The sequence below is a fragment of the Alteromonas sp. 5E99-2 genome (assembly GCF_017368475.1).
In the GTDB taxonomy this organism is placed as follows: Bacteria; Pseudomonadota; Gammaproteobacteria; order Enterobacterales; family Alteromonadaceae; genus Alteromonas_F.
This window is the reverse complement of the sequence record NZ_JAFNJE010000005.1, coordinates 115,343-209,569: the sequence shown is the minus strand read 5'-3', so window position 1 is coordinate 209,569 and position 94,227 is coordinate 115,343. Positions and strand designations below refer to the sequence as shown.

Genomic DNA, 94,227 nt, shown 5'->3' with positions numbered 1-94,227 from the left:
ACCGTCGAAGCTTCAAACAAGCTACTGTCGTAATTAAATACGCCCGCTATCTCTGAGCCGGTATCGGTAAAGTCAAAGCTTAAGTCAAAGTGTGATTCATCAACAGCATCTATGTGTAATTGCATTTCAAGATCAGAGAAATGATAACTATCTGGTAACGCCGCTTGCTGCGTACATTTCACTTGAAATAACGGATGAACACCTGAAATTCGCTCTGGTTTTAACGCATCAACCAACATATCAAACGGGACATTTTGATGCGTTTGACCTGCTAGAACAGTTGTACGAACTTGATGTAATAACGCAATAAAATCACTTGTCCAGTCTAACTTTGTTCGCAATACTTGGACATTCGTTAAATAGCCAATTAAGCCATGTGTTTCACTTTTCGTTCGATTAACAATAGGTGAACCAATACATAAATCACTTTGTCCGCTTAAACGAAATAACGTTAATTTGAATAATGCCAACAAGCCCATATACAAGGTGGCTTCACTTTGTTGTACAAGGTTTTTGATCTGCTGAGTTAACGTACCGCTAAAATAAAAATCATATGTTTGGTTAATTTTTTTTATTTGTGGCTGCCTTTTTCTATCGTACGGCAGTGGTAATGATGCGGGGCAATTAGCCAGTTGTGTTTGCCAATATGCTAACTGCTTAGTTAATTCTCCAGAGTCTAACCAGCTTTTTTGCCATACACTAAAATCAGCAAATTGAATTGGCAACTCGGGCAACGTAATAGGCTGTTCTGTCACCACAGCGCTATAAATAGCCATCAATTCATTTAGCATAATTGTTAACGACCAACCATCGGCAACGATATGATGTACATTTAACGCCAGCTGATGCTCATCATTAGATAATGAAATTAAACAAGCTTTAAAAGGCAATTCATTTTCGAGATCAAATGGCCGTTTAGCAAATTTTTCTGTTAGATTTTTTGCTTGATTTTCTGTAATTAAATCACTTGAGAAAAGGTGTTCAGACCAAGGCAACTCAAATTCATTTTGAATACATTGTTGTGCTTCATTATCATCAGATGCAATAAAACACGTTCTTAATATTTCATGACGTTCAAGTAATAGGGTTAAACTTTTTTTTATCGCCTTCTTATTTAACTCGCCCGATATTTTTAAGACACCCGACATATTATAAGCATTACTCGCTTGATCTAATTGCCATGTGACCCATAAGCTTCGTTGACCATACGATAAAGGAATTGTTTTTGTTGCATTACGCTTTGGAATACGCTGCTTGTTTAATGATTTTTTTTTACCTGATAAACGTTGAGCCAATAACTCTTTTTGCTTATCAGTTAAACCCGCTTTGCGCGCAATAACTGTGCTTTTATTGGTGTTATCCATTATGTACTCGTGTATTGAAAGGCTAAACAGTTGCGTCTTCGATTTCTTGAATCAACGTCAACTCAACTAAATTTGCCAGCTCAGCAATGGTTGGTGACGTTATAAAATCAGCTGGAGGAATGTTAATATCAAATGTCTCTTCCAGTGCAGCAAGTACACGAAGAGCTAAAAGCGAGTTACCACCCACCATAAAGAAGTGGCTAGTTGGACTTAGTGTTAAATCAGAATTTTCAAGAATATCGCACCAAATATTAGCAATCGCTTGCTGTAATTCATTTTCAATTTCAACAATAGGTTTATTGATTAATTGTGTATTAGTATCAGCGTGTATTGTGCCAAATTGATAGCTAGCATAGCTGTCAAGCGTATTGTCTTGCCAACCATTGCGACAAGCAGAGCGCTGAAGTTTGCCACTTGATGTTTTAGGTAATGCTGCTCGATTTAATAAAATAGCAACCGATAAAGGCTCTTGGTATTGTTCAGCAATGACATAGGCTAATTGTTCAAACATCAACTCAGCTGGCATGCTTTTTTGTAACCTAACCGGAACTTCCATCGCTAAACCAATGCCTTCTGTACCATCAGGTTTCGTGACAGAAAATGCCGCAACGCGCCCTTTTCTTACAAAATCACAAGTATCCTCAACGATTTTTTCAATGTCTTGAGGATAAACGTTATAACCTCTCAAGATAATAAGATCCTTTACACGACCAGTAATATATAACTGTTGTTGGTATATAAACCCTAAATCACCCGAGCGAAGCCAGCGTTGACCGTTATATTCAATATAAGTATCTGCTGTTGCTTTATCATTCTGCCAATAACCAACCGCTACGCTGGGCCCTGAAATCCAAATTTCACCTATGGTACTTTCTGCTAAGCGTGTAAAGTTTTCATTCGAATCACCAGACATAATTATTGTTTGATGGTTTTTTGCGGTATAACCACAAGAGACTAGCTTTTTACCATCGCTTTTTGGCGTGACTGTATGTTTTGCTATGTCATCTGGACAAAATTGCGTTGCCACCATGCCTTTTCCTGCCACACTTCCTGAAACATATAAGGTTGCTTCAGCTAAGCCATAACAAGGGAATATTGCTTCAGCAGAAAGGCCAGCCCTAGAAAGCGTTTCCGAAAATAATTCAAGAGTATCGTGTCGAATAGGTTCAGCACCTGAAAAAGCAACACGCCAGCAAGATAGATCTAATTCAGTTAGCTGGCTTTCTTTAATTCTTTCAAGGCATAAACGGTAGGCAAAGTCAGGGCCGCCACTGACCGTACCTCTATAACGAGAAATCGTTTCTAACCAACGAATAGGTCTTTGTAAAAAGAAGTTTGGACTCATTAAGATAACAGGAACCCCAACAAAAATGGGTTGTAAGAGCCCCCCCATAAGCCCCATATCATGATACAAGGGTAACCAACTAACTGCGATATCGTGTTCAGCGGCAGCAAAGCCTGTTTTTGCCGCTAATCCATTGGCTAATAAGTTACCATGACTCACCATGACCCCTTTAGGAGCTGACGTTGAGCCAGAGGTATATTGTAAAAATGCAATGCTGTCAGTATTAGGATTATAAGGACACCACTGCTCAGCTAATTCATCATTAACATCATCTACTGCAATTGATGCAATTTTGCTAAGCAATAAAGCATTATTACCAAACATTGTTAAAAAGTGATTGGTAGTCAACAAGCATGCCGGTGTCGCATCTTCAGCAATTAAAAGTAAACGAGCCAAGTGCTTTTCTTTCATTGACTCTGGAGGGAATACAGGCACTGCAATAATACCCGCGTATAAACAGGCCAAAAACGAGATAACATAATGCTCGTCGTTATCATGAAGAATTAACGCTCGGTCACCTACCGTAAATTGTTTTTGTAATACACTGGCGAGTGCTAACACTTTCACTTCTAATTGCTGATAACTAAAATGGCTATCCCCATCAGCCTTTACCGTCACTAATCCCGTATCGTTTGGTCGAACACTGACTAAATACTGTAAGCATTCCACCATATTATTGGCATGTTGATCAGGCGTATCAAATCCATGTGTCACATTGATTTTATGATTATCAAGCTGATTTAAAATAGCATTCATTGCGATTTCCATTTACATATAAATTAATTATTACTATTGATATTTATAATGATTGATTACAGTTGCTGTTCTAAATTTCCATGAGAACCAGCCATCGCAACAACGACTTTACGAGGACCTTCAAAAGGGGTACGGCCATGCGCTACTAGCATGTTATCAAGCATAACAACATCACCGTCTTGCCACGGAAATAGCACCGTTTCTTGGGCCAGTACTTGGCGTACTTCGTCAAATACCTCATCACTAATGACACTGCCATCAGCATAATAAACATTACGAGGCATCTCTTCTAAATCAAGCATGCCTTCTAGAGACTCTCTGACCTCTGGCTGCAAATTACTTATATGAAATAAATGCGCTTGGTTAAACCACAGTTTCTCACCTGTTTGATAATGAGTTTCAATACCTTGGCATAATTGAGAGGTACGTAGGCCATCATCTTCTGTCCACTCAAATTGAATTTGAGTGCGGCGACAGTACGCTTCTACTTCAGCAGGGTTCTCTGTATTAAATACCTGCTGCCAAGGCAAATCAAAATCACCATAGTTACGGACATATAACAGCCCTTTTTCAAATTGGTTACGAATAGATAATGGCATGCGGTTATAAATAGCGCGGCTATCCGCAATAGGTGTTTCACCACCTACTTTTGATGCAGTAACACAATGAAACCAAATTCTTTTTGCCCACTCTCGCGTGTAGGCTTGTTCATTATGCAAAGGAATATGTTGATGAGCAGGATAAGATGTAGAGGTATAAACACCTTTAGACACTGCTGAGCGTGGTGTTGAACCAAATTCATAATTCAGTAGTGGATCACCAAAAGAGGCAGCAAAGCTTTTAAAATCGGCTATTTCAGGTACTGAAAATCCACGTAATAGAACACCACCAACCGTAGTAATTAAGCCCTCAATATCTACTTGAAGTCGCTGAAATGCCTCATGCAATGTTTCACCTGTGAACTTAGGTGTTATTAATACGGGAAGATCTGAGCCTTGAGGAGCTATGCGCCCTGTTATTGTCATAATATTACCTAGAGAATACATATTATTTGTTAACGCTACGTACTAACGTCAGCAAAAACCTTAACGTTAATGACTAGCCATATATCTTTGAAATACATTTAAAACATCAGTACTTAAAACAAAATTTATCGTTAGTAGTATTTTTTTGAATATGAGCCTGAATTGTTATGTAACTTCTTTATCCGTTACTTGCTTGCTCATTCATCCATTGACGCAATGAAAGTGGGCGCATATCTGTCCAGTTTTTTTCTATATAATCAAGGCAGAACTGTTTATTTCCTTCAACTCCTACAGCTTTCCAACCACCAGGGATTGTTTTCCATTGGGGCCAAAGAGAGTATTGTTCTTCATGATTAATTAATACGGTAAATTGACCGTCTTCACGATCAAAGTAACTAGTTGCCATTGTCATTCCTTAATAAGTTAAATTAAGCTATGTAAATTAAACGATGAATATCACTTTGATATATTATTTATAAAGACGAAGGCATAAGCTAAAAATTTATAAAAATTATGATTTATTTAAAAATCAATTGAAAAGGTGAAAGGGGAACCCAACAAAGTTACCAACAAGGGTTATTGGTAACTCAACAACAAAAGAAAAATACCTGTTTATTTTTGTAAATCCTTACGACAAGTATCAACAGCAGCTTTAATTAAAAAATTAACCAATGTGGGTGAAATATCATATTTTAGTGCTATGTTTTTCTGGCTAAACTCCCCATAACGATATAATTCAAAAACTTCTCTTGTCCTAACAGGAAGTTTTGCTAATGAGTCATTAATAGCATTAAGTGAGCTTTGCTTATCTAATGCTTCTTCGGGGCTATTGGCTGTATCGGGGACTTCGGTATACATTGATGCATCACTAACAAATAGACTTTCTTTATTCAATTTTCGCTTATAGTCAATCGAGATGTTTTTTACCACTTGAAATAAATACCCTTCTGGTTTTTTTATATTCAATACTTTTTTTAAATCAAGTTGAGATAGACGAATAAAAGCATCTTGTAATACATCTTCAGCACGTTTAGGACAATGTAGAATTTTTTGACATCCCCATAATAACTCTTGTTTATTTTCATCAATCATTGCCGACCAATTAAATACAGAATCATTAAGATTTGGTGACACGATAATTCCTATGTAATAAAGTTATATTAATCAATATTATAAATAGCAATCATTACCATTTGCAACCTCATTATCATTGAATTCACCTGTTATATCTGTTTCAAAATGGTGTTGCTCCACCGCCAGCAAAACCAATTAACACACCCGCCTGCGCTAACATACGTAAAGCCGCTTGGGTGATCGATGTGCCATTACACAATAAAATTACAGTTGTATTGGCAATGGGAACATTGAAATACTAATTTTCTTTTTTCGCTTCTGTTAAATACAGTACTCGCCCATCTTTTTGCATTACGCGGCAATATTCTAAGTAATACAAATTTGCGCGCTTAGAATGCAAAATAGTTTTTAAATCTGATGGGGATAAATCTTTCATTCCAGCGTCCTTCTTTTTGAATAACCTCAGACTACTTTGTTATTCTTTTCGTACAACCCCTGAAAAATAAACAGGTAACTTTATTACCCTATTTACTTGCTGCCATTTACGTTATTGAACAGCCACTGTGTTACCTCTGCTGCATTGGCTACCACTAAAGGTTGCTTTTCCGCTTTGTCTGCTTGAGAGATATCTATTTGCATTTCTTGTAATAGATAGCGCACCAAAGAACGCATTGTTTATGGAGAAACCCGTCGTGTAGGCAAACGGGTTGAAGTAGGAATGAAGTGTTTTAAGCTAGTGTTGTAAATTAGGTTTTGAGGATACAAAGCCCTGTATCGAGTAAGGTATTGCTTTCCTTGTTTACGAGTAACACTAAATTGCTGAGCTAGATTAGATGCATTAACTCCCCCTTCCCAGAACCCAAGTAGCTCGATGATCCAGTAGTATTTGTTATTTTTCCATTCCTGCAAAAGTTCATCCCTGACTTTTTAACTAGCTAGTTTATTCATATACAATGAATAATTTCATAAAAGTCGTCAATAATTTATTTATCAAATAACCTAAATTTCAATGCAGAGCATGTTAAAGTTTGACTAATTCAATCTTTACTTTTTTATGTAGCCCCATGACATCTGCAGCCCCTCTTTTTTGGCGAAATCCCGCGCTTCCCTATGTTGAACTAAGGCAGGTATTAGACGGCCGCAATGTAACCTATTCCCCTCATTTTCATAATGAATGGTCTGTTGGTGCTATTTTAACTGGGAACAGTGAATTTGTTTGTGCAAATAGGCTTTATACAGTAAAGCGTGGCACACTGGTTATGATGAATCCACATGTTGTACATGCGTGTAATCCACTGAAACATTCACCATGGGGTTATTACATGATGCACATTGATACGGCATGGCTAGCGTCGTTATTAAAAAAGACAGGAATCAGACAATACAAACACTGGCAAGACACTCAACTTGATACCTTATCAGTTCCTTCTTTATATCTGTCTTTTGTAAATACTTGCAACGACTTAATATCTGAGGCCTATTCTACACAACATAAAAGTCACAAACTTGAATCTTGCTTAACATCACTTGTTAAGTATGTTGACAAGAATAAAGCTGAACAAAGCACTGTGAAGCCTTTAAGTAATGTGTACAAAATAGCTCAATACCTAAACGAGCACTGTTTAGACAATACTTCTATTAGTGAAATAAGTTCAAAATTTGGTTTAAGTGTGGGGTATTTTAATAGACTCTTTAAACAATCGTTCAATATGACTCCACATGCCTATCGATTAAACTGCAGACTTCACCTAAGCCAAGATGCATTAAAATCGGGTGAAACTATTGTTGATACTGCACATACAATGGGGTTTAGCGACCAAGCCCATTTTCAACGTGTATTTAAAGAGCGCGTTGCCGCGACCCCAAATCAATATCGACGTAATCATTGATATAAAGCTTCACACTATTATCATGAAACAGCTTAATACCAACAATATCGCTAACACTTTATTCATTGTTCTTATTTTATTAGGTTTTTGGAAATAGTGGCCTAACACCAAACCTCCCATTACCCATATGGTTAACGACAACCAACAAATCGGTAAATACACTCCTGCAAATAAAAAAACGTCGGTGGTTTTAGCTTGCGGAATATACGCGGAAATCCCCGACATCGACGCAACCCATGCTTTTGGATTGAGCCATTGCATAATGGCTCCCGTGAAAAATTTAGGTTCAGTGCTTTTAGTGCGATCCTTTATTTCGCCTGTATCAACATATAACTGATAACTTAAATACAGCAGGAAACCTATACCCAGCCACTGAATGCCTTGAGTGAGCCAAGGTAACTCCGCTATAAAATAGTGTAAACCTAAGCCAATAATTAAAAATAGCAGTACAAAGCCTAAGGTTGCACCAGTAACAAATATTAACCCACTTTTAACGCCATAACGCGCTGTTGCACTAAGGGATACTAAATTGACGGGTCCTGGTGAAATAGACGCTGCAAGCGCAAATAACGCCATACTGATTGTTGTAGAAAAAAACATTATAAACGTATTTCATGAATGACTAATCTGTTCATCATCCCTATAACGATTATGGAAATATTGAATAAAACTGACTTTATTTATATGTACTGCGTTGGTACTTATTATATTTATGCCCAAGGTGATTAAAAAACGCTCTTCCATAGCATGATACTTGTGAGTTGCATCTTCTATAAAGATTCGAATTTAAGATTTAAATAGATCCACTTAACTCTGTTAACCGTTGTTATAAATGCACATTCACTGTAACAACGTTTTTATAGCGTAAATAATATATTCAGCTATTTATTTGTAAGAAAAATTTTCTGATAGAAACAGTTGTTTGTCTCCTGAAATTTATTGATAATAACTATCACAAGAGAGTCGTTTTACATTCCTTACATTGCGTACGGCGATATATCAAGCGCTGTAAAATGCATCATGGAAAGCAAGAACACACATACTATGGAATTTTACTTTTCCGCCTACTGCTGTGTTGTATGAACACACGTCATAAGTAAGATTTAGTTTTAAATTGGTCCTAACAAAATGCTGGCAAAGAAAATAAAAATATGAAATATACAACGTTTAACCAGAACAGTATTAACACACTTGCTGAACCCATGTTTTTTGGTAACCCCGTAAACGTGGCGCGATATGACCAACAAAAACACCCTATTTTTGAGAAGTTGATTGAAAAACAAATTAGTTTTTTCTGGCGTCCTGAAGAAGTTGACGTGTCTCGTGACCGCGTTGATTTTCAAAAGCTTACAGCCCCTGAAAAGCATATTTTCATTTCAAATTTAAAATACCAAACCTTGCTCGACTCAATCCAAGGGCGCAGTCCGAATATTGCGATGCTGCCTATTGTTTCTTTACCTGAATTAGAAACCTGGATTGAAACCTGGTCATTTTACGAAACCATTCACTCTCGTTCATATACTCACATTCTTAGAAATTTATTCTCTGATCCCAGTGAAATTTTTGAAGACATCGTTGTTAATGAAGAAATCAAGCGAAGAGCAACCGATATCTCTCGCTATTATGATGATCTGATATTTGCCACTCAACTTTGGCAAACACAAGGTGTTGGTACACATACAGTAAACGGTGAAGTTCACGTTATTTCGTTGCGCGAGTTAAAGAAAAAGCTGTATTTGTGCATGAACTCAGTAAACGCGTTGGAAGCCATTCGTTTTTATGTTTCTTTTGCCTGTACCTTTGCGTTTGCAGAACGAAAGTTAATGGAAGGTAATTCTAAAATTATTCGTTTGATTGCCCGCGACGAAAACCTTCACTTGTCGTCAACGCAGCACATATTAAATTTATGGGCAAAAGGAAAAGACGACCCTGAAATGGCAGAAATTGCAGAAGAATGCCATGAAGAAGCCAAAGCTATTTTCTTAAAAGCCGTTGAGCAAGAAAAGGAATGGGCTGAGTATTTGTTTGCGTCGGGTTCAATGATTGGATTAAACAAAGATATTCTTTGCCAGTACGTAGAATATATCGCGAATCAACGTATGTCGGCCATTGGCATGGGCAAGCCTTTTGATATTAGCAGTAATCCTTTACCGTGGATGAACAATCACTTGAACTCAGACAACGTACAAGTTGCTCCTCAGGAATCAGAGATTAGTTCATATCTAGTAGGGCAAATTGACTCTGCCGTTGGTGAAGATGACTTTGAAGATTTCGAACTGTAATCAGTGCTAGCTGATTAATGAGTAATACCGAAAAAGGTATCCAGATCACTCTTATTGATACGGATACCTTACCTTCTTTACCTAATAAAACCTTATTAGAGTCCATCGAAGCTAAAAATATCGAAGTTCCCTATCATTGCAGAGATGGTTTCTGTGGTGCATGCAGGTGTAAGTTAATTAAAGGCGACGTAGATTATACGATAGACCCTTTGGCCTTTATTGATGACGACGAAGTGCTGCTTTGCTGTAGCGTGCCACTCACTGATGTAACACTAAAACTTGAATAAGTATTGATAAAACAAAAGAAGAACACACCGGCAAAGTTTAGAAACTTAAGGCAGCGCCGGTGTATTTATTTTATGTGGCTTAGATTGTATCTAGAGACACACCTAAACGTTGCGCCACTTCAATGTAGGTTTCAACAACACTACCTAAGCCTTGGCGGAAACGATCTTTATCCATTTTTTTACGGGTTTCTTTATCCCATAAGCGACAGCCGTCTGGTGTAAACTCATCACCTAACACTAGGTTTCCAGCAGCATCCACACCAAATTCGAGTTTGTAGTCCACTAAAATCAAACCCGCTTTATCAAACAAGTCTTTTAGAATACCGTTCACTTCGAATGTGGCTTTTTTCATTGCCGCAATTTGTGCTTCTGTGGCCCAACCGAAAGATGCAATGTGGTAGTCGTTTATCATTGGATCGTGTAGCGCATCGTTTTTAAGGAAAAATTCAAACACAGGCGGAGCTAAATCTTTACCTTCTTCAACCCCTAAGCGCTTTACTAACGAACCCGCAGCAACATTTCTAACAACACATTCAACTGGGATCATGTCCAGCTTTTTAACCAACGATTCGGTATCAGAAAGCAGTTTTTCAACTTGAGTAGAAACACCGGCTTCTTCCAACTTAGTCATAATAAAGTGATTAAACTTGTTATTCACTTCACCTTTGCGATCGAGTTGCTCAATTTTTTCACCATCGAATGCTGAAGTGTCATTTCGAAATTCAAGTACAAGAAAATCTTCGTTGTCGGTAAAATAAACGGTTTTAGCTTTACCGCGATACAACTCTTGTTGTTTTTGCATAATGTCTTCCAATTAAACGTATTCCAATTAAACGTCTTACAATTAAATATCTAAGTTGTTTTTCGACATTGTGTCAGCGAAAGGCTCAAATAAGTCAGTGACTTGATTAACCTCGAAAGGTTCGCTGTCTTCGGTCAGGAAAGTAACCACTGTTTTCTCATTTTGAGGTACAACTTTTAAGCGGTAATCTCCAACATCAAGTAGTTTCTTCTTAAAAGAAAGTAAATTAGACCACCAACCTGTACCTGGCCCATTGTAAGAAACAAAAACAAGGCCATTTGATTTGTCTAAATCTTTAACATCGAACCCTAAATCTCTGAGTACTAGTTGAAGTCTTGGCCAGGTTATATCGTAAATACCATCAATAACAAATGCGGGCTCGCCATCAGCATCAAAACCTAACTCGGTATCTAGACCTTGTTTAATTTGACGACGAACTTGTGTTACTTTAACACCTTGTTGGAATTCGTAATGAGCGATAACTTGATTCAGTACATCCACTTCTTCTGTTCTGGCTATAACATCTTCGCGAGTTTCAACTATGCTGTCGTTGATTGATTTCGCGTAGTCTTTCAATTTGACGCTAAGTTCTGCAGTACGCCCATGGGGTTCCATGACGAGATCAAATTCGAACACCCTACCCACTTCACTTTTTTTATCAACAATCGTGTACCACTTGCCTGGAATTGTTTCTGTAGTTAGCATCCAATCAGTTAATAATACGCCTTTGTCTTCATCGAAGGATGCAACACTGACATCATTTTTGTCTAAATAATTTAGCAGCGTATTCCAAATACTTTGATTTAGTGCTTCACTGTCATTTACTTGGTCAAATTTTACTTTTGCGCTTTTACTTCCCTCTTCAATGTAGCTGCCTGCAACAATAGGCACAACTAAAGAAGGAGAAGCAACAACTAGCTTTTTGCCAACATGGTTTTTAGGTGCATTAGAGCCTAATTTCGGTAATTCAAATTCACCAGTAAAATTCGGATTGTCTAACTCTTCGGGAACTTTAATAGGTTCAACCGCTTCAGCCTCAATGTAATCGAAACTCCCCGAGGCTTGTTTACTTTTTTCTACGCTACTGCATCCAACCCCTGCAGTTAATGCCGCACCCAGAATTACACAGAATTTAATATTCATTGCGTTCTCTTATTCTTATTTTGTTAAGCCATATTCGATAAGTATGTCTTCGAGTACTTTTTTACTAGCAAGTTCCGGTAAAACCATAGGAAGTCGTAACATAGCCGACTTCATTATTTGCATTTTGTACAAAGCCCACTTAGGCATAACAGGATTAGGCTCAATAAATAATGCATGGTGCAATTTTTCGATAGATGCATCGATACGACGGCAAGCCTCAAAATCATTGTTTAATGCACTTTTACACATTTCGGCCATTGCTTTAGGCACAATATTGGCCGTAACAGAAATGACGCCATGGCCGCCTGCTTCAAGGAATTCACAACTAGAGCCGTCATCGCCACTTAACAATACAAAATCGTCAGGTACCAATGCTTGTGTTTGCTTTAATCTTTGAATGTCCCCTGTAGCGTCTTTCAAGCCAACGATATTGGGGTGTTTTGCAAGCTGAGCTACAGTTGCTGGTAACATGTCTGCAACTGTGCGCCCTGGCACATTGTATAATAAGACAGGTTTAGACGTTGCGTCAGCGACGGCTTCAAAATGCGCAACCATACCTGCTTGTTGAGGCTTGTTGTAATAAGGAACAACACTTAAAAAGCCATCTACACCTAATGCTTCCATTTGTTCGGTTAAAAATACGGCTTCAGATGTGGAGTTTGCACCACTTCCTGCAATAACAGGAATACGTCCAGCTACAATATCAACAGTACTTTTAACAACGTCGACATGCTCTTTAAAGGGCAGTGTTGCAGACTCCCCTGTGGTTCCCACAGACACAATACCGTCGGTTTTATTTTCAACGTGAAATTCGATACAAGCTTCCAAATCTTGATAATCAACATTTCCTTGTTCATCCATGGGCGTAACAAGCGCCACATAACTGCCTTTAAACATAATAACTCCGATAAAACTGAGCGCACATGGTAATTATGTCGGTGCTTAAACACAAGTAATCTCCCCACTGGTTTGCTAAAAAAAAGCAGATTTTGCTGATAAATGTTAAAAGTTACCCATTTCCTGATACTTCTCGCTGAATAATGGACGAATTTGCATTAAAATCTTTGCCATTAATTTAGAAAGATTCCCAAAACTGGTATTCAGTAATCAACTAAAAAGAGACTCAATGAACACATTAAACGCCGGCGATAAAGCGCCTAATTTCACATTACTTGACGAAAACTCAAACGCGGTATCCCTAGAACAATTTTCAGGCAAAAAAGTATTAGTCTATTTTTACCCAAAAGCCATGACACCAGGGTGCACAGTACAAGCCCAGTGTTTACGAGACAGCAAAGCTCAATTAGACGAACATAACCTTGTGGTGTTGGGAATTAGTCCTGATCCTGTGAAGCGTTTGCCTAAGTTCATTGAAAAAGAACAATTGAATTTCACTTTACTGTCGGATGAAGATCATGCAGTAGCCGATGCATTTGGTGTGTGGGGCTTGAAAAAGTTTATGGGTAAAGAATACGACGGGATTCACCGCATATCATTTTTAATCAATGAAAGTGGTGAAATAGAAACTGTGTTCAAAAAGTTTAAAACGAAAACCCACCACGATGTGGTGTTAGATTATCTGAATAGTTAAAATAATAATCAGCGGAAAACACACGTTTTCCGCTGATTGCTACATTAATTATCTTTTAGTTCAGCAGATGATTCACTGCTCCATGCGGTAATTAGTGCTTTTACTAATGTAGCCAGTGGAATCGCAAAAAACACGCCCCAAAAGCCCCATAACCCACCAAAAAACAGCACAGCAACAATAATATAAAGCGGATGCAAACTCACTGCTTCAGAAAACAAAATGGGTACGAGTAAATTTCCATCCAGAGCTTGAATAATGCCGTACGCAAACATTAAGTAACCAAACTGCGGTGAAATTCCCCATTGAAACAAGGCGACCATGGCCACAGGTATTGTCACAACTGCAGCGCCAATGTAAGGAATTAAAACAGACAGTCCTACCAAGGCGCCAAGTAACATTGCATAGCGCAAATCCATTAATGCAAAAGTAATGTAAGACACTCCCCCTACAATAAAAATTTCTATGACTTTGCCGCGAATATAGTTGGCAATTTGTCCATTCATTTCATTGCCTACTTGCGCAATCAAACGCCGTTCATTGGGCAATAACGACGACACAGCATTAAGAAAAAAGTCTTTGTCTTTCAACATGAAAAACACCATTAACGGCACTAAAATCATGTATATCAATAAGGCAGCAACATTGCCCAGTGTATTAAATGATACAGCGATAAGTGATTCCCCTAACACTGAGGCTTTTTCATTCAAACTATCAATAAAATCGGCAACCTGAGTCACGTTGATGTAACTAGGGTATTTTTCAGGTAATGTTCTTATCCATTCTTGCGCTGATGTAGCAATTTGCGGCATTTCTTGTAGCAGGTTTACACTTTGTTTAGAGATAACAGGCAAAAAGCCAACTAATGTCACTATAACAAAGGAGACAAAGAGCATCAGCACAATGGCTGTGGCCAGCGTTCTATTTACGCCCACTTTTTGCAATCTAACAACAGGCCAATCTAAAAGGTAGGCAATGACAGCTGACACAATGACTGGCATCATCATTTCGCCCCAAAAGACTAAGGCAATAGAGCTAACAAGGATAAGTAGCAGTAACATGACTGCATCGGGGTCTGAAAATTTTCGTTGATACCAACGCTGAAATACGTCTAGCACTTCATTACCTTAAACAAAATTACAAAAGAATTGATAAGATAGCAGAAAATAATCACTATTTAATGAAACTGATCGTAACTTTATGCACTCTTATATAATAATGCATACGTAACATTAATTTTTTAGTTACTCACGAGACGAAGTAAACAAACTTGAAACAAACAGTATACCGATTTATCAAATATGTATCTGCCAGTGCGGTTCTAGCTCTGGTATTGAGCTCTGTTGCTATGTCGCAAACAAGCGATAAGAACGCTTTACCTGATATAGGTGTGGTCGCATCAGATGCCATTACATTAGACAAAGAAGTGATTATAGGTGACGCGTTAATGCGTCAACTTCGGGGGCAGTCGCCTATTGTTCAAGATCCAGTGTTACAGCAATACATTCAAGATTTAGGTAATCGACTGGTTTTACACGCTAATAATACCAACTTCCCCTTCGAGTTTTTTATCATTAATAATAACGCCATCAATGCCTTCGCATTTTTTGGTGGTCACGTTGGCATGCACACAGGCCTTATAGCCAGAGCCGACAGCGAAAGTGAAATTGCCTCTGTATTGGCTCATGAAATAGCCCACGTTACCCAGCGCCATATCGCGCGAAGAATTCAAGCTCAATCTCGTACATCGCCCTTGGCCATTGCTTCTCTTATTGGTGGAATATTGCTCGCTATTGCCGATCCTCAAGCAGGGATTGCTGCAATACAGGCATCATCTGCTGCACAAGCTCAATTTGGTATTAACTACACTCGAAGTAATGAACAAGAAGCTGATAGAGTGGGTATTTCGTTGTTGTCCCGTGCGGGGTTTGACCCTAGAGGTGCAGATTCTTTCTTTTCTAAACTTGCTGCAGCATCAAGACTTGTGTCTAAGCCGCCAGAAAGACTGTTAACTCACCCATTAACAGAAAATAGAATTGCAGATGCACGAGCGAGACTTGTGTCGCTTCCAAAACGAAATTTGCCACCTAGCCTTTCCTTTCATTTAGCGAAAACACGCATTTTGGCTCGTTATTCTTTTAACGAAGATTACAGCTTAGATTATTTTGAAAATGCCTACACGAAAGGTTCGGGTATATACAATGAAGCAGCGCGTTATGGCTATGCCATGGCGCTGTTGCGCAATGATAAAGCCAAACAAGCACAACCTATTATTGCAGCGTTATTAAAACGTAGACCGAATAACCATTTCTACTTAGACACCATGACCGATGTGCTGTTAGCGCAAGAAAAAAGCCAAGATGCGATAAAACTACTGAATTCAAAATACCGTCAGTCGTCTAGTAATGTGGTCATCGCCCTTAATTTAGCTAATGCCTATTTAAATGCAGGGAATAATAAGCAAGCAATACAGGTACTGCGAGATTACTTATTATTAGATAAAGACAATTATTTGGCATATCAACTGCTTGCCGATGCATATCAAGAAAATGGCAATAAAGGATTAATGCATCAATCAAATGCAGAGTTTTTTGCTCTCATTGGCGGCTATGAAAGAGCGATTGATGAACTTCAATTTGCCTATAATTTCAGTAAAAACGATCATTTAACCAAACAGAAAATTAGAGCTAGAATTCAGCAACTTAGAAATAAAGTAAAATCATTACAGTCACTTTGACTCTAGTTTAATTTCCTTATAAGGCAGCAATACATGGCCAAGATTCAAATAGTCCACAACCCTAGATGCTCTAAAAGTCGCCAAACATTAGCATTGTTAACTGACAAACAAATAGAACATGAAGTGTTACTTTATTTAAAATCGCCTTTAAATCTTGCGACATTAGAAGAAATAAAGCTTGCTTTAGGTGTTTCGTCGTTTAAAGACATGATGCGTACAAAAGAGGCATTATATAAGGAATTAGCCCTGAATGATGCGTCAGAAGAAAAGTTAGGTGAAGCCCTGTTAGAGCACCCTAAATTAATTGAACGCCCTATTGTTGTAGTTCGTTCAGATAAGCATATTCACGCGCGAATAGGCCGTCCTCCAGAACAGGTTTTGGATATTTTACCGTGAAAAAAGTATTGGTTTTATACTACTCAGTGCACGGTGCAACTAAGATGCTTGCCCAGGCTATCGCCACGGGTATCGAAATGGAAGGCGCAGAAGCCATTTTACGTACCGTACCACCGGTATCGAACCAATGTGAAGCCGTTATTGACGCTATCCCCAAAGACGGCCCCCCCTATGTTACAAAAACGGACTTACAAAATTGCGACGGGTTAGTTTTAGGTAGTCCAACTCGATTTGGTAACATGGCAGCACCACTTAAATATTTTATTGATAGTACCAGCGATCTTTGGCTATCTGCCAGCCTAGCAGGTAAACCCGCAAGTGTATTTACGTCATCTTCCAGTATGCACGGCGGGCAAGAATCAACCTTACTGTCTATGATGGTTCCTTTACTTCACCATGGTATGATCATTAGTGGTGTGCCATACAGTGTTCCCGAATTACACAACACCCAATCTGGTGGCACGCCCTATGGCGCAACCCATGTTAGCCACGATAACAGCCGTTTAACTGACAGTGAAAAAGCCATAGCTATTGCCCAAGGAAAGCGTATGGTACAGCTTGTTTCTAAGCTGTAGCGCTTATTCCTAAAATGCACATTTTCACTTCCATTCCCATGGCCAGACGAACATTACAAGTGCGTTATTTAGCATTGTATAGTCATGTGCTTTTGCTCATTTTTATTGGAATATGGCAGTTTTACATAATTGAAAACCAGCCTTATTCTTTTACATTCATTCTTTTCATCTATCTTTTCCCGCTATGCTTGCCATTATGGGGAGTAATTAGAGGAAAGCCCTACACCCACGCTTGGGCGAGTTTTGTGGTATTGTTTTATTTCATCCATAGTGTCACTGTGTTGTATGTAGAGCCTGAACAAGGTGTTTACGCCCTAGCTGAATTAACCCTTAGCATCACGATGTTTACAGGAACATGCCTGTTCGCTCGACTTCGCGGGAGAGAATGCGGCTTAGGTTTAAATAAACTAAAAGACGTGATGGCCGAAGAAAAAAGCCATTTTGAAAGAAAATACTAGAGTATATTCATAGCCCAAGAATAATTAGCTATTCAATTAAGCTAATCTAAAAGCTTCTTTAATAACGGAACGGTAATTTTCCGTTTAGACTGCAAGGATAAAGCATCTATCTCTTCAAGTTTCGTCATTAATGCAGGTAAATGCCGATTGGTATGAGACATTAAGAAGTTACATGCCGCATCACTGAACGACAGCCCTTGCAACTGCGCCCTTAGCATTACAATTTGTTTGCGAACCTCGTCATTGGGCTCGTGTAACTTAAAAGTGATCCCCCAATTTAAGCGAGAAACCAAATCAGGCAAATGAAACTCACTATGATTGGGTAAATCATTTAGAGAAAACAAAAGATGAATTTTTTCACCGCCACCAATGCGCTCATTAACCTTATTAATTAAGTCAAATATCGCTCGTTCCCACAGTTTATTACCCGCTACATTACTCACATTATCAAGACATATAATGTCTTGATGTTCGATGCTTTCAAGCATAAGAGGATCGATAGATTCCAGTGAATCCAAATTCAAATAGGCACAAGACAATCCAAGCTGATCAGCTAAGTTGCACACAGCATAAATGAGGTGACTTTTTCCAGTACCTTCAACGCCACATAACAAGGTTAGCGCCGAACCAACACGAACATCTCGTTCACTCAATGACTTCAAATGAGCGATAACATCTTGATGTTCTGGGCTGTAGTAACTTTCAAATGTTTGATTAATAGGTAATGAAACGGGTAACGCGAGCTGCAAATTCTATCCTTGCCAAAAATAATTAAGCTGTAAAATATCTGAAGGCGTGAGAGCTTCTTCCCCACCCTCTATTTCTGTTAAACGTTGATCAAGTGCAATAGTATTATTCAAATCAACCAAAGAACCTATAAGCGAAACAGAAAAGGTTGCTATATGACCGTCTACTTTTTGCAAAGATGCACCTTGCACTACAGTTAAGTCATTCAAATAGCTGTTTAATTCAAAAACATCACTCAACGAACTTACGTTTGACACTGTCAACAATGGTTTTACAGTACTCGCTTCATTGGGTGTAATTGCAAATTTTTGTCCCAATAAGTTTGCATATTCATCGACTAACTGATGAACTAATTCATCTTCGTTGGTACCAAAAAAACGTCCCGACAATATTTCATTTTGATTTTCAATAGTCCACTCAAGAGCAATAGAAGCATCGTCAGGTATGGCAACCATAGGGCCAAGCACTCTTTGTGTTTGCTTGCTATCGCTAGGTTGTAAACTATTGTTTTCGCGTTTAATTTCTTCTTCGTTCAACGCTTGTTCTAACGTAAGTTCATCTCTTGCAAAGCCTCTTAATCGTCTATGAGGAGGTGAATACTCAGCACCCGCTTTTTCACTCTGAGACTCTACTCCAAGCTGTGCTTTTAACAGGTTAGTGTCTATTAGCCTAGCGGCAATTGTATAATCTGTTCCGTAACGACTAGACGCATTACTAATAATTGGCATAAATCGCGCCCACACGTCGGTTTCTGTCACATTTAATCTATCGTCCAAATCCATAATAGGAAATAACATATCCACGCCCCTAGACGCCGAGGCTGCACTTATTTTATCCCGCAAAGGTGAATTGTCGTTTTCAGACACAACTAAAACATCATTTTGTTTTTTAGAAGCTAGCCACACAATTGCATCAGGCCTTCGCGGCCCCCAAATTGGAAGTTGTTCTTGACGAATCAACAACTCAATTTTTTTTCTATCAAAAATCGCTTTATAGCGTTGATGGTCTCCATCGAGATAATATTCATATGAGAGAATGTAGTCTCGAGCACTTCGCAGTGCTTTTTTTATACCATTTGTGGATAAACTGTCTTTGGTTCCTGTCATTTTTACAATAACTTGCTTTAACGCTTCTTGTTGTTCACGTTTGTTCTTAGCAACAATGACGTCACCTTGATTTACGTTCACAAAACTGGCGCTATGTACTGGTATTGCTATCGCAAAGCACAAACACAACGTTAAATAAAAGCGGCTAAACTCTGACAATATTTTACCTTAAATGACAGTTTAGAGATTCAATATGGCTATTGTCCGATATTTATTACTAAATTTCACCCTTTGTGAAGTTGGATTAAATGTTTAGCGCTGTTAAAATTACTTCCCTATCAAAGTAATTTCTCGAGTGAACCGTGAGCCAAAACACAAAGCCCTTAAGTTACAAAGATTCAGGTGTTGATATTGACGCTGGAAATAAGTTGGTTGAAAACATCAAGCATGTTACCAAAAAGACCCATAGACCTGAGGTTAAAGGCGGGTTAGGAGGTTTTGGTGCATTGTGCGCAATTCCTGAGAAATATAAATCTCCGCTTCTTGTATCTGGTACTGATGGCGTAGGCACTAAACTGAGACTTGCTATTGACTGCAACGCTCACCAAGGCGTGGGTATTGATTTGGTTGCCATGTGCGTAAACGATCTTATCGTACAAGGCGCTGAGCCTCTCTTTTTCCTAGACTATTACGCAACAGGAAAATTAGACGTAGACACGGCAACTGACGTAGTAACTGGTATTGGTAAAGGCTGTGAATTATCAGCCTGCGCTTTAATTGGTGGTGAAACCGCTGAAATGCCAGGTATGTACGAAGGTGCTGATTACGATTTAGCAGGATTTTGCGTGGGTGTTGTTGAAAAAGACAACCTTATCGACGGCCAGTCTGTTAGCGCAGGCCAAACGATTATTGCATTAGGCTCTTCTGGCCCTCATTCAAATGGCTACTCCCTCGTTCGCAAGGTCATTGAAGTAAGCGGCGCTTCGTTAAGCGATGAGGTGGAAGGTAAACCACTTTCAGAACACTTACTTGAACCCACTCGCATTTATGTAAAACCAGTATTGTCGCTACTAGAAAGTGTAAAAGTACACGCAATTTCACACATAACTGGCGGCGGTTTTTGGGAAAACATTCCTCGCGTATTACCTGAAAATGTGCAAGCCGTTATTAATGAAAGTAGCTGGCAGTGGCCTTCAATCTTTAATTGGTTACAGCAAAACGGGAATATCACAACCCACGAAATGTACAGAACATTTAACTGTGGTGTTGGCATGATCTTAGTTGTTGACGACAGCGACGCAGAACGCGCAGTAGCTCTGTTAAATGAACAAGGTGAAAATGCCTGGGTTATTGGCAAAACTGCTGATGACCAAGCTGAACCCGTAATCATTAAGTGATCCAATGAAAAATATTGTTGTTCTGGTATCTGGTAATGGGTCAAACCTTCAGGCAATTATTGATGCTGTAGAAGCAAAAACAATTGCCGGTAAAATTACTAAAGTAATTTCTAATAGGCCAAATGCTTTTGGACTCACAAGAGCTGAAAACCATGGAATTAATGGGGTTTGCTTAGATCATAAAGAATACGCTGATCGCACAGCTTATGATGCAGAACTGCTTGCATGTATTAACCCTAAAGATACAGACTTAGTGGTACTCGCAGGTTTTATGCGTATTTTAAGCCCAGAATTTGTCGCTGCATTTGAAGGGAAAATGTTGAACATTCACCCTTCTTTGTTGCCAAAGTACAAGGGCTTAAATACCCATCAGCGGGCGCTGGACAATAAAGATTCAAGTCATGGTCCTACGGTACATTTTGTCACAGCAGAGTTAGACGACGGCCCCGTTGTATTACAAAGTGAAATTCCAATTCTAGAAAATGAGTCTGCTGATGAACTTGCACAACGAGTGCAAGTTGAAGAACGGATGATTTACCCTAAAGTGGTAAAATGGTTTTGCGAAGGAAGGCTTAAAATGGAAGGAAACAAAGCAATACTCGACAATCAATGTTTGCCTGTTAATGGACACAAAGATGCATAAACGAATTCGCGGCAACAGGCTGAAAAGCGTATTTATGTTGAGCTTGATGCTAGTCTCATCATTATGCACAGCAGATACTGCTATGTTGTCGCAATTCAAAGCTGAATACACAGCTTATAAATGGGGAGACCCACTGGGCAAAGCCACGATGGCGTTGACTAAACTAGAAGACGGGCAGTATTCATTAGATTATACATCTGATGTATCTAAGTTCTTCCTTTCAGACAAACGCAGCGAAAAGTCTATTTTTTCATTTATAGATGGGCATTTTACTCCTCATAAATATCACTATTCCCGCACTGGAACAGGTAATAAACAATCCCTCGACGTAAAATTCGACGCTAATACCCAAAAAATTGAAATTTTGAAAAATAAAGACAGCTATCAACTAGATTGGCAAGGTGAAACCGATAACCAGTTGTATAGATTGATGTTGTCATTAGGCTTAGCCAATAGCAAAAAAGTATTCGATGTTGATTTTATTAATTATCGAGGCGACAAGAAACATTACAACATTGCCATAGAACAAACCGAAAAGGTAGACTTACCCTATGGCTCAATCAACGCAATTAAAGTAAAGATTAATCGTACTTCAAGCTCCCGAGAAACGTTCGCATGGTTTGCGCCAGAACTAGATTATCAGCTTGTTCGTCTGCAGCAATTTAAAGATGAAAAAGAACAAGGTGACATTAAACTGTCTAAATACACCCTACTCCCTACGCTTTAATTTATAACTCATAGCTTGATTTTTTCCCGCCACCACACTACCGTATAACTCTATCTGGTCTGACCTTATATTAAGGCGTATGAATGAGTTCCTTTGTTTGGTTTTTAATTATTACCTCCGTTCTAGTTGTCAGTAGTTACCGACGATGTTCGTTAGCCAATACAACTTGGTTTACTGCTATAGCCTTGTTTATTGGCATGATTATGGGAGATATTGGTTTTTTCAGTTGGCTATTATTTGCCGTTGTTTTTATCCCACTCAACATTACCTCAGTACGCCAAAATTACCTTACTCGACCCATCTTAGATTTCTATAAAAAAGTCATGCCCGATATGTCGAGCACAGAAAAAGAAGCTATTGACGCAGGAACCGTATGGTGGGACGGAGAAATATTCTCTGGTAACCCTGATTGGCAAAAGCTTCACAGCATTGCTAAGCCACGTCTGACCCAGGAAGAACAAGCATTTTTAGACGGTCCGGTAAACCAAGTCTGCAGCATGGTAGATGAATGGCAAATTCACCACAAAGACGCAGATTTATCACCAGAGATTTGGGCTTATTTAAAAGAGCATAAGTTTTTTGCAATGATTATAAAGCGTCAATACGGTGGATTAGCGTTTTCCGCTTTCGCACAATCTAGGGTGCTACAAAAATTAGCCGGCTGTAATACGGTTTTATCTAGTACAGTAGGCGTGCCTAATTCTTTAGGCCCGGGTGAACTTTTACAACACTACGGCACCAAGGAACAACAAGACTACTACCTGCCACGTCTTGCTAACGCTGAAGAAATTCCTTGTTTTGCATTGACCAGCCCAGAAGCTGGGTCTGATGCGGGTGCGATACCTGACACAGGTGTTGTCTGTGAAGGCGAGTTTAACGGCGAAACTGTGTTGGGTATGCGCCTTAACTTCGATAAACGCTATATAACCCTTGCTCCAGTAGCCACCGTTGTTGGCCTTGCTTTTAAACTGTATGACCCTGATGGGCTTATTGGCAATCAAAAAGAACTAGGTATTACCTGTGCGTTGATCCCAAGCGACACTGAAAACCTTGATATTGGTCGTCGTCATTTTCCGTTGAACACCCCGTTTCACAACGGCCCTATTCGCGGTAAAGACATATTTGTTCCTCTTGATTACATTATTGGAGGAAAAGACATGGCCGGTAAAGGCTGGCGCATGCTGATGGAATGCTTATCTGTAGGTCGCTGCATTACGCTACCTTCAACCTCAGCTGGATGTGCAAAATCGATTGCCCTCGCAACGGGTGCCTATGCTCGAATTCGCCGTCAGTTCCGTTTACCCATTGGTAAAATGGAAGGGGTAGAAGAAATGTTAGCCCGTATAGGTGGCAATGCTTACATGATGGATGCAGTCACACGTTTGTCTACCAATGGCGTTGATTTAGGCCAGAAACCTTCAGTGATATCCGCAATTTGCAAATATCATTTAACAGAAAGATCAAGAAGCCTTATTAACGACGCTATGGATGTCCATGGCGGGAAAGGCATTATGTTAGGCCCCAATAATTATTTGGGGCGCGCATACCAAGGTACGCCCATCTCTATTACAGTTGAAGGCGCAAACATTCTCACCCGTAATATGATGATATTTGGTCAAGGTGCGATGCGTTGTCATCCATTTGTGTTAGACGAACTGGTCGCTGCAAATATAGCTGACAAAAAAGAGCAATTAAATGCATTTGATAAAGCGGTCTTTGGTCATATCGGATTTGCGATTTCAAATGGCTTAAGATCATTATGGTTTGCATTCACAAATGGCAAATTTGCCAAAGCACCTTTCGCCGATAGCACTGCGCGCTACTACCAAACCGCGCAAGGCTACAGCGCTAACTTGGCTCTGCTCACCGATGTCGCTATGGGAGTTTTAGGCGGTGACTTAAAGCGTCGTGAGCGAATTTCAGCTCGATTAGGCGATATTTTAAGTCATTTGTATTTAGTCAGCGCTGCGCTGAAACGCTTTGATGAAGACGGGCGTTTACACGAAGATGCTCCCCTTATGCATTGGGCTATACAAGATTCGTTTTATCAATTGGAAACATCACTGTTAGGCTTTTTCGACAACTTCCCTAACAAGGCATTAGGAAGAGCATTAGGTTTATTGATTATGCCTTTTGGTAGACGCTTTAAACGCCCTTCAGATAAATTAGAACACACGATTTCTCGCATGCTACAAACCCCGTCTACAGCGCGTACAAGACTTGGCGATGGGCAGTACTTAACAAGAGAAAGCGGCAATTTACATGGTGATCTAGAGCAAACCTTAGATGACATTATTGCCTGTGAACCTATTTTTGAACGTATTTGTAAAGAGAAAAACGAAAAACTGCCGTTTACTCAGCTCGAAAGTTTAGCTGAGGAGGCCTTGAAGAATGAATGGATTACCGAAGCTGAAGCTACATTACTAAAACAAGCTGAAGCAGGACGTTTACGTACCATCAATGTCGATGATTTTGAGCACAAAGAGCTAATATCTCAGCATTAATATATTACGTAAATTGAATCCTGTTATCTAGCGCGCGCTAGTGCATACAGTGCGCGCTTTTCGTCTTCTGTTGTAAAGCTTTGTTCTACTCCATTAATTTGGATTTGTGACAACGCCTTTTTGTTTAATCCAATAACTTCAGCTGCGACTTTGTATTCATGTTGAATGTCGATTGCCGATACACCCGGATCATCTGTACTTAAGGTGACGGCAATTCCCCTTGATAAAAACGTTTTGAGCGGATGTTGAGCGGTATTTTCTACCGTACCTGTTTGAAAATTTGACGTTGGGCAGGCTTCAATACCAATATGGTGCTTTGCTAAATAGTCCATTAGCTTATTGTCGCGAATGGCCGCAACGCCATGCCCAATGCGCTGAGCCCCTAATAAATTAATGGCATCCCAAATACTTTCTGGCCCAGCGGCTTCTCCTGCGTGTACCGTAATATTCCATCCCACATCTCGAGCTTGGGCAAATAAAGCTCTAAACTGTTCAGCAGGAAAATTAAGTTCATCTCCTGCTAAATCTAACCCACAAAGACTGTCTTTATGACTAAGTAATGCTGCCAACTCTTTTGCGCAAGATTGCACGCCAAATGTACGGCTTAATATACCAATAAGCTGGCAACGCACGGGAAAGTTTTTTGTACCTTGATTGATACCGTCAATCACCGCGTCGACCACATCAACTGTAGGCAAATTGTGGGTTCTGGCCATATATAAAGGTGAAAAGCGCAATTCCACATAATCAAGGCCTTCATTAAAGGCATCTTCTACATTTTCATAGGCTACTCGCCGACAATCATCCAAGGTGGCCAACATCCCAATCCCCGTATCTAACTTTTCTAGAAAGGCGAGTAAATCGCTGGTTTTGTCTTTGATATACACTAAATCAGCAACGTCTTTTGGGGATTTAGCGCCAATTGCAAGGCCATTTTTTTGAGATAATTCCCAAATTGTATTTGGCCGAATATTCCCATCGAGGTGTCGATGAAGTTCAGTAAGGGGCAAGGACGCATTTAACATGAAAAAAACCAAGATCAATCAAAGCGCAAATATACCAAATACTGTGTTTTAAGGTAAACTTACGCACTTATTTTTTTTGATTGTTGAATGCGAGTATCGGAACGTGACCCAAAAAGACACCATTTTTGCTAATGCCTCACCTAAAGTTGAAGATTTTAACTTTGATGAAGCCGTAGCCGATGTTTTTCCCGATATGATCAATCGTTCAGTTCCTGGTTATGCCGATATCATTCGTGCTGCTGGACGTATAGCGCAGCGTTTTGTCACCAAGCAATCTAAGGTATACGATATTGGCTGTTCTTTAGGTGCTACCAGTTTATCTATTAGCAGAGCATTGCCCGCTAATCATTGTGAAATTACCGCAATAGACACGGCCCAAGCTATGGTAGACCGCTGTAAGCGTATCGTTGCGCAATATGCCCTACCCAACGCTATTAATGTACTCAATGCCGATGCAAACAACTTATCGATAACTAATGCCTCTTTGGTGTGTATGAACTTTGTTCTTCAGTTCATTCCTCGAGAAAAAAGACAAACATTGGTCAATAATATTGCTGCGGGATTGAACTCTGGAGGTGTCTTTATGTTGTCTGAAAAAATTCAATCAAGCTCAGAGTTAAGTAACCAGTTGCTTATTGAATTACATCACGACTACAAACGAGACAATGGCTATAGCGAATTGGAAATTGCACAAAAAAGAGCTGCATTAGAAAATGTCATGCTAACCGATACATTAAAAACCCATGAAGAGCGTCTACTGAGTGCAGGGTTTAGCCAGGTCACTGTGTGGTATCAGCATTATAATTTTGTCTCATTATTGGCGGTAAAGTAACAATGAAATGGTTTAGTGATTGCTATAAAGAATTAATAGGTACTGAGTTAGAGCCTTGGCTAGAAACCTTACCCGCCCAGCTGAGTCAATGGGAAAAAGACAAAAAACACGGCGACTTCGCAAAGTGGGTTAAATTACTTTCCAAACTTCCCCAAACCCAACCCAGCACAGTTGATTTAAAAGACTCAGTTACCGCTGGAACAGCGGCTGATATTGAAGCCTATACACAAAAGCAAATTGAAGGTTTGCTACGCCAGTTTATGCCTTGGCGTAAAGGCCCTTTTTCCATTCATGGAATACATATCGACACTGAGTGGCGTTCAGATTGGAAATGGGACCGGTTATCCGAGCATATTGCTAGCTTAGAAAACAAAACCGTATTAGATATTGGATGTGGTAGTGGTTACCACATGTGGCGCATGTTAGGCGCTGGCGCTAAAACCGTAGTGGGTATCGACCCCACGCAGCTTTTCTTAATTCAATTTCAGGCGATTAAGCACTTCATTCAAGATAAACCTATACACCTACTTCCCGTTGGTATTGAAGACATGCCGAAATTAAATGCCTTCGACACCGTATTTACCATGGGTGTGCTTTATCATCGCAAAGACGCATTAACCTTTTTAACTCAAGTGTTTAATCAACTAAAGCCGGGTGGCGAACTCGTATTAGAAACCCTTGTGGTTGACGGTGATGAAAATACTGTATTACTTGCGTCAGACCGCTATGCCCAAATGCGCAATGTTTGGTTTTTCCCTAGCACCAAAGCATTATTATTTTGGTTAGAGCGACTAGGCTTCGTAAATTGTCGCTGTGTTGACGAAAGCATTACTTCTATAGAAGAACAAAGGGCAACATCTTGGATGGACACGCAATCATTGGTGGATTTCTTAGATCCCGAAGATCACAGTAAAACCATTGAAGGCTACCCTGCTCCCAAACGCGCAGTGATTATTGCCAATAAAAAAGGCTAATACCAAACTCGTTTTATATAAACCCGTATATTGGCATGATAGTTGTTATTTATTTTTACTATACTGAGTGTAAATCTAAGTAATAACAGGTGATCAATGTCAATAGACGCGTTCTTGAAAGCACATAAACTGCCTGAGAGCTACAAGCAATCCGCACAAAAATGGTTCACGCCATTAGTGAACAAAATTGGTGAGCACCAAAAAGGTGCAAATGAGCCATTTATTCTCGGCATACAAGGTTGCCAAGGTTCTGGTAAATCCACCCTAGCTGATTATGTATGCCATGAATTAAAAAACCATTTTAAGTTAAATGTAGTGGTCTGCTCATTAGATGACTTTTACTTGTCACAACAGCAACGTGGTAATTTAGCTAAGACTGTCCATCCTCTACTCCAAACAAGAGGTGTTCCCGGTACTCACGATACCCAACTGCTTGAACAGGTACTACTACATATAAACCAGCCAAACACACTTACACCATTAAAAATTCCAAGATTCGATAAATCCACCGACAACCCTGAACCTCGAAACAAATGGCCAGTTATAAGTATGCCAGTAGACGTGTTTATTCTTGAAGGATGGTGTTGGGGAATTCCAAGTCAAGATGACGATAAATTAACAGAGCCAGTGAATGATTTAGAGAGAAATAACGACGACAAAGGCATTTGGCGAAAGTACGTTAATAAAAACTTAAAAGATTCTTACGAACCCCTCTATGGACTTGTTAATGAATGGGTTATGCTTAAAGCGCCTTCGTTTGAGCAAGTTGCAACTTGGCGTGAAGAACAAGAGCAGAAACTCCGTGCAAAACAAACCGACAACTCAAGTAATAGTGTAATGTCGCCTGCTCAAGTCATCGACTTTATTGCTTATTTCAAACGGCTAACGGAGCATGCATTAAAGGTGATGCCAGCCCGAAGTCACTGGGTATATGAACTGGGCCAATCACGAGAAATAGTGAGCTGCACGTTAGCAAATGGAGAATGCCTTTGAGCACAATAGCACCAGAGTCGATTATTTATACTGACATGGATGGAACCTTACTTGACCACGACACTTATTCAATTGACCCCGCTAAAGCACTATTAGAAAAGCTCCAAGTCAATGGGATCCCTGTTATTCCTAACACAAGTAAAACCTTTGCAGAGTTACTCTCGTTACGCAAAAAACATAATTTAACAGGCCCTTTTATTGTCGAAAACGGCGCTGCTGTGTATATACCCCACGGTTTTTTACCAAAAAAACCTGCAGGCGCTTTATGGTCAGATGGCTATTGGTGTAAATCGTTTTCATCGTCCCGTTCTCACTGGTTACAACTCGTTGAAGGCATGTCAAAGCGTTTTAATGGAAAATACGTCGGCTTTAGTAAAATGTCATTAGATGACATTGCTGATGCTACAGGATTAGCGTTAGACGATGCAAAGTTATCATCGCAACGTCAATACGGAGAACCTGTATTATTTACCGGAAATGACGAGGAAAAAGCCGATTTTATCTCTGGCTTAAAAATAAGAGGTGCGACTATTTTAGAAGGCGGCCGCTTTATTCATGTGTGCGGTAACGTAAATAAAGGCATGGCGATGAATTGGTTAACTGATATTGTTAAATCTCAATTTAACTTACCGGCTTCACCACGAAAAATTGCCTTGGGCGACAGCGGAAATGATATCGCTATGCTACAAGAAGCTGACATAGGTATTCGCATACGTACTCATGTAAAACCACCACCTGATATCCCTAACGCAAAGGGCGAGATAATAACAAGTACAAAAGTTGGGCCAGAAGGATGGTCTGAAACACTTTCTACATTATTTACTTTTTCATAATAGGACACAAACATGGCTGATTTTCATCAAAATGGTCTGGTAACTACTCTTCATAATTTGGCCAATCGACCATTAGAGGCACTTGAAGCAGACTTAGTTCGTTTTTCGCAAAAACGCCCGATGGCGTTAATTTTGCCTTCGTTGTTTTCAGAACTTGAAGGCCCAGCCTTAAGCAATATTCTAGACCATATTAAAGACGTTCCCTACCTCAACGAAATTGTTATTGGGTTAGACCGAGCAAACGAAGATCAATACCGTTATGCATTGGATTTTTTCTCACGTTTGCCTCAGCATCACAGAATTTTATGGAATGAAGGTCCCCGTTTACAAGCTATTGATAAAGAACTAAAAGACTTAGGCTTGGCACCTAAAGAATTAGGTAAAGGCCGAAACGTTTGGTACTGTATGGGCTACACCCTTGCATCAAACCGTTCCGAGTCCGTTGCTCTGCACGATTGTGATATTCTCACTTATGACAGAGAACTGCTCGCCCGCTTAATTTACCCTGTTGCGCACCCCCAATTTAACTATGAATTCTGCAAAGGATTTTATGCTCGAGTTGCCAATGGAAAAATTAATGGTCGAGTTTCTCGTTTACTTGTTACACCACTTATTCGCGCATTAAAAGCAACTGTTGGAAACAGTGAATACTTAGAGTTTATGGATAGTTTCCGTTACCCGCTAGCTGGCGAGTTCTCTTTCCGCCAAGACGTACTGAATGACATTCGCATTCCCAGTGACTGGGGACTAGAAATTGGCGTGTTATCTGAGATGCATAGAAACTATTCTAATAACCGTTTATGTCAGGCCGATATTGCTGAAACCTATGATCACAAACATCAAGATTTGTCGTTCAACAATGATCAAGGTGGTTTGTCGAAAATGTCTATTGATATCACTAAGGCATTAATTCGAAAACTGGCAACTCAAGGCACAACCTTTAATACTGAAACCTTTAGAACCATTAAAGCCACCTATTTTCGCATTGCATTAGATTTCATTGAAACCTATCACAACGATGCGGTTATGAATGGTCTGACATTAGATATCCATTCAGAAGAAAAAGCGGTGGAAATGTTTGCTAGCAATATAATGAAAGCAGGTCAGAGCTTCTTAGATAATCCGATGGAAACACCGTTTATACCAAGTTGGAACCGTGTCACCAGTGCAATGCCAGACGTATTAGAGCGCATTAAAGACGCAGTAGAAGAAGATACAAAAGAATTTATGGGGTAGTAATGTCTACATATTCCTTTTTAAAAGAAAAAGTTAAACATCATCTGGATTTAATTTACGCTGATGTTGATTTACCGCTATCTCACCAAGCGCTGGCAGATTCCTTGTTAGACGTGATGAGATTGCACAGCGACGACGATGTAAAAGTGCGCTCACCTTTTTGTAATTACTGGGATGAAGAAGACATCATCATGATCACTTATGGTGATAGTGTATTACAAGAAAACCAACCGCCATTAAAAACGCTGCAAAAATTTGTGAAGACCTATTGTAGGAATACAATAAACAAGGTGCATATTTTACCGTTTTTTCCTTACAGTTCGGATGATGGGTTTTCGGTCATCGATTACTCTTCTGTGAATGAATCATTAGGTGATTGGAAAGACATAGAAGATCTCGCCGAAGATTATGGGCTGATGTTCGATTTAGTCATTAACCACTGCTCGTCTCGCAGTGTTTGGTTTGATAACTTCATTAAGCAAGAAGGCATTGGTAAAGACTTTTTCTTTACTGCTTCGCCCGATGATGATGTTAGCGGTGTGACTCGGCCTCGTACTTCACCACTGCTTAGGGAAACAGAAACGGCAAACGGCACCCAGCATGTATGGTGTACCTTTAGCCACGACCAAGTAGATTTCGATTTTAGAAACCCTAATGTACTGATTGCATTCACGTCAATTATTCGAGAATACTTAGATCACGGTGCTAAACTATTTCGTTTAGATGCCGTCGCGTTTTTATGGAAAATTCTAGGTACAAACTGCATTAACTTACCGCAAACGCACGAAGTTATTCGTATGTTCCGCACCTTAATTGAACACGTTGATCCAAACGTTATCATTATCACAGAAACAAATATTCCAAACCGCGAAAACCTAACGTATTTTGGTAATGCGAACGAAGCCCACGCCATTTATAACTTTTCGTTACCTCCACTGTTGGTCAATACGTTATTAACAGGCTGTAGTAAGCATTTAGGCAGTTGGATGATGACCATGCCTCCTGCTAGAAATGGCACAACCTATTTTAACTTTATTGCGTCTCATGACGGTATTGGTTTACGTCCTGTGGAAGGTTTGTTAGACGACAATGAGTTATCTCAGCTAGTTGAGGCAATGGCTTCATACGGTGGTAAAGTGTCATGGCGTACTTCCGACATTGGAACGAAGAAGCCTTATGAAATCAATATTACGCTATTTGATGCTATGTCCGGTACAGTTGAAGGGCGCGATAAATGGCAAATCGACAGGTTTATCTGTGCTCATGCCATTATGCTGGGTTTAGAGGGTATTCCGGGTATTTATATTCACAGCTTGATTGGTACCCCCAATGATTTAGAGCGGGTAGAAAATACAGGTCAAAATCGTTCAATTAACCGTAGGCGTTGGGATTTCGATGAACTTGCAGAGAATTTAGATTCTCCTCATTCTCATCACCACAAAGTGCTGACCCGTTTGTCTCAGTTAATCCGAGTGAGAAAAGCACAACCCGCATTTCATCCTAATGCAACTCAGTTCACATTGCGCTTAGACTATAAGTTATTTGGTTTTTGGCGTCAGAGTATCGACAGAAGCCAAAGTATCTTCTGTATTAGTAATGTCACCGATAAGGATTACGAACTCACCTTGTCAGACATTAACTTAATCGTCACCGATGATTGGGTTGATTTAATTACTCAACTTCCTGTTTGCACTCACACAAACTTGTTGAAATTAGCGCCTTATCAAACAGTATGGTTAAGTAACAAAAACGAGATTGCCGATATACTTTAATTGGCGATTTAATAGCGTTTGGAGCATAATGCGACAAACGCTATTATTTTTTCAATAAGGTATTTATCTTTGTCTGCTTGGCTTTCTTTAGAAGACGCGATTGAACAAGCGTCATCACATATCCAACCCATAGTAAAAACTGAAACGATTTCATTAGTTCAGGCCCATGGACGCATCATTGCAAAATCCATAGTGTCCCCTGTTGATGTTCCACCTTGGAATAACTCAGCAATGGATGGGTATGCGATTAAGCTTAGCGGTAATGAAAGCAGTAATACAAGGCAAGTATCGCAAACTATCTACGCAGGCAGTAAAGAACACCAAACTGTTACCGACAATCAGTGTGCAAGAATAATGACGGGAGCTCCCATGCCTTCCGGAGCCGATACCGTTGTCATGCAAGAAAACGTTATTCGTACAGAGGATTCAATTGAATTTACTCAACCTCCAGTACTCGGAGAGAATATTCGTCCTAAGTCAGGAGATATCGCATTAGGGGATGAACTGGTTGCTATTGGTCATCAGATATTACCCCAAGACATTATGCTGATGTCATCTATCGGCTTGGCAAATATCGAGGTTTATAAAAAACCCAAAGTAGCCGTTATTGCCACAGGTGATGAACTTGCAGAGCCTGGCACAGAGCGCGGCGATCACCAAATATTTGAAAGCCATAGAGGCGGACTTGCCGCCAAACTTGAAGCCTTAGGTTGTGACGTAACCGACGCCGGCTTAGTAAAAGACGACAAAGACACCATTGTGAATGTCTTTACCTCTCTGTCGCAAACCCATGACATGGTGATATCCAGTGGTGGTGTGTCCGTAGGAGATGCCGATTGGGTTAAACCCGCATTGTCATCGTTAGGCAGCTTGCATTTATGGAAAGTCGCCATCAAACCCGGTAAGCCTTTTGCGTTTGGTCAATTTGGTCACTGTTACTTTTGTGGCTTACCCGGTAACCCTGTATCGGCATTTGTCACTTTTGATCAAATCGTTACTCCCTTACTTGGTGTACTCAAAAATCAAGCTATCAATTCAAAGCCACTCACTCTAAAAGCGACCCTCACCTCGCCATTTAAGCGCAGAGCTGGTAGAAAAGAATTTGCACGGGGTGTTTACCGTCAAAATGAAAATGGCCAATTAGAAGTATCATTATTGAAAAAACAAGGCTCGTCAGTAATGACCTCTCTGACTAACGCAAATTGTTATGTGATTATTCCTATTGAATCTGAGTCTCTTAGTAGTGGTGCAAGTGTTGATATTCAGCCCTTCTCGCTAACATGATCCGCACTGAGGCCAAAGCCTTAGTCGCTTTAGCTTGGCCTTTGCTAATAGCTCAACTCACACAGATATTTATGGGTGTGAGCGACACCATAATGGCCGGTCAATATAACGCCACAGATATGGCAGGCGTAGCTGTGGGTTTTAGTTTTGTGCACCCAGCTCAAATTTTTATTCAAGGGTTGGCACTGGCTCTTCCCCCTATCATATCGAGATTACAAGGTGCTAAAAAGGACAAAGACATAGCAAACGCTACTCAACAGGTGGGTTATGTGCTTTTTTCTGTCATGCTCGTTTTCTTCTGCACTTTGCCTTTTTTAGAGTCACTCATCGCACTGGTTCCTATGTCTGAGGAATTGAGGCCGATTACTTCCCAATACGTGTTCTATCTTTATTTGTCGCTACCTGGTTTTGCCCTTTATCAGTGGTTAAGAAATTATGCTGAAGGTTTGGGCTTAACTAAGCCAACAATGATGATCACACTTATTGGTTTGTGTATTAATATTCTTGCCAATTACATTCTAATATACGGCAAATTTGGATTGCCTGAAATGGGAGGTTCAGGTTGTGGTTTAGCCACTTGTGCCGTTTTTTACGGTATGCTTTTAGCCAATTTAATGTATGTGTTAAATGCAAAAAAACTCAAACCGTTTGCTTTGTTTCAACAATGGCATCGCCCCCATTTAGCCACCATGTTTTCCAGCTTTACCTTAGGTTTTCCCATCGCCCTTACCCTATTGTTTGAAGTCAGCTTGTTTGCCTTGGTTGCCATTTTACTGGCCCCATTGGGTACTGTTTCTGTTGCAGCTCATCAAATTGCATTAAATATATCAGCGATGTTTTTCATGTTTCCATTAAGCCTAGGAATGGCAGTAGCAATACGCATTAGCTACAGGTTAGGACAAGGAGATCACTTAGCAGCAAAACATGCAGCACAATCGGCCTTACTCATAGGAATAACCGTTGCATTACTCACTGCCCTTATCACAGTTTTTGGAAGGCACTTTATTACTCATGCCTACACTGAAGATCCAGCGGTGTTAAGCTTAGCCGCGTCATTGTTGATATTAGGCGCTGTATTTCAATTTTCAGATGCAATACAAGCAATATCAGCCAACTCTTTAAGGGGGTACAAAGATACAACCGCAATGTTTGTGATTACCTTTATTTCGTATTGGCTTATCGGCTTGCCTATTGGTATTGTGCTTGCGAAAACAAGCTGGTTAACCTCTGAACCTTTGGCCGCAAGTGGCTTTTGGATTGGGTTTATTGCAGGTTTAAGCAGTGCTGCTGTAATGCTAGGGTTTAGGCTTCATCACACCCAACGTAAAGCACTTTCACCTCCTGTTCATTAATTGCACACCCAGCATCGTAACACTAGATTAAAATGCTAAATATCGATACAAACAGGCAATTAAACTCATTTTTTAGTAAATCAATTTCAAACGACGCCTTGTTAACTATACTTTTTATTTATACCAACCAAATTATAAAAAGATTTATTCTCATTCTTATTATCATTACACAATCATAAGTTAAATGTAGGCTCAATCATGTTCTCCAAATTTTCGCAAATAAGATTAGCTCATCAGCTATCTATCGGTTTTAGTTTTGTCCTTATTCTCCTTTTAGCCATCAGCTCGATTGCGTATTTGTCTCTCCAGCGAGCCACGGATGAATTTTCTGAATACCGGGAAATGGCAAGAGACTCAAACCTTTCAGGACAACTTCAATCATCAATGCTGATGGTGCGAATGAATGTAAAAGATTTTTTAATTACCAATAGCGAAAAAGATAAACTGCAATTTAAAAAATATTGGGATGAAACCCAAAATTTATTAGCAGAAGAGCTAAAGGAAATTAATGCACCTCATCGAGCTGTAATTATTGAAAAAGTCGATACTAGTTTAAAAACTTACAAAAAGGCGTTTGAAGACATTGTAGGGCTAATTGCACAGCGCCATGAATTAGTCACTAACAAAATGGATAAAGTGGGACCTACGATAGAAAAAAATCTTACTGCAATTTTATATTCCACAAAAGAAGACAATGATGTTAATGCTGCATATCAAGCGTCTTTGTCAATTCGTAACTTACTATTGGTAAGGTTATACGCAGGAAAATTTCTAAATACAAACAACGAACAAGATTCCCTTCGTGTTAATGCAGAACTGCAGCAATTAAAACAAAATTTAAGTAAATTGGACAATGAGCTTCAAAATCCCGAAAGGCGCCAATTACTATCATCAGTTACCTTAGATGTCGATACCTATTCCAATTCATTCAACAGCGTTGTAAACGTTATTAATAAACGAAACGACATTATTAATAATACTCTTGACCAGATTGGACCTGATGTTGCCGATAAAATTGAACTAGTAAAATTAGATATAAAGAAAACTCAAGATACACTTGGCCCAGCATTGGTTGCCAAAAACAAGAGTTCTCTTACCGTTATTATCTTTATATCTGTAGTGTCGGTGTTTTTTGGATTTTTCGTATCAATATTTATTACAAAATCTATTTTAACTCAGATGGGAGGGGAACTCTCTGAAGTTATAAAAATCACAAAAACAGTTGCTGAGGGTAACCTAGATATTAAATTAGATAGCGTTTCAAAAAATTCTGATAGCTTATTTTTCGCCATAAAACAGATGGTAAGCGAATTAAAAGAAAAAACGCGATTAGCCAGTAGCATATCAAAAGGCGATTTAACTCAAACTATCAAATTGGCATCAAACAAAGATACCCTAGGGACAGCTTTACAAACCATGTCCAAAAATTTAAATGGCATTATAAGTAAAGTCCGTAAATCTAGCGACGAAATAAATTTAGGTAGCAATAAGGTACTTGAGCATAGCCATGCTCTTGATATTGGCACGGTAAATCAAGCTGCATCCGTGACACAAATATCAACATCGCTAGAAACATTAACATGTCAGACGAATGAAAATTTAGAGACCGCAATAGGCGCTAGTGAGTTAGCAAACGATGCTCAACTTTCAGCAGAACAGGGAAAGCAAAAAATGTCACTGCTAATATCAGCTATGGAGGATATTGATAATGCAGGTAAAAGTATTTCAGGTTTCGTTAATACAATCGATGAAATAGCTGCTCAAACCAACTTACTTGCACTCAATGCTGCAATAGAAGCAGCAAGAGCAGGTACAAATGGAAGAGGGTTTGCAGTTGTAGCCGATGAAGTAAGAAATTTAGCTGCAAGAAGCACAAATGCAGCTTCCGAGACTAAAAAACTGGTTGATACCTCTTCTGAAAAAACAGTTATTGGTAGAAGTGTTGTAACTGAAACCAATCTCGTTTTATCAGATATTTTTGAAAAAATATCTGATACTGCAAAATTGATTAATAATATTGCACAAGCAAGTGAAGAACAATCCATCGGCGTTTCTCAAATCAGTGATGCCGTAGTTGAAGTAGACAAGGTTATAAATGAAAATGTTAACGTGTCCCAAAATAGTTCTGAGCAAGCCAAGACATTATCCGAATTATCTAAGGAACTAGAAGATTTTCTTAAGCAATTCAAAATAGCATAGCATCTTGTTCAAGCTCACTTGGGAGCCTCCCCTGTTTGTTTTCGCTCCCAAAATGAGTATTGCAATACAATTGTCTAAACGCAAAAGGTGTTTCACTTTTGCATTTAGACATTCACCTTATAAGTTAAATCTGCGACTTCATCACCTGTCATACCTCGAAAACCCCATTGGTAGGTTTCTTGTTCTTTAATGGTGATTTCTATGTCTATGGGAGCAATATCGAGTTGTCGTTCTATTTCAATGAAAAGTGTTTTGATTAACCTTTTTTGAGTATCGGGCTGGCGGCCTTTCATTAAGTTAATTTCTATTACAGTGTATGCGTTTGTGCGCCCGCCGGGGTAATAAAAATCTGATTTATCTAGAGCAATAAAGCGGTGAGCACGTTTGTCTTCTGGCATCCCCAAAACACGCCCCATAGTTTCATGAATAACATCAGACAACCTTGCTTTAATACCATTAAGGTGGGTATCTATTCCATAAATAACAATCATGTTCTTCCTGTCTATTTTACATTATTTAGGTGCTAATCCCTTACCTAGCGTTCATAAAGCGATTCTATAGTACTTGACGCTAAAGAGTGGGCATTAATCAAATACCCTACTAACGCACCTGAAGGGCCATTTGGCAGGTCTAATTTTTTCGATAATGCATGAATGGTAAATTGATATCGATGTACACCATGGCCTTCGGACGGACATGCTCCGCCAAAAGCCGCAGTTCCATAATCATTGCTAATTTGTACACTTCCCTTAGGAATAAGACTGTTGTCAGCACTACCCGCTCCGGTGGGCAACATTGTGGTATCAGCGGGAATATTAACCAACTGCCAATGCCACCAGCCACTTCCTGTGGGTGCATCTGGATCAAATGCGATAACGGCAAATGCCTTTGTTCCCTCGGGAGCATCCGTCCATGATAATTGTGGAGATAGGTTATCACCACTACACCCAAAGCCTTGGAATTCTTGAGCTTTACTCATAAATTCACCTTGAGATATATCGGCACTTTTTAAAGAAAACGTATCAGCAAGAGTACTTGCACTTAAAAGAGTAAACGAACCGCATAACACACAGGTTTTAAGTAAATTATTCATTGGCGTACTCCTGTTAGTCAAAATTGAAAATCACATATTTAAGGGATATTTGAAATCTGATAATGTCTTTCTACATTTTTCGTCACACTGCCCCAATGAGACAATTTTACCCTTTTTTGATGATGTTCAAAGGCTGCTTGATCAATAAATTCCTCATGAACACTAAATTTATACGGGTTAGCTGAATCTTGTACAACTTCAAATTTCTCACAGCCTATTTCTTGACGTGTTAACGCTTTATGAAGCACTAAGGCGTCTTTGACAATTTCAAAATCCTCAATAGGAACTAGGATAAACCCTTTAAGTGTGACCATAGCTGATTTATTCCAATTTATTCTCTATTTTAATTTTGCAAATATATGATTGTTATAAAACTCGCCATCTTTAAAAATGCCTTTTTCCAATACGGCTTCTTGCTTAAACCCTTGTTTCAATAGTAGTTGCATGGACCCAGTATTCGCTGAAAACACAGACGCAAAAACACGTACTATTTCTGTATGTTCAAATGTATAGTCCAGTAGCTGAGAAATGGCTTCAGTCGCAATGCCTTTTCTCCAATAATCAGCTGCCAACCAGTAGCCTAATTCTCCAGATTTACTGTATTCAAACAGACCTCGATTTACACCGATGCAGCCAACCAGCTCACCGTTATACAAAATTCCTTTAATTAAATCTCCTTTACTTCCCTCGTTAACCCACCAGCTAGCGTCTTGTTCCGTATAGGGAGTTGGTATTTTGCTCGATAGGTATTGTGTAACAGCCGTATTGTTTAGAATCTTTACCAATATAGGTATATCTTCGTCGTCAAAATCTCTCAGTGAAACCATTACTTGTTATTTCCCTTTGAAGTAGATAAGTCATTTCGGCGACGTTAATTATGATAATTGACTCTAAATTCATATTCGATGATTATCAACCTTTTTACTTTCATAGGGTTAGCATCAACGAATACAAATTTAGAACTACTAAGCAGTTTGTTTTACATATTTATTATTAGCCTAAAATACACGTCGTTATCGTTTTCATTGTCAAACGTCCATATCCACTGTGCATTTGAATTTTCGTCAAATCCATTGACTCGTGACAGCCAAGGCTCGACACCGTATTGTCCGTAACTTGTGGCAAAATCCCAGTCGCTGTCATCAAAGTTAGCTTCTGTCCAACCTGCTTGCCCTTGGTTAGAGACACGCCAATGGCTTCCACTGGTTTCTATTTGCCCTTGTATATTGAGTTGTGCAATTAGAGCCGCAACGCCACCTTCATCTTGCGCACTAACAGCCAGTACATTTTCCCCCGCTAATAGCTCAAGTGTATACTGACTACTTTCAAACCAGTCGTCATCAGTACCTATCAATACGCCGTTAAAATAGACCTGTTCTTTGTTATCAACACTAATGGTTAGCTCAGCAGTGGCCACTATTTCATTTGATTTAGCAATATCAAGGGTAAATACGCGAGAGTCCATGTCATTATTTGCATCAGTAACTTGCACTTCAAACACGCTTGTTTCCTCAATTTGAGGAACACCCTCAATCTCACCTAATTCGTTTAATTCAAGACCTTCAGGTAAATTGCCGGAAATGATGCTCCAACTAAACGGTGCAGTCCCCTCGTCTACGACAAGAGTTTCACTGTAAGAAACATTTACTTCACCACTGGGCAAATCTTGTGTTGCTATATTAGGTGCAATTGAGTCTGGTACAACGCCATTTTCTATTACCAATCTAAAATACACTTCATCGTGATTATTGTTGTCTGATGACCAAATCCAATGCGCTTGTGAATTAGAAGCTAGCCCATCAACTCTAGACAGCCAAGGCGCTACGCCATATTCTCCGTAGCTAGTTGCAAAACGCCAATCACTGTCGTCAAAACCACCTTCATTCCACCCCTGCTCTTCTACAGTAGATAGCTTCCATTGGTCATCACTTATGATAGTTTCACCTTGTACATTAAGCTGCGCGATTAGTGCGGCTACGCCGCTTTCATCTTCAGCTTTAACCGCCAGAACATTCGTTCCTGGTACTAAATTCAATGCATAATGGCTAGCCTCGGACCATGTATCATCGGCTCCTAATAATACGCCGTTAAAGTACACCTCTTCTTTATTGTCGACACTAATTACGAGATCTGCGCTAATTAAAACTGTATTCGGTGCTTCCACTACAATGGTAAATTCAGCAACATCAATTTGGTCATTACTGTCAGCAACTTGCACCTCAAACACGGCAACCTCTTCTTTTATCGGGGTTCCGGTTATTTCACCTGAAGCATCCAACACTAAGCCTTCAGGCAAAGCGCCATTCACTAAGCTCCAACGATAAGGCCCTTCCCCGTCCTCCGCAGAGAGTATTTCGCTATATGGAAGGTTCGCTTCACCGGTTGCCAATTCTGAATTAATGATTTCCGGGCTTGGTAATTCCAACTCAGCCCCATTTTCAATTACCAATCTAAAAAACACTTCGTTGTGGTTTAAGTTATCTGACGACCATATCCACTGAGCGTTTGAATCATCATCTACCCCGTTGACTCTCGATAACCAAGGCTCAACACCATATTGACCATAACTAGTTGCAAAATCCCAACCACTGTCATCAAAGCTCGCGTCTTGCCATCCTGATTCTTCCGTAGTGGAGATTTTCCAATGCGTACCACTTACCTCAATAAGCCCTTGAATATTAAGTTCAGCAATTAATGCAGCGATACCATCCACATCTGTAGCATGAATTGCAAACACATTATTACCTGGTGCTAAATCAGCAACATAAGTCCGGCTTTCAGACCAGTTGGTGCTGCTCCCCATCAAAACACCATTGAAATAAACAGCCTCTTCATTGTCTGCGCTCACGACAATAGAAACATCATGAGCACCTTCTGATGAGTCAAAACCACTAAGTTGCTTGTATGCCTCATTTACGTTAATGCTGGGAACACTGTGTCCTTTAGAAGACACTATAGTTCCCGTATCTGAAAGAGCGTTGAGAATATTGTCTAAGCTTTCATTCGGAACAGATGATTTCAACAGCGCCACTGCGCCAGCGAGATGAGGCGACGCCATAGACGTTCCTTGCTTTGTTCCAAAGTTGTTGTTTGGGGTAGATGAAACCGTTCCAGCGCCAGGAGCAAGAAAATCAAGATAAGAAGCAGAGTTACTAAAGGATTGAACATTATTGCTAGTATTGACCGCACCAACACTAATCACCCCGGAAAGACACGCAGGGGAATTAAGCCCGTTAGAGTAACTATTATTTCCAGAAGCGGCAACCACGGCAATACCCGCTTCATTTAGGTTTGAAATCGCAGCTAAATATGCTCCATTACTCGCATCACACTCCTCCGCAGAATCATAGTTACCATAGCCTAAGCTCAAATTTACTGCAGCGATATCATAGGAATTCCTAAGTTCATACACTCGCTCTAGGCCTTCAATAATATCTGAATCAAAAGCTAATGCACATGCACCTGAACGCCCACAATAAGTAAAACCTTCCAATCGAGAAAAAACTTGAATAGCGATGATGTCTGCGCCTTTTGCAACCCCAGAAATCGAACTTCCTATTCCTGCAGCGATACCGGCAACATGAGTTCCATGATCACAACCATTTACAGAACAATGACGTCCTGAGTCTACGCCAGTATCTACCGTCACGCCACCTGCACACATAGACGTTGCATCGAACGAAGAAATGTTAGAAGAAAAACACGCTTCTGATACAATTTTTCCCGAGAAAAAATCATGGGTATTATCTACACCAGTATCAATAATAGCCACAGTTTGCCCTTCACCGGTAAAGCCTTGTGCCCACACACTATCTGCTTGTATAAAAGATGTCGTATTATTCAGGCTCACTTCATTTAAATGATCTATTTGAATTGATTCTACCAAATCATTTTCAGCCATTTTATTAAGCATAGAATTATCAATGGTCATTGCCATATAGGGAATGGTTTTAAAATACTTAACTCCCTTCGCATCGACCATTAAAGGGTCAGACATGATTTTTGTCTTTGACGCCTGTATATTTTCAACGGCTGTATCTGATGAAACAAACCTTTGGCTTTTTTCACTGCCTTTTGAAACGTCTTGTTTGATCTTTATAATCACAGGAACAAAGTTAGAGTGTAAAAATTGTTTTTTAAATTCGGCCTTATCTTTTTCTATCACTTTATTAGAAGGGATCTTTGTTTCTGAGCTGTGTGCCTTTAGCGAGATAGTACATGAAAGAGTAATTATTAAGATACTTATGTAATTGTGTATGCGAGCGTACTTCATGATGTTATTCTCCGGATTGCTGCGTTAACACTGCGCTAATTTCATTTCTCGTCTATTACAAAAGTATCGCAGCTAACTAATACAGCTTAGCCCTCACCTAATATTCCTAGATTATGTTTTTAAATACCTAGTTATCCCTAGCAATTACCACTGCATGGTATACTTACCCTGTTCTGTCTGTTGATAGACGCTATAATTAGAATTCACTTATAAACACATAAAGAGGAAATAACCTTAATGAGTAAGGAGTTAGAGGTTCAAGGACTTACTTTATATCACTTTAGTGCATGTATGTTTTGTATAAAGGTGCGTTTTTTCCTTTGGCGTAAAGGAATTAAAGTATCTCAAAAAGATATCTTAATTCATCCTCAATACGCACAAGAGCTAATAGCTGGTGGAGGGAAAAAGCAAGTTCCCTGTTTAAGAATAGAAAGTGAAAATACCGTGCAGTGGTTATATGAATCAACCGATATTATTAACTATTTTAAAAGCAAATTAAAAAATGGATAGTGAATGCTACTCGCTGTTCGAAGTGTAATCTAAGCCCTCTCTTGCTGGAACTAGCAATGCTGGATCTAACCTGACATTTCGCCAATTAATACGCCAGTCTAAATGTGGCCCAGTGGCTCTTCCTGTTTCTCCGATTTCGCCAATTTTATCACCTTGTTTGATAACATCTCCCACAGAAACACTTAACTTGCTTAAATGTAAAAATGTGGAAAAGACTCCCATTCCATGGTCAATAATGATGGTTCCTCCAGAGTAATATAAATCAGCATGAGCTAAAGTGACCTTGCCTTCTGCTGGAGCGACCACAGGAGTTCCAGTAGGTGCCGCAACATCAACCCCGAAATGAGGCCAACTAGGTTTTCCATTAAGTACTCTTTGACTACCATAAACACCACTGATTGGCCCAACAGAAGGCCAAATAAACTCTTGCTTAAAACCGTTTAAACTGGAGACTTCAGATCGCGCTTTGCGAACAATGACAGCATCGTTTCTTATTCTTTCGCTTACAGAAACAGGTGGGGTGACTTTACTTTGTTCTAGCCCATCAATACGCTGAATACGGTATTCTCTAACCTCAGGTGTTAACCTAATCAAGGTTTCTTTGTTATCTTTTACCACCACTAAGGTAACAGCTTTGGTCGTATCTCTTGAAAAACCAAAAACAAAATCTCCGTCCTTTGATACGGGGATAGATTTTCCATCATGACTAATACTAGAGCCCGCCTCTACTTTTCCTCGTAACAAGCTGCCTTGTATGGATTGGCCTCGAATGGCTTCACCACTTTGAATTTCGCTTGCGAAAGCATGGCTACAAGCAGTGATAAAAAATATCAATACGGGTATCAATTTAGTCATGTTAATTACCTACCATTGCACCTTTACCCACCCCTTCGTAGGCGACAACGCGAAATTGATCATCTGGGTATTGCTCGCATTGCTGTTCATAAATAAATTGCGCCAAACACTCCACTGTAGAATCTGTAGAAATGACTTCACAGGCACTCGCTGGCAATACTATTTCAAACCAACCTTGAGAAGCTTCATAGGCAAAACAAACATAGTCTGATTCAGGTACTGCAAATTGCATGGTTAAAGACGAAGGCGGCAGTGCGTCGTCTTGTGATGCTACATAGATATCTTGCCACCGCTGTGCCCACTGCTTTTCACTTTGCTCGCAATGAGCTCCATTTCGGTAAATATCAATCTTTGAACGGTGACCATGAGCAATACGCTGACAATTTCCATCGTGCTTTTTAAGACCATGGGTATAGTGGTAATAAGGCGTATTAATCACTTCATTACGCAGCGAAAGGTGTAAACCATTGACATTCTCAGGCAAATGAGTGGCAATGACTTCTTTTAAATACGCGCCTACAGACGCCATGGTAATGCTATCTGAATAAATAAAGGCATATGCGTCATCTGGACAAAACAAAGCGAAGGTCTGCTTGTTTTCAGTGTTAAAGACTACTTCGACTCGGTCATTGTCATCACGGCGTAAATGGGTATCTTTGTATTCAACTGGAACTAGCAATTTATGATCGACATAACCGTCGATTAAGCGTTTTAGATTCTTTTTTACCAAAGAAAAATCTTCAATCATACTTTCATCGTTAAGAGCACCATCAAGTACCACATCAACAATCCAGCTTTCGCCTACCATTCCTCGTTTAGGACAAAGGTAAGAGAAGTCCATTACCGTTAAATCATTTACAAAAAGTTGCATAGTCTCTATTACTCCTGACCGGGCGCTGAAGGTGAAGAAGGCGCAGTCAGTGTTTTTACCAGCTGATCTTTTAAGTTTGGCGGAATACCAGTGACAGTTAATGTATCAGTGGCTGGGTCATATTTAACCCGTTCGCCTAGTAATTTCCTATCAAAAGCGACACTCACACCACCACCTTGACCGCTGAACTTTGCCAGTTGCCTTACTGCAGCAGGGTCCGGTGCGAAAGACGGCTCTACCGGGGTTTCTAATTGCGCAACATAGCTAGTAAAGTCTCGCTGTGATGCAAGATCACTAGGTAAATGGGTAGATAGCTCTTTCACAGAAACATCGTCACCATCGTCTATTTTAGACTTCATGTACTCACGAACACTGTCTCTATGTTGCATTTTTTCACTTGAGTCTAACGACTCTTCCGCTAGATAAGCGTCAACCGAAGAGATTAAACGTTTGTTTTGTTCTTTAACATCGATGTGCTCTTCACACCCAATAAAATGGAAAAAGAAATCCGATACTTTTCTTCCCATTTTTCCTTTTATAAAGGCAACATGGCGATCTAACTCGGGTTGAGTAGCATATTGAGTTAAATCTATTTTTACTGCCAATTGCATACGGGCAATATCAAGATGTTCTTTCGAAGACAGCTCTAAGGCTTGATCCACTTCAATATGAGATTTGGTATTTAACAAGGCAATCATTAAATATTCCGTCGCTAAATATTCATAGTGCGTTATTACTACGAATCCAGTTTCAACGGTATTGGTATTTATCATGGCATCAAGTAGCAACTTCGTGGTTGATACACTGAAACTGTGAAAAGAGTCATTCATTGAACTCAAAAGTGTTTCAAACTCTGGCTTTTCATTGCTGAAGCCGCCTATGCCCTTACCCGGTTTAGTATTAAACCCATGATTAAGTTGATGGCAAAGAGACTCAAGCGCGGGAGAAGGCACTAAGCAATCTTCCCTTGCAGCCATGGCTAATTTTTCGTCGTTATCCAAACCAATTTGATGAACAATGAAGTTTCGTACAAGCATACTCATTAGTTAGTAATGGGCCTTTTTAGAATGTTTACAGAGCAACATGCTCACTTTTTCAGTGCGTATGCACATAAAGAGTTAAATCAAATTGGTATTATGTCACAACTAAGGCTTATAATCGTATTAATATTTGCTTTGTAAACACTTTTCTCATGCCGCAAACAAGCCGTTTTAACAATAATGAAATAGAAACGATCATGAATGAAATTCTCGTCGTTTTAGAAAACCACAATGCCGATAAAGACCTTTCTCTTATCGCTTTGGGTAATGTATTAAGTCATATTTTCAACCACAATGTCCACGGCGATCACAAACGCGAACTGGTTGAAACCTTCTCCAATGTTTTACGCAAAAGCGTAAGTTAATAAAGAAGTCTGAATTTTGATTTTAAGTGAATCACCACGCCGCCAACGAGTAACTAAAATGGTTTCTTGGGGACATTGGTTTGCATTAGCGAATATTGTCCTAGCCTTAGTTATTGCATCCATTTATATATTTTCATCTCCTGCGCCAGGTAGCTGGCTTGGGAATACATTCATGCTTGCTAATTGGTTGGGGCATATTAGCTTTATTACCTTTTTTGGCTTTGTTATTTTTGTTTTACCCTGCTGTTATCTCGTAACCAATGAAAAAGCCATTCGATTAGTAGGCTCTGTTGTTGCGGCACTAGGGTTGTCATTGCTGACATTTGACGCGCTATTATACACCCGCACAGGATTCCATATTAGTTTTAACGCTGCACGATTAGTCAGTAGTGAAACTGAAACACGCATTGTCGAATTTGGTTGGCAGCAATGGGTTTATCTTTGCCTCCTCTTATTGATTTGGTTAACAAGCCAGCTGGTGATTAGCAACTCTATTTGGCGACGTATGGAAAGGTTAGCCAATTATAAATTTGGCCCTTCTTTTACAAGCTTTTTCTTAACCTGTTTTATCGCCAGCCACGGCATTCACATCTGGGCAGATGCACATCTCTATCAACCCGTTGTAAAGCAAGACAACTTATTTCCTTTGTCTTACCCCGCTACCGCAAAAACAACTATGTCGCGTTATGGTTTGCTTGATTTAGAAACGTATAAGCAGCGAAAATCTTTACAGTTTAACGATGATATTTCGAATATCAAATACCCTTCTGAACCTATTTATTGCGGTATAAACAAGTCATTGTCTGCGGTAGTCTTGGTACAAACAGATAACGCGGTTTTATCTCAATTGCCATCTGAACTTAGTTTTAAATCTGATTTTTTTGGCACAGCCTCATCGTTTGAAAACAACTTGGTAACCTCAATATTCGGTGTTCCCGAGTTTTATGCAGATACCTTAATTAATAAGCAACCTGTGCTATTAGCTTTGCCTCAAGCGCAAGGTATGCAGGTATCAGTAAGTTACGATGGTGATGTTTCAAACCCAGCTATAAGCCATTATAAAAAGCCATTTTCATCGTTTGAAAATGGCATTCATATTGGTTATATGACCGGAACTGAGATTACCGACGCCCTTGCCAGTCTGTCTATGACTGACACTATAGTAATGGTCGTTTCAGCAAAAAACGGTAAAGAACAAACATCGAGTACACTGTATACCAATTTAGAGATAGCCAGTAGTAATGCGAGTAATGAAGATATAGCGCCTACCATATTGAGTGCATTAGGATGCCAATCGCCTATCGATAATTACTCTACAGGCCGAGACTTAGTCAATCCAGCGCATAATTGGATAGTGAGTACCAGTGGTGAGAGGATCATCGTAATTCACAATATGCAGCAAATTGATGTGATGAGTAACGGTAATTATGAAATCATTAATTTACAAGACAACACACGTAGCAGTGAAGGGTTAAACATTCGTTTATTGAGCCAAGCCATTAAACATTTAACTCGCTTTTCTGAATCACATTAAATCAGTGGCTTGATACTGGATAACTGGGACGTCGCTACAATAGCGCCATTACTTTGTAATATGTGTTGGCGCTTTTGTTCTTTTACATCAGCTGTAAAGTAGTAACTGGTTTTAACCTGCGCAGCTACTGCAGCCTCAATATCACGCCAACTATCTCCAATTAATACGCTTTGTTCTGGATCTATACTGTGCTCATTTATGGCCGTGGTTAGCATGCCCGGCGAAGGCTTTCTGCATTCGCATTCTTTCAAGTAAGGCCCTTTAGCTTCAGTCGGATGATGAGGGCAATAATATATAGCATCAATGTTAACATTAGATTTTGCTAACGATGTTTTCATCCAATGACTTAAAATATGGAAGTCTGATTCTGAATAATAGCCTCGGCCAATTCCCGATTGATTGGTAACGATAATCAACTTATATCCTGCCATTTGAAATCGTTGCATCAGCGCTATAATACCAGGGATCCAAACGAAGTCTTCAGGCTTATACAGATACGCAATATCCTGATTAATGACACCATCTCGGTCTAAAAAAAGGGCTTTATTTTTATTCATTGATTTTTATTCTGTGAAAAAGCGTTCAATTAACGACTTAGGTACAGCTTCTATGTCAGGGTAAAGCCATTTAGGGGAATGATCTTTGTCGATTAATCGCGCTCTTACACCTTCTTGAAACTCTCCAACTTCAGCACATCGAGTACTCATCAACAGTTCCATTTCAAAACACTCTTCTAAGCTCATGGTAACGCCTCTTTGCATTTGTTCCCACACCAAATGCGCACTAATTGACGAGCCTGCTAAAAATGACTGTTTTGCTTTGTATAACCAAGGTGTTGTTGCGTCAATGCTGTTTATCAGTGCAGATGCAGCCTGCAGGCTTTGGGTTTTGCCTATTTTTTCGAAAAAGCCAGCGTGCTGTTCTAATACACACTCAGTACTTTTGTAAGGAAGACTTAAGCCGTTTATTACACTGCTAGTGATATCAGCGGTAAGAGGTGTATTTTTACTAACAGCCACAAGCTCATTAATCAAACCTGGTAACGAACCATTGGCTAATAATGCTGAGGCTAGACCAATGTTCATTGCATCATACGCATTGCAATGAGCCCCCGTTAACCCCAAAAATAAGCCGACGCCATCAGGAAGCCGAGATAAAAAATAACTTGCCCCAACGTCTGGGTACAAACCGATGCTAATTTCGGGCATAGCTAATCGAGAGTTAGGTGTCACAATTTTGTGGCTAGCGCCTGCAAATAGCCCTAAACCCCCACCCATAACATAACCTTCACCAAAGGCAATAATGGGCTTTGAGTACTGATGAATAAATAAATCTAATTCATATTCAAGGGTAAAGAAATCACTTACGCCTTTTGGCATTCCCTTAGCTTGCTTAACCATATCATCATACATAGCAACGACATCGCCACCAGCACAAAATGCCTTGTCTCCTGCGCCAGAAATAAGTATGACAGAGACAGAATCTTCATATTGCCATTGCTTAAGCTCAGAGAGTAACGCCTTGGCCATGTCAAAATTTAGCGCATTGTGGGAACTTGGACTATTCAGCGTAACTTGCTTCATTACACAATTATCATGTAACTCTACATCGCTAATAATAAGGGAAGTAGAGGAAACATTATTTGTATTCATTGTCTTATAATACGCATCTAGATGTTCGATAAATTAAAGTATACACAATTTCAAGGATGACGATTAACAAAGCTCTTGCTATGCTCAAAGGCAACCAATTGTAACTAATAGACACAATGGATCATCAATTACGCTTAGCCATCGTTGAAGATAATGCTACTGCGCGCACTAATCTGCGTAGCAATTTGCTGCCGTTAGGGCTTTTCGACATCTATAGCTTTTCTAATGGCAACGAGCTTCGTTCAGCATTAAAACGCATGAAAATTGACGTTATCATTATTGATTACCATTTAGGGCAACATAGAAACGGCGTTGATTGTGTACATTCGCTATTAGTGTCGGGCCATATCAAACCGAGTACCGGTATTATTTTCATGACCGGTGAACGCAGCGCCAAAAACATTGGCCAAATAATGGATTTACATCCCGATGTATTAATTCTAAAGCCTTATACAATGGCAGTATTGCTGCGTCATATTAATCACTATATTGAATCACGTGAAATACTCAATGACGTGAAGTTATTAATGGATGCTAAGCACTTCTCAGATGCGCTAAAGCAAACAAAAGCCTTGGTATTACAGGCACAAAATAAACAGTCTCCATCGAGTAAATTTTTACCCGATTTAAACCGCCTCTTTGCTCAGTTATTAGTTCAGAACGGTTTCTACACGGCTGCAAGCAAATTATATGATTCAGTGTTACAGCGCTCACACAAGGTTTTATGGGCGCACTGGGGCAAAATTAAATGTCAGTTCTTTTTAGGGGAATGGCAGGAATGTGAAAGCACATTAAAGCTGATGCTGAGGTCAAGTTTTACTCGAGACAGAGCATTTGAGTGGTTGGCGAGCTTAAGCATTGAAGAAAAATCGTATAGCGAAGCATGTGAACACTTAGACAATATAAATGTAAGTAATTTAAGTATATCTGCAACAAAATTAAAGACCTTCGCTTTTCGCAAGCAAAACAAAGTACTGGAAGGCATATCATTATTGCAGAAGCAGCGAGAACATAATCGCAGTGTACGAGAGCTGTTCGATGAATTCACCTGCGAGTTAGCTGAGTTCTATATTGCTATCGCAGAAGAAACACCTAAAAATCAAAGATCTGAAAGCCTATCACAAGCGAGAAAGCTCATCGGAATGGGCACTCGAGGTGAGTCAGACCTTCAATTAAAAGTACAACGAGAAGTATTAATCGCCTACTCCGCAACACTCGAAGGTGATATTGATAAAGCCAAACGGATTATTGAAGAAACCTCTCTTCTCACATTAAATAATGCACATCCGTCAGCATTATTTACTGCAGCAAAAGTCTTTCATTCTATGGGAGACATAGAAACAGCAAAAGGCTTGCTAGCCCAAGCAGAAATGCGCCTAACCTTATCCCAAGACCAAACATGGTTAAGCGTTATGAATGCAGGTTTAATTGAAAGTGAAAAGCACGTAGGGATTGACCAAGAAAAAGCCGTAAGATTAAATGAAGAAGGTATGTTGCTGTTCTCCAATAACCAAGCTGAAAAAGCCATGCCTTTATTCTACAGCGCATACCAACGAATATCCTCTATGCCCGCATTCTCATTGAACCTACTTCAATGCATGGTTGAACTGGGTAAAGAGTCTTATCGTCATGTCACTATTGATTTAATAATAAATGAAATCTCTCAGCTGTCGCTCAATGCAACCAACGAGCATAGATTTAAAACCATTAAAAACAATATGGGTTACGTTAAAAATTCAGGCGCCCATCTTAATCAGAGCTAAAGTTGGTTATACTCCTCTACTATTACCTTACGTCATTTAAGCCTTTTTATGCCTAAAACTGTTTATGATTTCAACGCAACATTATCAAATGGTTCTGAGCTAGCTCTCAGCACATTTAAAGATTCCGCTTTGCTAATTGTCAATACGGCCAGCCAATGTGGCTTTACTCCTCAATATGAAGGCTTAGAGAAAATGTATAATCACTACAAAGAGGCTCCATTTTCAATTTTGGCATTTCCCTGCAACCAGTTTGGAAATCAAGAGCCTAATGAAAACCAAGAAATTGCAAATTTCTGTACCGCTAAGTTCCGTGTTTCTTTCCCTTTATTTGCAAAAATTGAAGTGAATGGAAAAAATGCCCACCCTCTTTATACTCATTTGAAATCCGGTGCACCTGGCGTTTTAGGTAGCGAAAGAATAAAATGGAATTTCACTAAATTTCTAGTAAACAAACAAGGAAAAGTAATTAAGCGTTTTGCGCCAGCAACCCAGCCCAATCGTTTGTATCAGGATATTGACACAGTTTTAAACTAACGCGGACGTTAATCGAAATACCGAAAACATCCCAAAAACTCACTTTTATAAAAAGATATTAAAATGAATGCAGTTTTATTTGTGCTTTGTACCCTTGTTTGGGGATCCACCTGGATAGCTATCAATTATCAGATAGACAGTGTTGACCCAATTGTTGCTGTTTCGTGGCGCTTCACTATTGCCGCTGTGTTCCTTGGTCTTTGGGGGCTATTCACAAAACGCTCGTTTCGTTTACCTAAACGTGTACATATAGGCGCGCTCTTTGTTGGCCTATGTTTGTATACATTGGACTATTCCTTTTTATATGCGGCACAACAGCACATTGTAAGCGCGATACTAGCAGTTTTGAGTTCATCGGTGATTTACTTCACTGTCTTATTACGCTGGATAGTATTAAAAAAACCTGTTCGTATAGAAGTTTTTCTAGGCGCAACCTTAGGTTTGTTCGGCACTATCGCGATATTCTATCCCGAGTTCGACAAAATGTCCGTACAGCAAAATTTAGCCCTTGGTCTGTTATGCGCTTTGTGTAGTTTCATTGCTGCTTCGGTTGGAAATATCATTTCAGAAAAAACACTAGATAAGAGTACACCTGTTGTTCAGTTCAACTTTTTTGCCATGGCATACTCTCTTATTTTTCTATATGGGTTCGGGTTAGCGTCTGGTGCTCACTACACTCTACCGCCTTCCACTGAATTTTACGTCGCTCTTTGCTATTTAGCCGTGTTTGGTTCTGTGTTTGCGTTTGGTGCCTACATGAAGCTTATACAGCGTATTGGTTCTGACAGAGCAACTTACGTTGTACTTATATACCCTATTGTTGCCTTGGGTATTTCCACCTTTTTTGAGGGATATATTTGGACAATAACATCAGCCATAGGTGTGGTCGTAGTGCTTATAGGGAATGTTATTGCCATGGGTAAACTCAATCGATTAGTTTACCGTGGCAAAGACATGGAAGTACTTACCTAACCACAAATAAGGCTCAACACCCGCGTATTGTTTTTCTAATTTAAACAGTAATTCAAATTCGCTATCGTCAATGGGCCGCTTAACGTAGTCATGAAAGCAACGGATCCCCGCTTTGCTTTCAATATTCAAATTTAATGCGTTTAATGCACTAAGCAATTCTCGTGGCGCAATAGGGTTTTGCGGGTTTAAACGCACCTGCTTTTTGGCTTTCATATCTCTATCGACATAATCAAAATTCCCGTAGGCCATGCTACCAAAGCGCAGCGCATCTTTATTAAATGCACTAAGCGATAACAGCCCTTTCGGCTTAAGGAAGCTCACTATGTGCGTCAGCTGTTCAAGCGGGTTAGCCAACCACTCTAAAACGGCATGACAAATAACTAGGTCATATTTCTCAACCGAGGAATAGGACTGTAATGAGCTACAAAAAAATTCCGCTTTTTCGCTACTTCCCAATAATACTTTTGCTTTATTCAAAATTTCATTGGACGGGTCGACAACATCAACGCTGTGTCCCAAAGCCAAACATTCTTTTGCCATAATGCCCGTACCGCAGCCTAAATCTAACACCCTAAGATTTTTGCTATGTTTAAGTCGTTCTGTGATCAAATCAGTAAGCAGCGCATGCCTTAATTTACCTTTCAGCGTGCCGTAGATATTCTTATCAAATTTACCTGCTATACCATTAAAATGGGTATCTGAAGTCATTGTGTGTCTTATCATTAAGCTGGATTAGGAATATCGATAAACTGGACGTCTACATCGTGGTTTTCAGCAATCCATTCACCTAATGCTTTAACGCCATAACGTTCAGTAGCGTGATGCCCTGCGCAGAAAAAATGAATTCCCATTTCTCGTGCAATATGTACTGTTTGTTCAGAAACCTCTCCGGTAATAAAGGCATCTACACCGGCCTCAACAGCTGCATCGATATACCCTTGCCCGCCGCCAGTACACCACGCAAGTGTGCGTATAGGAGAATCACTTCCTACCCACAACACATCTCTTTCCAAGCTGCTTTCTAGGTGACATTTAACTTCTTTACCGCTAAGAGGTTTACGGCTAGAGCCCGAATAAACAATGCCATTAGGTTTCACATCAGAAACAGGTGAAACATCATCCAACTGCAATAACTTTCCTAGTTGAGCGTTGTTTCCACACAATGGATGTACATCTAAAGGAAGGTGGTACGCTATCAAATTTACGTTATTATCGAGCAAAGATTTTATACGCTTGTATTTCATTCCTACTAAAGGCTGACTTTCTCCTTTCCAAAAATACCCGTGGTGAACCAAAATTGTATCGGCTCCCACATCAATTGCAGCATCAATTAGCGCTTGAGATGCTGTAACACCTGACACTATTTTATTAATAGTATCAGTACCTTGAATTTGTAATCCATTCGGACAAAAGTCTTTAATCTCTTTCGGTTTCAGTAGAGAATCAATAGAAGATAGAAGTTTTTTTCTCAGCAGACCCATAACAATTCCATAGCATTTAAACGACAAATTAGACAGCGAAATTAAAACGCGTTATAAAAGGAACTTATTATAACATCCCGACTAGGTTCAATTAGATAAAATGACAAAGTTAGACAAAGATGAAGTAATACAGGCATTTTCTAATGCTTATTCCAAAGCCAATGGAAAAACACCTGAAATTACAGCAAAAGGTGGTTGGTACAGTGTGGACGGAGGCAAAAATATAAGGTTAGCTCAGTTGCAAGAAATGACTGACAACTTATCAAGCGCTAGCCCATCAGCTGAAAAACCTAAAAAATCAAAGAAACCGGCTAAGACAAAAAAGGTCAAAACCGCAAGCTTTTCAGTTAAAGATTTTTGGGAAAATAAAATTATGGATAACAATAAAGGTGCAATTAAGCCTCGCTAACTCGCTAACCTCTTAAACTATAAAAAGGTAACAGAAGGCGCAATATAGCGTTAGCGTTTGTAGCATGCTGAAAATCCGCTTCTACAAGTTCTGACAATGCTATTTGTATCGTTTATAGTAAAATCAAAGAAACAAGCGTAATCGCCAAAATAGCGTTTCCTTTGTAACCCAAGGAGCGCTTTTTGCTATGTTTGATATAGCAACTTGAAGTTCCAATTCCTATTGAGCGTTTAGGAACAACTTGATTTTTTTCCTAGCGAAAGGTGATTAACCACTACTGCGTTAACATTAGTCGCAAGCACTAACGTTTCTTAGCGTATTCTGAGCGCTCCTTTTATAGGCATCAAAGGACCGCTCAGCAACAGTAACTATACTATCTTGAATGTTTACTACTTAAACCAAGTAGATGCCCTGCTCCATACGCGCATCAATGTTTTTTCTAGCACTGTGGCACCAGCAATGCCAAATTTTTCTGCCACGCTCTTTTTAAGTGAGTATTTAACTGCAAAAATGTCTCTGCTTTCATTGCTTTGCATCAGATAATCATCAGATGTAGTAATTTCATCTACCAATGCCAGTGTTTTCGCTTGCTGGCCATACCAATGTTCACCCGTTGCGACTTTATCAATATCTACGTCTTGTCTATTTGATCCCACATGATGTTTAAACATTTCATGCACTTCACCTAACTCTTCTCTAAACTTCTCTCTACCTTCATCGGTATTTTCACCAAATACCGTCAAGGTACGTTTAAAGTTACCTGCAGTGTGTTGTTCAAATTCGATATGATTGTTCTTTAACAGCTTATTAAAATTAGGTAATTGAGCAATTACACCAATAGAGCCAATTATTGCATAAGGCGCTGCCAATACTTTATCTGCAACACACGCCATCATGTAACCGCCGCTTGCTGCAACTTTATCTACCGCTGCAACTAGCGGAATGTTTTTATCTTTAATACGCTGAAGCTGAGATGCGCCAAGACCATAACCATGTACGACACCACCACCACTTTCAATTTTCACTAAGACTTCGTCTTTTTCGTTAGCAATACACAAAATAGCAGTGACTTCTTCTCTTAAATGATCAACTTCATTGGCGTCCATAGAGCCGTTAAAATCAATCACAAATAATCTGGGCAATGACTCTTGATTTTTGGCTTTCGCTTTTTGCTCTTTCTTTTGTTCTTTTGCCAACTTTTTCAAGTCAGCTTTTCCTAAAACCATTTCTCTTGCGTAATCAGTTACGTCGTCTAATTGATTACTGATCGATTTAAAATCTAGTTGACCCTTTTCAGGTTTTTGCTTAATCGCAGCCCCAGCAATTAAACCTGCAACAATGGCAACAGCAATCACAATCGTCGCTGCTTTTGCGAAAAATAAACCGTATTCAAATAAAAATTCCAATGGTTACCTCTAAAAATCATATTATTTTACTTTTCCTTAGTGTATCAGCCTAAAGAAAAGGTTACGACAAGTGAGTAATTTTGAATAAAAAAAACCGGAGCATATAGCTCCGGCTTTGAGATATTAGCTACTTTCAGTTTGCAACTACAGTATCGTCAGTAATAACAATCGCTGTACCTTGAGAAGCAATATAGGCCGCAACTTGACGTTGCATCTCGGCCGTTACTGCAGGATTAGCAGTTGGGCTTAAACTTGATAAATGTGCGCCAGCATTGAATTGTACAATTCCACTCACAGCACTACCCGATACACCTTGTGTGGTTGACGAAACTTGTTCTAAGCCAACAACACCTGCATAAGGGAATTGTCCTGATAGAGGCAAGGCTGTTTGAATAGCAATCACTTGGTCTGGCGGATTTTGCTCTGTTCCATCTCCAACAACCGTAAGCATGAGTGTTGGTGTGTTACCTCCTAAAATACCACCGTAGTTTATTGGGTCGCCAGCATCGAGAACAGACTGAGCAGCAAAGATAAACTGAGAAAACACAGCGTTTACCTCTTCAGTTTGCTCTTCATTTAAAGCCGCTAAGAACTCATCACTTGTAGCGATTAGTGTCTCTCTTGGAATATCGATGGTTCCAAAGTTGGTTAATATTAGTTGTTGAAAGTCTTCCAATCCGCCCAGTAGTAAATTAGCGCGAACTTCAGGTCCAAATGCAGGTGACTCTAACAGGAAGTTAGCAATACCACCGCCTGGCGATTCTAAAACGGCTGTTTGAACTTCAAAAAGGCTATTCAATGGTGCTAAATCCCCTTCAAATGGTGTATTTGCTACAGCCGCAAATGTGCCACCCGTTATAGCTCCAAGAGAAACGCCCATAACAGACACGTTTTGTGGGTTAATATTAATACCTTGAGTAGACGTTGCATCAACGAGGGCATTTAATCCCAAACGAAGCCCTAGCATATCCGATGCACTTTGACGTGGGTTGTCACGAGCGGTAGGTAATGAGCTCAAATTCATATAATCCGTTACCATAGATGATGCATTGATTTCATCGACACCATCACCGTCGGTATCAAACCCTCTTCCGCCGTGTAATGGGTGATCAATGGCTACAGAGGCAATACCTGCTAAAGATAAGGCGCCAGATATTGCAAGCATATTTTCTTTACGCCCCATAATACCGTGCATTAAAATAGCAACCGGCCACCCGGCATCAGGCTCAACAATGGGAAACCCAAGTGCTGCGGCAATCGTCGGATTTGGCACTGTCACTTGCACGTCAAGTACCATATTTCCATCAACATCACCTTTCGGCTGTGGCACAGGGCTAAAGCGCGTTAAATTGCGGGCAGGATCTAGAGACTGGCCGTCCACGATTAAATCAGCCAATCCAACTTGAGAGCACAAAGCTCCATTAGGGCCTGGTGTTGCCGTTGCCAATACCTCAACAGGCGTACTTGCTAGAACGACACCACTATCACAAGCCGAAGTCCAAAATTCAGTACGAGGCGCATTTGGGTTTTCGTCGCTTGGAAGCGCTAAATAGTAAGGCAGTGAAACTGTTGCATCAAAACGCTGTGCAGCACAAAACGGCCCAACTTGTTCAAGAATACCGGTTGCAACCCCAACTGCAAAGTCGTTTACAAAGCCAAATACAGGCTCGAAGGCACCAGACACAGTGCCAAACAAGCCATCACAGGTTGTCAGTGAAGAAAAATCGGTACTTTCAATCACTGGAATTAAACCAACAGCTTCAGCAGGCAATTGAGAAATACCTAGCTGAACTGCACCATCGACGGTTTCTTGTTGAACTAAACCTAGGGTTTCCATCGCATTTTGAGGCCCCACAGCATCAGTAGCAACGATAACTGGCAGCGCTTCTCCTGCTGTTGGGTCTCCTGCAGCAAACCGCGCTGCAAACTCCGCAACATAAAGTTGTTTAACGGTGTTAAGCACATCATCAATACTTTGTGTTGTAAAAGCAGACACATAGCTAATGTTCTCTCTTTCAAAACCAATTCCTAAAAGAGGGTCTATCAAGGAGTTAACAATACCTTGAAGGGCTAGTTGCTCATCAGTCGCCAACGGGAACTCTAAAATATCTCGACTAACTGATTCCCATGTTAGTGAACCTTGAACACCATTACCGTTTGTATCTAGCAAGTCAGTTGTAATAACTAACATGTGCCCCTGTGCTTCTTTTAACGGGCGCAAAGGAACAAAATTAACCGTATCATCATCGGCAAGGGAAAGAACGTAATCAACACCAAACGTCAACTGGTCACCTATTTTGCATCCTGCAGAAGGAATGGTGATTTGCGCACAATCAGGATCTCGGTTATCAAGGCCTAAGGTGGCTTCAAACAAGAGTATACCTGCAGATAAGGTTGATTCATCTAATGCCGTTCCGGCGGGTACATCGATGTTAATAGCAAAAGGGTGAGAGGTAGACCATCCATCCAAAACATTGAGTGCGTTTTGTGGATCAGCAAAATCAGTGGGGTCATCTACCGGAATATTAAGCGTAAAATCGAAGAAACCATCATCTCCGGGTAAAATAAGTAAATCATTAGGGATGTTTAAATCGCCCGTTGCTGGGTCAAACACGACTCGAGAAAAAGGGCTTGCTGGAGGCGTTTCATCTTGAATATCTTGAAGGGTTTCATCGCTACCACAACCGATAAGCCCCAAAGCCATAGCTATGCTAGTGCACAGTATAAGTTTTTTCATCTTCACTCCCTTATAAATCATTATTTTTGGTCCTTAAATTAATTATAATTGTACATGTTACAACAAAGAATACGGCGTAGAATTGACAAGTAAAATCAGTCGATGTCGTTCAATACTATTGGCTTTACTTTTGTTTTGCAAAGGTTTGTTAAAGCTTTGTAACTATAGTGAATAAACTCACTCGCCTTGACGTTATGATTTCTCGTTTAGAGAACAATGACTCTATAATTAATAAACGCAGCCAATAGGAAATAGGTAAATGACAAGTTCAGTAACGTCAAATGATAGATTGAAAAACAAAATCATTTTAATTACTGGTGCAGGCGGTGGAATTGGAAAGCAAGCAGCACTAACCTTCTCACAATATGGTGCAACCTGCATATTACTCGGCCGCACTGTCAATAGATTAGAGCAAACGTACGACGAAATTCTAGCTAAAGGCTACAATGAACCCTCTATTTTGCCTTTAGACATGAAAGGAGCAACCCCAAGTCACTATAAGCAGATGGCTCAAACAATCACAAATGAATATGGGCGACTTGATGGCTGCCTACACAACGCAAGCCAACTTGGCAGCTTATGCCAGTTTAAAGATATCGAATCGCAGCAGTGGAATGACGTATTAAAAGTCAATGTGACGGCAACGGCACAAATGACACAAGCCCTACTTTCGCCTTTATCCTTAGCAAATTCGGCATCAATCGTGTTTACATCATCCAGTGTTGGCCGTAAAGGTCGTGCATTTTGGGGAAGTTATAGCGTGTCGAAATTTGCAACAGAAGGCATGATGCAAGTTTTAGCTGATGAATACAAAAGCTCGTCAATGCGTTTTAATTGTATTAACCCTGGTGCAACTCGCACGGAAATGCGTGCTAAAGCCTATCCAGCAGAAGACCCTTTAACATTAAAAACCGCAGAAGACATTATGCCAACCTATGTCTATTTAATGAGTGATGAAAGTAAAAACGAAAACGGGCAGTCGTTCGACTGCCAGCCAAAGTAACACACAAGGCGGTTTTAACCGCCTTGTTGTATCTTAGCCCACGTATCTCGCAACCCTACGGTTCTATTGAACACAGGCGTGTCGAAATGAGTGTCTCGACAAAAATACCCTATTCGCTCAAATTGCCACGCGCTAAAACCTTGTTCAGATTGCAACGCACTAGGCTCAATGTAGCCTTTTTTCACTTCAAGGGAATCTGGATTTATTGCGCCAGTAAAATCGTCTTCCTTCGCAGGACTCGGAACGGTGAAAAGTCGATCGTACAATCTAAACTCCGCAGCACACCCTTTAGACGCATCAACCCAGTGAATTACCCCTTTCACTTTTCTACCATCAGCTGGGTCTTTACCTAAGGTCTCATCGTCATAAGTACAGTAAACCGTAGTCACGTTACCATCCTCGTCTTTCTCTACACGGTTTGCTTTAATCACGTAAGCGTTTCTAAGGCGTACTTCTTTATCTAGTACTAACCGTTTAAACTTTTTATTTGCAGACTCTCGAAAATCTTCTGCTTCTATCCACACTTCGCGACTAAATGGCAACAAGCGAGTTCCCATCGCTTCATTACTAGGGTGATTCGGCGCTACCAGTTCTTCGTGTTGATCTTCTGGGTAGTTTTCAATAATGACTTTAATCGGATCTAAAACCGCCATAGCCCGTGGACCATTTTCATTCAAGTCGTCGCGAATGCAGCTTTCGAGCATGCTCATTTCAACTTGATTTTCCATTTTGGTCACGCCAATTCGCGCACAAAATTCGCGGATAGCGCCCGCTGTATAGCCTCGTCTGCGCAAACCTGCAACAGTGGGCATACGAGGGTCGTCCCATCCATCAACAAATTTTTCTTCAACTAACTGTATGAGTTTACGTTTACTCAGCACAGTATATTCTAGATTAAGACGAGAAAATTCGTATTGCCTTGGTACAGTATCAATAGAAATATTTTCAATAACCCAATCGTATAATCTGCGATTATCTTGAAATTCTAATGAACAAAGCGAATGTGTAATGCCCTCAATGGCATCAGAAATACAGTGAGTAAAATCGTACATGGGATACACACACCATTTATCACCGGTTTGGTGGTGGTGAGCATGCTTAATACGGTAAATTACAGGGTCGCGCATCACCATAAAGGACGATGCCATATCTATTTTAGCACGTAGGCAGCACTTACCATCTTCGTACTCACCGGCCGTCATTTTTTCAAATTCTGCCAAGTTCGTTGCTACGTCAGTATCGCGGTATGGGCTGTGTGTTCCCGCTTGGGTTAAGGTTCCGCGCATTTCTCGAATTTCTTCTTGAGAACAAAAATCGACAAACGCCAAACCTTTTTCAATGAGCTCGATAGCATAACCATGAAGCTGGTCAAAATAACCCGATGAATAGCAAGGCTCACCCGCCCACTCAAAACCCAACCACTGTACGTCTTCTTTTATCGCATTGACGTAAGAAATATCTTCTTTCGTGGGGTTTGTGTCGTCAAAGCGTAAATTACAACTTCCCTGATAATCTTGAGCAATACCAAAATTGAGACAAATAGATTTAGCATGGCCTATATGTAAAAAGCCATTAGGTTCAGGAGGAAATCGCGTCTTAATCGTGGAGTGAACTTTATTCGCGATATCTTTATCGATAATTTGGCGAACAAAATTGGTCGGACGATGCTCAGTCTCGGCCATGAAGATAATACCCTTATTCTTAAAAATTATTAGTCATCTTCGATTATAACACTTAGAAAATTTTCGTCACCCGTATTAAAAAAGCGCTATAAAGACATTGAAAAACACTCGCTATTTTAATTGTTTACAAAAATTACTGTATACATGCAGCTGAGCCCTTGCTTTTAGAAATTAAAATCGCTTCTTCTACTAGTATTTTTGATGATTCTAAATCACCCATAACATCTAAATTATTCAGCCAATTACGTAACAACTCCTCATCATAAAACATCAACAATGACGCTTTAAAAACTTGCTCACTCTCCATGGAATCACGTAGGTATTCGTTTTCATTTTCCAAAAAGCGATACTGCTTATTGTCGCCTTGAGCTTTATATATAATCTTTTGTAACGCTATTCCTGCTAATTGCGAAAAAATAGTGGAGCTTCTTTTTTCAAGGTTGTGTCCTAACTCTACACAAGCATTCATCTTAGCAAGATCATTTATCCCTGCTTTACACCAATCAAAAATAGGTGAATATCCGATAGCTCTTGCTGCATCAACACCGATTCCGTTAATCACATTAGAGTAGAAATCAGTGGCAGTTAAACCTTCAACAGCTTGGGCGTACAACTTAATTCTCTCCCCTCTTCTTTCGTTAAAAAAGGAGGTTCTCCCAAGCTCTAAAATTGCTTTCAGCACTTCCTCGTCATTACCTGAAGTAGCAAAAAATGAAACAGCGTAAAGCCACATAGCCCCATTTTCTTTATCTGAATCAATAGCTGCGTCTATAAAGTTTTTTGTACATTTCGCACTTGAGCATAAGGATAAAATCTCCATTAATACCAGCGGTTCGTTAGCAAACTCCCGGTTATATTCGAGTAATAAGTCAAACCTAGATTGTTCTTTTGGGGGGACTGCAAATAGCGCATATTCCAACAATCTATCTTGTGATGTGGAATTAAATAAAGAATTTAAATATTGCTGTTGTATGTCAACATGACCATCGTCTTCTAACGAATCTTCTAGATCGCACTCAATAATTAAGCCTTTATTAGATTCATCAGTACTAAGCTCAATTTGAGGCTGCTGGTAGGATTCGGGAATTGAGTCTATTCGCTGTTTATCGTTATCAGAAATGGGTATTACCATATCTGCTAGTTTTTCAACGGGATAAACCTTAGCTGTATCGCCATGGTGAAAGAATAGCGTTGCGATAAAAACAAGGGCAGTTACAAATAACAGTGTTTTATTTCTAAACATTGAATCAGTCCGTTTGCTCTGTGTTTTTACAAGCCCTTTTAAAAACACACTAAGTGTTTAACTACCTTAGGTCAACACTGGAATCCAACCTGTTTAAAAGCTAACTATGCTAAATGAGTTATGAAACCGAAATCGAACTATCACTGGAAAAACGTCGATTGAATAAAATTTACGTAAAAAAAAGCCCAGACTTTCATCTGGGCTTTTTTAGGCAATAATTAAAAACTAATTACCAACCTGTAGTTTCGCGTAATGCTTTACCGATATCAGCTAGTGAACGTACTGTTTTTACGCCCGCAGCTTCTAGTGCAGCAAATTTCTCGTCAGCAGTACCTTTACCACCAGCGATAATTGCACCAGCATGTCCCATACGCTTACCTGGAGGCGCTGTAACACCTGCAATGTAAGATACAACAGGCTTAGTTACGTTAGCTTTGATAAACTCAGCAGCTTCTTCTTCTGCAGAACCACCAATTTCACCAATCATAACAATCGCTTCTGTTTTAGGATCTTCTTGGAACAACTTCAAAATATCGATGAAGTTAGAACCAGGAATAGGGTCACCACCAATACCTACACAAGTAGATTGGCCAAAACCTTCGTCTGTAGTTTGCTTAACCGCTTCGTACGTTAATGTACCAGAACGAGAAACAATACCTACTTTACCAGGCTTGTGAATGTGACCAGGCATGATACCAATTTTACACTCCCCAGGTGTGATAACACCAGGACAGTTAGGACCAATCATGCGTACGCCTTTTGATTCTACGTATTCTTTAACATAAAGCATATCCAAAGTAGGAATACCTTCAGTAATACATACAACCAATTCAATGCCGGCGTCTACTGCTTCAACAATTGAATCTTTACAGAAAGGAGCTGGAACATAAATAACTGTTGCAGTTGCACCAGTTGCTTCAACAGCTTCGCTAACAGTATTAAATACTGGAAGACCTAAATGCTCAGTACCGCCTTTGCCTGGTGTTACACCACCAACCATTTGCGTACCGTAAGCAATCGCTTGCTCAGAATGGAAAGTACCTTGTCCACCGGTAAAACCTTGGCAGATAACTTTAGTGTCTTTATTAATAAGTACAGACATTATTTGCCCTCCGCAGCGGCAACAACTTTCTCAGCGGCATCTGTTAGAGACGCTGCTGCAATGATATCTAAGCCAGAGTTAGCAAGAACATCACGACCTAATTCAGCATTTGTTCCTTCAAGACGAACAACTACAGGTACTTCAACGCCTACTTCTTTCACTGCGCCGATGATACCTTCAGCAATCATGTCGCAACGTACAATACCGCCGAAAATGTTAACCAAAACGGCTTTAACATTGTCGTCAGAAAGAATGATTTTGAATGCTTCTGCAACACGTTCTTTCGTTGCGCCACCACCAACATCTAGGAAGTTAGCAGGCTTGCCACCGTGAAGGTTAACAATATCCATAGTACCCATCGCAAGACCGGCACCGTTAACCATGCAGCCAACGTTTCCGTCTAGTGCAACATAGTTAAGCTCGAAAGAAGCAGCGTGAGCTTCACGAGCATCTTCTTGAGATGGATCGTGCATTTCTTTCAGCTTAGGCTGACGATAAATCGCGTTGCTGTCGATACCTACTTTAGCATCTAGGCAGTGAAGGTCACCGTCTTCTTTAATAACAAGCGGGTTAATTTCAATTAACGCTACGTCTAGTTCTTCAAACATTTTCGCTAAACCTAAGAAGATTTTAACGAACTGTTTGATTTGAACACCAGAAAGGCCTAATTTAAACGCCATTTCACGTGCTTGATAAGGCTGCGCACCAACAATTGGGTCGATCGCTGCTTTAAGAATTTTTTCAGGCGTTTCTTCTGCTACTGTTTCAATTTCAACACCACCTTCCGTTGATGCCATAAAGACAACACGACGAGTAGTACGGTCAACAACAGCACCAAGATATAGCTCGTTAGCAATATCAGTACAAGACTCTACTAAAATTTGACTTACTGGCTGGCCATTTTCATCTGTTTGAAAAGTGACAAGGTTTTTACCTAACCAGTTCTCTGCAAATGCAGCAATGTCTTTCTTGTCTTTAACAAGTTTTACACCGCCTGCTTTACCACGTCCACCAGCGTGAACTTGACATTTAACAACCCACTCAGAGCCGCCAACTTTATCCGCTGCTTCAACAGCACCTTCCGGTGTATTGGCTGCGTATCCTTCAGAAACAGGTAAGCCGTAAGCTTTAAACAGCTGTTTACCTTGATATTCATGCAAATTCATGGTGTTTCTTTCCGATCTTTATTAAGGGAGAAGCCGCTTTCACGACATGATTTAGAGTCTTCTGATATTGGCTTACACCAACATCAGAAGTGTCTCAATTCGAGTTTAAACGTCTAAAACTAGACGAGTTGGATCTTCCAGCATTTCTTTTATAGCCACTAAGAAGCCAACAGATTCTTTTCCGTCAACAATTCTGTGATCATAAGAAAGTGCTAAATACATCATAGGAAGTATTTCAACTTTACCATTAACCGCCATTGGACGATCTTGGATTTTATGCATTCCCAAGATAGCACTTTGTGGAGGATTAATAATAGGTGTTGATAACAATGAACCGAATACACCACCATTAGTAATAGTGAAGTTACCGCCCATTATTTCAGCCATAGATAATTTGCCATCACGGCCTTTAATCGCTAGCTCTTTAATGCCTTTTTCAATACCAGCCATACCTAAAGTATCAGTGTCTTTAAGTACTGGAGTCACAAGACCACGTGGCGTAGAAACTGCAATAGAAACATCAAAATAGTTATGATAAACAATATCATCGCCATCAATTGACGCATTCACTTCTGGGAAGCGCTTCAGTGCTTCAGTAACTGCTTTAACATAAAAAGACATAAAGCCTAATTTAATGTCATGACGCTTAACGAAACTGTCTTGGTACTGCTTGCGAAGATCCATAATTGGCTTCATGTTAACTTCGTTAAACGTCGTTAACATCGCAGTAGAGTTTTTCGCATCCAATAGACGGTTTGCAATAGTCTTACGTAGACGGGTCATTGGTACGCGTTTTTCTGAACGTTCACCAGCCGGAACTGCTACAGGTGCTGAATCCGCTTTCGCCGCCGCAGGTGCCGGTGCTTTAAGATGTTTTTCTACATCTTCTTTAGTGATTTTTCCACCTTTGCCTGTGCCTTTAACTGACGCAGGATCAATGTCTTTTTCAGCAAGCAAACGACGTACTGAAGGACTTAACGCATCAGAATCATCTTCTGCTTCAGCAGCTGGTGCACTTACAACCGCTGCGCTAACTGCGCCAGCTGCAAATTTACCAATGACTTCTTCTGCTGTTACAGTGGTACCTTCCGCAGCAAAGATTTCAGTAATAGAGCCGTCAGCTGGCGCTACAACTTCTAAAACAACTTTATCAGTTTCAACGTCTACTAAATTTTGGTCTCTAGACACGCTTTCGCCAGGCTGAACATGCCAAGTGGCAATGGTCGCATCAGCTACAGACTCTGGTAATACTGGAACTTTAACATCAACCGCTTCAACAGATGCCGCTGGTGCACTTGCTGGCGCTTCTGCTTTAGCAGCAGGTGCCGCTGCCGGAGCCGCTGCACCGCCTTGTAAAAGCTGACCAATAACTTGCTCGCCTAAAACGGTAGCGCCCTCTTCATCAAGGATTTCACCGATAACACCATCTTCTTGTGCAACAACCTCTAACACTACTTTATCAGTTTCGATGTCTACTAGGTTTTGGTCGCGTTTGACGCTATCGCCGGACTTAACGTGCCATGTAGCGATAGTTGCATCGGCTACTGACTCTGGTAGAACCGGAACCTTAATTTCTATTGTCATTTTTGTTCCTTATTTAATCGTGAGGGCGTCTTCAACCAACGCTTTTTGTTGTTGATTGTGAACGGATACATAGCCTACTGCAGGAGACGCCGAAGCTTCTCTACCTGCATAGGTTAATACGGCACCATCAGGGATAGCCTGCCAGAAATGATGTTGGCTAGAATACCAAGCACCTTGGTTCTGAGGTTCTTCCTGACACCAAACCCAATCAGTAACATGCGCATATTGAGCAATGACTTTTGCAAGTTCTTCTTGTGGGAATGGATAAAGCTGCTCAAGACGAACAAGAGCAACATCGTTTTGTTCATTTTTACGTCTTTGTTCAAGTAAGTCGTAATATACCTTACCTGAGCACATAACAACGCGTTTAACATCTTTTGGATTCAGCTCGTCTATCTCACCAATCACGTTATGGAACACACCAGCAGACAATTCTTCAAGAGAAGAAACTGCTAATGGGTGTCTCAATAGCGACTTAGGCGACATAACAATAAGAGGCTTACGCATTGGACGAACAATCTGGCGACGAAGCATGTTATACACTTGCGCAGGAGTACTAGGTACACACACCTGCCAGTTGTGGTCTGCACACAACTGTAAGAAACGTTCTAAACGCGCAGAACTGTGTTCTGGTCCTTGACCTTCATAACCATGAGGAAGTAATACCGCTAGACCACATAAACGGCCCCACTTTGCTTCACCAGAGCTTAAGAATTGGTCAAATACAACTTGGGCACCGTTGGCAAAATCACCAAATTGCGCTTCCCAAATTGTTAGGCAACTTGGCTCAGCAGTCGCAAAACCATATTCGAATGCCATAACCGCTTCTTCTGATAGAACCGAGTCAATAATTTCAATATCGCCCTGACCTTCAGAAATATGCTGTAAAGGAATATAAGTTCCACCATCGGCTTGGTTATGCATAACCGCGTGACGATGGAAGAAAGTACCACGACCTGAATCTTGTCCGGTAAGGCGAATATCGCTACCGCTATCCACAATACTTGCGTACGCCAAGTTTTCAGCCATACCCCAATCAAGCAATTTTTCACCATTGATCATGGCTTTACGATCTTGATAAAGCTTGTTAACTCGAGACTGTAATTTTACTGATTCAGGATGTGAAATAAGCTGTTCACCTAGAGATTTTAATTTCTCTACGCTTAAACTTGCATCATATGCAACGTCCCAATCATGTCCAAGGTAAGGAGTCCAATCTACAGAGTGCTCTGTCATTGGTCGCCATTCTTCAACAACACAAGCACCGTGATCTAAACCAGCGCGGTATTCGTCCATAAGACGTTCAACATCTGATGCATTGACTACACCTTCAGATTGAAGTTGATCCGCATATAAAATACGAGGCACAGGATGCTTTTTAATTTTTTGATACATTAATGGTTGAGTAGCATTTGGCTCATCAGCTTCGTTGTGACCGTGTCGACGATAGCACACTAAATCAATCACGATATCCCGTTTGAATTTATTGCGGTATTCCAATGCAAGTTTGGTCACAAACATAACCGCTTCAGGGTCGTCAGAATTAACGTGTAATATCGGCGCCTGAACCATTTTCGCAATATCAGTACAGTACTGAGTAGAGCGAGTATCTTCCGTTTTAGACGTAGTGAAACCGACTTGGTTATTAATCACTATTCTAACCGTTCCGCCAACAGCGAAACCACGGGTTTGAGACATGTTAAATGTCTCTTGTACAACACCTTGACCTGCTATAGCAGAATCGCCGTGAATGGTAATAGGTAATACATTATGGGTATCGTAATCTCTACGACCTAATCTCGCTCTTACTGACCCCATTACCACTGGATTAACAATTTCCAAGTGAGATGGGTTAAAGGCAAGTGCTAAATGAACATTGCCTCCTGATGTTGCGAAATCAGACGAGAAACCAGCGTGATATTTAACATCACCAGCGCCTAATGATTCGTCGTGTTTACCAGAGAACTCATCAAATAAAACCGATGGGTTTTTACCTAAGACGTTAACTAATACGTTTAGACGTCCGCGGTGAGCCATACCCACAACAACTTCTTTAGCACCTGCTGCGCCAGCTTCGTGAATAAGCCCTTTAAGCATAGGAATAAGCGCGTCGCCGCCTTCAAGAGAGAAGCGTTTTGCGCCCGGAAACTTAGCACCTAAGTACTTTTCCATACCATCAGCGGCAATCAAACCTTTCAAAATAGCGATTTTCGCATTCTTATCGATTTGAGGCTTAGATTCTACAGATTCGATTTTGTGCTGTAACCAACGCTTTTGTTCGGTGTCGGTGATATGCATGTATTCTGCACCAATAGAACCACAATAAGTTCTATTCAGCGATTTAAACAAGGCACCTAGCGCCATAGACTCTTCGCCAACAGCGTAAGAACCTACGTTGTAGCTTTTATCAAAATCTGATTCGCTTAACGAATGATGTGAAAGTTCTAAGTCACGCACTCTTTCTTGTTGCCACAGTCCGAGTGGATCCAAATTAGCATGCTGATGACCGCGAAAACGAAATGCGTTGATAAGTTGTAAAACTTTAACCTGCTTTTCGTCTGACGTATTCGAACTAGGAGAGGTATTTTTACTTGCTCTGGCTAAAGGCCCAAGAGCAGCGAGCTTTTTAAATTCGGCGCGAATCTGACTATGGTTAGTATCAATTGCTACTCCATCGACAGTTGGAAGTTGATCAAACTCCTGACGCCATTCGTCAGAAACACTTAAAGGATCGTCTAAATAGGCTTCATACATCTCTTCGACATACGGAGCGTTAGCCCCTGCCATATGCGACGATTCCCACCACGCTTTCATCACGCTATCTTGCATTATTTTGCCTTGTCCTGCTCACACGTTAGGATAATACTTTTATTTTACCCTTGTATGGCCCTGTAACCCAACCTTATTTATCATGTTTTTACTCATTTTTGACAAAAAAATAGCTGTCTTTGTGGGACAGCCATTTATCTTGTTAAATAAAAGTAAAACAATCGCTACTTTTATGTTAAACGGCTCTTTGTAGTAACATTGACTTAATATGACCAATTGCTTTAGTCGGATTCAACCCTTTCGGGCAAACCGCCACACAATTCATAATACTATGACAACGGAACACACTAAATGCATCATCTAAGTCATTAAGGCGCTCTTCTGTTGCCGTATCTCTACTATCTATTAAGAAGCGATAGGCATGAAGAAGACCTGCTGGTCCAATAAATTTATCAGGATTCCACCAGAATGACGGGCATGATGTTGAACAACATGCACACAAAATACATTCGTATAAACCATCTAGCTTTTCTCTTTCTTCTGGTAGTTGTATGTGCTCCCTCGCAGGGGGCTTTTTACCATCATTGATTAAGAACGGCTTAATCTTTTCATATTGCGTATAAAACTGTGTCATATCAACACATAAATCACGTACGACTGGTAAACCTGGTAGCGGTCTAATCACCTTAGTGCCTTTACCTAAAGCAGATAGAGGTGTTATACAGGCTAGACCATTTTTACCATTCATGTTCATGCCGTCAGAACCACATACCCCTTCACGGCATGAGCGACGGAACGACAATGTTGGGTCTTGCTCTTTCAACGCTAAAAGCGCATCTAGAACCATCATGTCTTGGCCTTCTTCAACCTCTAACTGATAGTCTTGCATACGAGGTGCATTATCAACATCTGGATTGTAACGATAAATAGAAAATTTCAATTGCATTGTCGCTACTCCTTAATAAGTTCTAGCTTTAGGTGGAAAGGCTTCGCGTAACTTAGGTTCCATATTCACGTCCCGCTTCTGCATCTCTTCAGTTTGCGGACGGTAAATAGAGTGACACAACCAATTTTCATCATCGCGATCTGGGCAATCGAAACGGCTGTGTGCACCACGGCTTTCTGTTCTAAAGTTTGCCGCTACCGCTGTACTAAATGCGGTTTCCATCAAGTTATCAAGTTCAAGACACTCGATACGCTGAGTATTGAAGTCACTGCTCTTATCGTCAAGGCGTGCAGATTGAAGACGTTCGCGAATAACACCAAGCTCTTTAAGACCTTGTGCCATTGACTCACCTTCTCTGAATACTGAGAAGTTCAATTGCATACACTCTTGTAAGTCTTTCTTAATTTGAATTGGATCTTCGCCTTTACCCACTTCTGAGTTTTCCCAGCGATTGAAACGAACCATAGCTGCATCGATATCATCAGTTGATGCATCACGAGAGGTGATGCCATCAATAGATTTACCAAGGTGTAAACCAGTGGCTCTTCCAAATACAACCAAATCAAGTAGTGAGTTACCACCTAAGCGGTTTGCGCCATGTACAGATACGCAAGCTATTTCACCACACGCAAACAAACCTTTAATTGGTGCTTCTTTTCCATCGGCATCTACCGATAAACATTGGCCGTCAACATTGGTAGGAATTCCGCCCATCATATAGTGACAGGTAGGAATTACCGGAATAGGCTCTTTTACAGGATCAACGTGTGCAAAAGTACGAGACAGCTCCAAGATACCAGGTAAACGCGACTCAAGTACGTCTTTACCTAAGTGGTCTAGCTTAAGTTTTATGTGAGTTCCCCAAGGGCCTTCACAACCACGACCTTCACGAATTTCAGTCATCATTGAACGGGCAACAACATCACGACCCGCCAAATCTTTAGCATTTGGCGCGTAACGCTCCATAAATCGTTCGCCGTCTTTATTTAGAAGGTAACCACCTTCACCACGACAACCTTCAGTTACCAAGGTTCCGGCACCCGCTATACCCGTCGGGTGGAACTGCCACATTTCCATATCTTGCACTGGAACACCTGCACGCAATGCCATACCAACACCATCACCCGTGTTAATGTGAGCATTAGTAGTAGAGGCATAAATACGCCCTGCACCACCTGTTGCTAGTACAACCGCTTTTGATTTGAAGTAAACAACTTCACCGCTTTCGATATCAATAGCTGTACAACCTACAACGTCACCGTCTTGGTTTTTAACTAAATCAAGTGCATACCACTCACTGAAAACTTTAGTCTTATTCTTAACATTTTGCTGATACAGCAAATGTAACAACGCATGACCTGTTCTGTCTGCTGCTGCTGCCGTTCTTGCCCCCTGCTCTCCACCGAAGTTTTGAGACTGACCACCAAATGGACGTTGGTATACCTTTCCGTTTTCAAAACGAGAAAAAGGTAATCCCATGTTTTCCATTTCAATAATGGCTTCCGGACCGGTTTTGCACATATATTCAATAGCGTCTTGGTCGCCAATGTAATCTGACCCTTTAACAGTGTCATACATATGCCATTCCCAATTATCTTCATGGGAGTTACCTAGGGCTACAGTAATACCACCTTGGGCTGATACTGTATGAGAACGGGTTGGAAACACTTTAGACAATAGTGCACAAGACTTGCCGCTTTGAGAAATTTGCAGAGCTGCACGCATACCTGCACCGCCGGCGCCTATAACGACGGCATCAAATTCATGTACTGGTAAACTCATACTACACTCCCCACAATACAAATAGACCTACAGCTACGTAGACAAAACCGATTAAATTCAAAACATACTGAAGCACTGCGCGCAAACCTGGCGCTTTAATGTAATCAGTCAACACTTGCCATAGTCCGATACGCGTGTGAATCATCACCGCAACTAAAGCAGCAAGAGTGAATACCTTCATACCTATAGTGGAAAATAACCCTTTCCAAATTTCATAAGTGATGTCGTCAGTAGTAATAAAGAAGAAGGCGAGATACAAAGTAAAGGCTGCAATAATTGCTGCTGTAGCTCGGATAGAGACGTAGTCTTGAATACCGTTGCGTTTGATGTTTGCTTGATTAGTTACCATATTACTATCGCCTCCACGACTGTTAGCACTAGCCATAAGCCAATAGTAATTTTAGCACTTAAATTACCTGACTCTAATTCTTCCCAATGCCCCATATCCATGAACATATGTCTAAACCCTGCCAACATGTGGTAAGTAATTAATGACACAGTACCAACGGTAATGATGTAACCTACAATGCCGTTCATGATAACGACAACGCGATCAAAACCTTCAGGAGAAGACAGTGATACAGACCATGCCCACAACGCAAATACAAGCGCTATAAACATAGCTACGCCTGTTGCACGATGTAAAATGGACGAAATCGCAGTAGGGGGAAATGTAATCGTGTTAAGATCTAAATTAACGGGTCTTTGCTTTTTCACACTATGATGCCTGTTTTTATTCATTGAGTTTTCGGTTAAGCAGAAGTTATCAGCTAAACCAACTTGTTAATAAATAATAGCCCTGCGCTTATATTGTAAATTTTTTGTAAAGCACAGTTTTATTGATATATCGGAACCAAACAGCCTGTTCCGTATCGCGGTGGAGTATATCCACCGACACATCCAAATACAATTTTTTGTGGCTGAATCTAGCTAATTAAAGTTTAAAAAACCAGAATATACAAATATACGTATCACATTCGCAAAATAGATTAAAATGAATGCTTATAACTAATATTTATTAGTTAAATACGTATTAAAATTGACTTTACGCTATAGAATAAAGTACAAATACGGCACTTTTCTTGTCGAAGATGTCGTAAGAGAAATTTTCGAACCTAAATTGAACGTTCCTGAGGAGAGCCTTTATGGCAGATCAAAAAGCCATTTTAAAAGCTGGTGATAAAGAAGTTGAACTACCCATACTAAGCGGTACTGCTGGTTTAGATGTTATTGATGTACGAAGCTTAGGTGCAAATGGTTACTTCACATTCGATCCAGGTTTCATGGCCACCGGCTCATGTGAATCTTCTATTACCTTTATTGATGGGGCGAAAGGTGTACTACTACACCGTGGCTTCCCAATTGAAGAATTGGCTCGTGATGCTGATTATTTAGAAGTTTGCCATATGTTGCTTCACGGTGAAGCTCCAAACGAAGAAGAATATCAAGCGTTCAAAAAAACCATTACTAATCACACTATGGTTCACGAACAAATTAATATGTTCTTCCACGGCTTCCGCAACGATGCCCACCCAATGGCAATGCTTTGTGGTACTGTTGGTGCACTGTCGTCTTTCTATCATAGCGATCTTGACGTTTCTAACGAAGAACAACGCCTTCGCAGCGCTCATAGATTAATAGCGAAAATGCCGACACTTGTTGCTATGTGTTACAAGTACAATATTGGACAACCTTTCGTTCACCCTCGTAACGATTTGTCTTACGCTGAAAACTTCCTAAACATGATGTTCTCAGTACCTGCTGAAGAATACAAAATTAGCCCTGCAGTGTCTCGTGCTATGGACCGTATTTTCACACTTCACGCTGACCACGAACAAAATGCATCTACATCAACAGTGCGCTTAGCGGGCTCTTCTGGTGCTAACCCTTATGCATGTATTGCTGCAGGTGTTGCTTCACTTTGGGGTCCTGCTCACGGTGGCGCTAACGAAGCATGTTTAACTATGCTTGAAGAAATCGGCTCTGTAGACAGAATTCCTGAGTTTATTGCAAAAGCGAAAGACAAAAACGACCCATTCCGCCTAATGGGCTTTGGTCACCGTGTATACAAAAACCACGATCCTCGTGCAACGGTTATGCGTGAAAGTTGTCATGAAGTACTTAGTGAACTTAAGATTGACGATCCATTACTTGACGTTGCAATGGAGCTTGAGCGTATTGCGCTAGAAGATAGCTACTTTGCAGAGAAGAAACTATTCCCTAACGTTGATTTCTACTCAGGTATCGTACTAAAAGCAATTGGTATTCCTACCAATATGTTCACTTGTATATTCGCCTTGTCTCGTACTGTAGGTTGGATATCTCACTGGCATGAAATGTTAAGCCAGCCAGGACAAAAAATTGGTCGTCCTCGTCAGCTATATACTGGCCATGATACGCGTAAGTACACACCAATTAAAAAATAAGACTAATGCAATAGCATTTTTACTCTAAAATGGCGCCTTATGGCGCTATTTTTTTTGGAGAAGAATATGAAAAGTACTGCTTGGAAGCTAGGAATAGCTGGATTAATCCCCTTTGTTATGCTCCCATTAATGGCGACATTGAATGTAATAGAATGGTATAAAGCCGTTGATATATTTACCCTTTACAGCGGGTTGATATTGTCATTTTTAGGTGGTGTCCATTGGTATGATGCACTTTGTGGGAACCCAGTAAAACACCAAATTTACGTAGCGATGCTACCGAGTATTATCGGTTTATTAGCTATCACCTTGCTACCCTATCACTTTGCATTAAAAGTACTTTCTTTGGGTTTTCTACTCTTGATTGTTTACGAACAAAAAGTGCTGTCGCTACCAAAAGAATCTGTTATTTGGTACGCAAAATTTAGAATGGTAATAACGAGCGTGGTAGTGGTTACTCATGGGTGGGTGATCATTGCAATCACCCACTAAAAATAGGGCGTTATTCGTCTCGAATAACCGCCAACAACTCTTTTGTTTTTTCTTCCATTAATGCAATGTCACTTCGGCTTTCTACATTTAAACGAATTACCGGTTCAGTATTCGATTTTCTTAAATTGAAACGCCAATTGTCAAAAGACAAGCCAATACCATCGGTTTCATCACGTTCAACTGCACTGTTTTCATAGCGGTCGAGTACCCGTTTTAATGCCGCATCGGCATCTTTGAGTTTGCTGTTGATTTCTCCTGATGATGGAAACTTTTCAATGCGAGATTCAACCATTTCAGCGAGATTTAAAGAAGATTGAGATAAAAGCTCGGCGACTAATAGCCATGGGATCATACCTGAATCACAATAAGCAAAATCTCTGAAATAATGGTGAGCACTCATCTCTCCACCGTAAATTGCATCTTCTTTGCGCATTCTTTCCTTTATAAACGCATGGCCTGTTTTGCTTTTAATTGGCGTTCCTTCACATTGGGCAATAATATCTTCCGTGTTCCAATACACTCTTGGGTCATAAATAATACGGTTATCAGATGCCTTATTAAGAAAAGCCTGAGCGAGTAAGCCAACAATATAATAACCTTCAATAAAGTTACCTTGGGCATCAAATAAGAAGCATCTATCGTAATCACCATCCCATGCAATACCGAAGTCTGCGCCTGATTCTTTGACCGCCTCAGCAGTGTCTGCGCGGTTTTCCGGTAATAACGGGTTCGGTATACCATTTGGGAAGCTGCCATCTGGCTGATGATGCACTTTAATAAACTCTATTGCTACGCCTTTGTCTTTAAAGCCTTGCTCTATGGCATCTAAAGTAGGTCCAGCCGCTCCGTTACCAGCATTAACCACAAGTTTTAATGGTTTTAATGCTGATGTATCTATATATCCCAACACATGGGATACATAATCTGACATTATGTCTTGTTGAGTATACTGTTTACTGGCAGCTAAGGTAGTTACATCTATTGAACAAGCACCTGCAACAAATTCTTGCGGTGATTTAAGCTGCCCTTGAGAATAGTAAGTCAACCTGTCTTTTACAACACTGTCATCAAAGCCCTCTGCTGAGGACTGAATATCTCCTAACCCTGTATCTCCACTAATAGGCACAGACCCTTTTTTAACTAACTTCATACCGTTGTAGTTAATTGGGTTGTGACTTGCTGTAACCACAATGCCGCCATCAGCTTCGAGAAATTTAGTGCCAAAATAGATAAGTTCGGTACCCACCATGCCTAAATCAATAACTCTTGCACCACCATCAATGAGACCGGCTGACAAAGCTAATTTAAGAGGTTCTGAGGTCAGACGAATATCACCACCGACTACTACGGATTTAGCGTTTAATTCTTCAGCAAAACTGCGACCAATTCTATAAGCGATGCTTTCGTCTAATTGCGATAATAACTCGCCTCGAATGTCATAAGCTTTAAAACAGGTTAACGACACTGACATATATTAGCCCTTATTTGCTGTACGACCATAACGGTCAGAAAAACGGACAATATCGTCTTCACCAAGGTACGAACCGGATTGAACTTCTATTAACTCCAAGGGGATCTTTCCTGGATTTTCTAGGGCGTGTACTTCGCCAATTGGAATATAAACAGATTCGTTTTCTGTTACCAAATTAGTTTCTTCACCAATAGTGATATTTGCCGTTCCTGATACCACCACCCAATGTTCTGCTCTATGGTGATGCATTTGTACCGATAACTTCTCTCCAGGCTTAACGGAGATGCGTTTTACTTGGTGACGTTCGCCGTTATCAATGGAGTCGTAGCTTCCCCAAGGTCTGAAAACTTCACGGTGAAATTCAAATTCAGGTCGTTTTTCCGCTTTAAGTTTAGTCACCACGGCTTTAATATCTTGAACTTTATCTTTATGGGCCACCATCACAGCATCTTTTGTTTCAACAACCACAATATTGTCTAATCCAATCACTGAAATTAGGCGCTCTTCGCTATTAATGTAACTACCGGAGACTCCCTCAAGAATCGCATCGCCAATAACAACGTTGTCATTTTCATCTTTGTTTTCTGCTGTTTCCCACAGTGACGACCAGCTACCCACATCACTCCATCCAGCATCAAGTGGCACCATAGCAGCTTTGTCGGTTTTCTCCATTACTGCATAATCAATAGAGTCATCTGGGCTTTTAGCAAAGGTTTCAGGATCAATACGAATAAAATCTAAATCATTTGATTCTGTTTCAATGGCCGCTTTACATACCGACAGTATCTCAGGCGCATATTTCTCCAATGCGTCCAAATACACGCTGGCTTTAAACATAAACATGCCACTATTCCAAAAATAGTTGCCACTATCTACATAATCCTTTGCTGTTGCTAAATTGGGCTTTTCCACAAACTGCTCAACCTTTAACCCACCGCCTAAATCGTCACTCCCTTGAATATACCCATATCCAGTATGAGGCTGATTTGGCACAATCCCAAAAGTCACTAGAAAGCCTTTTGACGCGAGACTCTCTGCTTTTTCAATAGCACTGTGAAATGCAACTTTTTCTTGAATTAAGTGATCGGCAGCCAAAACCAATAATATAGGGTCTTCTCCGTCTTTACTTGCGTGTAATGCAGCAAGTGCAATGGCGGGGGCCGTATTTCTACCTACTGGTTCAAGTAAAATACCACCATTTTCCGTGTTATTTTGTCGAAGTTGTTCAGCCACTAAGAACCGATGAGAATCGTTACATACAACAATTGGCGCATCAGCCCCACACCCGTCTAAGCGGTTAATGGTTTCTTGTAGCATTGTGTCTTCAGACGTTAATGCCAAAAATTGTTTTGGCAAAGCCGCTCTTGATTTTGGCCACAATCTACTTCCTGTGCCACCGGCTAGAATAATGGGTGTCATGTTTTTCCTTGATCAAAGTAAGAAATCGAATCAGATGGTAAACAAGCCATTGCTTGCAATCAATGCTAAGGCATTAATTTCTTAATAAAAAGATGATTAAATTAGTTTAGCGTGTAATTAACGCTTTTCAATAACGGCATTTGAATGGAAGCCGAGATTACTGGATAATAATGTAATTATCACCTCACGCTTCTCGATGTAAGCTAAACAAAGATGTAACCATGGAAACGAATGTGAAAAATCGATTTGGTGGGATTGAAAGGCTTTATGGCCAACACACTTTTGCTGTATTTCAATCCAGTCGAGTCGCCATTGTTGGAATTGGCGGTGTAGGATCCTGGTGTGCAGAATCACTTGCACGCAGCGGAATTGGCAAACTCACCCTTATCGATTTAGACGATATTTGTGTCACCAATATTAACAGACAAGTGCACGCGCTTGGCTCCACAGTGAACCAAGGGAAAGTTGACGCGATGAAAGCACGAATACAGGATATTAATCCTTCGTGTGAAGTTGAGTGTATAGAAGACTTTGTTACTCCAGATAACGCATCTGATTACATAGCGAATCATTTTGATTATGTGATTGAAGCAACCGACAGCGTTAAAGCAAAGGCATCAATCATCGCTCATTGTAAACGCAATAAGATTGCGATTGTCACAATTGGAGGCGCAGGAGGCCAAGTCGACCCGACTCAAGTACAGGCTTGTGATTTGGCAAAAACAATTCAAGACCCATTAGCAGCAAAAGTCCGAAGTGAATTACGGCGCTTTTATAATTTTAGTAAAAATCCGAAACGTAGATTTGGCGTGACTTGTATTTTTAGCACAGAGCAGCTGAAATACCCTCAACCCGATGGTTCAATATCAAGTAGTAAATCAACCATGGATGGCAGTACCCGTTTAGACTGTGCATCAGGTTTTGGTTCAATATCAACAGTAACGACCACCTTTGCCATGTTTGCAGTGAGTATTGTTTTAAACAAGATCCACTCTAGAATATAGACAAGAGTGGAACTGTGGCCCACAATGTAGAAAAATAATAAGGACCTCCAAATGCAACAAGAAGAACTAGACGAATTGATGCAAGCCAGTGCTAGCGATGCAGTGAGCACTTCGCAAGAAGAATTTTCATTGGAACTTGACTTCTCAAGTGAGAGTATTGGTCTTGTTGATGATGTGCTTTTAGGATTTGTCGATAAATACCAAGATCAAGCACTGGAAGATGAAGCCGTATTTACCTTATGCAATATTTATGGGGCTTATGTTGGTGAGGTATTTAAAAAAGTTGTAGGGGGTGAATGGTTATATGACAACACTGACCCAGAGGCACCATACCTTGTTCTATCTTATGGTTCTCATACTTATGCGTTTGCTGGTATTTGCTATGAGAGATTAGTAAATAACAGTCAAGTTAGCGTAAGAGCCTACTTCAATCAAGCGGTATCGAATAATAGAAATTAATCTTTAACTGACCGTTTTCCAGTCTTCAAACATCATATTGGTGCGCTTACTTCTTAGCGTATAGAACAAGAAAAATAGGCTAATCAGTACGATTAGCCCTCTCAATAAATTAAACGTTCCGTGAGTTAAAATAATAGCACCAATTTGTAGACTTATATCTACCAACAGCATCAATATGACCGTTGGTCTTAGCCACGTTAACGTATAGCCTTTATTCCAAAATGCTTCTCGACGTCCTTGTAATAACCATAACCCCAAAAAAACAACTCCAAGTACGCTATGAGCAGGTAATTGCCACGAAAACGGAAACAATTGCTTAGGAATTAAATTATTGCCCTCATCTAAAACAAGTGTGCCTATTAAGAGTAAAAGCACCCTCGCTCCCCAAAAGAACAATAAAGTAAACCAAGTTGATGGGACAACCCTTCCAGCTTCATTATAACAACGTAAAGGCAGTGGTAATTTGTTCATTTAAAACGTCAACATCAATGTATTCGGGTATCTGATAATACCTTTTAACGTGACAAAATACGCAATAAATTTAAGCCGGTATTTGTTTTTGATTAAGTAGATAATGTAAGTTTTGCTTTATTTCTTTTACAATAAATTCAGCATCGGATGCAATACCAGAAAAACGTCCCGAACCCCATGTATATAACCAAGGTAACCCCACAAAAAAAACACCACTTTGACTGGTTACACCTCGAGTATGCATTGGCATTCCCTTACCATCAAAAACAGGCATGTTTAGCCATTGAAAATTCGGTCTAAAACCAATACACCAAACAATACTCGTAATACCCGACGCATTTAAATCAACATGTGTTCGCTCTTTTTCTGGCTGCCACATTGCTTGATAGCTTTGCTGCTCTGGTGCATCAATGCTATTTTTTTCAATATAGGCATCAATGCGTTTGTTGATGTTGTTGTAAACATCATCGGCATTGTCTAAATTTGCCTTCAAGTTAGGTAAAAATTCAAATTGGTCATTGTTGAAATTATGCATCAAACCAAACAATTCCATGCCTTCAGTAGCAAATTTTCTTAAATCAATATCTCTGCCACCATCACGACCTGTAACATAATGATTAGTGTTATCCCTAACACCTTCTCTTAACGGATGCTCAGACACCGGCATATCGTAATATTTCATTTCAGCAAGCCAATCTACAACATCTTTGCCTCGATAAAAACGCGCACATCGCGGCGCATCACCGGTCGCTAAATACACTTTCCTACCCGATAAATGCAAATCTTCAGCGATTTGAGCTCCTGACTGCCCTGAGCCCACTACGAGTACATTGCCTTCGGGTAACTGTTTGTTATTCTTATATTCTTCTGAATGTATTTGATAAATTGAATCGGGGATACGCTCAGCCATTCTCGGAATGATAGGCTCATGGTACCCTCCCGCTGCGACAACTACTTGGCTAGCAAAATAGATTCCCTTATTTGTTTCTACTTTAAATACGCTATCTTCTGCTTGGGTAATATTTACTACGCTGGTGTGAGATAAAATCGGCGCATTGAGTTTTTGTTCAAATTCATTCAAATAATCGATAATTTCATCTTTAACCATAAAGCCATGAGGGTCGCTCCCTTCATAAGCATGACCAGGAAGCTTACATTGCCAGTTTGGTGTAACTAAGCTAAACGAGTCCCATCGTTTATGCTTCCATGCATTCATCACTTCACCTTTTTCGATAACAAGGTGAGAAACGCCTTCTTGTTGCAAATAATAGCTAGTCGATAAACCTGCTTGACCACCACCGACTATGATAACATCCACGACATTTGATTCAGGTTGCGCTGTTTTTACATCATTCATTTTAAATAGCCTATTACCTTCAATTGCTTACTTTAATGACACGAACATCTTGTGCGTCGTGTTGATCAAATTGTGCGGCTTTAGTTTTAATTTTTTGTAGTTGATCCATTGCACTAGAACAACTAAAGCCATAACTTTGCCTAACTCGTTCACTGGCGTGATTTAAGCCTTTTTCACTCATTTCCAAAAACTCTTGAATAGACAAACTTTGTCCATCATGAAAATACTCAGTAATAACACTAGATGGCGAATAACAAGACTCTACTTCACCATTAGGCCACTGAACGACAAAATGCTTTTCAGGCATACTTCTGCTCCTCTATATTATGTAGATTCTGATGTAACTCGTTCATTGCCATCAGATTTTCTTGTTCTAAATTCCAAAATTCCACTGTTTCGCCCTGCGATGAAACGTCAACGACACAGGATTGATTAACATCACCTATTTGTGACGCGGAAATATCCTTTGCATGAAACAAGCCTATTAATTCAGCTGCTTTTTCTTTTGAAGTTGCAAAAATATACCCATAGCTAGGGAACGCCCTCAACCAGTCGTGCCAAGTCACGCCTTCTGGTTTGGGTATATTGTCTAAGTTAATATTCGCACCAACGTTTGAACATTCCAGCAACATAATGCATGTACCTAACACCCCCGCTTGGCTTATATCTTTTGCCCCGTGAGCTAACCCGCTCTCAGCAATAAAAGGCAATAATTCAAGATCACTTCTCAACCTATCGGGTGGTGCCGACGTTGCCGCATTCCAGTTCAAAAAAGGCGCTCTAAACTGGCCTCGCAAATCAATTGCAGCAATAAGAACGTCATCCGGTTTTGTACTAAAGCTACTCAAGATAGCGTTGGCTCTCCCTAAAATAGACATACTTAAATGGGTACTCATGGTGTTTAAATTGGTATGGCCACCTACTATGGGCACGTTAAATGCGTTAGACGCAGCCACCATTCCTGAATATATTTCATCTAAATGCCGTCCTTGTGTTGCCCATATAGTATTGACTACGGCTGTAGGTCGCCCGCCCATAGCGGCAATATCACTGACGTTAACCATAATACTGCACCACCCAGCAAACCAGGGGTCTCGTTCGACAAATGCCGTCAAAAAACCCTCTGTCGCGAGCAAATCAAAACCCTTTGCAGATTCAATCACAGCGGTATCATCACCGTTTGGATGACCATTTAATGGGAAACTGTTTTCAAGCTTATTTGCAATTGAGGCAATATCTTTTTTTTGCCTAATACCCGAGTATCCACGTAAGTCTTCCAGTAATGCCTTAAGCGACATAAGGCTCTTCCTGTATATCCCGCATATCCGGTTGTAGAAAGGCTAACGACTCTAGAGTGCTAAAAGGTCCATTTACATTACTTACAACAAAGCCGCTTTCTGGGTGATAACAAGGAGGAAATGAAGCTAATTCAGCTTTCATCATCACGTGTAAATGTTCTTTCAACATTAATTCGTATTGGCTTTTCCAATTCAATCGCTGAAATAGACGTTCGTTTTGCTTTTGTACTTGCGCTAAAAACACTTTACATCCCAAAGCATGAGCGCTGGATACAGCAAGCTTAATCAATAGTGATCCCAGTCCAGTTTGAGTTCTGAATGAGGCATCTACTGCTAACCGCGATCCCCACCACACATGGTTGCCTTCGTGGTGAATACGCACTGTACCTACCACTTTTTCATGCCAACCGCCATGATTCGCGATTGCTACTAAAACTTGTGCTCTATTATCAATATCGTCCTTGTCGTCGATTTCAAATATGCCCTGCTCACCGCAGAAAACTTGACGACGCAAGGCATATGCATGATGTTTTTCCCATTCGGATGTGGCCCACTTAATAGTGAAATCAGAAAAATACTCTTGTTGTATTGCTTGCATTACTACACCCTTTTTTACGGTTAACTCAGGACCTGAACGCTGGCGTCTTCATATTTTTTAAGTGATGAACAAGCACCACATTTAGCACAGCCTGCTTTTACATTTTCCGCGAGTAAATTTGCTTTAGCCGTCTTCATTCCTAACGGTTTAAGGATCGACGTCATGAAATCTGCGCTAGGTGCGGGATGATCTTCTAATGGCGTTCCCCTTATCGGAACAAAAGGAACGACAAAGGGGTACACGCCTATATCAATGAGCTCATCACATAATTCAAGAATATCGTCCGCGGTATCGCCTAATCCAGCTAGAATATAAGTGCTGACCTGACCTCGGCCAAACACAGGTACTGCTGCTTTAAAAGCAGTCATGTACTCACCCACCGTGATTTGAGATTTACTTGGCATCATGTATTTACGCTGTTTTTCTGTAACAACCTCGATATGCATTCCAAGTGCATCAGCCCCAGCCGCTTTCAGCTTTTCAAACCACAAAAAATCATCTGGTGGCTCACACTGCACTTGAATAGGTAAATCGACTTCTGATTTTACTGCAATAACGCTTTCGCACAGCACTTTAGCCCCTCTATCTGGCGTAGAAGGTGTACCTGTGGTCATCACCATATGCTTAACACCATCAAGCTCGACTGCGGCTTTTGCTACTTCTGCAAGTTGATTAGGACGCTTGTAAGCTATGGTTCTGCCAGCAGAAAGGGATTGTTCAATAGAACAAAATTTACAGGTTTTGTTTCTACCACCGTATCGAATGCAAGTTTGCAGTACAGTGGTCGCCAACACATCTGTACTGTGTAGTGTTGCTATATGAGAATATGGCGTACCATCTTGGGTCTTTAATTTGTAAAAACGAGGCGTTTTCGCAAAGGTAATGTCGGTGATAGGGATCCCTTCGCTCACCAATGATGTTTTACCTTCTGACGTTTCTTTTAAACTATAAGGCGAGTAATTAGCACTTTGTGTATGCACTGGAACCATCACTGGTGTTCCATCAACAACCATTGCTTGATGATCACTGGGCCCCGCGCCGCCACGTCGACTCACCTGCTCTTGTTCGACTGAACTAAGACGGACCCCTTTAGATTGAATATCGGTAATTAACTGCTGTACACGCTGAGATTTACTCATCAGCTATATCCTCATTCGAATTAACTACTTGCGAAGGTAAATCAGATACTTGCCCTGAAAATTCGCAATATTCGTTAGCTTTATTATTAACCAACAGACTGAGTAATTCTGGACGAGCGTAGTGACCAACAGAATCCATCATGCGCTTTCGCTTGGTGATTAGCGACATGTTTAAATCTGCAATGAGTAGTCCTTCACCCTCAGTTAAAGGCGCCACCACATGAGAACCCTCCGGTGAAATAATGGCCGTCATACAACCATCCCTCAATGCAGGTTGAAGCTTGGGATCAGATGTAATAGATTCAATTTGTTCATCGGTGAGCCACCCCGTAGAATTCACCACAAAGCATCCAGATTCTAAAGCGTGATGACGTATTGTGACTTCTATTTGTTCAGCAAAAATGGGTCCTACTAATGAACCGGGGAACTGGCTGCAATGAATTTCTTCATGCTGCGCCATTAAGCTATAACGTGCTAATGGATTGTAATGTTCCCAACAAGCTAGGGCTCCTACTTTACCCACAGCTGTCTGTGCAACTTTAAGTCCTGACCCATCGCCTTGTCCCCAAATCATACGCTCATGAAAAGTAGGCGTGATTTTTCGGCGTTTGAGAACCAGCTCTCCTGTGCAATCGAAAATAAGCTGCGTGTTATAAATAGAACCGTGATCTCTTTCGTTTACCCCTAATACCACCACCATTTCACATCGTTTGGCACACTCAGCGACTGCATCGGTAATAGGCCCAGGGACGACGACAGCCTGTTCGTACAAGCGCATGTGCTCTTTGCCACTTTTAGCTGGCGGAGTTATAAACGAAAAATAAGGGTAATAAGGTACAAAGGTTTCAGGAAAAACAATCAGCTGAACTCCTTGGCGAGACGCATCCTCAATAGCACCTATTACTTTATCCAAAGTGCCAACCGCTGAGCGTAAGTCCGGAGACAGCTGAGCGGCAGCGACTCTGACGACGTCTTGTCGAAACATAATCGCTGCTCCAGTTATACTGTCCAAGTATCAATGATAAAGGCGTTTTCTCTGGTATGAAGCAATTTAATATCCAATACGTCTAGCGGGCTAATTGGACGAATACCTTCAATTAATGACGGTTCACCATGACCATACAAAGCTTGTAATGCAAATCGGCAGCAATAAATCTTTCCACCTTCTTGCATGAATTTTTTAAGCTGATTAGTAAAGTTTTGGTGACCAGGGAAAGCTTCTGCGCCTAATGTAGGAAAGCCTCTTTGTAGACCTAAAGTAACACCAGGCCCATACAATAAAATGGAAGTTTCATAGCCTTTGCGTTGCAGACGAGTCGCTTGCAACATATTTACAAAACCGATTGAACCTTCAAATGCGACAGTATGGAAAGTAACAAGGGCTTTTTCTCCCTCTTTTGCCTGCACATCTTCAAATACTTTTTCTTCATAATCTACAAAAAAATCGCCATCTTTATGCATTGGGGCGGTAACTTTTGGCATGGTAAATCCTTATTAATAGTTTGGGATAAATAGTTTTCGCTCACATATTCACAGAATGTATAAGCGTTACTCTTTTCCAATTTTGCAATGGAAATGCCAACCCTAAATTTAAGAGATCCAATCAATATGCAATCAAACCCATTCAATAAAATTTAGACAGCTCGTAATTTTTTTATTTGTCTAAATTAGTCAATAGACCTCTTTAATCTAGAGAAAAAAACCGCACTACCACTGTGCGAATTTAAGCCTGCTTCGCACCATTAAAGTCACTAAAAACAAGAAAAAACCAATCATCTCCTATAGTTAAATGCAATCATCTTAGGTTCATTGAGTTGGAATAAAACTTGCGGGGAAACATGGGTAATTCTTTTTAAATTAGGCGCATCTCTTGCTCAACAACCAATATAAACACTGGCGCTTTGCACTTGCGAACAAAGACAGGCGTCCTGCGTATTTGATGATTGCAGACTTAATCGCTGCAGACATCGAAAGTGGCGTGTTGGCAATTCGCGATAAACTGCCGACGTTAAGAGAACTCGCACAATTATTGGCATTAGACTACACCACTGTAGCCAGAGCTTATAAAGAAGCAAGAAATAGAGGCCTTATAGATTCAAGTCCAGGCACAGGATCATTTGTAAAAGGGCGAACCTTGTCATTCCCGCCGCAGGGTGGGACCGACGTAGAAATGACAATGAACTCCCCTCCTGAGCCTGCCAACAAAGAATTGTTAACAAAACTCAACCGCGGGTTTACCAACATTATTGAGTCATCTAGTATCACCGCACTACTTAGATACCAAGACTTCGGCGGTACTCACGACGACAAAGAAGCAGGTTTATTACTGCTAAATAAAACAGTGGAGAAAACTGAAGAAGAAAATGTTTTAGTATGCCCTGGGACCCACAGTGTACTTTTAGGCCTATTGAGTTCATTAGTAAAAAAAGGGGCATCTATTTGTGTACAAGGATTAGTTTATCCGGGACTAAAAGCGATTGCGGCACAATTAGATATTCCATTACTTGCCGTAGACAGTGATAAAGATGGCCCTATCATTCACACCTTAGACGCCTTGTGTAAGCATGAGCAAATTGCTGCTATCTATTTAAATCCTACACTGCAAAATCCCACTGCATATTCAATCAGTCATGCCCGCCGTGTTGCTATTGCCGATGTAGCAAATCGCTATAGTATCCCCATCATTGAAGACGATGCTTATGCCATGCTTCCTACGAAGCCAATATCTGCAATTGCTAACTTCGCGCCCAGCCTCACGTATTACATCACTGGATTAGCAAAATATTTTGGTGCCGGATTAAGAACTGCTTATGTGCATGCTCCAACAAAAAGTGCAGCGAACAGATTAGCAGGCTCAATGCGTGCACTATCGGTAATGTCGAGCCCTATAACCAATAGATTGGCTTCATCTTGGTTAAAAGACGGCACCGTTGACTTGATGACAAGAGAAATTAGGCAAGAATCAAGAGAAAGGCAAAAACAAGCAGCAATATTACTCAATGAATACCAATTTAACGCTCACGTCGACGGATTTCATTTATGGCTTAACCTGCCTAAGTCTGTTGAAGTTAACCCATCAAACTTTGCCGCTTATTTGCGAAGTAAAAATGTCAGTGCCGTAGCAAGCGCGGCATTTTGCTCAAATAACAACCCACCTCATGCCTTGCGATTATGCTTAGGCGGGCCTCAAAAACGCTGGGAATGTGTAGAGGCGTTAAAGCTAGTAAAACAGCTTCTTGACGAGCCTGCATTGCTAACTCAGATACTCACAAAATCCCGATCTTCTCCAGCTAAATAAGTGATATTAACTGTTCGTAGTATCTAAAGCTGGAAAGCTTTTAACTAAATCATCAATGGCTTTCATTTGCTCTAAATAGGGCTTTAACGCTCGTAAAGGCAAGGCACACGGACCATCACATTTTGCTTCATCAGGATTAGGGTGTGATTCAATAAACAGCCCTGCTAGTCCAAGAGCCATACCACTTCGCGCTAATTGTGCAGCCTGAGCTCTTCTACCGTCAGCAGAGCTTTCTCTTCCACCAGGCTTTTGCAGAGCATGGGTTGCATCAAAAATAACCGGAGCAAATTCTTTCATTGCATCCATACCTAGCATATCTACAACCAAGTTGTTATAGCCGTAGCAACTCCCTCTTTCACACAAAATAATTTTATTGTTACCCGCTTCATCACACTTGTTAATTATATGGCGCATTTCATGGGGTGCTAAAAACTGAGGCTTTTTAACATTAATTATTGCGCCTGTTTTAGCCATAGCGACAACTAAATCAGTTTGCCTTGCAAGGAACGCAGGTAATTGGATAACGTCGACAACATCCGCTACCGCTTGAGCCTGATGAGGCTCGTGGACATCTGTGATAAGCGGCACATCAAACTGAGTTTTTATTTCTTCAAATATTCTTAAACCTTCCTCTAAACCAGGACCGCGATAAGAATGCATACTTGAACGGTTCGCTTTATCAAAGGATGCTTTAAATACATAAGGTATGTTCAATTCTGACGTTACCTTCACGTAGGCTTCAGCAATTTGCATTGCCATATCTCTTGATTCCAATACATTCATACCACCAAAAAGTACAAACGGTTGGTCGTTACCTACCGAGATATTGTCAATTTCTAATTGATTCATTTAATTTCGTTCCGTTAAAAAAAGAGAGGTTGCTTGCTGAATGCTACGTGTAACGTCATCACTAAAAAAACAAGCACAATGAAAAAGCTGCCCCACGCCATGCTTTTTGTTTTAGCCCACTTAGTGGAATACAAGCCTATGACCGCAAACGCCACTAACCCAATGAGTTTTTGCGTAGCCCACGTGTCAGCAAGGGGATAAACACCTATCAGCGAACACAATACAATAGCCGAGATCAACAGTACGGTATAAAGTACATGTGGCACTATTTTTAGTATCTTATGGTTTCCTACACGAGGGACAAATTGAAGCAACAAAAAACGACCGATAAACACCAAAATGCTTAGCATTACCGCTGTAATATGAATATGTTTGACAATTTCATACATGAATAATAAGACTCCTTTTAATGGGAAAAAATAGAAACGCCATCTTTCATGGAGTTTTGAATATCAACCAATTCGACTTTACATCGAAGAACACTATCAACCACACTTGGTGAAAATGCCTTACCTCTTTCTGATTCAAAAAACGTGATCACTTTTTCTAAATCCCACGCATCTTTATACGATTTTTTATTATATAACGCGTCAAACACATCAGCAGCAGCAAGAATTCGACTTTCCAGTAGTATTTCTTCACCCTTTATTTGGTTAGGGTACCCTGTCCCATCCCAACGCTCGTGATGTTGTTGAGCAAGTTTAGCCGCAAGTTGAACGGTTAAATTATTAGAATCGGCCAAACAATCAGCGCCAAACTGGGTATGCATGCGCATTTCTGCTTGTTCATCAGAAGTAATTGGACCTCTGCGATTCAGCATAGTTTCTGGCAATCGACAATTCCCCACATCATGCATAGGAACCGCAACTTTTAGACGGTCGACATCCAGTTCTTTCATTCCAAGGTTCGTTGCTAATAATTCGCAGATTGCCACTAAACGAGGTATATGGTTATTACTTGGCGTGCTAAAGTCCATCGCACGGCAAAGGCGCTCAATCAGTTCATTTTGCGTTAATCTTGTCTCTCGCAGTAAAAGAATATTTTCGAAGGCGACTTGAATACTATTAGTAAACAGTTCAACCATTTCAATGCTAGTTTCACTCACATTGCGATTTTTATCAGACATATACAACAATGCACCACCAAAATGTTGGCTGTGGCAGTAAGCAACAAGATGTTCTTCATCAATATGCATGCCTTTGTTCGACAGAATATTTTGGCAGGTAGCCAGTAATGAATTGTCTAAAACGTCGCTTAAGGGCTTGCCAAAAATGTCGGCATATTTTCCGTGCCCAGCTAATGCTCTAAGCTCAACAGCAGAGCTGCTAGAGCCAACAAAATTTGAATCTATCAATTCACTTGAAACAAACACAGCACTTTGGGCACAACCTAAAACTGAGCCCAATTGTTCCACCAAGCCTTCTACAAATTTTTTTAATGAACGACAAGTAAACAAATCCGTCGAAGCAGACATCACTTTCGCAAGCCCAATTCGGTTTTGTTCTATAGTTCTAATATCTCGGTAAGAGCGCAATGCCGCGATGATTACCGTAAATAACTTTTGCGCCGTTAACTCTGTTTTTGATTTATAATCGTTTATATCATAATCGACGATGACCTTCTTTTCGGGGGCTTGCCCAGGCTGGCCTGTACGCAAAATAATACGGGTATAGGTATTATTTAATTCATTGCGTATTTTATCAGCAACAATCAGCCCTGCATCGTCAGTTTCCATAACCACATCCAATAACACCACAGCAATATCGTCATGAGCATTGAATTGACGAATGGCTTCTTCGCCGCTGTATGCGCTAATAAAGGTCAATCCAACGTTATTCAAAGTGAAATCACGTAAAGCGAGGCGAGTGACTGTATGCACTTCAGGTTCATCATCTACGATGAGTATTTTCCACGTGCCACTTGGTTCAGATTCGATATCACTATCGTCTTCGTCTGCAAAGAATAAATCATCGTTCATTGTACTTGCCTATCATGCTATACAGTTAATTTATACATTTTGCTATTGTTAAGCGCTGATGAAGATTTAAGTCTTCTACGGCTTGAATGTCAACAAACCCAGCGTCTTTCATACAGTTAGCGACAGCCTGATGTTGTGAAAACCCATGCTCGAACATCAGCCAGCCTTTTGGCGATAAAAACTCACCTGCTCTACTGACTATTTCTCGGATATCTTCTAAGCCATCAATACCTGAAGTTAACGCGCTTTTGGGTTCAAACCTTACGTCACCTTCCTGTAAATACGGACTGTCTTGTTCTACATAAGGCGGATTCGAAACAATGACATCGAATTTATGCCCAGCTAATTCGTCAAACCAGTTACTTTGTAAAAAGCAAACATTACCAATACTAAGCGCTTGCGCATTCTTTTTAGCTAAGGCCACTGCATTACTAATACGGTCAACGCCAATAACATTACAATTGGGCCGCTCTGACGCAATTGCCAAGGCAACAGCCCCAGTTCCCGTGCCTAGGTCACAGATGCTAAGTTTTTTTTCAGCGCTTATTTTTTCAAGTGCAGCTTCCACCAGTAATTCGGTTTCTGGTCTGGGTATCAATGTATCTGGGGAGGTCAATAGAGAAAACGACCAAAAGGGCTTCTTACCTAATATATAAGCGACAGGCTCGCCTTTAACTCGCCGTTCAATCATACTGCGAAATACTGTTATTTCGTCAGCAGACAAAACTTTGTCAGGCCAAGTGTATAAATAGCTTCTAGATTGATTCAAGCACCCACATAATAAATAGTCTGCATCAGCGGGCTCATCTAAACTAGACTTTGCCCACTGCAATAACTCACCAAGGGTCATATTTGCTTATTCATCTGAAAGCGAAGCAAGTAAGTCGGCTTGATGTTCTTGACGAATAGGCTCAAGTAACTGTCCTAAATCCCCTTCGACAACTTCGTCCAAACGATACAAAGTTAAATTGATCCTATGATCAGTAACTCGTCCTTGAGGAAAGTTGTAAGTACGAATACGTTCTGAACGATCACCACTTCCCACTAAATTACGACGAGTTGATGCCTCTTCCTCTGCGCGTTTATCTGCTTCAATTTGGTTTAGGCGCGCTTGCAACACCGACATGGCTTTTGCTCTGTTTTTATGCTGCGAACGCTCATCTTGGCATTCAACCACAACACCAGACGGTATATGGGTAATACGAATTGCCGAGTCTGTCTTGTTTACGTGTTGTCCCCCAGCGCCCGAAGCACGGAAAGTATCAATACGTAAATCCCCAGTGTTAATATCAATAGCTTGAGATTCAGGAATTTCTGGCAGTACCGCAACGGTACAAGCAGAGGTATGAATACGTCCTTGGGATTCAGTTTCAGGTACGCGCTGAACACGATGACCACCAGATTCAAATTTCATTACGCCATATGCGCCATCACCGCTCACATTTGCAATAACTTCTTTAAAGCCGCCATGTTCACCTTCGTTCGCGCTTACCATTTCTACACGCCAACCTTGGCTTTCCGCATAACGGCTGTACATACGGAAAAGATCCCCTGCGAAAATACCGGCTTCATCACCGCCAGCGCCTGCGCGAATTTCTAAGAAACAACTGTTGTCATCGTTAGGGTCTTTAGGTAAAAGAAGAACTTGTAAATCGGTTTCTAATACTTCAATGGCCTTTTTGGCATCTTTAATTTCTTCTTGAGCCATTTCTTTCATTTCAGCATCGTCTTCATCAAGCATGGCTTTTGCTGATTCTAAATTTTCTTGAGTTTGTTGATATTCATTAAATGTTTTTACAACGTCTTCAAGCTGGGCGTATTCTTTAGATAAGCCCCTGAATTTATTTTGGTCGCCAATAACCTCTGGATCACCCAGTAATGCTTGTACTTCATCGAAGCGTTCAACTAGGTGTTCTAATTTAGATATAACTGATGCTTTCATCTAAGATATTGTTTCCATTTATTTCTCTGAATCCAAGGTATCGCTATTGGCGTCAGGTAAGGTTAAGTTAAAGTGGTCAGCAAGCTTTTCGCTTACATTCGTATTTTGATGAAGGCTAGCGTCAGACAGTAATTTTGTCGGCGCATGCATAAGCGCGTTGCTAAGCTTATACCCTAGCTCCTTAATCACCTCATCAGCGCTTTTACCATCATCAAGCTGTAATAACGCCCGTTCCACTAATTCATTTTTTTGTTCTGCTACCGATGAACGGTAATTTTTAACCAGTTGTCCATGCCGTTGGGATACTTTCCATTCTCGGTAAGCAACCAGCTGTTCTTCAATCATGACACACGCGGCTTCAGCAGCTTCTTCTCTGCTAGCCAAATTCGCTTCTACAATAAGCTGAAGGTCGTCAACAGTGTATAAATAGGCATCATCGATGTCGTTTACTTGAGACTCAATATCTCTAGGCACTGCTAAATCCACCAAAAACATAGGCTGATTTTTACGTCGCTTAAGCGCATCACCAATCATGCCTTTACCTACCAAAGGCAGTTGACTTGCCGTTGAACTAATCACGATATCATAATCAGATATGTGTTCGGGTAACTGCGTCAGTGTTAACGCTTCACCATTGAGCTTATTTGCCAAGGCACGGGCTTTATCTCTTGTTCTATTCGCCACTGACATAGACAAAACACCGGCTTCTTTTAAATGCTCGGCAACCAGTTCAATGGTTTCTCCTGCGCCAATCAGCAATACCGAACGTTTCTCTAATTTCGAAAATATTTGTTTGGCTAACTGCACTGCGGCAAAGGCCACAGAGACTGCATTTGCACCTATTTCCGTTTCGGATCTAACTCTTTTTGCCACGGCGAAAACATGCTGAAATACCCTTTCAAACCCTTTGTGCAAGGTTTGATTCTGCTTCGCCAATTGATAAGCCTGTTTTACTTGCCCTAGTATTTGCGGCTCGCCTAGCACTAGAGAATCAAGGCCACTCGCCACCTTCATCATGTGCCTCAGCGCAGCATCATCGTGCAATTGATAAATATGCTCAGCCACAAATTTCATACTCACGCAATGAAATTCACTTAACCAATGCAGCACAAAATCAACGCTAGGCGGAGTAGCGACAACATAGATTTCAGTGCGATTGCAGGTAGACACTATCATGCATTCATCAATACCATTAATTCGATGTAAAGACTCCAGTGCATCCAACATAGAGTCGGGTGTAAACGCAACTTGTTCGCGCAAATCTACTGGCGCAGTTTTGTGGTTTATACCTAAAGCAAATAGTGTCATTAAATCAAGTCGTTGATATTTAGGAGCGGCATTGTACGAAAAACCTAAAATGATTGAAAGTTAAGCCTAAACTATGGTCACATATCTATTCTTTATATTATAGACTGTTCACACACTATGTTTTCGTTAAAACGCACATTAAGCTTTTCAATTGTTTGTTTATTGCTCATTAGCTGTGCTTCTCACCCTCCACCGCTAAACTTGCCTCCAAATTGGGAAATTCAAAAACAACAATTGGAAGAGTACCAACAATGGGTAATTAAAGGGAGAATCGCTTATAAAACTGAAGACGAAGCATTCAGCGCAACCCTGTCATGGTCTGAAAGTTCGGAAAAAACAGCTCTCAAGCTATATAACCCTTTAGGCATAACAGTAGCAAATATTGAAATAACACCGACTCAATCAACCTTCAAAGCCGACGGCGAAATTTATCAACACAAAAATGCAAACCTGTTATTTAGACAAACCACAGGTTGGAATATTCCAGTGAATCAGCTGAGATTATGGATAAAAGGCTTACCCAGCGACCAAGATAAATTGTTGTTTAATTCAGACGGCACGTTGAAAACGTTATTTCCAAGCTGCGAAAACTGTGAAAATTGGCGAGTAGATTATGTATCATTTAGCAAAGTAAATTCTCTTGTGCTACCTCGAGAACTAA

At 40.4% G+C, this 94,227-nt stretch carries 90 protein-coding genes and 1 pseudogene (1 of these 91 running past the window's edge); 35 read left to right on the top strand and 56 right to left on the bottom strand.

Annotation, left to right across the window (positions count from 1 at the left end; genetic code table 11):
- The 8 genes and pseudogenes from J3L16_RS07805 to J3L16_RS07770 all read right to left on the bottom strand — a co-directional run.
- A partial coding sequence (locus J3L16_RS07805; protein WP_242698732.1) for a condensation domain-containing protein occupies positions 1 to 1,364 on the bottom strand: 1,364 nt, incomplete at its 3' end.
- Positions 1,365 to 1,386: 22 nt separating this feature from the next.
- The gene (locus tag J3L16_RS07800; RefSeq protein WP_207612330.1) at positions 1,387 to 3,465 is read right to left on the bottom strand and encodes an AMP-binding protein; all 2,079 of its coding nucleotides are present in this window, start codon (positions 3,463 to 3,465) and stop codon (positions 1,387 to 1,389) included.
- 56 nt (positions 3,466 to 3,521) lie between these two features.
- On the bottom strand, positions 3,522 to 4,490 hold the full coding sequence (locus J3L16_RS07795; protein WP_207612329.1) for a TauD/TfdA family dioxygenase: 969 nt from the start codon (positions 4,488 to 4,490) through the stop codon (positions 3,522 to 3,524).
- Positions 4,491 to 4,668: 178 nt separating this feature from the next.
- Positions 4,669 to 4,896, bottom strand: a complete 228-nt coding sequence (locus J3L16_RS07790) for an MbtH family protein (RefSeq protein ID WP_207612328.1) — start codon at positions 4,894 to 4,896, stop codon at positions 4,669 to 4,671.
- Between the two features lie 206 nt (positions 4,897 to 5,102).
- Positions 5,103 to 5,624, bottom strand: a complete 522-nt coding sequence (locus tag J3L16_RS07785; protein WP_207612327.1) for a sigma-70 family RNA polymerase sigma factor — start codon at positions 5,622 to 5,624, stop codon at positions 5,103 to 5,105.
- A gap of 106 nt (positions 5,625 to 5,730) precedes the next feature.
- Positions 5,731 to 6,000, bottom strand: a pseudogene (locus J3L16_RS07780) (subtype I-F CRISPR-associated endonuclease Cas1); the annotation flags it as partial.
- A 92-nt stretch (positions 6,001 to 6,092) separates the two neighbouring features.
- The gene (locus J3L16_RS07775) at positions 6,093 to 6,236 is read right to left on the bottom strand and encodes a hypothetical protein (protein ID WP_207612326.1); all 144 of its coding nucleotides are present in this window, start codon (positions 6,234 to 6,236) and stop codon (positions 6,093 to 6,095) included.
- 3 nt (positions 6,237 to 6,239) lie between these two features.
- Positions 6,240 to 6,473, bottom strand: a complete 234-nt coding sequence (locus J3L16_RS07770) for a hypothetical protein (RefSeq protein WP_207612325.1) — start codon at positions 6,471 to 6,473, stop codon at positions 6,240 to 6,242.
- A 155-nt stretch (positions 6,474 to 6,628) separates the two neighbouring features.
- On the opposite strand from J3L16_RS07770, the gene J3L16_RS07765 reads away from it, so the two are divergent.
- Positions 6,629 to 7,453, top strand: coding sequence for an AraC family transcriptional regulator (locus J3L16_RS07765; RefSeq protein ID WP_207612324.1), 825 nt, complete (start codon positions 6,629 to 6,631; stop codon positions 7,451 to 7,453).
- A 9-nt stretch (positions 7,454 to 7,462) separates the two neighbouring features.
- Here J3L16_RS07765 and J3L16_RS07760 read toward each other — a convergent pair whose 3' ends face one another.
- Entirely contained in the window at positions 7,463 to 8,029 is a 567-nt protein-coding gene (locus J3L16_RS07760) for a LysE family translocator (protein ID WP_242698731.1), read from the bottom strand.
- Between the two features lie 575 nt (positions 8,030 to 8,604).
- On the opposite strand from J3L16_RS07760, the gene nrdB reads away from it, so the two are divergent.
- The gene (nrdB, locus tag J3L16_RS07755; protein ID WP_207612322.1) at positions 8,605 to 9,735 is read left to right on the top strand and encodes a class Ia ribonucleoside-diphosphate reductase subunit beta; all 1,131 of its coding nucleotides are present in this window, start codon (positions 8,605 to 8,607) and stop codon (positions 9,733 to 9,735) included.
- A gap of 17 nt (positions 9,736 to 9,752) precedes the next feature.
- Positions 9,753 to 10,022 (top strand): class I ribonucleotide reductase maintenance protein YfaE, encoded by a 270-nt coding sequence (gene yfaE / locus J3L16_RS07750; protein WP_207612321.1) that lies wholly within the window; start codon positions 9,753 to 9,755, stop codon positions 10,020 to 10,022.
- A 79-nt stretch (positions 10,023 to 10,101) separates the two neighbouring features.
- Here the strand turns inward: yfaE and purC are convergent, their stop codons facing one another.
- Genes purC through dapA form a run of 3 tightly spaced genes read right to left on the bottom strand, consistent with a single transcriptional unit; the run spans position 10,102 to position 12,864 of the window.
- Positions 10,102 to 10,824, bottom strand: a complete 723-nt coding sequence (gene purC / locus J3L16_RS07745) for a phosphoribosylaminoimidazolesuccinocarboxamide synthase (protein WP_207612320.1) — start codon at positions 10,822 to 10,824, stop codon at positions 10,102 to 10,104.
- A 42-nt stretch (positions 10,825 to 10,866) separates the two neighbouring features.
- Entirely contained in the window at positions 10,867 to 11,967 is a 1,101-nt protein-coding gene (bamC, locus tag J3L16_RS07740) for an outer membrane protein assembly factor BamC (protein WP_207612319.1), read from the bottom strand.
- Between the two features lie 15 nt (positions 11,968 to 11,982).
- Positions 11,983 to 12,864 carry a 4-hydroxy-tetrahydrodipicolinate synthase gene (dapA, locus tag J3L16_RS07735; RefSeq protein WP_207612318.1) on the bottom strand — a complete coding sequence of 294 codons (882 nt, stop codon included), beginning with the start codon at positions 12,862 to 12,864 and terminating at the stop codon, positions 11,983 to 11,985.
- Between the two features lie 229 nt (positions 12,865 to 13,093).
- On the opposite strand from dapA, the gene bcp reads away from it, so the two are divergent.
- On the top strand, positions 13,094 to 13,558 hold the full coding sequence (bcp, locus tag J3L16_RS07730; RefSeq protein WP_207612317.1) for a thioredoxin-dependent thiol peroxidase: 465 nt from the start codon (positions 13,094 to 13,096) through the stop codon (positions 13,556 to 13,558).
- 44 nt (positions 13,559 to 13,602) lie between these two features.
- Here bcp and J3L16_RS07725 read toward each other — a convergent pair whose 3' ends face one another.
- Positions 13,603 to 14,673 (bottom strand): AI-2E family transporter, encoded by a 1,071-nt coding sequence (locus J3L16_RS07725; protein ID WP_207612316.1) that lies wholly within the window; start codon positions 14,671 to 14,673, stop codon positions 13,603 to 13,605.
- Positions 14,674 to 14,903: 230 nt separating this feature from the next.
- Between J3L16_RS07725 and J3L16_RS07720 the strand changes: the two genes are divergently transcribed.
- The 4 genes from J3L16_RS07720 to J3L16_RS07705 are packed head-to-tail and all read left to right on the top strand — an operon-like array spanning position 14,904 to position 17,721.
- The gene (locus J3L16_RS07720) at positions 14,904 to 16,292 is read left to right on the top strand and encodes a M48 family metalloprotease (RefSeq protein ID WP_207612341.1); all 1,389 of its coding nucleotides are present in this window, start codon (positions 14,904 to 14,906) and stop codon (positions 16,290 to 16,292) included.
- Positions 16,293 to 16,325: 33 nt separating this feature from the next.
- Positions 16,326 to 16,688: an arsenate reductase (glutaredoxin) gene (gene arsC / locus J3L16_RS07715; protein ID WP_207612315.1), complete on the top strand. Its 363-nt coding sequence runs from the start codon at positions 16,326 to 16,328 to the stop codon at positions 16,686 to 16,688.
- Positions 16,685 to 17,263 (top strand): NAD(P)H:quinone oxidoreductase, encoded by a 579-nt coding sequence (wrbA, locus tag J3L16_RS07710; RefSeq protein WP_207612314.1) that lies wholly within the window; start codon positions 16,685 to 16,687, stop codon positions 17,261 to 17,263. Before arsC ends, wrbA begins: the two co-directional genes overlap by 4 nt.
- 14 nt (positions 17,264 to 17,277) lie before the next feature.
- Positions 17,278 to 17,721 (top strand): DUF2069 domain-containing protein, encoded by a 444-nt coding sequence (locus J3L16_RS07705; protein WP_242698730.1) that lies wholly within the window; start codon positions 17,278 to 17,280, stop codon positions 17,719 to 17,721.
- A 41-nt stretch (positions 17,722 to 17,762) separates the two neighbouring features.
- Here J3L16_RS07705 and hda read toward each other — a convergent pair whose 3' ends face one another.
- Both hda and J3L16_RS07695 read right to left on the bottom strand, forming a co-directional pair.
- Positions 17,763 to 18,470 carry a DnaA regulatory inactivator Hda gene (gene hda / locus J3L16_RS07700; protein ID WP_207612313.1) on the bottom strand — a complete coding sequence of 236 codons (708 nt, stop codon included), beginning with the start codon at positions 18,468 to 18,470 and terminating at the stop codon, positions 17,763 to 17,765.
- Between the two features lie 3 nt (positions 18,471 to 18,473).
- A complete protein-coding gene (locus J3L16_RS07695) occupies positions 18,474 to 19,655 on the bottom strand; it encodes a DUF2066 domain-containing protein (RefSeq protein ID WP_207612312.1) in 1,182 nt (393 codons plus the stop codon).
- A gap of 221 nt (positions 19,656 to 19,876) precedes the next feature.
- Here J3L16_RS07695 and purM point away from each other — a divergent pair, with 221 nt between their 5' ends.
- The 4 genes from purM to fadE all read left to right on the top strand — a co-directional run bounded on the left by purM (position 19,877) and on the right by fadE (position 24,785).
- Positions 19,877 to 20,911: a phosphoribosylformylglycinamidine cyclo-ligase gene (gene purM, locus J3L16_RS07690; protein ID WP_207612311.1), complete on the top strand. Its 1,035-nt coding sequence runs from the start codon at positions 19,877 to 19,879 to the stop codon at positions 20,909 to 20,911.
- Positions 20,912 to 20,915: 4 nt separating this feature from the next.
- Positions 20,916 to 21,554, top strand: a complete 639-nt coding sequence (gene purN / locus J3L16_RS07685; RefSeq protein ID WP_207612310.1) for a phosphoribosylglycinamide formyltransferase — start codon at positions 20,916 to 20,918, stop codon at positions 21,552 to 21,554.
- Positions 21,547 to 22,281, top strand: a complete 735-nt coding sequence (locus J3L16_RS07680; protein WP_242698729.1) for a DUF3108 domain-containing protein — start codon at positions 21,547 to 21,549, stop codon at positions 22,279 to 22,281. Before purN ends, J3L16_RS07680 begins: the two co-directional genes overlap by 8 nt.
- Positions 22,282 to 22,364: 83 nt before the next feature.
- Positions 22,365 to 24,785 carry an acyl-CoA dehydrogenase FadE gene (gene fadE / locus J3L16_RS07675; RefSeq protein ID WP_207612309.1) on the top strand — a complete coding sequence of 807 codons (2,421 nt, stop codon included), beginning with the start codon at positions 22,365 to 22,367 and terminating at the stop codon, positions 24,783 to 24,785.
- Positions 24,786 to 24,808: 23 nt separating this feature from the next.
- Here fadE and add read toward each other — a convergent pair whose 3' ends face one another.
- Complete coding sequence (gene add, locus J3L16_RS07670; protein WP_207612308.1) at positions 24,809 to 25,810, bottom strand: adenosine deaminase; 1,002 nt, start codon at positions 25,808 to 25,810, stop codon at positions 24,809 to 24,811.
- Between the two features lie 103 nt (positions 25,811 to 25,913).
- On the opposite strand from add, the gene cmoA reads away from it, so the two are divergent.
- The 9 genes from cmoA (at position 25,914) to J3L16_RS07625 (ending at position 37,285) form a co-directional block, all read left to right on the top strand.
- Positions 25,914 to 26,642, top strand: coding sequence for a carboxy-S-adenosyl-L-methionine synthase CmoA (gene cmoA / locus J3L16_RS07665; protein ID WP_207612307.1), 729 nt, complete (start codon positions 25,914 to 25,916; stop codon positions 26,640 to 26,642).
- Positions 26,643 to 26,644: 2 nt separating this feature from the next.
- Positions 26,645 to 27,616, top strand: a complete 972-nt coding sequence (gene cmoB, locus J3L16_RS07660) for a tRNA 5-methoxyuridine(34)/uridine 5-oxyacetic acid(34) synthase CmoB (protein ID WP_207612306.1) — start codon at positions 26,645 to 26,647, stop codon at positions 27,614 to 27,616.
- 96 nt (positions 27,617 to 27,712) lie between these two features.
- Positions 27,713 to 28,609: a kinase gene (locus J3L16_RS07655; RefSeq protein WP_207612305.1), complete on the top strand. Its 897-nt coding sequence runs from the start codon at positions 27,713 to 27,715 to the stop codon at positions 28,607 to 28,609.
- The gene (locus tag J3L16_RS07650; RefSeq protein ID WP_242698727.1) at positions 28,606 to 29,442 is read left to right on the top strand and encodes an HAD-IIB family hydrolase; all 837 of its coding nucleotides are present in this window, start codon (positions 28,606 to 28,608) and stop codon (positions 29,440 to 29,442) included. Before J3L16_RS07655 ends, J3L16_RS07650 begins: the two co-directional genes overlap by 4 nt.
- Positions 29,443 to 29,454: 12 nt before the next feature.
- Positions 29,455 to 30,678 carry a glycosyl transferase gene (locus tag J3L16_RS07645; RefSeq protein WP_207612303.1) on the top strand — a complete coding sequence of 408 codons (1,224 nt, stop codon included), beginning with the start codon at positions 29,455 to 29,457 and terminating at the stop codon, positions 30,676 to 30,678.
- 2 nt (positions 30,679 to 30,680) lie between these two features.
- The gene (locus J3L16_RS07640; protein ID WP_207612302.1) at positions 30,681 to 32,450 is read left to right on the top strand and encodes a sugar phosphorylase; all 1,770 of its coding nucleotides are present in this window, start codon (positions 30,681 to 30,683) and stop codon (positions 32,448 to 32,450) included.
- Positions 32,451 to 32,519: 69 nt separating this feature from the next.
- The gene (gene glp, locus J3L16_RS07635; RefSeq protein WP_207612301.1) at positions 32,520 to 33,734 is read left to right on the top strand and encodes a gephyrin-like molybdotransferase Glp; all 1,215 of its coding nucleotides are present in this window, start codon (positions 32,520 to 32,522) and stop codon (positions 33,732 to 33,734) included.
- Positions 33,731 to 35,086, top strand: a complete 1,356-nt coding sequence (locus J3L16_RS07630; protein WP_207612300.1) for an MATE family efflux transporter — start codon at positions 33,731 to 33,733, stop codon at positions 35,084 to 35,086. Before glp ends, J3L16_RS07630 begins: the two co-directional genes overlap by 4 nt.
- A 198-nt stretch (positions 35,087 to 35,284) precedes the next feature.
- Entirely contained in the window at positions 35,285 to 37,285 is a 2,001-nt protein-coding gene (locus tag J3L16_RS07625; RefSeq protein ID WP_207612299.1) for a methyl-accepting chemotaxis protein, read from the top strand.
- Positions 37,286 to 37,389: 104 nt separating this feature from the next.
- Here the strand turns inward: J3L16_RS07625 and J3L16_RS07620 are convergent, their stop codons facing one another.
- The 5 genes from J3L16_RS07620 to J3L16_RS07600 all read right to left on the bottom strand — a co-directional run bounded on the left by J3L16_RS07620 (position 37,390) and on the right by J3L16_RS07600 (position 42,483).
- Entirely contained in the window at positions 37,390 to 37,776 is a 387-nt protein-coding gene (locus J3L16_RS07620) for a tautomerase family protein (protein ID WP_207612298.1), read from the bottom strand.
- Between the two features lie 44 nt (positions 37,777 to 37,820).
- On the bottom strand, positions 37,821 to 38,378 hold the full coding sequence (locus J3L16_RS07615) for a YbhB/YbcL family Raf kinase inhibitor-like protein (protein ID WP_207612297.1): 558 nt from the start codon (positions 38,376 to 38,378) through the stop codon (positions 37,821 to 37,823).
- A 38-nt stretch (positions 38,379 to 38,416) separates the two neighbouring features.
- Positions 38,417 to 38,692 (bottom strand): antibiotic biosynthesis monooxygenase, encoded by a 276-nt coding sequence (locus J3L16_RS07610; RefSeq protein ID WP_207612296.1) that lies wholly within the window; start codon positions 38,690 to 38,692, stop codon positions 38,417 to 38,419.
- 24 nt (positions 38,693 to 38,716) lie between these two features.
- Positions 38,717 to 39,205, bottom strand: coding sequence for a GNAT family protein (locus J3L16_RS07605; protein ID WP_207612295.1), 489 nt, complete (start codon positions 39,203 to 39,205; stop codon positions 38,717 to 38,719).
- 152 nt (positions 39,206 to 39,357) lie between these two features.
- Positions 39,358 to 42,483: a S8 family serine peptidase gene (locus J3L16_RS07600; protein ID WP_207612294.1), complete on the bottom strand. Its 3,126-nt coding sequence runs from the start codon at positions 42,481 to 42,483 to the stop codon at positions 39,358 to 39,360.
- Between the two features lie 405 nt (positions 42,484 to 42,888).
- On the opposite strand from J3L16_RS07600, the gene J3L16_RS07595 reads away from it, so the two are divergent.
- Positions 42,889 to 43,161, top strand: a complete 273-nt coding sequence (locus J3L16_RS07595; protein WP_207612293.1) for a glutathione S-transferase N-terminal domain-containing protein — start codon at positions 42,889 to 42,891, stop codon at positions 43,159 to 43,161.
- 6 nt (positions 43,162 to 43,167) lie between these two features.
- On the opposite strand, the gene J3L16_RS07590 is transcribed toward J3L16_RS07595, so the two are convergent.
- Genes J3L16_RS07590 through J3L16_RS07580 form a run of 3 tightly spaced genes read right to left on the bottom strand, consistent with a single transcriptional unit; the run spans position 43,168 to position 45,930 of the window.
- The gene (locus tag J3L16_RS07590) at positions 43,168 to 44,016 is read right to left on the bottom strand and encodes a M23 family metallopeptidase (RefSeq protein WP_207612292.1); all 849 of its coding nucleotides are present in this window, start codon (positions 44,014 to 44,016) and stop codon (positions 43,168 to 43,170) included.
- A 1-nt stretch (position 44,017) separates the two neighbouring features.
- Positions 44,018 to 44,887: a 6-carboxytetrahydropterin synthase gene (locus J3L16_RS07585; protein ID WP_207612291.1), complete on the bottom strand. Its 870-nt coding sequence runs from the start codon at positions 44,885 to 44,887 to the stop codon at positions 44,018 to 44,020.
- An 8-nt stretch (positions 44,888 to 44,895) separates the two neighbouring features.
- The gene (locus J3L16_RS07580) at positions 44,896 to 45,930 is read right to left on the bottom strand and encodes a nucleoid-associated protein (RefSeq protein WP_207612290.1); all 1,035 of its coding nucleotides are present in this window, start codon (positions 45,928 to 45,930) and stop codon (positions 44,896 to 44,898) included.
- A 194-nt stretch (positions 45,931 to 46,124) separates the two neighbouring features.
- Between J3L16_RS07580 and J3L16_RS07575 the strand changes: the two genes are divergently transcribed.
- Both J3L16_RS07575 and J3L16_RS07570 read left to right on the top strand, forming a co-directional pair.
- The gene (locus J3L16_RS07575; RefSeq protein WP_207612289.1) at positions 46,125 to 46,292 is read left to right on the top strand and encodes a DUF1414 domain-containing protein; all 168 of its coding nucleotides are present in this window, start codon (positions 46,125 to 46,127) and stop codon (positions 46,290 to 46,292) included.
- A 16-nt stretch (positions 46,293 to 46,308) separates the two neighbouring features.
- Positions 46,309 to 47,826, top strand: a complete 1,518-nt coding sequence (locus J3L16_RS07570; protein WP_207612288.1) for a DUF3413 domain-containing protein — start codon at positions 46,309 to 46,311, stop codon at positions 47,824 to 47,826.
- Here the strand turns inward: J3L16_RS07570 and gmhB are convergent.
- Entirely contained in the window at positions 47,823 to 48,383 is a 561-nt protein-coding gene (gene gmhB / locus J3L16_RS07565) for a D-glycero-beta-D-manno-heptose 1,7-bisphosphate 7-phosphatase (protein WP_207612287.1), read from the bottom strand. The genes J3L16_RS07570 and gmhB overlap by 4 nt on opposite strands.
- A 6-nt stretch (positions 48,384 to 48,389) precedes the next feature.
- Positions 48,390 to 49,478 (bottom strand): enoyl-CoA hydratase/isomerase family protein, encoded by a 1,089-nt coding sequence (locus tag J3L16_RS07560; RefSeq protein WP_207612286.1) that lies wholly within the window; start codon positions 49,476 to 49,478, stop codon positions 48,390 to 48,392.
- Between the two features lie 116 nt (positions 49,479 to 49,594).
- On the opposite strand from J3L16_RS07560, the gene J3L16_RS07555 reads away from it, so the two are divergent.
- The 3 genes from J3L16_RS07555 (at position 49,595) to J3L16_RS07545 (ending at position 52,747) form a co-directional block, all read left to right on the top strand.
- The gene (locus J3L16_RS07555) at positions 49,595 to 51,241 is read left to right on the top strand and encodes a response regulator (RefSeq protein ID WP_207612285.1); all 1,647 of its coding nucleotides are present in this window, start codon (positions 49,595 to 49,597) and stop codon (positions 51,239 to 51,241) included.
- Between the two features lie 48 nt (positions 51,242 to 51,289).
- Complete coding sequence (locus J3L16_RS07550) at positions 51,290 to 51,775, top strand: glutathione peroxidase (protein ID WP_207612284.1); 486 nt, start codon at positions 51,290 to 51,292, stop codon at positions 51,773 to 51,775.
- Between the two features lie 63 nt (positions 51,776 to 51,838).
- Positions 51,839 to 52,747, top strand: coding sequence for an EamA family transporter (locus tag J3L16_RS07545; protein WP_207612283.1), 909 nt, complete (start codon positions 51,839 to 51,841; stop codon positions 52,745 to 52,747).
- Here the strand turns inward: J3L16_RS07545 and J3L16_RS07540 are convergent.
- The gene (locus J3L16_RS07540) at positions 52,709 to 53,455 is read right to left on the bottom strand and encodes a methyltransferase domain-containing protein (protein WP_207612282.1); all 747 of its coding nucleotides are present in this window, start codon (positions 53,453 to 53,455) and stop codon (positions 52,709 to 52,711) included. The two genes, J3L16_RS07545 and J3L16_RS07540, sit on opposite strands and share 39 nt — an antisense overlap.
- Positions 53,456 to 53,469: 14 nt before the next feature.
- The gene (locus J3L16_RS07535; protein ID WP_207612281.1) at positions 53,470 to 54,228 is read right to left on the bottom strand and encodes a Nif3-like dinuclear metal center hexameric protein; all 759 of its coding nucleotides are present in this window, start codon (positions 54,226 to 54,228) and stop codon (positions 53,470 to 53,472) included.
- 100 nt (positions 54,229 to 54,328) lie between these two features.
- Between J3L16_RS07535 and J3L16_RS07530 the strand changes: the two genes are divergently transcribed.
- Positions 54,329 to 54,637 carry a hypothetical protein gene (locus tag J3L16_RS07530; protein WP_207612280.1) on the top strand — a complete coding sequence of 103 codons (309 nt, stop codon included), beginning with the start codon at positions 54,329 to 54,331 and terminating at the stop codon, positions 54,635 to 54,637.
- A 389-nt stretch (positions 54,638 to 55,026) separates the two neighbouring features.
- On the opposite strand, the gene sohB is transcribed toward J3L16_RS07530, so the two are convergent.
- The gene (sohB, locus tag J3L16_RS07525; protein WP_207612279.1) at positions 55,027 to 56,043 is read right to left on the bottom strand and encodes a protease SohB; all 1,017 of its coding nucleotides are present in this window, start codon (positions 56,041 to 56,043) and stop codon (positions 55,027 to 55,029) included.
- 133 nt (positions 56,044 to 56,176) lie between these two features.
- Positions 56,177 to 58,780, bottom strand: a complete 2,604-nt coding sequence (locus J3L16_RS07520; protein WP_207612278.1) for a VolA/Pla-1 family phospholipase — start codon at positions 58,778 to 58,780, stop codon at positions 56,177 to 56,179.
- Between the two features lie 259 nt (positions 58,781 to 59,039).
- Here J3L16_RS07520 and J3L16_RS07515 point away from each other — a divergent pair, with 259 nt between their 5' ends.
- A complete protein-coding gene (locus tag J3L16_RS07515; protein WP_207612277.1) occupies positions 59,040 to 59,783 on the top strand; it encodes a YciK family oxidoreductase in 744 nt (247 codons plus the stop codon).
- A gap of 14 nt (positions 59,784 to 59,797) precedes the next feature.
- Here the strand turns inward: J3L16_RS07515 and glnS are convergent, their stop codons facing one another.
- The 10 genes from glnS to sdhC form a co-directional block, all read right to left on the bottom strand.
- Positions 59,798 to 61,465, bottom strand: a complete 1,668-nt coding sequence (gene glnS / locus J3L16_RS07510; RefSeq protein WP_207612276.1) for a glutamine--tRNA ligase — start codon at positions 61,463 to 61,465, stop codon at positions 59,798 to 59,800.
- 133 nt (positions 61,466 to 61,598) lie between these two features.
- Entirely contained in the window at positions 61,599 to 62,708 is a 1,110-nt protein-coding gene (locus tag J3L16_RS07505; RefSeq protein WP_207612275.1) for a hypothetical protein, read from the bottom strand.
- A gap of 229 nt (positions 62,709 to 62,937) precedes the next feature.
- Positions 62,938 to 63,810 carry a succinate--CoA ligase subunit alpha gene (gene sucD, locus J3L16_RS07500; protein WP_207612274.1) on the bottom strand — a complete coding sequence of 291 codons (873 nt, stop codon included), beginning with the start codon at positions 63,808 to 63,810 and terminating at the stop codon, positions 62,938 to 62,940.
- Positions 63,810 to 64,976, bottom strand: a complete 1,167-nt coding sequence (gene sucC / locus J3L16_RS07495; protein ID WP_207612273.1) for an ADP-forming succinate--CoA ligase subunit beta — start codon at positions 64,974 to 64,976, stop codon at positions 63,810 to 63,812. Before sucC ends, sucD begins: the two co-directional genes overlap by 1 nt.
- Before the next feature lie 105 nt (positions 64,977 to 65,081).
- Positions 65,082 to 66,560: a 2-oxoglutarate dehydrogenase complex dihydrolipoyllysine-residue succinyltransferase gene (gene odhB / locus J3L16_RS07490; RefSeq protein ID WP_207612272.1), complete on the bottom strand. Its 1,479-nt coding sequence runs from the start codon at positions 66,558 to 66,560 to the stop codon at positions 65,082 to 65,084.
- Between the two features lie 9 nt (positions 66,561 to 66,569).
- On the bottom strand, positions 66,570 to 69,389 hold the full coding sequence (locus J3L16_RS07485) for a 2-oxoglutarate dehydrogenase E1 component (RefSeq protein ID WP_207612271.1): 2,820 nt from the start codon (positions 69,387 to 69,389) through the stop codon (positions 66,570 to 66,572).
- 175 nt (positions 69,390 to 69,564) lie between these two features.
- Positions 69,565 to 70,275, bottom strand: a complete 711-nt coding sequence (locus tag J3L16_RS07480; protein WP_207612270.1) for a succinate dehydrogenase iron-sulfur subunit — start codon at positions 70,273 to 70,275, stop codon at positions 69,565 to 69,567.
- 12 nt (positions 70,276 to 70,287) lie between these two features.
- On the bottom strand, positions 70,288 to 72,057 hold the full coding sequence (gene sdhA, locus J3L16_RS07475) for a succinate dehydrogenase flavoprotein subunit (RefSeq protein WP_207612269.1): 1,770 nt from the start codon (positions 72,055 to 72,057) through the stop codon (positions 70,288 to 70,290).
- Position 72,058: 1 nt separating this feature from the next.
- Positions 72,059 to 72,406 (bottom strand): succinate dehydrogenase, hydrophobic membrane anchor protein, encoded by a 348-nt coding sequence (gene sdhD, locus J3L16_RS07470; protein WP_207612268.1) that lies wholly within the window; start codon positions 72,404 to 72,406, stop codon positions 72,059 to 72,061.
- On the bottom strand, positions 72,400 to 72,774 hold the full coding sequence (gene sdhC, locus J3L16_RS07465; RefSeq protein ID WP_207612338.1) for a succinate dehydrogenase, cytochrome b556 subunit: 375 nt from the start codon (positions 72,772 to 72,774) through the stop codon (positions 72,400 to 72,402). The genes sdhD and sdhC overlap by 7 nt, the downstream gene beginning before the upstream one ends.
- A 428-nt stretch (positions 72,775 to 73,202) precedes the next feature.
- Here sdhC and J3L16_RS07460 point away from each other — a divergent pair, with 428 nt between their 5' ends.
- Positions 73,203 to 74,483, top strand: coding sequence for a citrate synthase (locus J3L16_RS07460; RefSeq protein ID WP_207612267.1), 1,281 nt, complete (start codon positions 73,203 to 73,205; stop codon positions 74,481 to 74,483).
- A 66-nt stretch (positions 74,484 to 74,549) separates the two neighbouring features.
- Positions 74,550 to 74,975 (top strand): DUF3429 domain-containing protein, encoded by a 426-nt coding sequence (locus J3L16_RS07455; RefSeq protein ID WP_207612266.1) that lies wholly within the window; start codon positions 74,550 to 74,552, stop codon positions 74,973 to 74,975.
- A gap of 10 nt (positions 74,976 to 74,985) precedes the next feature.
- On the opposite strand, the gene J3L16_RS07450 is transcribed toward J3L16_RS07455, so the two are convergent.
- Positions 74,986 to 76,446 carry a phosphomannomutase CpsG gene (locus tag J3L16_RS07450; RefSeq protein ID WP_207612265.1) on the bottom strand — a complete coding sequence of 487 codons (1,461 nt, stop codon included), beginning with the start codon at positions 76,444 to 76,446 and terminating at the stop codon, positions 74,986 to 74,988.
- 3 nt (positions 76,447 to 76,449) lie between these two features.
- A complete protein-coding gene (locus J3L16_RS07445) occupies positions 76,450 to 77,865 on the bottom strand; it encodes a mannose-1-phosphate guanylyltransferase/mannose-6-phosphate isomerase (RefSeq protein ID WP_207612264.1) in 1,416 nt (471 codons plus the stop codon).
- A 221-nt stretch (positions 77,866 to 78,086) separates the two neighbouring features.
- Here J3L16_RS07445 and tcdA point away from each other — a divergent pair, with 221 nt between their 5' ends.
- Entirely contained in the window at positions 78,087 to 78,869 is a 783-nt protein-coding gene (gene tcdA / locus J3L16_RS07440; RefSeq protein ID WP_207612263.1) for a tRNA cyclic N6-threonylcarbamoyladenosine(37) synthase TcdA, read from the top strand.
- Between the two features lie 51 nt (positions 78,870 to 78,920).
- Positions 78,921 to 79,328 carry a hypothetical protein gene (locus tag J3L16_RS07435; protein WP_207612262.1) on the top strand — a complete coding sequence of 136 codons (408 nt, stop codon included), beginning with the start codon at positions 78,921 to 78,923 and terminating at the stop codon, positions 79,326 to 79,328.
- Between the two features lie 3 nt (positions 79,329 to 79,331).
- On the opposite strand, the gene J3L16_RS07430 is transcribed toward J3L16_RS07435, so the two are convergent.
- From J3L16_RS07430 to J3L16_RS07395, 8 genes are all read right to left on the bottom strand, one after another.
- A complete protein-coding gene (locus J3L16_RS07430; RefSeq protein WP_207612261.1) occupies positions 79,332 to 79,799 on the bottom strand; it encodes a DUF2919 family protein in 468 nt (155 codons plus the stop codon).
- Positions 79,800 to 79,869: 70 nt separating this feature from the next.
- Complete coding sequence (locus J3L16_RS07425; protein WP_207612260.1) at positions 79,870 to 81,156, bottom strand: MSMEG_0569 family flavin-dependent oxidoreductase; 1,287 nt, start codon at positions 81,154 to 81,156, stop codon at positions 79,870 to 79,872.
- A 19-nt stretch (positions 81,157 to 81,175) separates the two neighbouring features.
- On the bottom strand, positions 81,176 to 81,463 hold the full coding sequence (locus J3L16_RS07420; RefSeq protein WP_207612259.1) for an MSMEG_0570 family nitrogen starvation response protein: 288 nt from the start codon (positions 81,461 to 81,463) through the stop codon (positions 81,176 to 81,178).
- Positions 81,456 to 82,454, bottom strand: coding sequence for a sll0787 family AIR synthase-like protein (locus J3L16_RS07415; RefSeq protein ID WP_207612258.1), 999 nt, complete (start codon positions 82,452 to 82,454; stop codon positions 81,456 to 81,458). The genes J3L16_RS07420 and J3L16_RS07415 overlap by 8 nt, the downstream gene beginning before the upstream one ends.
- Positions 82,444 to 83,052, bottom strand: coding sequence for an MSMEG_0567/Sll0786 family nitrogen starvation N-acetyltransferase (locus J3L16_RS07410; RefSeq protein WP_207612257.1), 609 nt, complete (start codon positions 83,050 to 83,052; stop codon positions 82,444 to 82,446). Before J3L16_RS07410 ends, J3L16_RS07415 begins: the two co-directional genes overlap by 11 nt.
- Before the next feature lie 20 nt (positions 83,053 to 83,072).
- Positions 83,073 to 84,191, bottom strand: a complete 1,119-nt coding sequence (locus tag J3L16_RS07405) for an MSMEG_0568 family radical SAM protein (RefSeq protein ID WP_207612256.1) — start codon at positions 84,189 to 84,191, stop codon at positions 83,073 to 83,075.
- Complete coding sequence (locus J3L16_RS07400) at positions 84,184 to 85,176, bottom strand: Nit6803 family nitrilase (protein ID WP_207612255.1); 993 nt, start codon at positions 85,174 to 85,176, stop codon at positions 84,184 to 84,186. The genes J3L16_RS07405 and J3L16_RS07400 overlap by 8 nt, the downstream gene beginning before the upstream one ends.
- A 14-nt stretch (positions 85,177 to 85,190) precedes the next feature.
- Positions 85,191 to 85,673: an MSMEG_0572/Sll0783 family nitrogen starvation response protein gene (locus J3L16_RS07395; protein WP_207612254.1), complete on the bottom strand. Its 483-nt coding sequence runs from the start codon at positions 85,671 to 85,673 to the stop codon at positions 85,191 to 85,193.
- Between the two features lie 388 nt (positions 85,674 to 86,061).
- Between J3L16_RS07395 and J3L16_RS07390 the strand changes: the two genes are divergently transcribed.
- On the top strand, positions 86,062 to 87,489 hold the full coding sequence (locus J3L16_RS07390) for a PLP-dependent aminotransferase family protein (RefSeq protein ID WP_207612253.1): 1,428 nt from the start codon (positions 86,062 to 86,064) through the stop codon (positions 87,487 to 87,489).
- 6 nt (positions 87,490 to 87,495) lie between these two features.
- On the opposite strand, the gene kdsA is transcribed toward J3L16_RS07390, so the two are convergent.
- From kdsA to hemA, 6 genes are read right to left on the bottom strand one after another with little or no spacing between them, the layout of a single operon-like run.
- Positions 87,496 to 88,338, bottom strand: a complete 843-nt coding sequence (gene kdsA, locus J3L16_RS07385) for a 3-deoxy-8-phosphooctulonate synthase (RefSeq protein ID WP_207612252.1) — start codon at positions 88,336 to 88,338, stop codon at positions 87,496 to 87,498.
- 14 nt (positions 88,339 to 88,352) lie between these two features.
- Positions 88,353 to 88,727 (bottom strand): SirB2 family protein, encoded by a 375-nt coding sequence (locus J3L16_RS07380; RefSeq protein WP_207612251.1) that lies wholly within the window; start codon positions 88,725 to 88,727, stop codon positions 88,353 to 88,355.
- 17 nt (positions 88,728 to 88,744) lie between these two features.
- A complete protein-coding gene (locus tag J3L16_RS07375) occupies positions 88,745 to 90,316 on the bottom strand; it encodes a response regulator (RefSeq protein ID WP_207612250.1) in 1,572 nt (523 codons plus the stop codon).
- 25 nt (positions 90,317 to 90,341) lie between these two features.
- Positions 90,342 to 91,166 (bottom strand): peptide chain release factor N(5)-glutamine methyltransferase, encoded by an 825-nt coding sequence (prmC, locus tag J3L16_RS07370; RefSeq protein ID WP_207612249.1) that lies wholly within the window; start codon positions 91,164 to 91,166, stop codon positions 90,342 to 90,344.
- Positions 91,167 to 91,172: 6 nt separating this feature from the next.
- The gene (prfA, locus tag J3L16_RS07365) at positions 91,173 to 92,258 is read right to left on the bottom strand and encodes a peptide chain release factor 1 (RefSeq protein ID WP_207612248.1); all 1,086 of its coding nucleotides are present in this window, start codon (positions 92,256 to 92,258) and stop codon (positions 91,173 to 91,175) included.
- 18 nt (positions 92,259 to 92,276) lie between these two features.
- Positions 92,277 to 93,566 carry a glutamyl-tRNA reductase gene (hemA, locus tag J3L16_RS07360; RefSeq protein ID WP_207612247.1) on the bottom strand — a complete coding sequence of 430 codons (1,290 nt, stop codon included), beginning with the start codon at positions 93,564 to 93,566 and terminating at the stop codon, positions 92,277 to 92,279.
- Between the two features lie 117 nt (positions 93,567 to 93,683).
- Here hemA and lolB point away from each other — a divergent pair, with 117 nt between their 5' ends.
- Positions 93,684 to 94,227: the 5' portion of a lipoprotein insertase outer membrane protein LolB gene (lolB, locus tag J3L16_RS07355; RefSeq protein WP_207612246.1), read on the top strand. 62 nt of this gene lie beyond the right edge of the window; the window shows 544 of its 606 coding nt (coding positions 1-544); the start codon lies at positions 93,684 to 93,686; its stop codon lies off the right edge, out of view.

Coding starts and splice junctions, on each gene's coding strand:
- J3L16_RS07800 (WP_207612330.1), bottom strand. CDS start 3,465: ATGAATGCTATTTTAAATCAGCTTGATAATCATAAAATCAATGTGACA.
- J3L16_RS07795 (WP_207612329.1), bottom strand. CDS start 4,490: ATGACAATAACAGGGCGCATAGCTCCTCAAGGCTCAGATCTTCCCGTA.
- J3L16_RS07790 (WP_207612328.1), bottom strand. CDS start 4,896: ATGGCAACTAGTTACTTTGATCGTGAAGACGGTCAATTTACCGTATTA.
- J3L16_RS07775 (WP_207612326.1), bottom strand. CDS start 6,236: ATGCGTTCTTTGGTGCGCTATCTATTACAAGAAATGCAAATAGATATC.
- J3L16_RS07765 (WP_207612324.1), top strand. CDS start 6,629: ATGACATCTGCAGCCCCTCTTTTTTGGCGAAATCCCGCGCTTCCCTAT.
- J3L16_RS07760 (WP_242698731.1), bottom strand. CDS start 8,029: ATGGCGTTATTTGCGCTTGCAGCGTCTATTTCACCAGGACCCGTCAAT.
- nrdB (WP_207612322.1), top strand. CDS start 8,605: ATGAAATATACAACGTTTAACCAGAACAGTATTAACACACTTGCTGAA.
- yfaE (WP_207612321.1), top strand. CDS start 9,753: ATGAGTAATACCGAAAAAGGTATCCAGATCACTCTTATTGATACGGAT.
- purC (WP_207612320.1), bottom strand. CDS start 10,824: ATGCAAAAACAACAAGAGTTGTATCGCGGTAAAGCTAAAACCGTTTAT.
- bamC (WP_207612319.1), bottom strand. CDS start 11,967: ATGAATATTAAATTCTGTGTAATTCTGGGTGCGGCATTAACTGCAGGG.
- dapA (WP_207612318.1), bottom strand. CDS start 12,864: ATGTTTAAAGGCAGTTATGTGGCGCTTGTTACGCCCATGGATGAACAA.
- bcp (WP_207612317.1), top strand. CDS start 13,094: ATGAACACATTAAACGCCGGCGATAAAGCGCCTAATTTCACATTACTT.
- J3L16_RS07720 (WP_207612341.1), top strand. CDS start 14,904: ATGTCGCAAACAAGCGATAAGAACGCTTTACCTGATATAGGTGTGGTC.
- arsC (WP_207612315.1), top strand. CDS start 16,326: ATGGCCAAGATTCAAATAGTCCACAACCCTAGATGCTCTAAAAGTCGC.
- J3L16_RS07705 (WP_242698730.1), top strand. CDS start 17,278: ATGCACATTTTCACTTCCATTCCCATGGCCAGACGAACATTACAAGTG.
- purN (WP_207612310.1), top strand. CDS start 20,916: ATGAAAAATATTGTTGTTCTGGTATCTGGTAATGGGTCAAACCTTCAG.
- J3L16_RS07680 (WP_242698729.1), top strand. CDS start 21,547: ATGCATAAACGAATTCGCGGCAACAGGCTGAAAAGCGTATTTATGTTG.
- fadE (WP_207612309.1), top strand. CDS start 22,365: ATGAGTTCCTTTGTTTGGTTTTTAATTATTACCTCCGTTCTAGTTGTC.
- add (WP_207612308.1), bottom strand. CDS start 25,810: ATGTTAAATGCGTCCTTGCCCCTTACTGAACTTCATCGACACCTCGAT.
- cmoB (WP_207612306.1), top strand. CDS start 26,645: ATGAAATGGTTTAGTGATTGCTATAAAGAATTAATAGGTACTGAGTTA.
- J3L16_RS07655 (WP_207612305.1), top strand. CDS start 27,713: ATGTCAATAGACGCGTTCTTGAAAGCACATAAACTGCCTGAGAGCTAC.
- J3L16_RS07645 (WP_207612303.1), top strand. CDS start 29,455: ATGGCTGATTTTCATCAAAATGGTCTGGTAACTACTCTTCATAATTTG.
- J3L16_RS07640 (WP_207612302.1), top strand. CDS start 30,681: ATGTCTACATATTCCTTTTTAAAAGAAAAAGTTAAACATCATCTGGAT.
- J3L16_RS07630 (WP_207612300.1), top strand. CDS start 33,731: ATGATCCGCACTGAGGCCAAAGCCTTAGTCGCTTTAGCTTGGCCTTTG.
- J3L16_RS07625 (WP_207612299.1), top strand. CDS start 35,285: ATGTTCTCCAAATTTTCGCAAATAAGATTAGCTCATCAGCTATCTATC.
- J3L16_RS07620 (WP_207612298.1), bottom strand. CDS start 37,776: ATGATTGTTATTTATGGAATAGATACCCACCTTAATGGTATTAAAGCA.
- J3L16_RS07615 (WP_207612297.1), bottom strand. CDS start 38,378: ATGAATAATTTACTTAAAACCTGTGTGTTATGCGGTTCGTTTACTCTT.
- J3L16_RS07610 (WP_207612296.1), bottom strand. CDS start 38,692: ATGGTCACACTTAAAGGGTTTATCCTAGTTCCTATTGAGGATTTTGAA.
- J3L16_RS07605 (WP_207612295.1), bottom strand. CDS start 39,205: ATGGTTTCACTGAGAGATTTTGACGACGAAGATATACCTATATTGGTA.
- J3L16_RS07595 (WP_207612293.1), top strand. CDS start 42,889: ATGAGTAAGGAGTTAGAGGTTCAAGGACTTACTTTATATCACTTTAGT.
- J3L16_RS07590 (WP_207612292.1), bottom strand. CDS start 44,016: ATGACTAAATTGATACCCGTATTGATATTTTTTATCACTGCTTGTAGC.
- J3L16_RS07585 (WP_207612291.1), bottom strand. CDS start 44,887: ATGCAACTTTTTGTAAATGATTTAACGGTAATGGACTTCTCTTACCTT.
- J3L16_RS07580 (WP_207612290.1), bottom strand. CDS start 45,930: ATGAGTATGCTTGTACGAAACTTCATTGTTCATCAAATTGGTTTGGAT.
- J3L16_RS07575 (WP_207612289.1), top strand. CDS start 46,125: ATGAATGAAATTCTCGTCGTTTTAGAAAACCACAATGCCGATAAAGAC.
- gmhB (WP_207612287.1), bottom strand. CDS start 48,383: ATGAATAAAAATAAAGCCCTTTTTTTAGACCGAGATGGTGTCATTAAT.
- J3L16_RS07560 (WP_207612286.1), bottom strand. CDS start 49,478: ATGAATACAAATAATGTTTCCTCTACTTCCCTTATTATTAGCGATGTA.
- J3L16_RS07555 (WP_207612285.1), top strand. CDS start 49,595: ATGGATCATCAATTACGCTTAGCCATCGTTGAAGATAATGCTACTGCG.
- J3L16_RS07550 (WP_207612284.1), top strand. CDS start 51,290: ATGCCTAAAACTGTTTATGATTTCAACGCAACATTATCAAATGGTTCT.
- J3L16_RS07545 (WP_207612283.1), top strand. CDS start 51,839: ATGAATGCAGTTTTATTTGTGCTTTGTACCCTTGTTTGGGGATCCACC.
- J3L16_RS07540 (WP_207612282.1), bottom strand. CDS start 53,455: ATGACTTCAGATACCCATTTTAATGGTATAGCAGGTAAATTTGATAAG.
- J3L16_RS07535 (WP_207612281.1), bottom strand. CDS start 54,228: ATGGGTCTGCTGAGAAAAAAACTTCTATCTTCTATTGATTCTCTACTG.
- J3L16_RS07530 (WP_207612280.1), top strand. CDS start 54,329: ATGACAAAGTTAGACAAAGATGAAGTAATACAGGCATTTTCTAATGCT.
- J3L16_RS07520 (WP_207612278.1), bottom strand. CDS start 58,780: ATGAAAAAACTTATACTGTGCACTAGCATAGCTATGGCTTTGGGGCTT.
- J3L16_RS07515 (WP_207612277.1), top strand. CDS start 59,040: ATGACAAGTTCAGTAACGTCAAATGATAGATTGAAAAACAAAATCATT.
- glnS (WP_207612276.1), bottom strand. CDS start 61,465: ATGGCCGAGACTGAGCATCGTCCGACCAATTTTGTTCGCCAAATTATC.
- J3L16_RS07505 (WP_207612275.1), bottom strand. CDS start 62,708: ATGTTTAGAAATAAAACACTGTTATTTGTAACTGCCCTTGTTTTTATC.
- sucD (WP_207612274.1), bottom strand. CDS start 63,810: ATGTCTGTACTTATTAATAAAGACACTAAAGTTATCTGCCAAGGTTTT.
- sucC (WP_207612273.1), bottom strand. CDS start 64,976: ATGAATTTGCATGAATATCAAGGTAAACAGCTGTTTAAAGCTTACGGC.
- odhB (WP_207612272.1), bottom strand. CDS start 66,560: ATGACAATAGAAATTAAGGTTCCGGTTCTACCAGAGTCAGTAGCCGAT.
- J3L16_RS07485 (WP_207612271.1), bottom strand. CDS start 69,389: ATGCAAGATAGCGTGATGAAAGCGTGGTGGGAATCGTCGCATATGGCA.
- J3L16_RS07480 (WP_207612270.1), bottom strand. CDS start 70,275: ATGCAATTGAAATTTTCTATTTATCGTTACAATCCAGATGTTGATAAT.
- sdhA (WP_207612269.1), bottom strand. CDS start 72,057: ATGAGTTTACCAGTACATGAATTTGATGCCGTCGTTATAGGCGCCGGC.
- sdhD (WP_207612268.1), bottom strand. CDS start 72,406: ATGGTAACTAATCAAGCAAACATCAAACGCAACGGTATTCAAGACTAC.
- J3L16_RS07460 (WP_207612267.1), top strand. CDS start 73,203: ATGGCAGATCAAAAAGCCATTTTAAAAGCTGGTGATAAAGAAGTTGAA.
- J3L16_RS07455 (WP_207612266.1), top strand. CDS start 74,550: ATGAAAAGTACTGCTTGGAAGCTAGGAATAGCTGGATTAATCCCCTTT.
- J3L16_RS07450 (WP_207612265.1), bottom strand. CDS start 76,446: ATGTCAGTGTCGTTAACCTGTTTTAAAGCTTATGACATTCGAGGCGAG.
- J3L16_RS07445 (WP_207612264.1), bottom strand. CDS start 77,865: ATGACACCCATTATTCTAGCCGGTGGCACAGGAAGTAGATTGTGGCCA.
- tcdA (WP_207612263.1), top strand. CDS start 78,087: ATGGAAACGAATGTGAAAAATCGATTTGGTGGGATTGAAAGGCTTTAT.
- J3L16_RS07435 (WP_207612262.1), top strand. CDS start 78,921: ATGCAACAAGAAGAACTAGACGAATTGATGCAAGCCAGTGCTAGCGAT.
- J3L16_RS07430 (WP_207612261.1), bottom strand. CDS start 79,799: ATGAACAAATTACCACTGCCTTTACGTTGTTATAATGAAGCTGGAAGG.
- J3L16_RS07425 (WP_207612260.1), bottom strand. CDS start 81,156: ATGAATGATGTAAAAACAGCGCAACCTGAATCAAATGTCGTGGATGTT.
- J3L16_RS07420 (WP_207612259.1), bottom strand. CDS start 81,463: ATGCCTGAAAAGCATTTTGTCGTTCAGTGGCCTAATGGTGAAGTAGAG.
- J3L16_RS07415 (WP_207612258.1), bottom strand. CDS start 82,454: ATGTCGCTTAAGGCATTACTGGAAGACTTACGTGGATACTCGGGTATT.
- J3L16_RS07410 (WP_207612257.1), bottom strand. CDS start 83,052: ATGCAAGCAATACAACAAGAGTATTTTTCTGATTTCACTATTAAGTGG.
- J3L16_RS07405 (WP_207612256.1), bottom strand. CDS start 84,191: ATGAGTAAATCTCAGCGTGTACAGCAGTTAATTACCGATATTCAATCT.
- J3L16_RS07400 (WP_207612255.1), bottom strand. CDS start 85,176: ATGTTTCGACAAGACGTCGTCAGAGTCGCTGCCGCTCAGCTGTCTCCG.
- J3L16_RS07395 (WP_207612254.1), bottom strand. CDS start 85,673: ATGCCAAAAGTTACCGCCCCAATGCATAAAGATGGCGATTTTTTTGTA.
- kdsA (WP_207612252.1), bottom strand. CDS start 88,338: ATGAATCAATTAGAAATTGACAATATCTCGGTAGGTAACGACCAACCG.
- J3L16_RS07380 (WP_207612251.1), bottom strand. CDS start 88,727: ATGTATGAAATTGTCAAACATATTCATATTACAGCGGTAATGCTAAGC.
- J3L16_RS07375 (WP_207612250.1), bottom strand. CDS start 90,316: ATGAACGATGATTTATTCTTTGCAGACGAAGACGATAGTGATATCGAA.
- prmC (WP_207612249.1), bottom strand. CDS start 91,166: ATGACCCTTGGTGAGTTATTGCAGTGGGCAAAGTCTAGTTTAGATGAG.
- prfA (WP_207612248.1), bottom strand. CDS start 92,258: ATGAAAGCATCAGTTATATCTAAATTAGAACACCTAGTTGAACGCTTC.
- hemA (WP_207612247.1), bottom strand. CDS start 93,566: ATGACACTATTTGCTTTAGGTATAAACCACAAAACTGCGCCAGTAGAT.